Origin of the sequence: Amycolatopsis sp. NPDC026612, assembly GCF_040638285.1 — a bacterium.
GTDB lineage: Bacteria > Actinomycetota > Actinomycetes > Mycobacteriales > Pseudonocardiaceae > Amycolatopsis.
Genome location: NZ_JBEZYB010000009.1, coordinates 57,043 through 171,090 on the forward strand (window position 1 = coordinate 57,043; position 114,048 = coordinate 171,090).

At 71.4% G+C, this 114,048-nt stretch carries 95 protein-coding genes, 1 tRNA gene and 5 pseudogenes (2 of these 101 cut by a window edge); 62 read left to right on the forward strand and 39 right to left on the reverse strand.

Annotation, left to right across the window (positions count from 1 at the left end; genetic code table 11):
• On the reverse strand, positions 1–581 hold the 5' portion of the coding sequence (locus tag AB0F15_RS12275) for a rhomboid family intramembrane serine protease (protein WP_360269260.1). 76 nt of this gene lie to the left of the window's left edge; 581 of the gene's 657 nt are visible here — the first part of the coding sequence; it begins with the start codon at positions 579–581; its stop codon lies beyond the left edge, outside the window.
• A 96-nt stretch (positions 582–677) separates the two neighbouring features.
• On the opposite strand from AB0F15_RS12275, the gene folP reads away from it, so the two are divergent.
• Positions 678–1,580 carry a dihydropteroate synthase gene (gene folP / locus AB0F15_RS12280; RefSeq protein ID WP_360269262.1) on the forward strand — a complete coding sequence of 301 codons (903 nt, stop codon included), beginning with the start codon at positions 678–680 and terminating at the stop codon, positions 1,578–1,580.
• Here the strand turns inward: folP and AB0F15_RS12285 are convergent.
• A complete protein-coding gene (locus AB0F15_RS12285; protein WP_360269263.1) occupies positions 1,577–2,644 on the reverse strand; it encodes a class I SAM-dependent methyltransferase in 1,068 nt (355 codons plus the stop codon). The genes folP and AB0F15_RS12285 overlap by 4 nt on opposite strands.
• Positions 2,645–2,824: 180 nt before the next feature.
• Here AB0F15_RS12285 and AB0F15_RS12290 point away from each other — a divergent pair, with 180 nt between their 5' ends.
• From AB0F15_RS12290 to AB0F15_RS12300, 3 genes are read left to right on the forward strand one after another with little or no spacing between them, the layout of a single operon-like run.
• A complete protein-coding gene (locus AB0F15_RS12290) occupies positions 2,825–3,952 on the forward strand; it encodes a hypothetical protein (protein ID WP_360269265.1) in 1,128 nt (375 codons plus the stop codon).
• Positions 3,949–4,860, forward strand: a complete 912-nt coding sequence (locus tag AB0F15_RS12295; RefSeq protein WP_360269266.1) for an ABC transporter ATP-binding protein — start codon at positions 3,949–3,951, stop codon at positions 4,858–4,860. The genes AB0F15_RS12290 and AB0F15_RS12295 overlap by 4 nt, the downstream gene beginning before the upstream one ends.
• Complete coding sequence (locus AB0F15_RS12300; protein WP_360269268.1) at positions 4,857–5,699, forward strand: ABC transporter permease; 843 nt, start codon at positions 4,857–4,859, stop codon at positions 5,697–5,699. Before AB0F15_RS12295 ends, AB0F15_RS12300 begins: the two co-directional genes overlap by 4 nt.
• Here AB0F15_RS12300 and AB0F15_RS12305 read toward each other — a convergent pair.
• Positions 5,689–6,495 (reverse strand): lipase, encoded by an 807-nt coding sequence (locus tag AB0F15_RS12305; protein WP_360269270.1) that lies wholly within the window; start codon positions 6,493–6,495, stop codon positions 5,689–5,691. The genes AB0F15_RS12300 and AB0F15_RS12305 overlap by 11 nt on opposite strands.
• A gap of 256 nt (positions 6,496–6,751) precedes the next feature.
• Here AB0F15_RS12305 and AB0F15_RS12310 point away from each other — a divergent pair, with 256 nt between their 5' ends.
• Positions 6,752–7,249 carry a MarR family transcriptional regulator gene (locus tag AB0F15_RS12310; protein WP_360269272.1) on the forward strand — a complete coding sequence of 166 codons (498 nt, stop codon included), beginning with the start codon at positions 6,752–6,754 and terminating at the stop codon, positions 7,247–7,249.
• Here AB0F15_RS12310 and AB0F15_RS12315 read toward each other — a convergent pair.
• The gene (locus AB0F15_RS12315) at positions 7,246–8,190 is read right to left on the reverse strand and encodes an MBL fold metallo-hydrolase (protein ID WP_360269274.1); all 945 of its coding nucleotides are present in this window, start codon (positions 8,188–8,190) and stop codon (positions 7,246–7,248) included. The two genes, AB0F15_RS12310 and AB0F15_RS12315, sit on opposite strands and share 4 nt — an antisense overlap.
• Before the next feature lie 361 nt (positions 8,191–8,551).
• Here AB0F15_RS12315 and AB0F15_RS12320 point away from each other — a divergent pair, with 361 nt between their 5' ends.
• From AB0F15_RS12320 to AB0F15_RS12335, 4 genes are read left to right on the forward strand one after another with little or no spacing between them, the layout of a single operon-like run.
• Positions 8,552–9,028: a PTS sugar transporter subunit IIB gene (locus AB0F15_RS12320; protein ID WP_360269276.1), complete on the forward strand. Its 477-nt coding sequence runs from the start codon at positions 8,552–8,554 to the stop codon at positions 9,026–9,028.
• 19 nt (positions 9,029–9,047) lie between these two features.
• Positions 9,048–10,655 carry a PTS system mannose/fructose/sorbose family transporter subunit IID gene (locus AB0F15_RS12325; protein ID WP_360269278.1) on the forward strand — a complete coding sequence of 536 codons (1,608 nt, stop codon included), beginning with the start codon at positions 9,048–9,050 and terminating at the stop codon, positions 10,653–10,655.
• A gap of 14 nt (positions 10,656–10,669) precedes the next feature.
• Positions 10,670–11,059: a PTS mannose transporter subunit IIAB gene (locus AB0F15_RS12330; RefSeq protein WP_360269280.1), complete on the forward strand. Its 390-nt coding sequence runs from the start codon at positions 10,670–10,672 to the stop codon at positions 11,057–11,059.
• Complete coding sequence (locus AB0F15_RS12335) at positions 11,056–12,372, forward strand: hypothetical protein (protein WP_360269282.1); 1,317 nt, start codon at positions 11,056–11,058, stop codon at positions 12,370–12,372. The genes AB0F15_RS12330 and AB0F15_RS12335 overlap by 4 nt, the downstream gene beginning before the upstream one ends.
• Here AB0F15_RS12335 and AB0F15_RS12340 read toward each other — a convergent pair.
• The 3 genes from AB0F15_RS12340 to AB0F15_RS12350 are packed head-to-tail and all read right to left on the reverse strand — an operon-like array spanning position 12,369 to position 17,087.
• Positions 12,369–13,127, reverse strand: a complete 759-nt coding sequence (locus tag AB0F15_RS12340; protein WP_360269284.1) for a hypothetical protein — start codon at positions 13,125–13,127, stop codon at positions 12,369–12,371. The two genes, AB0F15_RS12335 and AB0F15_RS12340, sit on opposite strands and share 4 nt — an antisense overlap.
• A gap of 58 nt (positions 13,128–13,185) precedes the next feature.
• On the reverse strand, positions 13,186–13,956 hold the full coding sequence (locus AB0F15_RS12345; protein WP_360269286.1) for a GntR family transcriptional regulator: 771 nt from the start codon (positions 13,954–13,956) through the stop codon (positions 13,186–13,188).
• Between the two features lie 47 nt (positions 13,957–14,003).
• Positions 14,004–17,087: a BTAD domain-containing putative transcriptional regulator gene (locus AB0F15_RS12350; protein ID WP_360269288.1), complete on the reverse strand. Its 3,084-nt coding sequence runs from the start codon at positions 17,085–17,087 to the stop codon at positions 14,004–14,006.
• A gap of 83 nt (positions 17,088–17,170) precedes the next feature.
• Between AB0F15_RS12350 and AB0F15_RS12355 the strand changes: the two genes are divergently transcribed.
• A complete protein-coding gene (locus AB0F15_RS12355) occupies positions 17,171–17,797 on the forward strand; it encodes a thioesterase domain-containing protein (protein ID WP_360269291.1) in 627 nt (208 codons plus the stop codon).
• A gap of 38 nt (positions 17,798–17,835) precedes the next feature.
• Here AB0F15_RS12355 and AB0F15_RS12360 read toward each other — a convergent pair whose 3' ends face one another.
• Entirely contained in the window at positions 17,836–18,060 is a 225-nt protein-coding gene (locus AB0F15_RS12360; protein WP_360269292.1) for a hypothetical protein, read from the reverse strand.
• Positions 18,061–18,973: 913 nt separating this feature from the next.
• Between AB0F15_RS12360 and AB0F15_RS12365 the strand changes: the two genes are divergently transcribed.
• The 8 genes from AB0F15_RS12365 (at position 18,974) to AB0F15_RS12400 (ending at position 26,556) form a co-directional block, all read left to right on the forward strand.
• Positions 18,974–19,951, forward strand: a complete 978-nt coding sequence (locus AB0F15_RS12365) for an ABC transporter substrate-binding protein (RefSeq protein ID WP_360269294.1) — start codon at positions 18,974–18,976, stop codon at positions 19,949–19,951.
• Positions 19,952–20,176: 225 nt separating this feature from the next.
• The gene (locus AB0F15_RS12370; RefSeq protein ID WP_360269296.1) at positions 20,177–20,983 is read left to right on the forward strand and encodes an ABC transporter ATP-binding protein; all 807 of its coding nucleotides are present in this window, start codon (positions 20,177–20,179) and stop codon (positions 20,981–20,983) included.
• Positions 20,976–21,683: an ABC transporter ATP-binding protein gene (locus AB0F15_RS12375; RefSeq protein ID WP_360269298.1), complete on the forward strand. Its 708-nt coding sequence runs from the start codon at positions 20,976–20,978 to the stop codon at positions 21,681–21,683. The genes AB0F15_RS12370 and AB0F15_RS12375 overlap by 8 nt, the downstream gene beginning before the upstream one ends.
• Before the next feature lie 56 nt (positions 21,684–21,739).
• Positions 21,740–22,591 (forward strand): branched-chain amino acid ABC transporter permease, encoded by an 852-nt coding sequence (locus AB0F15_RS12380; protein ID WP_360269300.1) that lies wholly within the window; start codon positions 21,740–21,742, stop codon positions 22,589–22,591.
• Positions 22,588–23,649: a branched-chain amino acid ABC transporter permease gene (locus AB0F15_RS12385; RefSeq protein WP_360269302.1), complete on the forward strand. Its 1,062-nt coding sequence runs from the start codon at positions 22,588–22,590 to the stop codon at positions 23,647–23,649. Before AB0F15_RS12380 ends, AB0F15_RS12385 begins: the two co-directional genes overlap by 4 nt.
• Positions 23,646–24,959 carry an ABC transporter substrate-binding protein gene (locus tag AB0F15_RS12390; RefSeq protein WP_360269304.1) on the forward strand — a complete coding sequence of 438 codons (1,314 nt, stop codon included), beginning with the start codon at positions 23,646–23,648 and terminating at the stop codon, positions 24,957–24,959. Before AB0F15_RS12385 ends, AB0F15_RS12390 begins: the two co-directional genes overlap by 4 nt.
• 58 nt (positions 24,960–25,017) lie before the next feature.
• Positions 25,018–25,584 (forward strand): TetR/AcrR family transcriptional regulator, encoded by a 567-nt coding sequence (locus AB0F15_RS12395; protein ID WP_360269306.1) that lies wholly within the window; start codon positions 25,018–25,020, stop codon positions 25,582–25,584.
• Positions 25,585–25,605: 21 nt separating this feature from the next.
• The gene (locus AB0F15_RS12400) at positions 25,606–26,556 is read left to right on the forward strand and encodes a helix-turn-helix domain-containing protein (RefSeq protein ID WP_360269308.1); all 951 of its coding nucleotides are present in this window, start codon (positions 25,606–25,608) and stop codon (positions 26,554–26,556) included.
• Between the two features lie 133 nt (positions 26,557–26,689).
• On the opposite strand, the gene AB0F15_RS12405 is transcribed toward AB0F15_RS12400, so the two are convergent.
• From AB0F15_RS12405 to AB0F15_RS12415, 3 genes are all read right to left on the reverse strand, one after another.
• Complete coding sequence (locus AB0F15_RS12405) at positions 26,690–26,887, reverse strand: hypothetical protein (RefSeq protein ID WP_360269309.1); 198 nt, start codon at positions 26,885–26,887, stop codon at positions 26,690–26,692.
• A gap of 71 nt (positions 26,888–26,958) precedes the next feature.
• Complete coding sequence (locus AB0F15_RS12410) at positions 26,959–27,615, reverse strand: response regulator transcription factor (RefSeq protein WP_360269311.1); 657 nt, start codon at positions 27,613–27,615, stop codon at positions 26,959–26,961.
• A complete protein-coding gene (locus AB0F15_RS12415) occupies positions 27,603–28,802 on the reverse strand; it encodes a sensor histidine kinase (RefSeq protein WP_360269313.1) in 1,200 nt (399 codons plus the stop codon). The genes AB0F15_RS12410 and AB0F15_RS12415 overlap by 13 nt, the downstream gene beginning before the upstream one ends.
• Positions 28,803–28,935: 133 nt before the next feature.
• Here AB0F15_RS12415 and AB0F15_RS12420 point away from each other — a divergent pair, with 133 nt between their 5' ends.
• Both AB0F15_RS12420 and AB0F15_RS12425 read left to right on the forward strand, forming a co-directional pair.
• Positions 28,936–29,676, forward strand: coding sequence for an ABC transporter ATP-binding protein (locus AB0F15_RS12420; RefSeq protein WP_360269315.1), 741 nt, complete (start codon positions 28,936–28,938; stop codon positions 29,674–29,676).
• The gene (locus tag AB0F15_RS12425; RefSeq protein WP_360269317.1) at positions 29,670–32,210 is read left to right on the forward strand and encodes an FtsX-like permease family protein; all 2,541 of its coding nucleotides are present in this window, start codon (positions 29,670–29,672) and stop codon (positions 32,208–32,210) included. Before AB0F15_RS12420 ends, AB0F15_RS12425 begins: the two co-directional genes overlap by 7 nt.
• Before the next feature lie 49 nt (positions 32,211–32,259).
• On the opposite strand, the gene AB0F15_RS12430 is transcribed toward AB0F15_RS12425, so the two are convergent.
• Positions 32,260–32,574 (reverse strand): hypothetical protein, encoded by a 315-nt coding sequence (locus AB0F15_RS12430; RefSeq protein WP_360269319.1) that lies wholly within the window; start codon positions 32,572–32,574, stop codon positions 32,260–32,262.
• A gap of 206 nt (positions 32,575–32,780) precedes the next feature.
• Here AB0F15_RS12430 and AB0F15_RS12435 point away from each other — a divergent pair, with 206 nt between their 5' ends.
• Positions 32,781–33,446 carry a glycoside hydrolase family 11 protein gene (locus AB0F15_RS12435; RefSeq protein ID WP_360269320.1) on the forward strand — a complete coding sequence of 222 codons (666 nt, stop codon included), beginning with the start codon at positions 32,781–32,783 and terminating at the stop codon, positions 33,444–33,446.
• 2 nt (positions 33,447–33,448) lie between these two features.
• The gene (locus tag AB0F15_RS12440; protein ID WP_360269322.1) at positions 33,449–34,111 is read left to right on the forward strand and encodes a polysaccharide deacetylase family protein; all 663 of its coding nucleotides are present in this window, start codon (positions 33,449–33,451) and stop codon (positions 34,109–34,111) included.
• Positions 34,112–34,237: 126 nt separating this feature from the next.
• On the opposite strand, the gene AB0F15_RS12445 is transcribed toward AB0F15_RS12440, so the two are convergent.
• Entirely contained in the window at positions 34,238–34,450 is a 213-nt protein-coding gene (locus AB0F15_RS12445; protein ID WP_360269323.1) for a DUF5988 family protein, read from the reverse strand.
• A gap of 545 nt (positions 34,451–34,995) precedes the next feature.
• Between AB0F15_RS12445 and AB0F15_RS12450 the strand changes: the two genes are divergently transcribed.
• Positions 34,996–39,867, forward strand: coding sequence for an SdrD B-like domain-containing protein (locus tag AB0F15_RS12450; RefSeq protein ID WP_360269325.1), 4,872 nt, complete (start codon positions 34,996–34,998; stop codon positions 39,865–39,867).
• A 43-nt stretch (positions 39,868–39,910) separates the two neighbouring features.
• Here the strand turns inward: AB0F15_RS12450 and AB0F15_RS12455 are convergent, their stop codons facing one another.
• Positions 39,911–40,999, reverse strand: a complete 1,089-nt coding sequence (locus AB0F15_RS12455) for a Dyp-type peroxidase (protein ID WP_360269327.1) — start codon at positions 40,997–40,999, stop codon at positions 39,911–39,913.
• Positions 41,000–41,107: 108 nt separating this feature from the next.
• Here AB0F15_RS12455 and AB0F15_RS12460 point away from each other — a divergent pair, with 108 nt between their 5' ends.
• Positions 41,108–42,424, forward strand: a complete 1,317-nt coding sequence (locus tag AB0F15_RS12460; protein ID WP_360269329.1) for a right-handed parallel beta-helix repeat-containing protein — start codon at positions 41,108–41,110, stop codon at positions 42,422–42,424.
• On the forward strand, positions 42,421–43,113 hold the full coding sequence (locus AB0F15_RS12465) for a hypothetical protein (protein WP_360269331.1): 693 nt from the start codon (positions 42,421–42,423) through the stop codon (positions 43,111–43,113). The genes AB0F15_RS12460 and AB0F15_RS12465 overlap by 4 nt, the downstream gene beginning before the upstream one ends.
• 128 nt (positions 43,114–43,241) lie before the next feature.
• Here AB0F15_RS12465 and AB0F15_RS12470 read toward each other — a convergent pair whose 3' ends face one another.
• The 5 genes from AB0F15_RS12470 to AB0F15_RS12490 form a co-directional block, all read right to left on the reverse strand.
• On the reverse strand, positions 43,242–43,853 hold the full coding sequence (locus AB0F15_RS12470; RefSeq protein ID WP_360269333.1) for a GNAT family N-acetyltransferase: 612 nt from the start codon (positions 43,851–43,853) through the stop codon (positions 43,242–43,244).
• A gap of 43 nt (positions 43,854–43,896) precedes the next feature.
• Positions 43,897–44,103 carry a hypothetical protein gene (locus tag AB0F15_RS12475; RefSeq protein WP_360269335.1) on the reverse strand — a complete coding sequence of 69 codons (207 nt, stop codon included), beginning with the start codon at positions 44,101–44,103 and terminating at the stop codon, positions 43,897–43,899.
• Between the two features lie 92 nt (positions 44,104–44,195).
• Complete coding sequence (locus AB0F15_RS12480; protein WP_360269336.1) at positions 44,196–46,010, reverse strand: glycoside hydrolase family 15 protein; 1,815 nt, start codon at positions 46,008–46,010, stop codon at positions 44,196–44,198.
• A 5-nt stretch (positions 46,011–46,015) separates the two neighbouring features.
• Positions 46,016–47,068 (reverse strand): glucose 1-dehydrogenase, encoded by a 1,053-nt coding sequence (locus AB0F15_RS12485; RefSeq protein WP_360269337.1) that lies wholly within the window; start codon positions 47,066–47,068, stop codon positions 46,016–46,018.
• A 211-nt stretch (positions 47,069–47,279) separates the two neighbouring features.
• Complete coding sequence (locus AB0F15_RS12490) at positions 47,280–47,942, reverse strand: lytic polysaccharide monooxygenase (RefSeq protein ID WP_360269339.1); 663 nt, start codon at positions 47,940–47,942, stop codon at positions 47,280–47,282.
• Between the two features lie 245 nt (positions 47,943–48,187).
• Here AB0F15_RS12490 and AB0F15_RS12495 point away from each other — a divergent pair, with 245 nt between their 5' ends.
• A complete protein-coding gene (locus tag AB0F15_RS12495; RefSeq protein WP_360269340.1) occupies positions 48,188–48,787 on the forward strand; it encodes a hypothetical protein in 600 nt (199 codons plus the stop codon).
• 1 nt (position 48,788) lies between these two features.
• Here AB0F15_RS12495 and AB0F15_RS12500 read toward each other — a convergent pair whose 3' ends face one another.
• The gene (locus AB0F15_RS12500) at positions 48,789–49,970 is read right to left on the reverse strand and encodes an FAD-dependent monooxygenase (RefSeq protein ID WP_360269342.1); all 1,182 of its coding nucleotides are present in this window, start codon (positions 49,968–49,970) and stop codon (positions 48,789–48,791) included.
• Positions 49,971–50,057: 87 nt separating this feature from the next.
• Between AB0F15_RS12500 and AB0F15_RS12505 the strand changes: the two genes are divergently transcribed.
• Positions 50,058–50,684: a TetR/AcrR family transcriptional regulator gene (locus AB0F15_RS12505; protein ID WP_360269344.1), complete on the forward strand. Its 627-nt coding sequence runs from the start codon at positions 50,058–50,060 to the stop codon at positions 50,682–50,684.
• A gap of 6 nt (positions 50,685–50,690) precedes the next feature.
• On the opposite strand, the gene AB0F15_RS12510 is transcribed toward AB0F15_RS12505, so the two are convergent.
• Entirely contained in the window at positions 50,691–51,062 is a 372-nt protein-coding gene (locus AB0F15_RS12510; protein WP_360269346.1) for a cupin domain-containing protein, read from the reverse strand.
• 108 nt (positions 51,063–51,170) lie between these two features.
• On the opposite strand from AB0F15_RS12510, the gene AB0F15_RS12515 reads away from it, so the two are divergent.
• The gene (locus tag AB0F15_RS12515) at positions 51,171–53,840 is read left to right on the forward strand and encodes a LuxR C-terminal-related transcriptional regulator (RefSeq protein ID WP_360269348.1); all 2,670 of its coding nucleotides are present in this window, start codon (positions 51,171–51,173) and stop codon (positions 53,838–53,840) included.
• A gap of 98 nt (positions 53,841–53,938) precedes the next feature.
• Positions 53,939–54,763 (forward strand): DUF72 domain-containing protein, encoded by an 825-nt coding sequence (locus AB0F15_RS12520; protein WP_360269474.1) that lies wholly within the window; start codon positions 53,939–53,941, stop codon positions 54,761–54,763.
• A 6-nt stretch (positions 54,764–54,769) separates the two neighbouring features.
• Here the strand turns inward: AB0F15_RS12520 and AB0F15_RS12525 are convergent, their stop codons facing one another.
• Entirely contained in the window at positions 54,770–55,162 is a 393-nt protein-coding gene (locus tag AB0F15_RS12525; RefSeq protein ID WP_360269350.1) for an HPF/RaiA family ribosome-associated protein, read from the reverse strand.
• Positions 55,163–55,237: 75 nt separating this feature from the next.
• Complete coding sequence (locus AB0F15_RS12530; RefSeq protein ID WP_360269352.1) at positions 55,238–56,755, reverse strand: non-reducing end alpha-L-arabinofuranosidase family hydrolase; 1,518 nt, start codon at positions 56,753–56,755, stop codon at positions 55,238–55,240.
• 225 nt (positions 56,756–56,980) lie between these two features.
• On the opposite strand from AB0F15_RS12530, the gene AB0F15_RS12535 reads away from it, so the two are divergent.
• On the forward strand, positions 56,981–58,435 hold the full coding sequence (locus AB0F15_RS12535; RefSeq protein ID WP_360269354.1) for an amidase: 1,455 nt from the start codon (positions 56,981–56,983) through the stop codon (positions 58,433–58,435).
• 54 nt (positions 58,436–58,489) lie between these two features.
• Here the strand turns inward: AB0F15_RS12535 and AB0F15_RS12540 are convergent, their stop codons facing one another.
• Complete coding sequence (locus AB0F15_RS12540; protein ID WP_360269356.1) at positions 58,490–59,065, reverse strand: NAD(P)H-dependent oxidoreductase; 576 nt, start codon at positions 59,063–59,065, stop codon at positions 58,490–58,492.
• Between the two features lie 217 nt (positions 59,066–59,282).
• Complete coding sequence (locus AB0F15_RS12545) at positions 59,283–59,786, reverse strand: MarR family transcriptional regulator (protein WP_360269358.1); 504 nt, start codon at positions 59,784–59,786, stop codon at positions 59,283–59,285.
• Between the two features lie 513 nt (positions 59,787–60,299).
• On the opposite strand from AB0F15_RS12545, the gene AB0F15_RS12550 reads away from it, so the two are divergent.
• The 3 genes from AB0F15_RS12550 to AB0F15_RS12560 are packed head-to-tail and all read left to right on the forward strand — an operon-like array spanning position 60,300 to position 63,161.
• The gene (locus tag AB0F15_RS12550; protein WP_360269359.1) at positions 60,300–61,232 is read left to right on the forward strand and encodes an NADP-dependent oxidoreductase; all 933 of its coding nucleotides are present in this window, start codon (positions 60,300–60,302) and stop codon (positions 61,230–61,232) included.
• Between the two features lie 18 nt (positions 61,233–61,250).
• Complete coding sequence (locus AB0F15_RS12555) at positions 61,251–62,201, forward strand: alpha/beta hydrolase (RefSeq protein ID WP_360269361.1); 951 nt, start codon at positions 61,251–61,253, stop codon at positions 62,199–62,201.
• 12 nt (positions 62,202–62,213) lie between these two features.
• Positions 62,214–63,161 carry an NmrA/HSCARG family protein gene (locus tag AB0F15_RS12560; protein ID WP_360269363.1) on the forward strand — a complete coding sequence of 316 codons (948 nt, stop codon included), beginning with the start codon at positions 62,214–62,216 and terminating at the stop codon, positions 63,159–63,161.
• 8 nt (positions 63,162–63,169) lie between these two features.
• On the opposite strand, the gene AB0F15_RS12565 is transcribed toward AB0F15_RS12560, so the two are convergent.
• Positions 63,170–65,095, reverse strand: a complete 1,926-nt coding sequence (locus tag AB0F15_RS12565) for a BTAD domain-containing putative transcriptional regulator (RefSeq protein WP_360269365.1) — start codon at positions 65,093–65,095, stop codon at positions 63,170–63,172.
• Positions 65,096–65,206: 111 nt separating this feature from the next.
• Between AB0F15_RS12565 and AB0F15_RS12570 the strand changes: the two genes are divergently transcribed.
• The 4 genes from AB0F15_RS12570 to AB0F15_RS12585 all read left to right on the forward strand — a co-directional run bounded on the left by AB0F15_RS12570 (position 65,207) and on the right by AB0F15_RS12585 (position 69,664).
• Positions 65,207–66,085, forward strand: coding sequence for an alpha/beta hydrolase (locus AB0F15_RS12570; protein WP_360269367.1), 879 nt, complete (start codon positions 65,207–65,209; stop codon positions 66,083–66,085).
• 129 nt (positions 66,086–66,214) lie between these two features.
• Positions 66,215–68,260, forward strand: a complete 2,046-nt coding sequence (locus AB0F15_RS12575) for an ATP-binding protein (RefSeq protein ID WP_360269369.1) — start codon at positions 66,215–66,217, stop codon at positions 68,258–68,260.
• Positions 68,261–68,269: 9 nt separating this feature from the next.
• Positions 68,270–68,635, forward strand: a complete 366-nt coding sequence (locus tag AB0F15_RS12580) for a MerR family transcriptional regulator (RefSeq protein ID WP_360269371.1) — start codon at positions 68,270–68,272, stop codon at positions 68,633–68,635.
• Positions 68,636–68,740: 105 nt separating this feature from the next.
• Complete coding sequence (locus AB0F15_RS12585; protein WP_360269373.1) at positions 68,741–69,664, forward strand: NADP-dependent oxidoreductase; 924 nt, start codon at positions 68,741–68,743, stop codon at positions 69,662–69,664.
• Between the two features lie 15 nt (positions 69,665–69,679).
• Here AB0F15_RS12585 and AB0F15_RS12590 read toward each other — a convergent pair whose 3' ends face one another.
• On the reverse strand, positions 69,680–70,687 hold the full coding sequence (locus AB0F15_RS12590) for an RNA polymerase subunit sigma-70 (protein ID WP_360269375.1): 1,008 nt from the start codon (positions 70,685–70,687) through the stop codon (positions 69,680–69,682).
• A 352-nt stretch (positions 70,688–71,039) separates the two neighbouring features.
• Between AB0F15_RS12590 and AB0F15_RS12595 the strand changes: the two are divergent.
• Both AB0F15_RS12595 and AB0F15_RS12600 read left to right on the forward strand, forming a co-directional pair.
• Positions 71,040–71,270 (forward strand): annotated as a pseudogene (locus tag AB0F15_RS12595) (low temperature requirement protein A); the annotation flags it as partial.
• A gap of 41 nt (positions 71,271–71,311) precedes the next feature.
• Entirely contained in the window at positions 71,312–71,560 is a 249-nt protein-coding gene (locus AB0F15_RS12600) for a hypothetical protein (protein ID WP_360269477.1), read from the forward strand.
• 69 nt (positions 71,561–71,629) lie between these two features.
• Here the strand turns inward: AB0F15_RS12600 and AB0F15_RS12605 are convergent, their stop codons facing one another.
• Positions 71,630–72,676, reverse strand: a complete 1,047-nt coding sequence (locus AB0F15_RS12605) for a ferritin-like protein (RefSeq protein WP_360269377.1) — start codon at positions 72,674–72,676, stop codon at positions 71,630–71,632.
• 368 nt (positions 72,677–73,044) lie between these two features.
• On the opposite strand from AB0F15_RS12605, the gene AB0F15_RS12610 reads away from it, so the two are divergent.
• Both AB0F15_RS12610 and AB0F15_RS12615 read left to right on the forward strand, forming a co-directional pair.
• On the forward strand, positions 73,045–73,953 hold the full coding sequence (locus AB0F15_RS12610) for an RNA polymerase sigma-70 factor (RefSeq protein ID WP_360269378.1): 909 nt from the start codon (positions 73,045–73,047) through the stop codon (positions 73,951–73,953).
• Positions 73,937–74,302, forward strand: coding sequence for a hypothetical protein (locus AB0F15_RS12615; protein ID WP_360269380.1), 366 nt, complete (start codon positions 73,937–73,939; stop codon positions 74,300–74,302). The genes AB0F15_RS12610 and AB0F15_RS12615 overlap by 17 nt, the downstream gene beginning before the upstream one ends.
• A gap of 39 nt (positions 74,303–74,341) precedes the next feature.
• On the opposite strand, the gene AB0F15_RS12620 is transcribed toward AB0F15_RS12615, so the two are convergent.
• From AB0F15_RS12620 to AB0F15_RS12630, 3 genes and pseudogenes are all read right to left on the reverse strand, one after another.
• Positions 74,342–75,076, reverse strand: coding sequence for an SDR family oxidoreductase (locus AB0F15_RS12620; RefSeq protein WP_360269381.1), 735 nt, complete (start codon positions 75,074–75,076; stop codon positions 74,342–74,344).
• Complete coding sequence (locus AB0F15_RS12625) at positions 75,073–75,471, reverse strand: cupin domain-containing protein (RefSeq protein WP_360269383.1); 399 nt, start codon at positions 75,469–75,471, stop codon at positions 75,073–75,075. Before AB0F15_RS12625 ends, AB0F15_RS12620 begins: the two co-directional genes overlap by 4 nt.
• A gap of 423 nt (positions 75,472–75,894) precedes the next feature.
• Positions 75,895–77,106 (reverse strand): annotated as a pseudogene (locus AB0F15_RS12630) (IS3 family transposase).
• A gap of 2 nt (positions 77,107–77,108) precedes the next feature.
• Here AB0F15_RS12630 and AB0F15_RS12635 point away from each other — a divergent pair.
• From AB0F15_RS12635 to AB0F15_RS12645, 3 genes and pseudogenes are all read left to right on the forward strand, one after another.
• Positions 77,109–77,252, forward strand: a pseudogene (locus AB0F15_RS12635) (hypothetical protein); the annotation flags it as partial.
• A 55-nt stretch (positions 77,253–77,307) separates the two neighbouring features.
• Positions 77,308–77,943 carry a transposase gene (locus AB0F15_RS12640; protein ID WP_360269385.1) on the forward strand — a complete coding sequence of 212 codons (636 nt, stop codon included), beginning with the start codon at positions 77,308–77,310 and terminating at the stop codon, positions 77,941–77,943.
• Between the two features lie 505 nt (positions 77,944–78,448).
• Complete coding sequence (locus AB0F15_RS12645; RefSeq protein ID WP_360269387.1) at positions 78,449–80,053, forward strand: reverse transcriptase domain-containing protein; 1,605 nt, start codon at positions 78,449–78,451, stop codon at positions 80,051–80,053.
• A gap of 457 nt (positions 80,054–80,510) precedes the next feature.
• Here the strand turns inward: AB0F15_RS12645 and AB0F15_RS12650 are convergent, their stop codons facing one another.
• Positions 80,511–81,350, reverse strand: coding sequence for an alpha/beta hydrolase (locus AB0F15_RS12650; protein WP_360269389.1), 840 nt, complete (start codon positions 81,348–81,350; stop codon positions 80,511–80,513).
• Positions 81,351–81,505: 155 nt separating this feature from the next.
• Here AB0F15_RS12650 and AB0F15_RS12655 point away from each other — a divergent pair, with 155 nt between their 5' ends.
• Together AB0F15_RS12655 and AB0F15_RS12660 are read left to right on the forward strand one after the other, a co-directional pair.
• On the forward strand, positions 81,506–82,120 hold the full coding sequence (locus AB0F15_RS12655) for a TetR family transcriptional regulator (protein ID WP_360269391.1): 615 nt from the start codon (positions 81,506–81,508) through the stop codon (positions 82,118–82,120).
• Between the two features lie 71 nt (positions 82,121–82,191).
• Positions 82,192–82,587 (forward strand): hypothetical protein, encoded by a 396-nt coding sequence (locus AB0F15_RS12660; protein WP_360269393.1) that lies wholly within the window; start codon positions 82,192–82,194, stop codon positions 82,585–82,587.
• Positions 82,588–82,669: 82 nt separating this feature from the next.
• On the opposite strand, the gene AB0F15_RS12665 is transcribed toward AB0F15_RS12660, so the two are convergent.
• On the reverse strand, positions 82,670–83,845 hold the full coding sequence (locus tag AB0F15_RS12665; RefSeq protein WP_360269394.1) for a helix-turn-helix domain-containing protein: 1,176 nt from the start codon (positions 83,843–83,845) through the stop codon (positions 82,670–82,672).
• Positions 83,846–84,013: 168 nt separating this feature from the next.
• Between AB0F15_RS12665 and AB0F15_RS12670 the strand changes: the two genes are divergently transcribed.
• The 3 genes from AB0F15_RS12670 to AB0F15_RS12680 all read left to right on the forward strand — a co-directional run bounded on the left by AB0F15_RS12670 (position 84,014) and on the right by AB0F15_RS12680 (position 88,558).
• Positions 84,014–85,636 carry an AMP-binding protein gene (locus tag AB0F15_RS12670; protein WP_360269396.1) on the forward strand — a complete coding sequence of 541 codons (1,623 nt, stop codon included), beginning with the start codon at positions 84,014–84,016 and terminating at the stop codon, positions 85,634–85,636.
• 163 nt (positions 85,637–85,799) lie between these two features.
• The gene (locus AB0F15_RS12675; RefSeq protein ID WP_360269475.1) at positions 85,800–86,330 is read left to right on the forward strand and encodes a hypothetical protein; all 531 of its coding nucleotides are present in this window, start codon (positions 85,800–85,802) and stop codon (positions 86,328–86,330) included.
• An 80-nt stretch (positions 86,331–86,410) separates the two neighbouring features.
• The gene (locus tag AB0F15_RS12680) at positions 86,411–88,558 is read left to right on the forward strand and encodes an alpha/beta hydrolase fold domain-containing protein (protein WP_360269398.1); all 2,148 of its coding nucleotides are present in this window, start codon (positions 86,411–86,413) and stop codon (positions 88,556–88,558) included.
• Positions 88,559–88,949: 391 nt separating this feature from the next.
• Here the strand turns inward: AB0F15_RS12680 and AB0F15_RS12685 are convergent.
• A pseudogene (locus AB0F15_RS12685) lies at positions 88,950–90,450 on the reverse strand (ISL3 family transposase).
• A gap of 256 nt (positions 90,451–90,706) precedes the next feature.
• Between AB0F15_RS12685 and AB0F15_RS12690 the strand changes: the two are divergent.
• A pseudogene (locus AB0F15_RS12690) lies at positions 90,707–92,011 on the forward strand (site-specific integrase); the annotation flags it as partial.
• 341 nt (positions 92,012–92,352) lie between these two features.
• Here the strand turns inward: AB0F15_RS12690 and AB0F15_RS12695 are convergent.
• A tRNA-Ala gene (locus AB0F15_RS12695) sits at positions 92,353–92,425 on the reverse strand.
• Positions 92,426–92,697: 272 nt separating this feature from the next.
• Between AB0F15_RS12695 and AB0F15_RS12700 the strand changes: the two genes are divergently transcribed.
• From AB0F15_RS12700 to AB0F15_RS12725, 6 genes are all read left to right on the forward strand, one after another.
• Positions 92,698–94,875: an RICIN domain-containing protein gene (locus AB0F15_RS12700; RefSeq protein WP_360269400.1), complete on the forward strand. Its 2,178-nt coding sequence runs from the start codon at positions 92,698–92,700 to the stop codon at positions 94,873–94,875.
• Between the two features lie 134 nt (positions 94,876–95,009).
• Positions 95,010–95,564 (forward strand): HdeD family acid-resistance protein, encoded by a 555-nt coding sequence (locus tag AB0F15_RS12705; RefSeq protein ID WP_360269402.1) that lies wholly within the window; start codon positions 95,010–95,012, stop codon positions 95,562–95,564.
• A gap of 13 nt (positions 95,565–95,577) precedes the next feature.
• On the forward strand, positions 95,578–96,504 hold the full coding sequence (locus AB0F15_RS12710; protein ID WP_360269404.1) for a ribonuclease Z: 927 nt from the start codon (positions 95,578–95,580) through the stop codon (positions 96,502–96,504).
• A gap of 9 nt (positions 96,505–96,513) precedes the next feature.
• Positions 96,514–98,169, forward strand: coding sequence for an FAD-dependent oxidoreductase (locus tag AB0F15_RS12715; RefSeq protein WP_360269405.1), 1,656 nt, complete (start codon positions 96,514–96,516; stop codon positions 98,167–98,169).
• On the forward strand, positions 98,166–99,587 hold the full coding sequence (locus AB0F15_RS12720; RefSeq protein ID WP_360269407.1) for an ATP-binding protein: 1,422 nt from the start codon (positions 98,166–98,168) through the stop codon (positions 99,585–99,587). The genes AB0F15_RS12715 and AB0F15_RS12720 overlap by 4 nt, the downstream gene beginning before the upstream one ends.
• Positions 99,587–101,080 carry a carboxylesterase family protein gene (locus AB0F15_RS12725; protein WP_360269409.1) on the forward strand — a complete coding sequence of 498 codons (1,494 nt, stop codon included), beginning with the start codon at positions 99,587–99,589 and terminating at the stop codon, positions 101,078–101,080. The genes AB0F15_RS12720 and AB0F15_RS12725 overlap by 1 nt, the downstream gene beginning before the upstream one ends.
• 84 nt (positions 101,081–101,164) lie before the next feature.
• On the opposite strand, the gene AB0F15_RS12730 is transcribed toward AB0F15_RS12725, so the two are convergent.
• On the reverse strand, positions 101,165–101,992 hold the full coding sequence (locus AB0F15_RS12730) for a hypothetical protein (protein WP_360269411.1): 828 nt from the start codon (positions 101,990–101,992) through the stop codon (positions 101,165–101,167).
• Between the two features lie 76 nt (positions 101,993–102,068).
• Positions 102,069–102,323 carry a hypothetical protein gene (locus AB0F15_RS12735; protein ID WP_103335577.1) on the reverse strand — a complete coding sequence of 85 codons (255 nt, stop codon included), beginning with the start codon at positions 102,321–102,323 and terminating at the stop codon, positions 102,069–102,071.
• A gap of 247 nt (positions 102,324–102,570) precedes the next feature.
• Between AB0F15_RS12735 and AB0F15_RS12740 the strand changes: the two genes are divergently transcribed.
• From AB0F15_RS12740 to AB0F15_RS12755, 4 genes are all read left to right on the forward strand, one after another.
• Positions 102,571–103,179 carry a pentapeptide repeat-containing protein gene (locus AB0F15_RS12740; protein ID WP_360269413.1) on the forward strand — a complete coding sequence of 203 codons (609 nt, stop codon included), beginning with the start codon at positions 102,571–102,573 and terminating at the stop codon, positions 103,177–103,179.
• A 28-nt stretch (positions 103,180–103,207) separates the two neighbouring features.
• Entirely contained in the window at positions 103,208–103,807 is a 600-nt protein-coding gene (locus AB0F15_RS12745; RefSeq protein ID WP_360269415.1) for a sulfite oxidase-like oxidoreductase, read from the forward strand.
• Entirely contained in the window at positions 103,777–104,520 is a 744-nt protein-coding gene (locus AB0F15_RS12750) for a ferredoxin reductase (protein ID WP_360269417.1), read from the forward strand. Before AB0F15_RS12745 ends, AB0F15_RS12750 begins: the two co-directional genes overlap by 31 nt.
• A gap of 269 nt (positions 104,521–104,789) precedes the next feature.
• Positions 104,790–107,429: a fibronectin type III domain-containing protein gene (locus AB0F15_RS12755; RefSeq protein ID WP_360269418.1), complete on the forward strand. Its 2,640-nt coding sequence runs from the start codon at positions 104,790–104,792 to the stop codon at positions 107,427–107,429.
• 533 nt (positions 107,430–107,962) lie between these two features.
• Here AB0F15_RS12755 and AB0F15_RS12760 read toward each other — a convergent pair.
• Positions 107,963–110,335, reverse strand: a complete 2,373-nt coding sequence (locus tag AB0F15_RS12760; RefSeq protein ID WP_360269420.1) for a helix-turn-helix transcriptional regulator — start codon at positions 110,333–110,335, stop codon at positions 107,963–107,965.
• A 68-nt stretch (positions 110,336–110,403) separates the two neighbouring features.
• Positions 110,404–111,678, reverse strand: a complete 1,275-nt coding sequence (locus AB0F15_RS12765; RefSeq protein ID WP_360269422.1) for a molecular chaperone DnaK — start codon at positions 111,676–111,678, stop codon at positions 110,404–110,406.
• Between the two features lie 302 nt (positions 111,679–111,980).
• Between AB0F15_RS12765 and AB0F15_RS12770 the strand changes: the two genes are divergently transcribed.
• The gene (locus tag AB0F15_RS12770) at positions 111,981–112,979 is read left to right on the forward strand and encodes an IniB N-terminal domain-containing protein (protein WP_360269423.1); all 999 of its coding nucleotides are present in this window, start codon (positions 111,981–111,983) and stop codon (positions 112,977–112,979) included.
• A 101-nt stretch (positions 112,980–113,080) separates the two neighbouring features.
• Positions 113,081–114,048 carry the 5' portion of an isoniazid inducible protein IniA gene (locus AB0F15_RS12775; RefSeq protein WP_360269425.1) on the forward strand. It continues 814 nt past the right edge of the window, so the window shows 968 of its 1,782 coding nt (coding positions 1–968); its start codon is at positions 113,081–113,083; the stop codon falls past the right edge of the window.

Consider the following 114,048-nt stretch of genomic DNA (forward strand, 5'->3'; position numbering starts at 1 on the left):
AGCCAGCCGCCGATGATGCCGCCGGCGAACCCGAACAGGTGCCCCTGCCAGCTGACGCCTTCGTCGGTGGGCAGCAGGGAGGTGAACTGGTAGGCGAAGCACAACGCCATCACGAGCCCGATCACGATGTCGATCGGGTGCCGGTCGAACAGCCCGCGCACGATGATGTAGCCGAAGTAGCCGAACAGCAGGCCGCTGGCGCCGACCGTGAGCGTGTTCGACGGCGTGATGAACCACACGCCGAGGCCGCTGGCCACGATGATCAGCACGCTCACGCCGAGCCACTTCTTCACCCCGCGGTAGGCGGCGAGGAACCCGAACACGAACAGCGGCCCCGAGTTGGCTTCGATGTGCATCCAGTTGGCGTGCATGAACGGCGACGTCAGGATGTCCGGCAGCGACGCCGGGTCACGCGGCTTGATGGCGAACTCGCGGCTCAGGTCGTACCCGTCGACGGCGTTGACGATCTGCACGAGCCACAGCACGGCCAGCAGGCCGACCATCACCCACAAGGCTTTCTTGGCCTCGGCGATCATCGTCTCGGCGTTGCTGCGGGCGGTGCCCTCGCTGGTCGTGCTCATCCGTCTCCCCCTGCTCGGTCGCGCGCTGAGGATAGCCCGCTCACGGGCCCGGGCGCGGCGTTTCGACCCCAGCCGTGACCTGGCAGGCTGGGGCTCATGACGCCACACCGGCCGGAGCTGGTCTTCCGGGGCCGCCGCATGCCCGGCGACCGCGCCCTGGTCATGGCCATCGTCAACCGCACGCCCGACTCGTTCTACGACAAGGGCGCGACCTTCGCCGGCACCGCGGCCCTGAACGCGGTCGATCGCGCGGTCGCCGCGGGTGCCGACATCGTGGACATCGGCGGGGTGAAGGCGGGCGAGGGGCCCGAGGTCGACGTCGACGAGGAGGGCCGCCGGGTCGTGCCGTTCGTCGCCGAGGTGCGCCGCCGCCACCCCGGGCTGGTGATCAGCGTCGACACCTGGCGGCACGAGGTCGGCCGCCAGGTCTGCGAAGCGGGCGCCGACCTGCTCAACGACACCTGGGCCGGCGCCGATCCGAAGCTGGTCGAGGTCGCCGCGGAGTTCGGCGCGGGGTACGTCTGCTCCCACGTCGGGGGCATGCCGGTCCGCACCGACCCGTACCCGGCGCCGACGCCGGACCGGCCCTTCTGGCCGAGCTACGACGACGTCGTCGCGGACGTGGTCGCCGAGCTGACGGCCGCGGCCGAGTGCACCGTCGCCGCCGGGGTGCCACGCGGCGGCGTGCTCGTCGACCCGACCTTCGACTTCGGCAAGAGCACCCGGCACGGCCTCGAACTGCTCCGGCACTTCGACCGGCTGGTGGCGACCGGCTGGCCGGTACTGGTCGCGCTGTCGAACAAGGACCTCATCGGCGAGACCTTGGACGTCGAAGCCCACGACCGCCTGGCGGGCACCCTGGCGGCCACGGCGATCGCGGCGCACGCCGGCGCGGCGGTCTTCCGGGCGCACAACGTCCGGGAGACACGGGAAGCCGTGGAAGCGGTCGCGCGCTTCGCGTCCGGGGGCGCTCGGAGCGCGAACCGGCCCGTCCACTAAGGACTGAGCCGCCAGAGCGACGTGACTTCGGCGGACCGGGCCCGGTGCAGCGGGTCGGCCGGGTCGAGCGCGCGGGGATGCCGGGGCGCCGCGTCCGTCCGGCCCGCGACCCGCAGGCCCGCCGCCGCGATCCAGCCCAGCAGCTCGCCGCGCGTGCGCAGGCCGAGGTGTTCGGCGAGGTCCGAAAGCACCAGCCACGCTTCGCCGTCCGGGGTCAGGTGCTTGCGCGCCCGGTCGAGGAAGCCGCGCAGCATCCGGCTGCCCGGGTCGTACACCGCGCGGTCGAGCGGGGTGCGCGGCCGGCCCGGCAGCCACGGCGGGTTGGCCACCACCAGCGGAGCCCGGCCGCGCGGGAACAGGTCCGCCCGCACGACCTCGACGCGGTCGGCGAAACCCAGGCGTGCCAGGTTCTCGGCCGCGCACGCGACGGCACCGGGAGCCGAGTCCGTCGCCACCACCCTGGCCACCCCGCGGTGGGCAAGGACGGCGGCGAGCACGCCGGTGCCGGTGCCGATGTCGAACGCCAGTTCCGTGCCCGGCAACGGCGTTTCGGCCACCAGGTCGACGTACTCCTGCCGCACCGGCGCGAAAACGCCGTGGTGCGGGTGGATCCGCGCGCCGAGGGCCGGGACGGCGACGCCCGTGCGGCGCCATTCCGCCGCGCCGAGGACGCCGAGCAGTTCCCGCAACGGCACCGCCGCGGCGGTGTCCAGGGGGCCGTAGACCGCGGTGCACGCGGCACGGACGTCGGGTGCCCGGCGCAGCGGGACGACGTGACCGGGGTCCAGCGGCACGTACAGCAGCGAGAGCAGCCGCGCCCGGCGGGCCCGGTCCGCGCGGTAGCGGGAGTGGTCGTCCAGCGGGGGCGGCGGAATCCGCCGGTCGACGGCGTCGAGCAGGTGCCGTGCGGCCGGGTAGCCGCCGCGCCAGAGCAGGGCGACGCCGGAGGACACCGTGCGGAAGGCTGCGTCGGCGGAGAGCCGGTCGTCGGCGGCGACCGCGTGCCGCGAAGGGGGTGAGAAGAGCCGGCGATCGGGTTCGCCGGGCAGGACGAGGTGAGCCACGAGAAAGGGGTTCCGTTCTTGCTGCGGGCACGACGAAGAACCCGCGAGAGGTGCGGGGTGTGCGAAGGACCGGAGCGGGAACTAGCTCAGGACAGCAGCATGAACGGGGGTCGTCACCCCTTCGACCCTAGCTCCACGCCCGGGGTCGTGGCGTACAAAGGACGGAAGAGGTGATGCCGGATGACGCCCTCGGTGGTGCGGCACGAGAAGCGGCGCCGGTGGGCGGTCGTCGCCGCCGTGGCCGCTGTGCTGGTTTGTGCGCCGGCCGTCGTCGCCGCGCTCGCTCCGGCCGGTGCGGCCGCCGACCCGGCCGCGCTGCGCGCCCTCGTGGTGGGCTCTGCCGGACGGCCCTACCAGGGTTACGCCGAAAGCGCCGGTTCGCTCGCTCTGCCGGAGCTGCCGAACCTCGCCGCCGTCACCGCGCTCTTCTCGATGCGGACGCCGATGCGCGTGTGGTACGCCGGGCCCGACCGCTACCGCGTCGACATCCTCGGCACCGCCGGCGAGCACGACGTCTACCGGCTGCCCGACGGCGAATACACCTGGGACTACGGCGACAACACGCTGACCGAGCTGATCGGCGACCCCGGTGTCCGGTTGCCGCGGGCCGGTGACCTGCTGCCGCCCGAGCTCGCGCGGCGGATCCTGCGCGCGGCGAAGGGCGATCCGGTGAGCGCGCTGCCGGGCCGGAACGTTGCCGGGGTCGCCGCGTCGGGGCTGCGGCTCGTCCCCGCCGATCCCGACACGACCATCGGGCGGGTGGACCTCTGGGCGGATCCGGCGACCGGGCTGCCGGTGCGGGTCGAAGTGACCGCGCGGGGGCAGGATGCGCCGATCCTGGTGAGCGAGTTCCGGCAGCTCGAGCAGACGACGCCGGTCGTCGAAGCGCCGCGGCCGGTGCTCGGGTCGGGGTTCACCGTGGCGAGCGCCCCGGACGTCGCCGCCACGCTGGGCGCCTACAGCGAGGCTCCGCTGCCGTCGCGGCTCGCCGGCCGTCCGGTGGCGTCGCCGGACGTCGGGGGCGTCCAAGGCGCCGCGCTCTACGGCACCGGGCTGGCCGCCTTCGCCGTGATCGCCGTGCCGCGCACGGTGGCCAACGCGGCGAGCGACGCCGCCGGGAAGGCCGGTGCGGTGCAGGTCAGGCTGCCGGCCGGGAACGTCGTGCAGCTGTCGATCACCCCGCTGTCCCTGGGCATCGTGCGGTCGTCGGTCTCCCGCCGGTCCTACCTGCTCGCCGGCACGGTGACGCCGGCGGTCCTGAAGTCCGCGGCGGACGAGCTGTCCCGGCTGCGCCGGAGCGGCCCATGATCGTCACCCGCGCGCTGACCAAGCGGTACGGCCGCACCGTGGCTGTCGACGCGGTCAGCCTCGAAGTCCGCGAGGGGGACCGCTACGGCTTTCTCGGCCCGAACGGCTCGGGCAAGACCACCCTGGTCCGGATGCTGCTCGGCCTGGTCTACGCGACCGCCGGGGAGATCGAAGTGCTCGGGAAGCCCGTGCCGAAGCGGGTCGCCGAGGTGCTGCCGGACGTCGGCGCGCTCGTCGAAGGGCCGGCCGCCTATCCGCACCTGTCCGGACGGCGGAACCTGGCGCTGCTCGACGCCGCCGGCCGCGGGGGCGGGCGGCGCACGCGGCGCCGTCGCATCGACGACGCCCTCGAGCAGGTCGGCCTGGGCGGGGTCGACCAGCGGCCGGTGAAGGCGTACTCCCTCGGCATGCGGCAACGCCTCGGGCTCGCCGGTGCGCTGCTGCGCCGGCCGCGGCTGCTCATCCTCGACGAGCCGACGAACGGGCTCGACCCGCAGGGCATCAAGGAGATCCGGGAACTGCTGGTCGAGCTGAACGCGGGCGGCACCACGGTGTTCCTCTCCAGCCACCTGCTGGCCGAGGTGGAGCAGCTCTGCACGCGCGTCGGCGTCGTCGACCGGGGCCGGCTCGTGCTGGAGGAGGACCTGGCCACGCTGCGGGCGGCGACCGGCCGGATCCTGGTCGGCACGCCCGACGCGGCCGAGGCGGCCGCGATGCTCGACGGGCAGCTCGAAGCCCGTGAAGGCGACCGGCTGGTCATCCGGCACGGCGACCCGGCGGCGCTGAACGCCCTGCTCGTCGCGGCGGGGGTGCGCGTGACGTCCATCCACGCCGAACAGCGGACGCTGGAACAGGTCGTGCTCGACGTGACGGGTCCGGGGTCGGACCGGTTCGGAGCGGCCGGATGATCGGCGTCGAACTGCGGAAGCTCGCGCTGCGGCCCCGGGTGTGGGTCAGCGTGCTGTTGCTGTGCCTGCTGCCCGCCATCGTCGGCGTCTTCCTGGCGACGGCCGACTTCGCGCCGCCGCCCGGGCAGGGCGGGGCGTTCCTCTCGGCGGTGGTCAACGACGGCGCCCTGTACCCGGCCGCCGCGCTCGCGCTGGTGCTGCCGTTGTTCCTGCCGATCGCGGTCGCGGTGGTCGCCGGCGACGCGATCGCGGGCGAGGCTTCCGGTGGCACCCTGCGCTACCTGCTGGTGCGCCCGGTCGGCCGGACCCGGCTGCTGGGCGCCAAGCTGGTCGCGCTCGCCGTCTACGTCACCGCGGCGATCGTCATCGTCGTGCTGACGTCGCTGGTGCTCGGGGTGATCCTGTTCGGCACCGGCGGCACCCCGGGCATCGCCGGCCCCGGCGGCCAGCCGTCCGGCGTGACGTCGTTGTCGGGGCAGTCGCTCAGCTCGTCCGCGCTGGGCCTGCGGCTGCTGGGCGCCGTTTCGTACATCGTCGTGTCGATGCTCGGGTTCGCGGCGATCACCGTCTTCCTCTCGACGGTGTCCGACTCGGCGCTGGGGGCCGCGCTGGGCGGGCTCGCCGTGCTCATCACGAGCTCGGTGCTGGAGGCCTTGGACGCGGCCGCGTCCGTGAAGCCGTACCTGCCGACGCACTACTGGCTGTCCTGGATCGACTTCTTCCGCGATCCGGTGCTGTGGCACAACATCGACCACGGGCTGCTGCTGCAGGCCGGCTACGTCGTGGTGTTCTTCGGGGCGGCGTGGGCGAACTTCGCGACGAAGGACGTCACGAGCTGAGGCACTCCGTGGGTGCTTCGAGCGGGCCGGTGCCGAGGGCCTGCAGGACGATCTCGGTGACGGCGGGATCGGTGGGCAGGTCACCGTGGCCTGCCGTCCGGCCCGGGCAGACCTGCTGGAGGGAGACGTTGACGGCGCCGTCGAGCCGGGCCGAGTCCGGCGGGGTCACGGTCTCGTCCTGCTCCGTCCAGAGCGAAAGCCACGGCAGGGCCGGCGGCACCGGCTGCTTCGCCAGCTCCTGCAGGAGGCTGCTGCCCGGCGCCAGCTGGACGCACGCGGTGGGACACCCGCCCGGCACCAGCGCACCGCCCGCCGTGGCCAGGCCGGTGCCGTGCATCGGCGCGCCGAGCGTCACGACCCGGCGGGCCTGGTGCTCGCCGCCCTCGCGGCCGACCCACAGCCGCGCCACGACGCCGCCCGCGGAGTACCCGACGACGTCGACCGAAGGCGCGCCTTGCTGGTACGCCTTTTCGACGGCTTCGGCGAGGACGGCGGCCTGTTCGACGAGGTCGCCGGTGCCGTCGCCGGCCAGGGTGAGCACCTCCGCGGGGCGGCCCGTGGCCTGCCGGATCCGCTCGGCGAGGGTCTCGAGCGCACCCCGGCCACCGCCGTAGCCGGGCACGAGCAGCACTGGACCGGGCTTGTCCTGGTCGGGCGTCCCGGCCTCCGGCGCGGCTTTCGCACCGGAGGTGGCAAGGACGGTGGCGACGACCACGGCCACCACGGCGACGGCGACGCCGCTCAGCATCAACCGCCGTCGCGGGCTGAGGCCGCTCCACCAGGCCGTGATCCGCACCCGTCCATGATGACCCGGCTGCCCCAGACCGGCGTGCTGGAACCCGTAACTCACGTGACTGGCCCCGTAACTCACGTGATTGAACCCGTAACGCACGTGATTGGAGCCGGAACTCGCGAGTTACGGGCCTGATCACGTGAGTTGCGGGGCACGAGGACGAGGGTCAGCCGGTTGCTTAGCACTAAGGCAGATTACCTCACCGCTAAGGTGAGTGCTACCACTCACTTACCGCTAAGGCATCCGTTACCCTGGGGCGATGGCCGACCACGTGGACCGGGTCCTGGAGCAGTGGCACGCCGAGCGTCCCGACCTCGACGTATCCCCCATGGGGGTGATCGGCCGGCTGACGCGGCTGAGCGCGGTGGTCGACGGCGAGCTGCGCCGCACGTTCGCCCGGCACGGCCTGGACCGCGCGACCTTCGACGTCCTCGCCACCCTGCGCCGCAGCGGGCCGCCCTACCGGCTGACCCCGACGGAGCTGATGCGCTCGGCCATGGTCACGTCCGGGGCCATCACCCAGCGCCTCGACAAGATGGAGGCGCGCGGCCTCGTCGAACGCACCCCGAACGAGGCGGACGGCCGCGGGGTCCGCGTGCAGCTGACCGAGGCCGGCGGCGAGCTGATCGACCGGGCCCTGCCCGACCACGTCGAGACCGAGCACCGCATCCTGGCGGCGCTGGACGACGGCGCGCGCGAGGAGTTGGCCGCGACGCTGCGGATGCTCCTGGAGAGCCTGGGCGGCGCGAGCGCCTAGGAGATCTGCCGGACCGGTTCGCTGTCCAGCAGGGAATCGAGGTCGATCCGCCCGCCCGCGGCGGCCAGCACCGCGTCGATCGCGAGGTCGACGTCGAGCTTGCGGCCGTGCTGGTCGGCGTAGGCGCGCATCAGGTTGCCGATGTGCCGCTCCGGGTTGCGCCACGTCGGCCACCGCAGGGACGCCTGCTTCGCCAGCTTCGTGAAGTTGGACTGGCGCGCGGTCGCCTCCAGCAGCCACTCCAGGTAGCCGCGCATCGCGTGGAAGGCCGTGTGGCCGGGGTTCGCCACCGGGCCGTGGCCGGGCACCAGGGTGCGCGGCCGGAACGTGTCTTGCAGCCAGTCGAGCGCGTCGAGCCAGCCGGGGATCGAGCCCTGCACCGCCATCGGCGTGTCGCCGATGCCGACGAGGTCACCGGTGAACAGCGTGCCCGAGCGCGGTTCGTACACCACCAGGTCGCCTGCCGTGTGCGCGACGCCGGGCACGGACACGACGTCGACGGCCGCGCCGCCGAGGTCGAGCCGGTGCCGGCCGGTCACCGGCCGGACCGCGTCCGGCCGCGGCGGCTCCAGCACGCCCCACCGGGTGTAGGTGAACACGTTGCCGTAGGTCTGCGGTCCGGCCTTGACCAGGTCGAGGCTGCCGGCGGCGGCCAGCGCGGTCCCGCCGTCACGCAGGGCGACGCCGAGCCCGTTGTGGTGCTCGCCGTGCGCGTGCGTGATGACGACGGTGAGCTCCTGGTCGCCGGCGTACTTGCGGACGTCGCGCAGCAGCTCCAGTGTCGCCTGCTCGGTGCCGCAGGTGTCGATCAGCGCGACGCCCTCGGTGCCCTGGATCCAGCCGCTGTTCGCGACGAACCACTCGGCCGGGCTTTTCACGTACGCCACGACTCCGGGCCGCGCGTGCCGGAGCGGGACGATGTTCGATCTGACGGCCGGCATGCTTTCCTCCCCTGGACGGACGATGCGGTTAACGACGGTGACCGGGCCAGGTTGCGGGGGTTCTTCCGCAATGTTCCCGTGGCCGGGGCCCGGATGGGAATTTCTCCAATTTCGATCGGTTGATCGGTCGAAAGTTTTTCGGATTCTTCCGCGGCTCAGCTCTTGACAGTCGATCACGACCGTCCATACTGGTATATACCTTTATGGGAGGGTCCGGGAAAAGCCAGGGGGACTTCGCGCTCGTGGGCCGACGGAAGGTCTGAGGGGTCCCTCCGTCGGCCGCGCGAAGGCCGGTCACCGGCAGTGTTGACACAGATACTGGTACGAACCAGTATGTCTTCTGCTGGCCGGGAGGAGAAACATGGCGGGGGCACACGTCCGGCTCGACAACCGGCTGATCCACGGTCAGGTCACGGTCGCCTGGACCCGCCGCCTCGGTGTACGCCGGCTGGTCGTCTGCAACGACGAAGTCGCCGCCGACGAGCTCCAGCGGATGCTGCTCCCGCAGGCCGCCCGCGGGCTGCCCACCGACGTGCTGTCGGTCGAGGCCACGCTGGCCGTCGGAGCCGGCGCGGACACCATGATCATCGCCAAGCACCCCGAGGACGTCTTCCGCCTGGTCGAGGGCGGCCTGCGGCCCGAGGTCGTCAACGTCGGCAACGTCGCACCCCGGCCGGGCGCCGCGTACACCATGGTCGCCCGCTCGGTCGCGGTCACCGCGGACGAGGCCGACGCCTACCGCAAGCTCGCCGCCGCCGGCGTCCCGCTGGTCACCCAGCTGCTGCCGTACGACAAGCCCACCGATTTCGTCCCGTTGCTCGACCGGAAAGGGCTGTAGCTCCAGCATGCTCGTCGCGTTGGCCCTGACCCTTTGGGCGATCTACTGCACCTACGACGGCCTCGGCCCGTTCCTGATCTACGCCCAGCGCCCGCTCATCGCCGGCTCGGTGGCCGGGCTGATCACCGGGCACCCCCTGCTCGGGCTGCTGATCGGCGCGACGCTGGAGCTGGCGGCGCTGGGCGTCTACACCTACGGCGGCGCGACGATCCCGGACTACCAGACCGGCGCCATCGTCGGCACCGCGCTGGCCGCGGGCGCCGCCGGCAATCCGGCCGCGCAGGCCGCGATCGGCATCGGCGTCGGGCTGCCGGCCGCGATCCTGCTGTCGGCGCTGGACCCGGTCGGCAAGATGGTCACCACCGCGCTGGTGCACCGCGCCGACGGCTACGCCGCCGACGGCAACGCACGCGGCCTGGCCGTGGTCCACTGGGTGAGCCTGATCCCGTGGGTCGCGGTGCGCGCCGTCCCGACGTTCCTCGCCGCGCTCGCCGCGTCCGGCGGCCTGGTCAAGGACATCACCGCGAGCATCCCCGCCGGGTTCGTGCAGGGCATGACGCTGGCCGGGTCGCTGCTGCCGGCGGTCGGTTTTGCGCTGCTGCTCGGCATGATGGAGCTGTCGCGGTACTGGTACCTGCTGCTCATCGGGTTCGTCGGGTTCGCCTACCTGCACCTGCCGGTGCTCGGGATCGCGCTGATCGGCGTCGCGGTCGCGATGCTGTTCGTGACGCTGAAACGCGACGAACCCGTGCTCGTGGTGCCCGAGGCCGCGGACGAAGAGCCCGCCGCCGACCCCCGGCTGACGAAACAGGACCTGCGCCGGGCGTTCCGCCGGTACTTCTGGTCCAGCCAGATCTCCTGGAACTACGAGCGGATGCAGGCGCTCGGCTTCGCGTACTCGATGGAACCGGTGCTGCGCCGGCTCTACCCGGACAAGGCCGACTACGTCGCCGGCCTGCAGCGGCACCTGCAGTTCTTCAACACCTCGGTGCTCATCGGCGGCCCGCTGATCCTCGGTTCGAGCGTCGCGCTGGAGGAGGCGGGCACGCCGAAGTCGGCGGCGAGCACCAAGGTCGCCCTGATGGGCCCGCTGGCCGGCATCGGTGACACCGTCGTCTTCGCGCTGTACAACAGCATCATCTTCACCATGGGCGCGTCGTGGGCGCTGCAGGGCAACTGGCTGGGGCCGGTCTTCGCCGCGGTGATGGTGCTGGTGCCCTACGCGCTGGTGCGGCGCTGGCAGTTCGGGTTCGCCTACCGCGAGGGGAAGCGGCTGGCCGGGCACCTCGCCGCCGGCGGGCTCGCCCGCGTGGCCCAGGGGGCGACCGTGCTCGGGTTCGTCGTGCTCGGCGGGTTCATCCCGTCGATCGTCAAGGTCGTCACCACGCTGACCTACCGGCAGACCACCACGGTCCAGGGGCAGCCGGTGACCCAGTCCGTGGCGATCCAGGACCGGCTCGACGAGCTCCTGCCGTTCCTGCTGCCGGTGCTGGTCACGGCCGGGGTGTACCTGCTGACGGCCAAGGCCCGGTTGCGGCCGGTCTGGGTCATCGCCATCGTCGTCGTCGCCGGGGTCGTCCTGGGGTGGCTCGGCTGGTTCGCGCCGTCGGCCCCGGCGAAGAGTTAGGAGGGGGTTCCGCCATGACCGTCCCGATCATCCTGGCCGGCCACGGCCGGCTGCCCTCCGGTGTCGGGGAGGCCGCCGAAATGATCCTCGGCCCGCAGTCGCGGCTGAAGATCTGCGAGCTGAGCCCGCGCGACAGCCCGGAGGAGTTCGGCGGCCGGCTGCTCGCGCTGGCCCCGGTCGCCGGCGGCGTGCTCGTGCTCGCCGACCTGCACGGCGGCTCGCCGTTCAACGCCGTCCGCGCGCTCGTGGCCGCGCACCCGCGGATGCAGCTGGTCTCCGGGCTGAACCTGCCGATGCTGCTCGAGGTCCTGCTGCACACGACCGACGACGTCACCGAGCTCGCCGGGGTGGCTCGCGCCGCCGGCCGCGACGGCGTCGTCGACGTCCTGGAATCGACCTGGTGACCGCCGCAGCCGCGCTCCTGCTCGCCGCGCAAGACGTCCGGATCACGCCGGGGCCCGGGCACCCGCTCGGCGGCTACCTGGCCCGGCACGGCGTCGCGACCGGTACGCACGACGACCTCGAGGCGTCGCTGATCTGGCTGTCCACCGACGACGACCCCGGTGTGGTGTGGCTGGCGCTCGACGCGCTCGCCGTCGACGCCGGGCTGACCCGCACCTTGGCCGATGCGGTCGCCGCGGCGGTGGGCATCGACCCGGACCGGGTGCTCGTCTGCGCGTCGCACACGCACTCCGGGCCCGAGGGCTGGACCGGCCCGCTGCACCCCGGGCTGCCGGGGCAGCGCGACGCCGGGCTGGTCGGCGGCATGGCGGAGAAGGTCACCGGCGCCGCGCTGCGGCTGCGCGCCGGCCGAGGCCGGGTCCGGGCCCGCTGGCACGCGGGCGAGACGGAAGCCGTCGGCGGCAACCGCTACCGGCCCGACGGGCCGCACGACACGTCGTTCGGCGTGCTCGAACTGCGCCGCGACGACGGCACGCCTGCCGCGCTGCTGTTCGACTACGCCAGCCACCCCACGGTGCTCGGCCCCGACAACCTCGCCTGGTCGGCGGACTGGCCGGGCGCGACCCGCCGCGAGCTGGCCACGCTGGCAGGCCGGCCGGTGGCGGCCTTCCTGCAGGGCGCGGCGGGTGACGCCAGTTCGCGGTTCGTCCGCCGCGGCCGCGACCACGCCGAGGTCCGCACCCTCGGCGGCCACCTGGCGACGTCGATCGCGCGCACGCTCGCGGCGGTGTCGTCGCCGGCCGCGGCGGCCGGGCCGATCCGGCTGACGCGGTCGACGCTGCACCTGCCCTACCGCGACGTGCCTTCCCTCGAGCACAGCCTCCAGCTGCGGCAGGCGGCGGAGACGGAGTGGCAGCGCGAGCTGGCCGACCACGGCGAGGACCACCCGGTGGTCCGGATCGCGCAGACCCGCTACGAGGGCTGCGCGATGCTGGCCGCGATGGCGGCAGGCGGCCGGCCGACCGGCTGCGCCGAGGTGCCGGTCAGCGTCGTGTCGCTCGGGGAGATCGCCTGGCTGCACACGCCGTTCGAGCTGTTCGCGTCCCTCGGCCTGCGCATCCGGCGAGGCAGCCCGTTCCGCCACACGCGCGTGATCGGCTACACCGACGGCTACCTGGGCTACCTGCCGGACGCCGACGGCCACCGCGACGGGATCTACGAGTCGTACGTGACGCTGTTCGGCCCGGAGGCCGCGGACGAGCTGGTGGAGCACTGCCTGAAGGTGCTGCGGGCGCACCAGCTCAGCTGCTGCTAGGCCGGCGAAGCGGGTAGCCGAACCGGAGGACGGTGACGCCCAGGATCCCGGCGCCCCCCCAGCACGAAGGCCGCGGGGACCGCCGGGTCGACGTCTTCGGGCAGCATGGGGCGGACGAACCGGTCGCGATCGACGAGGACGGTGAACCGGTCGCCCTCGGCGAACTCCACATCGGCGTGCAGGTCGGCAGGCAGCGGGGTCGAGCCGCCGGGCAGGACGAGCCGGTAGGTGCCGCCGCCGTTCGCGTCGAGGCTCGCCCGCGCGACCTCGACCGTGACCGGCAGGCCGCGATGGGTCAGGACCACCTCGGTCACCGCCGCCGAGCCGCCGTAGAGCAGGCAGGCCAAGCTGAACACGGAGAACAGCAGCGGGAAGTAGTAGTGGTCCTCCCCGGCCGCCCATTGTCCCCACCAGGAGGCCACCAGCAGCACCAGCGTGAACCCGGCCAAGCCGAGCACCGACACCCCGAATCCCCCGGCGGCCTGGTCCTCGTGCGCGGACAGGACCGCGAGCACCGCGGCCACCGTGAGGAAGGCGGCCAGGGTCAGCCGCCGGTGCAGTTTCACCCGCGGGGTGACCAGGAGCTGGCTCGGCACCTCCGGCGCGGGCCGCGGCTTCGGTTCCGGCTTGGGCCTGGGCTTCGGTTCCCGGGGCGTGCTCGCTCGCGGACGGCGAGCGGACAGGGCCGTGACCGCCACCGACGCCGTGACGACGGCGGCGAGGGCCAGCCGCCGTCGCGTCTTCCGAGTCGCCATCGGGTCCCCCTCGCGCCGTTTCCGCTACCACGCGGGCCGGGCGCCGGGGGTTGCCCGCTCAGGACGCCGGGCTGCGGCGGGCCTGGGTGAAGACGGTGTAGCGGTCCGCCCGGTAGAGCGATCGGCCCGCTTCGATGACGCCGCCGCTCTGGTCGTGCAGCGTGCCCTCGATGATGAGGCACGGCTGGGTGGCTTCGATGCCGAGCAAAGCCGCGTCGTGGCTGTTCGGGAGCACCGCGGAGATCGCCGTGTCGTTCCACTCCGGGCGCACGCCCCAGCGTTCCTCGATGGTGCGGTGCAGGGACTGGGTTTCCCAGTCGAACAGCTCGATGTCCGGGAACCGGTCGACGGACAGGTTGGTGCGCTCGACCGCGAACGGCTCGTCTTCGACGTAGCGGAGCCGTTCGAGCCGGAACACCCGGGCACCGGGCGGCACGTTGAGCCGTCCCGCGATGCGCGGACCCGCGCTCTCCACCTCCGCGTGCAGCACCTTCGTCTTCGGCACCACCCCGCGGGCCTGCATGTCCTCGGTGAACGAGGTCAGCATGTCGATGTGCGCCGCCTGCCGTTCCGCCGTGAACGTCGCGGTGCCGTGCTGGCGGTACAGGACGCCGTCGGCGACCAGCCGGTTGATCTCCTGCCGCACGGTGCCGCGGGCCACCTGGAAGTGTTCGGCGAGGAACCGTTCCGACGGCATCAGCCGCCCCGGACCGGCTTCCGTCGCGACGCTTTCCAGGATCTCGCGGAGCTGGTCGCCCTTCGGCCGCCCCGGCTGCAGCGCGTCCGGGAGACGCAGATCGCTCGCGGCGACGTGTTTCGGACGGGCCATGGCTTCAGTATGTCGCGCCGCGGGCACGGAGGTAACACCGCCGCGGCTCAGCCGGTGGCCCGGGTGCCGAGGCGGGTGAGGAAGTCCGTGACGTTGGCTTCGCCGGTGACGTGGCCGATGGCGCGGTAGAGCGTGCGGGATTCGCGGGCCGTGCCGCGGGCCAGCATCGAGCGGCCCGCCGCGGCTTCGACCGCCGCCAGTCCGAGCAGTGCCTCCGCTTCGACCACGCGGAAGCCGCCCGCCCGGGCCGCGTCGAGGGCCGTGCGCGCGTGCTCGCCCGCTTCGGCCGGGCGGCCGCCCGTGGCGAGGACCCTGGCCAGCGTGGCGGCCGCTTCGGCGAGCTGGCCGCGCAGGCCCGACTCCGCGGTCAGCTCCCTGGCCTCGCGCAGGACGCGTTCCGCGGCGCCGAGGTCGCCCCGGCTCTGCTCGGCCCGGCCGAGCGCGATCAGCGCGGCCGCTTCGACCTGCCGGTCGCCGTCGCGGCGGACGCACTCCAGCGCCGCCTTCGCCGTCTCCGCCGCCGAGGCGTGTTCCCCGAGGGCGATCTGCAGGGCGCTGACCACGTTCAGCGCGGTGGCCTCGCCGAAGCTCGACCCGATCTCGCGGAAGGCCCGCAACGCCTGGTCGAGGACTTCGCCGGCCTCCGCGAGCCGCCCGGTGGCCTGGAGCACCCAGCCGAGGTCGGCGAGGTTGGCGGCCTCCCAGAACGCGAGGTCCTCCTTGCGGGCCAGCGCGATCGCTTCGACCAGGCAGTCTTCGGCCTGCTCGAGGCGGCCCAGCTGCCGGTAGTGGCAGCTCAGCGAGTTCAGCGCGAGGGCTTCGCCCGACCGGTTGGCCAGTTCGCGGAACAGCTGGATCGCGCGCCGGCTGTGCTCGACGGCCTCCGACAGCCTGCCCGTCCACTCCAGCATCGCCCCGAGGTTCGCGACCGCCGTGGCCTCGCACTGCCGCCAGCCGCACGCCCGGCTGGCCAGCACCGCCTTCTCCGAGTGCCGGATGCCCGCTTCGTGCTGCCCTTCGCGGAAGTACGCGCCGCCGATGGACAGGTGCACCAGCGCTTCGGCGGGCTGGGCGCCGTGGTCCTGCGCCGCGCGCAGCACGATCGGGGCCAGTTCGAGCCACTCCGCGCGGCGCCCGTGGTCGTGGAAGAACCGCCGCAACGCGTCGGCGAGGTACCAGGCGCCGGGGTACGGCCCGCGCGTCGCGGCCTGCCGCAGCGCGGCCGAAAGATTGGGCACCTCGACGTCCAGCCAGGCCACGGCTTCGGCGGCGCCGGCGAAGGCGACCGGGCTCGGTGCCGACGGCGCGTCTTCGCGGGGGAGCGCCACGATCCGCGCGCCGAGCAGCGCGACGGCGGCGTCCGCGGCCGCGCAGTAGCCGGTGAACAGCCGCTCCCACGCCCGGTCCCGCGCGGCCTCGTCCTCCTCGGCGCGGACGCACTGCTCGGCGTAGCGCCGGGCGAGGTCGTGGAACCGGTAGCGGCGGGGCGCGTGCGCCTCGAGGAGGTTCGCCGCGGTCAGCCCGCGCAGCCGCCGGGTCGCCTCCTCGACCGGCAGCTCGAGCAGGGCCGCCGCGGCGACCGCCGTGAAGTCGGCCCCCGGCACCAGCGCGAGCAGCCGGAACGCCTGCCGCAGCCCGGGCGGCAGCGCCTGGTACGACACCGAAAAGGCCTTGGCGACGGCGCTCTCGCCGGCCCCGTCGAAGCCGAGCTGGGCCAGGGGATCGCCGCGCAGCTCGTCGACCAGCTCGCCGAGGCTGGCGACGCCGGTGTTCGCCGCGGCGATCCGCAGGGCCAGCGGGTGGTGGCCGCAGAGGCGGGCCAGGTCGGCCGCCGCTTCCGGCTCCGCGGCGGTCCGGTCGCCGAGCAGGGTGGTCAGCAGGGCCAGCGAGTCGTCCTCGCGCAGCTGCGAGAGGACCAGCGACCGCGCGCCGACGCGGGCGACCAGCTCGTCGAGCCGGTGGCGGCTGGTCACCAGCACCCGCCCCGACGACGGCAGCAGCGGCAGCACCTGGGCGGTGTCGCGGGCGTTGTCCAGCACCACCAGTGCCTGCCGGTCGGCCAGCAGCGACCGGTAGAGCTTGCTCTGGTCGTCCAGGCCCGGCGGCACGTCCCGCAGGTCGACGCCGAGGGTCCGCAGCAGCTGCGCGAGCGCGGCGGCGGGGGTGAGCGGCTCGTCGTCGGCGTCGAAGCCGCGCAGGTTCACGTACAGCTGGCCGTCGGGGTAGCACGTCCGCGCGGTGTGGGCCCAGTGCACGGCCAGCGCGGTCTTGCCGACGCCGGCGGTACCGGTGATCACCCAGACGTCACCCGGTTCGCCGAGCGTGGCCAGCTCCGGCGCCCGGCCGGCGAACCCGCGGACGTCCAGCGGCAGTTCGGCGGGCCGGGGGGTGACCGGGGTGGCGGGCGGCGCCGGTTCGCCTTCGCCGCGCAGGATCCGCATCCGCAGGTCCTGCAGGGCCTGGCCGGGTTCGATGCCCAGTTCGTCGACCAGCAGGTCGTGCGCCCGCGTGTACGTCTCCAGTGCTTCCGGGGTGCGGCCGCAGCGGTGGAGCGCGAGCATCAGCGCGGCCCGGAGCCGTTCGCGGAACGGGTGTTCGTCGACGAGCCGGCGCAGCTCGCCGGCCACCTCGCCGTGCCGTCCCGCGGCGAGTTCCTGCTCGTACAGCTCTTCGAGCACGACGAGCCGGCGTTCGGCCAGCGCCGGGCCCTCGTGCTCGGCCAGCGCCTCGCTCACCCCGCCGAGCGGGATGCCCTCCCACAGTGCCAGCGCGGCCCGCAGGTGCGCGACGGCGTCCGCCCCCGAGGTGGCCCTCGCCTTGGTGACCTCGTCGTCGAACACGTCGAGGTCCCGGTCGCCGGGGGCGACCGCGATGAGGTAGCCGGGCGCGCGCCGCACGATGACGTCGCGGCCGAGGAGCTTCCGCAGTTCCGAGATGTGCACCTGGAGCCGTCCGCGGACGCTCGGCGGCGCGTTCTCGCCCCAGGTCAGGTCGATGAGGCGGTCTTCGGTGACCACGCGGTTGGGGTTGAGCAGGAGCGCGGCCAGCACGGACGTCTGTTTCTGGCCACCGGGCCGGACCGCGCCCGTGTCGCCGAGGACCGTGACCGGTCCGAGCAGGCGGTAGCGCACGAATTGCCCCCGGAAGGCGGACCGAAGCGGAACGGAAGTGCTGTGGTCGACCCTAGCCGCGGGCAAGAAGGAAGGGGCCACGGGTGGACCGAGACGATGTGGAGCGCCTGCAGTTCGTCTGCTTCCCGGACGCCGGGGAAGCGGCCGGCCGCTACCGGGCCTGGCGTGATCCGCGGATCACGGTGCAGGTCGTGGAGCTGCCCGGCCGGGGGGAGCGGCGCGACGAGCACCCGTACCGGGACATGTGGCTGCTGGTCGAGGCGCTGGCCGCCGAACTGGCCGGGGTGCTCGAGAGCCCGCACGTGCTGTTCGGTGCCGGGCTCGGCGCGCTGGTCGCCTACCGGCTGGCCCAGCGCCGGGTGGCCGCGGGACTGGGGGTCTCGCGGGCACTCGTCGTGGCGCACCAGTCGCCGCCGGACCGGGCCGCGCGGGCGGTGCCGGAGCAGGCGGAACGCGCCGACGTCAGCCTGCTGGTCAGCGACGCGCACCTGCCCGTGGCGCCGCCGCTGCCGTGCCCGATCCGCGGCTTCGGCGAGCCGCAGGTGATGACCGGGTGGGGGGAGCACACGAGCGCGGGGTTCGTGCTCACGCCGGCGCGGACGCAGGACAGCGCCGCCCTGCTGCGCGACGCGGTCCTGCGGTCGGCCTACCTGATCTCCGCCATGGCCGTGCAGGGGCCCGCGCTGCCCGCGAAGCTGACCGAGGCGTAGCTCGGGAGGGTGTGCGGGACCTGGACCGTGACCGTCCCCTAGTCGCCGATGTACGGTCCGCCGCCGATCGTCGCCACCGACGGGCGGTACTCCGTCTCGCCCGCCGGCCGGTAGGTGATCGGCAAGCTGCCGCGAAACGGGCCCGCGGTGCAGCTCGACACGGCCGTCCGGGCGTCCGTCCCGGTCGCCTGTGCGGGCGGCGCGAAGACGACGGCCCCCAGCGCGGCCGTGCCGATGACGGCCTGGAATGCACCGGCTCTCATGGTTCGACTCCTCTTGGCTCGTTCGGGTTCTCGGGGCCGATGCTGCCCGACGCGCCTTCCGAATCGCTTCCGTTCGCCGGAATCGCGCTCCTCGTGATCAGTCGATCACCCGTTGTTGATCGTCCACTGTGGAGGTTCGGTCGCGAGCCTGGCGGCCTGTGCCGCTTCGCGGCTCTCGCCGAGCCCGCCGCGCGTTGGTTCTCCTCGGCCGTCTTCCGTTTTCGACGAATTCACGCGGCTGCCGTGAGTCCGGCCGGTGGTGCTCGGCGGAAGCCGCCGGAAATCGTTCTCCGCGGCGACGAGATCCTGGACGGCCGCGAACGCCCCGGGCCTCGAATCCGGCCGCCATCCGGTGTCCCGCAAGTGGTTCTGCGTGATGAGCCGATCGGCCCGCAGTGGGTGCGGCCGGATGGCCGTGTCCCGTGATCGGCGGAAGTGCGGGCGTCCGGCTCCGGAATTTTCGCCCTTCAATGGAGCGCCGCCGGAAAGCGGAGTGAATCCGGAATAGCGTGTCCACTGTGTAGAGAAACGGGCGCGAATCAGTTTTCGGTGCGGCCTCTTCGGTGAAGAAGGGGATCTTCGCGGGTGGGTGGAGTCCCGCACCCGGCCCGGCGGCGGCCGTCGTGCCGGGGCGAACCGGTGCCGCGGCGACGATCAAGCCTGCCGCGAGCGCCGCTACCTGCGGTGGCGAGATCACGAAACCCGGCAGTTCGCCGTGGGTTTGTTCCCCTCGGTCACGTCGCCCCGGTAAGTGGATTACTCGTTCGCACTCTTGTCACTCTTTCGCGCGAACCTGGCATGGCGTATTTCTCGGCAACGTATTTGCGACCCGGGAAATCGTCATCTACAGTCCGGCTGATCACGGCCCACGAGCCGTATTCCGTGATCCGAACAATCTTCTCCGAGGAGTGGCATGCCCCAACGCGCCTCGACACGCCGGCTCGCCGTGCTCGCCCTGGTCGCCGTCCTGCTGGGCGGGTGCAGCCAGCCGAAGTCCTCCTCCGCCGCCGGTGACGTCGAAAAGCCGTCGATCCGCGTCGCGATCCTCACCACCGTCGACCTCGCTCCCCTGTGGCTGGCGCAGGAAGGCGGGTACTTCAAGGCCGAGGGTCTCGACGTGCAGACCGACGTCGGCGCCAGCGGCCAGGACACCCTGACCAGGATGGCGAGCGGCCAGGACGACATCGCGCTGTCCACCTACACGCTGTTCTTCCTGGCGAAGAGCAGCGGCGCCGCGGACGTGAAGCTGGTGACCGACGGCACCTCGGCGAGCCCGCGCAGCAACGAGGTCGTCACCGTGCCGAACTCGCCGGTGAAGACCGTGAACGACCTCGACGGCAAGCGGATCGCCATCAGTTCGAAGAACGCCGCTTCGGACGTGCTGACCCGGTCGGTGATGCGCGACCACGGCATCGACCCGGGCCGGGTGCAGTGGGTCGCGATGCCGCTGCCGGACATGAGCACCGCGCTGGCGCAGGGCCGGGTCGACGCGGCCTACCAGCCCGAACCGTTCCTCACCCAGGCCGCCAAGACGGCCGGCGCCTACCCGGTCATCGACGCCGCCAGCGGCAGCACCCAGAACTTCCCCCTCACCGGCTACGGCGCCACCGCCAAGTGGGTCCAGGACCACCCGAAGACGCTGCGCGCGTTCCAGCGCGCGATGCTCAACGCCACGCACGCCGCGGTGGACCGCGCCCGGATCGAACCGCTCGTCGTCCGCAACGCCCGCGTGGACCGGGACATCGCCAGCCTGATGGTGATGCCCGCCTTCGGGTCCATCCTGGACGCCCGCCGCATCCAGCGCGTGCCGGACCTGCTGCAGCAGCTGGGCGTCGTCCAGACCAGGATCGACGCCTCCTCGATGATCGCCCCGCAGACCGGGACCGGCTGAGCGGAGACAGGCCGCCAAGGGCGGGTGCGCGAAACCGCGCACCCGCCCTTTCTTCGTGCCGCCGGGACTTCCCGCCGTCGGCCGGTATCCCGAAATTTTCGGACCGTCCCCGGTGCGTCCGGTTTTGGCGGTTCGCACCTTGACACGACCGCTGCCGCAGCCCACCCTCTTCATACCGACCGCGCGGTACGACAAGGTCCGTATGGTGAGACGGGAGAGTCATCGATGACGCCTCTTGGTGCGGCAGTGCCCGGCGAAGACCTGCTCGTGGCCGACGGTCTCACCGTGCGCTTCGGCGGCCTCACCGCCCTGCACGACGTCCGGCTGAGCGTCGCCGCCGGCACCGTCGTCGGGGTCATCGGACCCAACGGCGCGGGCAAGACGACGTTGTTCAACGTCGTCTGCGGGTTCGTCCGGCCCCAGGCCGGCCGCGTGCTGTGGCGGGGACGGCCGCTCGTCCGGCACCGCCCCGAACACCTCGCCCGGCTCGGGATCGTCCGCACGCTGCAGGGCCTCGGCCTGTTCCCCGGCTTGACCGTCCTCGAGAACGTGATGGCGGGCGCGGGCCGCCACGCCCGGACCGGCCTGCTGCCCGCGCTCGCCGGTGCCGGCCGCGCCGCGCGCGACGAAGCCGGCTTGGCCGCCCGCGCCCGCGAAACCCTGGGCGAGCTCGGGATCGCCGACCTCGCCGGCCGGCTGCCCGGCGTCCTGCCCTACGGCGTGCGGAAACGCGTCGCGCTCGCTCGCGCCCTGGTGGCCGAACCGGATCTGCTGCTGCTCGACGAACCCGCGAGCGGGCTGTCGGCCGCCGAACTCGCCGAGCTCTCGACGTTGATCGTCTCGCTGCGGCAGCGCATGGCGGTGGTGCTCGTCGAACACCACATGGACCTCGTCATGGAGGTGTGCGACCGCGTGGTGGTGCTGAACTTCGGCGAGGTGATCGCGGCGGGCAGCCCGGCCGAGATCCAGGCCGACCCCCGCGTGACCGAGGCCTACCTCGGTGACCCCGCCGAGGAGGCGCCCGGTGCTTGAGATCGAAGAGCTTTCCGTGGCCTACGGCGCGGTTCGCGCGCTCGACGGCGTCGGCATCACGGTCGAGCGCGGCGGGATCACCGCCGTGCTCGGCGCGAACGGCGCGGGCAAGACGACGCTCCTGCGCGCGATCAGCGGCCTCGAGCCCGCCCGCGGCGGCCGGATCACCTGGGACGGCCGGGAACTGACGGGTTCGGCACCGGACCGCATCGCCCGCGGCGGGGTCGCGCACGTGCCCGAGGGCGGCGGGGTGATCACCGAGCTGACCGTCGACGAGAACCTCCGGCTGGGCGCGCTGTGGCGGCGCGACCGCGTCGATCGCGCGGCCGCCCGCCGGGAGGTGTACGAGCTTTTCCCTGCCCTGGAAGAACGTTCGGCGAAACCCGCCTCGACGCTCTCCGGCGGCGAGCGGCAGATGCTGGCCATCGGCCGCGCCCTGATGAGCCGGCCCGGCCTGCTGCTGCTCGACGAACCGTCGCTCGGCCTCGCGCCCCTGATCACCGCCCGGATCATGGGCATCCTGCGCGACCTGCGGGCCACCACCGGGCTCACCGTCGTGCTCGTCGAGCAGAACGCGCACAGCGCACTGTCCATCGCCGACCGCGGGTACGTCCTCGCGCTCGGCCGCGTCGTCGCGGTCGACACCGCGGCGGAACTCCTGGCCGACGACGGCCTCCGGCACGCCTACCTCGGTTTCTGAGGCGGTGCGGCTTCTCCGGTTTTTCGACCCACGCACCAGGAGGTGACCGGTCCGGTATGCAGGACTTCTTCGACTTGACCCTCGGCGGGATCTCGGCCGGCGCGGTGTACGCGGCGCTCGGGCTCGCGCTGGTCATCATCTACCGGGCCACCCGGGTGGTGAACTTCGCGCAACCCGCGCTCGCGCTGATTTCGACGTACCTCGCGTACTCGGTGACGAAGGCGACGGGCAGTTACTGGCTCGGCTTCGCCGTCGCGATCGGTGCCGGGACCGTGCTGGGCGTCGCCACCGAACGGCTGCTGATCCGGCCGCTGCGGCACCGCTCCGAGCTGAGCTCGATCATCGTCACCCTCGGGCTGCTGCTGGTGCTGCAGGCGGTCGCGGGCATGATCTGGTCCAACGAGCCGCTGGCGTTCCCGTACGCCTTCGACTTCCGCGGCCGGTTCTCCGCCAACGACCTGTTCGTGGTCCTGGTCGTGCTCGCCATCGCCGCGCTGGTGCTGGTGGTGTTCAAGTACACGCCGCTGGGCCTGCGGATGCGCGCGGCGGCGTTCGCCCCCGAAGTGGCGCGGACGCTCGGCGTGCGGGTCGGCCTGATGCTCACCGCGGGCTGGGGGCTGGCCGCGGCCGTCGGCTCGCTGGCCGGGCTGCTCGCCACCCCGCCGTTCCTCTTCCCGAACGTGCTGGACGGCGTCTTCGTCTACGCGCTCACCGCGGCGGTGCTCGGCGGCCTCGACAACCCGCTGGGCACCATCGCCGGCGGGTTCGTCCTCGGCGTCGGACTGTCCTACGTGTCCGGCTACCTCGGACCGGAGCTGGTGACGATCGCCGCGCTGGTGATCCTGGTGGTCGTGCTGACGCTGCGGCCCAGCGGGTTGTTCGGCCGGGCCAAGGTGAGGCGGGTATGAGCGTGCGCACGGAACTCCCGGAAACCCGGGTGGAGACCCCGCGAAGGCGCCGCACGCTGCCGCCTCTGCTCGTCCACGCGCTGGCCGCGGCGGGTGCGCTCGCCGTCGTCGTCGCGCTGACCCTCGTCACCGACGAGTTCACCAACCTGCGCATCGCGACGATCGGCTACTACCTCGTCGCGGTGGCCGGGCTGACCCTCCTGACCGGTCTCACCGGCCAGGTTTCGCTGGGGCACGGCGCGTTCATGTTCATCGGCGCCTACACGGTGGCGCTGCTGGTGCGGCGCGTCCCGTCGTTCCCGCTGTGGGCCGACCTGCTGCTGGCGTCGGCCGCCGGTGGGCTCGCCGGGCTGCTGGCCGGCGCGGCGGCGGCCCGGCTGCGCGGCCCCTACCTCGCCGGGGCGACGCTCGCACTGGCCGTCGGCCTGCCGGCGCTCACCCGCCGGTTCCCCGACTTCCTGGGCGGCAGCAACGGGTTGAGCTTCACCGTCCACAGCAGACCGGCCGGGGTCACCGTGCCGGAGCTGCGCTGGCAGACCTGGATCGTCTGGCTCAGCGTGCTCCTCGCGCTGGTGCTGGTGGCGAACGTCGTCCGCGGCCGGCTCGGGCGCGACTTCCGCGCGGTCCGGGACGACGAGGTCGCCGCCGCGGTGAGCGGGATCGCCGTCGGCCGCACGAAGATCCTCGCGTTCCTGGTCAGCGCGGTGTGCGGCGGCCTCGCCGGTGGCCTGCAGGCGTTCCTGCTCGGCACCGCCGCACCCGGCTCGTTCACGCCCGCGCTGTCGCTGAGCCTGCTGGCGGCCGTGGTGCTGGGCGGGCTCGGCTCCCTGTGGGGCGCGCTGTGGGGCGCCGTCGCGCTCGTCTGCTTCCAGGCGTGGTCGGAGGACCTCGCCGACGTCCTGCACCTGAACACCGACGTGGCCAACAACCTCCCGCTCGCGGTGTACGGCGTGATCCTCATCGTCGTCGTGCTCGCCTTCCCGCGGGGCATCCAGGGCGGTTTCCAGTGGCTGCGCGCCCACCTGAAGCCGAGCCGCCGAGCAGAAGGAGAAAAATGAGAAGCACGAGAATCGGCGTGGGGTTCCTCGCCGCGGCCCTCACGCTCAGCGCGTGCTCCGGTGCGGGGGAGACCGGCACCGGCGGCACGCAGGCCGCGGACTCGGCGGTCGGCGTCACCAAGGACGCCGTGGTGATCGGCACCCACCAGCCGCTCACCGGTCCGGCCGCGCCGGGCTACAGCAAGATCTCCGTCGGCGCCCGCGCGGTGTACCAGGCGATCAACGACGGCGGCGGGATCAACGGCCGCAAGATCGACTATCACGTCGAGGACGACGGCTACAACCCGACGAAGACCGTCGAGGTCGTGAAGAAGCTCGTGTTGCAGGACAAGGTGTTCGCGATCGTCGGCGGCCTCGGCACGCCGACGCACTCCAAGGTCGTCGACTACCTGAACTCCGAAGGCGTACCGGACCTGCTGGTGTCCTCGGGCGCGCTCGCCTGGGACAACCCGCAGAAGGCGCCGATGACCTTCGGCTACCAGGTGGACTACACCCGGGAAGGCAAGATCCAGGGCAAGTACGTCAAGGACACCTTCGCCGGCAAGAAGGTCGGGTACTTCACGCAGAACGACGACGTCGGCCGCGACACGCAGGCCGGGCTCGACCAGTTCGTCAAGGACCAGGCCGTCGTCCGGCAGGGCTACGACAGCGCCAACACCGACGTCACGCCGCAGCTGTCCGCGCTCAAGGCGGCCGGCGCCGAGGTCGTCGTGTGCGCGTGCATCCCGGCGTTCACCGCGCTCGCCATCCTGGCCGCGGCGAAGATCGGCTACCACCCGCAGTTCGTGGTGAGCAGCATCGGCGCGGATCCCGCGACGCTTTCCGGGCTGCTGCAGGACTTCGCCAAGCGCGGCGGCGCCAGCGTGTCCAGCGGGCAGCTGCTGGCCGGCCTGATCGGCACCGGGTACCTGCCGGACGTCGCCCAGACGTCGGACCCGTGGGTCGCCTACTTCAAGGGCATCCACGACAAGTACATCGCGAAGGAGCCGCTCACCAACACCGTCCTGTTCGGCATGGTGCAGGCCTACACGTTCGCGCAGGCGCTCAAGGCGGCCGGGCCGGACCCGACGCGGCAGAAGATCGTCGAGGCGATGAGCTCCGGCGCGCTGAAGGGCCCGGGCCTGACGCCGTTCGGCTTCTCGAAGGAGTCGCACGCCGGCTACACCGGCGCGTACGTGTTCAAGATCAATCCGGACACGTCGACGACGGTGATCCAGCCACCGGCCGTCACCGACCGCGGCACCGGCGCGATCACGCCGTACTCCGGTGAGCGGGCCACTCCGGAGCAGGTCAACCTCGTGGGCAAGTGACGACGGACCGGCCCGTGGGCGCCACGGGCCGGCCCGCCCGCTCACATAGGGTGGCGACATGAGTGTCAGGGAAAAGCTCGTGCGAGCGGCGGTGCGGCTGTTCGCCGAGAAGGGCTTCGAGGCGACGACGGTCCGGGAGATCGTCGAAGCGGCCGGCGTCACCAAGGGTGGCCTCTACCACTACTTCGAGTCCAAGGACGACCTGCTCTTCGAAATCTACGCCGCGATGCTGCGGGTGCAGACGCGGCGGATGGTGACGATCGCCGAGTCGGACCTGCCCCTGCCGGAGCGGCTGCACGCGATCGTCGCCGACGTCGTCGTCACCAGCATCGCCGACCTCGACGCGGCGACCGTGTTCTTCCAGTCGTTCCCGCTGCTGGAGAAGTCCAAGCAGGTCCAGGTGCGGGCCGAGCGGCGCACCTACCACGAGCGGGTGCGGGACCTGGTCGCCCAAGGCCAGCGGGCCGGGGTGTTCCGCGCCGACGTCCCGGCCGACCTGGTGATCAACTACCACTTCGGCGCCATCCACCGGCTGGGCATGTGGTACCACGAGGGTGGCGAGCTGTCGGGTGAACAGGTGGGGGCGCACTTCGCCGACCTGATGCTCCGCAGCCTCCGTCCTTAGTGGACGATCTATCGTGGTGGTATGCACATCGTCGCCGTCCTCGCGCTGGACCAGGTCGTCCCGTTCGACCTGGCGACGCCCATCGAGGTCTTCGCGCGGACGCGGCTGCCGGACGGCGCGCCCGCCTACGAGGTCCGGATCTGCGGACCGGCACCCGAGGTGGACGCGGGGATGTTCGCGCTGCGGCCGCCGTGGGACCTGTCGGGGCTGGCCGCCGCCGACACGATCATCGTGCCGGGCCGCTCGGCGAACCCACCGGTGCCCGCTCCGGTGCTGGCCGCGTTGCGCGCGGCGGCCGGGCGGGGCACGCGGATCGCGTCGATCTGCTCGGGAGCGTTCATCCTGGCCGCGACCGGGTTGCTGGACGGGCTGCGCGCCACGACCCACTGGGCCGCCGCCGGGGAACTGGCCCGGCTGCACCCCGCGGTCGACGTGGACCCGGACGTGCTGTACGTCGACAACGGCCAGTTCCTGAGTTCGGCGGGCGCGGCGGCGGGCCTGGACCTGTGCCTGCACCTGATCCGCCGGGACCACGGCTCGGCGGTGGCCGCCGACGCGGCCCGCTTGTCGGTGATGCCCCTGGAACGCGAGGGCGGCCAGGCGCAGTTCATCGTCCACGACACGCCACCGGCGCCGCGCGGGTCCGAGCTGGAGCCGCTGCTGGTGTGGCTGGCCGAGAACTGCGCGGAGGAGCTGACGCTCGCGGCCATCGCGGGGTTCGCCGGGATGAGCACGCGGACGCTGAACCGGCGGTTCCGCGAGCAGACCGGGACGACACCGCTGCAGTGGCTGCTCCGGGCCCGGGTGCGGCGGGCGCAGCAGCTGCTGGAGGCGACGGGCGACTCGGTGGACCGGATCGCCGGAGCGGTGGGATTCGGCTCGCCGACGGCGTTCCGGGAGCGGTTCAAGCGGGTGGCGGGGACCAGCCCGCAGGCCTACCGGGCCAGTTTCCGGGCCGCCGCGCCGTCTTGAGCGGCTTGGGGGCCGGGTTGCCGGGGGCGTCCGGCCCGGATGCCCGCTTCCGCGGCGTCCACTGTGGATTGGACGGAGCCCGTGGCCCAGCCGGCCGCCGCGGCAGCCCGGATCCTCGGCCGGGACGGCATCACTACGTGAGGCGACGCCGGCGCACGTGGTGGACGATCAGCAGGGCGATCATCACCACCGCGATCCCGCCGGCGGCCATCCGGGCCGCCAACGGCAGTCCCACCAAGGGACCTGCCGCGTTGACCGCGGAACTGACCACCAGGACCAGCCACAGGAGAACCGGGCTCGAAGGACGCGTGGGAGCGTTGTCGTTGTTCATGCCCGGAACGCTAGAGAGCGGCCGGGACGGCGGGAATGCCGTCCGCACCCGGATCCGGGGTGGTGCCTGCGCTACCCCGCGTCCCGCCCGAGGTACGCGAGCACCGCCAGTACCCGCCGGTGACCGCCGCCTTCGTCGGACGGCAGCCCCAGCTTCGCGAAGATGTTCCGGATGTGCTTGAGCACCGCGCCGTCGCTGACCACCAGCAGCTCGGCGATCGTGCTGTTGTTGTAGCCCTCGGCCATCAGCCCCAGCACTTCGCGTTCCCGGGCGGTCAGCGCTTCCAGCGGATCCGCGGCGCGGCGGCGGGCCATCAGGCGGCCGATCACCTCGGGATCCATCGCCGTGCCGCCGCCGGCGACCCGCCGGAGCGCGTCGAGGAACCGCTCGACCTTGCCGACGCGCTCCTTGAGGAGGTAGCCGACCCCGCCGACGCCGTCGGCGAGCAGCTCCACCGCGTAGCTCGTTTCGACGTGCGCCGAGAGCACCAGCACCGGCAGTGCCGGGTGGATTTCGCGGGCTCGTACGGCGGCGCGCAGGCCTTCGTCGCGGTGGGTCGGCGGCATGCGCACGTCCATCACGACCGCGTCGGGGCGCTCGCCTTCGATGAAGGCGAGGAAGTCCTCGGCGTTGTCCACCGCGGCGGCCACCTCGATACCCGCCGTCTTCAGCAGCAGGGAGAGGCCTTCGCGCAGCAATGCGTCGTCCTCGGCGATCACGACCCGCATGGCAGCTCCACTCGCAGCACGGTCGGCCCACCGGGTGGGCTGGTCAGGGTGAGGGTTCCGTCGAAGGCTTCGGCGCGGCGGCGGATGCCGGCCAGCCCGCTGCCGCGGGACTCGTCGGCGCCGCCGCGGCCGTCGTCGCGGATGTCCAGGCACAGCACCGACGCCGTGCCGCCGAGCACGATGTCCACCTGGGACGCGTCGGCGTGCTTGGTGACGTTGGCCAGCACCTCGGCGACGACGAAGTAGGCGGCCGCCTCGACCGCCGCCGGGCGACCGGTCTCGTACTCGACGGAGACGGTGGCCGGTACCGGGCTGCGCTCGGCGAGCGCACGCACCGCCCCGGCCAGACCGCGTTCGCTCAGCAGCGGTGGGTAGATGCTGCGGACGACCGTGCGCAGCTCGGCCAGCGCGTCGGTCGCGGTGTCCTGCGCCTTGACCAGCAGGTCGCGCGCGGTGGCGGGGTCGCGGTCGTACAGCTGGCCGGCGATGCCGAGCTGCAGCACGACCGCCGCGATCCGCGCCTGCGCGCCGTCGTGCAGGTCACGCTCGATGCGGCGCAGTTCGGCGCCGTGCGCCTCCAGCGCGGCCGCCCGGGTCGCGGTCAGCTCGGCGACCCGGTCCGCCCGCACGACGCCGGGGGGGGGGCGGAGCAGCCGCTGCGCGGTGCGGGCCTGCCACCGGGCGACGCGCGGCAGCTGCAGGCTCGCCGCGGCCATGGCGGCGGCCACGAGCAGGTCCAGCGCGGCGTGCGGCCAGGAGTCGACGACGATCCCGAGCGAACCTTCGATCCCGCCGGGGACCAGCGGCCAGACGAAGGCCGTGATCACCTGCTGGAGCGCGCCCAGCGGCAGGCCGAACGCCAGCACGCCGACGATCATCCCGGTCGCGGCGTGGATCGCCAGCCACGCGAGGTCGCGGCGGGTGGCCGGGTCCTTCAGCGGGGAACCGTCGCGGTACGGCTCGGGGATCGGCTCGCCGAGCTTCCGCGCGGCGCGGCCGCGATCGACCCCGACCGGCCACCGCGCCAGCCGGATCGCCGGCGCCAGCGACGGGATCCCGACGCCGAACGGGCACAGCAGCAGGACGGCGAACAGCCCGGCGAGGGCGAACAGCGACAGCAGCGAGGTACCGGCGCCGGCCACGAGGAAGCGCACCGCCGACCAGCACTCGCGCAGGCGGGTCGTCACCCCGGCAGTGTCCCACCCCACCACCCGGGTAGTGCTGGCGCTACCCCCGATCCACCCCTCCACGGGATCGAAGTCCCCCTGCCCGCGACCTAGTTTTCCTTACGACGCAAAGAACAGTCTTAAGGGGACGAAGATGACCACAGCGAGCGCGTACGCGCTGGAGCTGACCGGGGTGCGGAAGGTGTACGGCGCCGGCGACGGCGCGGTCACCGCGCTGGACGGGGTGTCGGCGAACGTGGCGCGGGGGACGTTCACCGCGGTGATGGGCCCGTCCGGCTCGGGCAAGAGCACCTTCCTGCACTGCGCGGCCGGCCTCGACCGCCCGACGTCGGGGCGGGTGCTGCTCGGCGGCACCGAGATCGGCCGGCTGAAGGAACGCGAGCTGACGGAGCTGCGGCGCACCCGGATCGGGTTCGTCTTCCAGGCCTACAACCTGCTGCCGTCGCTGAACGTGCTGCAGAACATCACGCTGCCGCTGCGGCTCGCCGGGCGGAAACCCGACCCGCAGTGGCTGCGGGAGGTCGTCGACGGCGTGGGGATCGCCAACCGGCTGGAGCACCGCCCCGCGGAGCTGTCCGGCGGGCAGCAGCAGCGCGTCGCGATCGCGCGGGCGCTCGTCACCCGGCCCGAGGTGGTGCTGGCCGACGAGCCGACCGGCGCCCTCGACACCCGCACCGGGCGGCAGGTGCTGGACCTGCTCCGCGCGATCGTCGAGCAGATGGGGCAGACCGTCCTGATGGTGACCCACGATCCGGTCGCGGCTTCGGCCGCGCACGGCGTGCTCTTCCTGGCCGACGGCAAGCTGGCCGGCCACCTCCCGCACCCCACCCCCGAGCGGGTGGCGGAGCGGATGACGCACCTCGGGGAGTGGTGAACGTGCTGGCTCTCGCCTGGCAGACGATCCGGAGCAGGCTCGGCGGGTTCGCCGGCGCCTTCATCGCGATCCTGTGCGGCACCGCCATCGTGGCCGCCTGCGGGATCCTCATGGAGTCCGGCCTGCGCGCCGGCGTCCCCACCCAGCGGTACGCCGCCGCGGCCGTCGTCGTCGGCGGCGACCGGACCGTGCGCCCGCCCGGCGCCGACGCGCTGTCCTTCGAGCAGGTCGGCGAAGAGCCGACGGTCCCCGTCGCGCTGGCCGGCCGGATCGCCACCGTGCCCGGGGTGCGCTCCGCGGTGGCGGAGCAGAGCTTCCCGGCGCAGGTGGTGACCCGCGACGGGCAGGTGCTCGGCGGGCCGGAGTCCCTCGGCCACAACTGGGACGCGGCCGTCCTGGCGCCGTTCACCCTGCGCGGCGGCGACGCGCCCGCGGCCCCCGACGAGGTCGTGCTGGACGCCGACCTGGCGCGCCGGGCCGACGTCGGCATCGGCGGGCGGGTGCGGATCACCACCCGGTCGGTGCCGGCGACGTTCAAGGTGCGCGGGATCGTCGACGGCCGGTCGCGCCAGTCAGCACTGTTCTTCACCCCGGAACGGGCCGCCGAGCTGGCCGGACGGCCCGGCCAGGCGCACGCCATCGGCGTGCTGGCCGACACCGGGGTCACCCCGGAGACCCTCGCCGACCGGGTCCTCGCCGTCGTGGACGGCGCCGAGGTGGTTACGGGCGTCGAGCGCAGCAGCATCGAGTTCCCCGACGTCGGCCGGACGCGGACGATGCTGCTGGCGATCGCCGGGTCGTTCGGCGGCTTCGCACTGCTCGTCGCGGTGTTCGTGGTGGCGAGCACCCTCGCTCTGACCATCAACCAGCGCCGCCGGGAGTTCGCGCTGCTGCGTGCGGTCGCGGCGACCCCCCGGCAGATCCGCAAGCTCATCGGCCTGGAGACGACGGTGATCGCGCTCGTCGCCGGGGTGCTGGGCAGCGTGCTCGGCCTGGCGGTCGCGGGTGGGCTGCGCGACGCCTTCGCCGCGATCGGCGTGCTCCCGGCCGACTTCGGGCTGGCGATCGGCCCGCTCCCGCTGCTGGCCGCCGTCCTGCTCGGCTTGGGCGCGGCGCGGCTGGCCGCCTGGGCGGCGGCACGGCGGCCGTCGTCGATCCGGCCCGTCGAGGCGCTGGGCGAGGCCGCGGTGGAACGGCGTGAGCTCGGCCGGGGCCGCGTGCTCACCGGCTGGGGCCTGGTGCTGGCCGGCTTCGGCGGCGCGCTCGTCCCGCTGTTCCTGCGCGGTGACGTGGCGGCCGCGACGTCGTCGATGGCGACCCTGGTGATCGTCATCGGGCTGGCCGTGGTGGGGCCGCAGGTGACCGGGCTGGTGCTGCGGTTCCTGGCTCCCGTACTGGCCCGGCTCTGGCGGATCAGCGGGTACCTGGCCGGCGCGAACACCCACGCCAACGCCCGGCGCGTCGCCGCGGCGGTGACCCCGCTGATGCTGTCGGTCGCGTTCGCGCTCGCCATGTTCTACGGGCCGACGGCCACCACGGCGGCGACCCAGCAGGAGACGGCGCGGTCGACGACCGCCGACTACGTGCTCACCGGCGCGGGCGGCGTCTCGCCGGAGGTCGCCTCGGCGGCCGCCCGGGCGCCGGGGGTCGCGGCGGCGACGCCGGTGATCCGCACGTCCGTGCTCACCGCGACGACGGTGGGTGACAGCGTGGAGGTCCAGGGGTCGCCCGCGCAGGGCCTGGCGGGCGACCAGGCCGGGGCCGCCCTCGAGCTGGGCGTCGACGCCGGGCGGATCACCGACCTGACCGGCGCCACGGTGGCGCTGAGCCGCTCGGAAGCGGACTGGCTGGACAAGAAGGTCGGCGACGAGGTCTCGTTCTACTTCGGCGACGGCGTCCCGGCGCAGCTGCGGCTGGTCGCCACGTACACGCACGACCTGGCCTTCGGCGACTTCGTGCTGCCGGTCGCGCTGGCCCGCGAGCACATCGGGGGCCGCCTGGACGACTCGGTGCTGGTCCGGCGCCAGCCCGGAGCGGACGCGGACGCGGTGGCTTCGGCGTTGCGTGCCTTGCCGTACCCGGGTCTGGTGGTCGCCCCGGCGTCGGTGATCGCCGCTCCGGACGGGGGTGAGCGGCAGGCGCAGTTCTACCTCAACCTCGTCGCGGCCGGCGTCATCGTCGGGTACCTGGCGATTTCGGTGGCCAACACGCTGGTCCTGACGACCGCGCAGCGGAGCCGCGAGTTCGCGCTGCTGCGGCTGGTGGGCACGACCCGCCGTCAGGTGACCCGCATGATGCGGCTCGAAGCGCTGGCCACGGTCGGGATCGCGGTGGTCGCCGGGACGCTGGTGGCGCTGGTGCCGTTGGGGCTGCTCAACATCGGGCTGCGGGGCAACCCCGTTCCCGCGGGATCGCCGTCCGTCTACTTCGGAGTCATCGCGGGCGCGGTCGTGCTCGGGATGGTGGCGATCGGGGTGGCGACGTCGGTGGCGCTGCGGGCCCGGCCGATCGACGCGATCGGCGTGCGCGAGTAGCGGGTGCGGGGTGCGCCTCGCCCGGCTCACCCCGCACGGCCCCGCCGGGTCAGCACGCCGTACGGGTGTCCACGGCCTTGTAGGTGTACACCAGGTAATTTCCCGTCTGGCCGATCAGCACCGCGGTGCCGGCGGGCACGCACTTCTCGCCCCGCGGGTGGGTGACGCCATAGGCCACGCCGGAGACGGCGATCTTCGTGGCGGCGGAACCGCAGTTGCCCCAGTAGTAGTCGAGCGCCCACTGGTCGGACGCGCCCTGCGTCGAGTAGTTGCCGCAGGTGACCGACGCGGACGCCGTGCCCGCGGCCGGCGGCAGAGCCACCATGGCGATCCCGAGCGCGATGGTCGCCGCTGTGCGTTTCACGTGAACCCCCTGGTGTGTGCGGAAAACGGTGCGGCGTCGACGCCGCGCTTTCCAGGGTAGGGACATCCCCCCGAATTCCCAGGGGGTGGCGGAAGGCCCGCACCGCAGGAGTATCGAAACTTTCCGAAAGTTATTGCCCGACCAGCGGTACCAAACGCATGCTTCTGCCATCCTGGCTCGCCCGCCAGCCTCGACGAGGAGGAAGCATGCACACCAAGAACCGTGGCCGTTTCAGGGTCTTCGTCACCGGGGCCGCCCTTGCGCTGGCCGCCACGCTCGTGCCCGGTGTCGCCAGTGCCGACACCGTCATCACGACGAACCAGACCGGGAACAACAACGGATACTACTACTCGTTCTGGAGCGCCGGTGGCGGCTCGGTCTCCATGACGCTCGGTTCCGGCGGGAACTACCGGACGAACTGGAGCAACGTCAACAACTTCGTCGCCGGCAAGGGCTGGGGCAACGGCAGCCGGCGGAACGTGAACTACTCGGGCAGCTTCAACCCCTCCGGCAACAGCTACCTGTCTCTCTACGGCTGGACGTCCAACCCGCTCGTCGAGTACTACATCGTCGACAACTGGGGCAGCTGGCGGCCGACCGGGACGTACAAGGGCACCGTGACCAGCGACGGCGGGACCTACGACATCTACCAGACGACCCGCTACAACGCGCCGTCCGTCGAGGGGAACAAGACGTTCAACCAGTACTGGAGCGTCCGGCAGCAGCGGCGGACCGGCGGCACCATCACCACCGGCAACCACTTCGACGCCTGGGCCCGCGCCGGGATGCGGCTCGGGAGCTTCAACTACTACATGATCCTCGCGACCGAGGGCTACCAGAGCAGCGGCAACTCCAACCTGACGGTGGGTTGACCATGCGGGTCCTGAGCACCTTCCTGGCCGCGGCGGCCGTCGCCGCGGCGAGCACGGTCGCCGTCGCCCCGGCTCAGGCCGCGACGTGCTACGGCTACGTGGGCCTGACGTTCGACGACGGGCCGTCGAACGCCCACACCCCGGCTCTGCTGAACGCGCTGCGGCAGAACGGGTTGCGGGCCACGATGTTCAACGAGGGCCAGTACGCGGCCGCGTACCCGGCCCAGGTCCGCGCGCAGGTGAGCGCGGGAATGTGGGTCGGCAACCACAGCTACACGCACCCACACCTCACCCAGCAGAGCCAGGCCCAGGTGGATTCCGAGATTTCCCGGACCCAGCAGGCGATCGCGGCCGCGGGCGGCGGCACGCCCCGGCTCTTCCGCCCGCCGTACGGGGAAACGAACGGGACGGTCCAGGCGGTCGAGGCCAAGTACGGCCTCCGCCAGATCATCTGGGACGTCGATTCGGGAGACTGGAACAACGCGAGCGTCGACGCGATCGTCCAGGCGAACGCCCGGCTCACGAACGGCCAGATCATCCTGATGCACGAATGGCCGGGCAACACGCTGGCCGCCATCCCCCGGATCGCCCAGACACTGGCGAGCCGTGGGTTGTGCGCGGGAATGATTTCCCCGCAGACCGGCCGGGCGGTCGCTCCGGGCTGAGGGCTGGTGGCGCGGTGGCTGCACCCCGCCGCGCCACCTCCGCGGAATCGTGAACGTCACCGAAAACGTGGTCTCCTTTCCGGCTGGTTCCGGCGGAAAGGAGACCTTTTCGGTTGTTTCAGCGGGTCACTCGGCGACCCGCGTGCGGCCGCACCACGCGAACACCGGCACCTGGTCGCCGCTGCTGGTCGTGGTGTATTCGCCGTGGTGGGAGAAGTGCTCGTAGCCTGCGCCGAAGCTGACTTTGGCGACTTCGCCGATGCTGCCGACCGTCCATTCGCGGTGGTGCCGGGTCAGCTCGGCCGGACCACCGGAAAGCGTCACCTTGATCTTCGCCATGATTCCTCCTCCGTGGATTCGTCGGCCCGGGAAACCGGAAATGTGGTCTTCGTCTCTCGACGATGCCGGACGCTCGAGCGCGGTGTCAAGATGTCCGGCTCCTATTCGGAATGCCGATGAACAGGGGTTGACACCGATTTCGATAGGGGTTTCTCCGCGCAAACCGGGCGCGGGGCCGCCCCCCCTCGGCGCGCGCCGGTGGCTCGGGCTCGCCGCGGCGGGCGCCGGAGCGCCCAGGAGAAGGTGCGGCAGCCGGTCGTCCGGCGTTCGCGCACGTCTGCCGCCTGCGCCGTTCGCCCGTCCGCGGAATCGGACGGCCGGCCGACGGCCCGGATGGCGCGAATGAGTCAATCGCGACATCGAAACCCGCTGCGTAGCCCGGCCAGTGGGGGCCTGCTCACTCGATCGTGTGGTTTGAAGTCACGAAAACCGGACTTTTATTCACTCCGCTTCACCGGGTGAGTCACTCTCCCCGGCTTCTAAGCTCACCACAACCGTCTGCAATGGACAGTGGCCGTCGAGGGCCCGGCTGTGTGGAGTGAACGTTGAAGAGACTATTTGCTTTCGGGGCGGTGCTGCTGCTCGCTTCGACGGTGTTCCCGTTGGCTGCTCCGGCGGCACCAGCCCGCGCCGACGCTTCCGACGGCACGTTGACCGTCCGAGTGGTCCGCGACCTGAACGGAAACGGGAACTACGAGCCCGCCCTGGAGACCGGGCTGGCCGGGATCCCGGTGCAGGTCACCGACCCCGCGGGAGGCACGACGACCGGGACCACCGGAGCGGACGGCACCGTCAAGCTCGCCACCGCGGGGCTGGCCGGCGGGAAGTACCGCGTCGAGGCGAGCGTGCCCGCGTCGATGCCGTACCTGAAACCGGCTCCGGCGGGGGGTGGGCTGAGCAGCCTCACCGCGTTCGTCGACGTCTCCGGTGGCAAGAAGGCCGACCTGACGATGGGGTTGTGGAACCCGGCGGACTACTGCCAGGACAACCCCGCGCTGGTCACCGCCTGCCAGCGCAACGGCATCGCGCCCGGCGTCGACCCCAAGGCCCGGTCCCTGGTGAGCTTCCCGTTCACCGCGCGGGGCACCGGAACCCCGCCCACCGCGCTGGCCACCCAGGGTGACACCGGGACGGTCTACGGCATCGCGTACCGCAAGGAGGACAAGCGGGTCTTCTCCAGCGCGTTCGCCAAGCGGGCCACCGCGTACGGCCCCGGCGGCACCGGCGGCATCTACGTCACGAACACGGCGACCAAGAGCACCAGCCTGTTCACCAAGGTGCCCGGCGCCGGCGGCACCGCGCACGCCATGGCGACCGACTTCGACCTGCCGTTCGCGAACACGGTGGGCAAGGAGAGCCTCGGCGCCATGCGCATCAGCGAGGACGGCAGCACGCTGTTCGTGGTGAACCTGGTCGACCGCAAGCTCTACCTCTACGACGCCACCGCGGCCACCGCGGCCAAGCCGAAGGCGAGCTACGCCATCCCGGACCCCGGCTGTCCCGCCGCCGGTGACTGGCGGCCGGGCGGCCTGGGTGTCCACGACGGTCTCGTCTTCGCCGGTGGGGTGTGCTCCGGCGAATCGACGCAGAAGACGGCCGACATGCGTGTCGTGATCCGGACCTTCGACCCCGTCGCCGGCACGTTCGGCCCGGTGCTCGTGAACCACCCGCTGGACTTCAAGCGGGGCGATGCGCTGTGGGACGGCAGCAACACCCACTTCTGGAACCCGTGGCAGGCCGCCTACCAGCCGCCCGCGGCGCAGGCAGGCCACCTGATCGCCTACCCGGAACCGCTGCTGACCGACATCCGCGCCGAAGCCGGCGGTGACCTGGTGCTCGGGTTCCGGGACCGCTTCGCCGACCAGGGCGGGCACGACATGCCGCCGTCCGCGGGGTCCACCGACAAGTACGACACCGTCAGCGGTGGCGACCTGAACCGGGTCTGCCGCCAGGCCGGCGGCACCTACGTGTGGGAAGGAACCGCCGGCTGCCCGAACAACAACAGCGCGGACGCCAACGGCGGCGGTGAACCGACCGACGTCGTCGAGTACTACCCCGGTGAGTACTTCAGCAGTGCCGCGGTCGGCAAGCCGCACAACGAAACCGCGCAGGGCGGCATCGCCGTGGTGTACGGGGCCGCCCGGATGCCCGCGACGGTGATGGACCCGACGGACGTCAACACCGGCGGCATCGGCTGGTTCGACCGCGCCAACGGCACGATGATGGACAGCAGCTATTCGAACGGCTACCTCATCAGCGACGCGAGCACCGAAGGGTGGTCGAAGGCGAACGGCCTGGCCGACCTGGAAGCGCTCTGCGACAACGCGCCGGTCCAGCTGGGCAACCGGGTGTGGTTCGACACCGACGCCGACGGCGTCCAGGACCCGGCCGAGCCCGCGGTCGCGGGGGCCAAGGTGCAGCTGCTGCCCTGCGACGGCAAGGGAACGGCACTCGCCACCAAGACGACCGGACCCAACGGCGAGTACTACTTCGGCGCCGCGGACGGGCTCAAGGCCGGCACCTGTTACACGGTGAAGTTCGACTACTCGGGCATCGACACCGCGGCCCTGCCGGGCGCGCCACCGTTGTCCAGTATCAAGTGGACGGTCGCGAAGGCGGGCGGGAACCCGGCCATCGACTCCGATCCCGATCCGGCCACCGGCACTGTGAAGGTGACGATGGGGCCGGCGGGTTCGGTGAACCACACCGTCGACGCCGGGCTGTTCGCCCCGCAGGACCGCCTCGGCGATCTCGTGTGGGCCGACACCAACGCCAACGGGCTGCAGGATCAGGGCGAGCCCGGGGTGCCGGACGTGCCGGTGGTGCTGAAGGACGGCAGCGGAAAGCAGGTGTCGGCGACGAAGACGGGCGCGGACGGCAAGTACCTGTTCGACGGCCTGGCGGACGGCTCGTACCAGGTGTGCTTCGACCTGAAGACGCTGCCGGCCGCGTACGCGGGTTACCTGGCGACGAAGCCCGACGCCGGTGACGACACGAAGGACTCCGACGCCGACCCGGCGACGGGCTGCACCGCGGTGACGACGCTCGGCCCGGCCAAGCGCGAGGACCTCACCCTCGACGCCGGGATCCGGCCGCCGAACCGCCTCGGTGACCTCGTGTGGGCCGACACGAACGGCAACGGCCTGCAGGACGCGGGTGAGCCGGGTGTGCCGGACGTGCCGGTGGTGCTGAAGGACGGCAGCGGAAAGCAGCTCGCGACGACCCAGACGGGTCCGGACGGGAAGTACCTGTTCGACAAGCTGCCCGACGGCGCCTACCAGGTGTGCTTCGACCGTTCGAAGCTGCCGGCGGACTACGCCGACTGGCTGTGGACGAAGCCGGACGCGGGTGACGACGCGCAGGATTCCGACGCCGACACCGCGAGCGGGTGCACCCCGGTGACCACGCTCGGAATCGACCGCCGGGAGGACCTGACCCTGGACGCGGGTCTGGTCGAGCCGCGCAACCGCGTCGGCGACTTCGTGTGGCTCGACGGCAACGGCGATGGTCTGCAGGACGCCGGTGAGCCGGGCGTGCCGGACGTGCCCGTGGTGCTCAAGGACGGCAGCGGAAAGCAGCTGCTGGCCACGAAGACGGGCCCGGACGGGAAGTACCTGTTCGACGGCCTGGCGGACGGCTCGTACCAGGTGTGCTTCGACATCGCGCACCTCCCCGCGCCGGTCGCCGACTACCGGCTGACCAAGGCGGACGCGGGTGACGACACGAAGGATTCCGACGCGGATCCGGTGACCGGCTGCACGCCGGTGGTCCAGCTCGGGGTGGGCAAGCGGGAGAACCTGACCCTGGACGCGGGCCTGGTCGCACCACCGAACCGCCTCGGGGACTTCGTCTGGGCCGACACCAACGGCAACGGCCTGCAGGACGCGGGTGAGCCGGGCGTGCCGGGCGTGCCCGTGGTCCTGAAGGACGGCGACGGGAAGCAGATCGCCGGCACGAGTACGGGTCCGGACGGGAAGTACCTGTTCGACAACCTGCCGGACGGCGCCTACCAGGTGTGCTTCGACCGTTCGAAGCTGCCGGCGGACTACGCCGACTGGCTGTGGACGAAGCCGGACGCGGGTGACGACGCGAAGGACTCCGACGCCGATCCCGGCACCGGGTGCACGCCGGTGGTGAAGCTGGGTCCGGGTGGCCGGGAGAACCCGACCCTCGACGCGGGTCTGGTCGAGCCGCGCAACCGGCTCGGTGACTTCGTGTGGATCGACCGCAACGGCGATGGTCTGCAGGACGCCGGTGAGCCCGGCGTGCCGGACGTGCCGGTGATCCTCGAGGACGGCGACGGCAAGCAGGTGGCGACGACGAAGACGGGCCCGGACGGGAAGTACCTGTTCGACGGCCTGCCCGACGGGTCGTACCAGGTGTGCTTCGACGTCGAGCAGCTCCCGGCAGCGGTGGCCGACTACGCGCTGACCAAGCCGGACGCCGGTGACGACGGGACGGACTCGGACGCCGATCCGGCGACCGGCTGCACGCCGGTGGTCCAGCTCGGGGTGGGCAAGCGGGAGAACCTGACCCTGGACGCGGGTCTGGTCGCACCGCCCAACCGTCTCGGCGACCTCGTGTGGGCCGACACCAACCGCAACGGCGTGCAGGACCCGGGTGAGCCCGGGGTGCCGGACGTGCCGGTCGTCCTGAAGGACGGCGACGGGAAGCAGGTGTCGGCGACGAAGACCGGTGCGGACGGGAAGTACCTGTTCGAGAACCTGCCGGACGGGTCGTACCAGGTCTGCTTCGACCGGATGACGGTGCCCGCGCAGTACGCCGGCTGGCAGTGGACGAAGCCGGACGCGGGTGACGACGCGAAGGACTCGGACACCGATCCGGCGAGCGGGTGCACGCCGGTGGTCCAGCTCGGGGTGGGCAAGCGGGAGAACCTGACCCTGGACGCCGGTCTGGCCGAGCCCAGGAACCGGCTCGGTGACTTCGTGTGGGCCGACCGCAACGGCAACGGCGTGCAGGACCCGGGTGAACCGGGCGTGCCGGACGTGCCCGTGACACTGAAGGACGGCGACGGAAAGCAGCTGGCGACGACGAAGACCGGCGCGGACGGGAAGTACCTGTTCGACGATCTGCCGGACGGGACGTACCAGGTCTGCTTCGACACGGGCAGCCGCAAGCTGACCAAGCCGGACGTGGGTCCCGACGACACGAAGGACTCCGACGTCCAGCCGTCCGACGGGTGCACCCCGGTGGTCACCGTGGGCGCGGCGAAGCGCGAAGACCTGGGCCTGGACGCCGGTGTGCTCACCGCGCCGGGGTCGACGGTCCCGCCGAAGGCACGTCCGTTGTCGTACACCGGTTTCCCGGGTGACTGGCTGTTGGCGCTGGGCGGTCTCGCGGTGGCTGCGGGCATCGCGGCGCTGGTGGCGGCCCGGCGGGCACGCGGAATGAGGTGACAGCGTGGGGGTGGGCGCCTGGAGGTGCCCACCCCCTTCGCCGTCAGGCCGGCAGGGCCTGCCCCAGCGGAGCATCGGCACTGAAGCCCGGCAGGACCAGGAAAGTCGCCGATGCGGTGGTCGTCGCGTACCGCAGCAGCGCGTCACCTTCGCTCATCCGGTGCTGGGTCGCCACGAACGTCCGCAGCTCCCGCTGGAACGCAATGAACAGCAACCCCTCTTCGGAGTTGTAGCCGCGCCGCAGCATCACGCCGGCGCCGACCGTGAGCGGGTGCGCCCGCCGCACGTGCGCGTCCGCCGGGATGACGTACTCGCCGTCCGGGGTTTTCGCGCCCAGGTCGAGCTCCGGGCCGGACAGCGGCTCCGCCGTCGCCTTGCGGCGGCCGATCACCCGCTCCTGCGCCGCCACCGGCAGCGCGTGGAAGCCCGCGGTGTCCAGCCGGATCGACCGCACCACCGCGATCGTGCCGCCGCGGACCGGCGGCGGGCCGTCGAGCCACACGTCGGCGGCCAGTTCCGCGTCGCTCTTCGGCAGCACGATGCCGTCGGCGAAACCGAGCACGTTGCGCCCCGGACCGTCCGATGCGGACGGTCCGCGGTAGCCGGTTCGCCGCCAGCGCGGGATCATCCCGGTACCGGCGGTCAGCTCGGTCATCGCGAGGGCGGCGACCAGGGGTTCGTCCGCGCCGATCTGGAGCAGCAGGTCACCGCCGCGGTCGCGGTCGCCGATCTCGTCGCCGGGGAACACCGGAAGGTCCTGCGTCCCGGGCAGATCCGGGCCGACGGCCGCCACGATCCGCGGACCGAGCCCGACCGTGACGGTCAGCCGCGCCGGCGGGAGGTCCGCGAGCGCGGGATCGCCGCCCGCGCCCAACGCCGCCGCGCGCCGTCCGAGCGCGGCCAGCAGCGCCCCGAGCCACGGCCGGTCGGTTCCATGCGGGAGATCCCAGACGGACAGGTCCACGTGCCGCTGCGGCGGTGCGGGCCGGGCGATCCCCGCCTGCTGGGCACCGAAGGCGTCCACCACGGCCGGATCGGAGGCGGCGGCCGGCGCGGAACAGGCGGACAGCAGCCCGGCGGCGCCGGCGCCGAGCAGCACGGAACGGCGGGACAACGGGGGAGGAGTGGCCACGCGCGGATTGTGCCGCCTCACCGTCGCGGAACCGGCGCTTGTCACTCCACCAGGTGGCATTTCGCGCCGGACGGCCTGCGCGAGGCGGAACACTCCTATGGTTTCGCCGTGCGCGCGCTTTCTGCTTTCTTCTTCCTCTTCGTCCTGGCCGTCGCCGGCTGTGCTTCCGCGGAGCCGGCGTTCCGGCCGGACACCGACGGCGCCGCGACCATCCGGGTGCCACAGGACGCGCCGACGGTCCAGCAGGCCGTCGATTCCGCGCGGCCGGGTGACCTCGTGCTCGTCTCCCCTGGCGTGTACCACGAGTCGGTGCGGATCACCGTGCCCGGCCTGGTGCTGCGCGGCACGGACCGCAACCGGGTGGTGTTCGACGGCGAAGTGCGCCGGGCCAACGGGATCGTGGTCACCGCGCCCGGGGTCGCGGTGGAGAACCTGACCGTCCGCGACCACGTCCTGAACGGCGTCCTCGTCACCGGCATGGCCGACGAGAACGGCGGCCTGGCGCGGGGCAGCGACGGCTACACCCGGCTCGATCCCGCCCGGTTCCCGCCGGTGCAGGGTTTCCGCGTCTCGTACGTGACGGCGAGCAACAACGGGCTGTATGGCGTCTACGCGTTCGATTCCCAGCACGGGCTGATCGAGCACAGCTACGCCTCCGGCAGCGCCGACTCCGGGTTCTACGTCGGCCAGTGCAGCCCGTGCGACATCGTGGTCCGCGGGAACGTCGCCGAACGCAACGCCGTCGGCTACGAGGGCACGAACGCGTCCGGGCGGATGGCCGTGGTGGGCAACCGGTTCGTCGGCAACCGGGTGGGCCTGTCGGCCAATTCGGACTACCAGGAGGCGTTCGTGCCGCAGCGGGACGGCGCGATCGTGGGCAACCTCGTGGCGGCGAACGCCCAGCCGGGCAGCCCGGCGCAGGCCGACGGCGGGTTCGGCGTCGGCATCGGGATCGCCGGCGGCACCCGGAACCTGCTGGCGCGCAACCTCGTCACCGGCAACCCGGGCGCCGGGATCGCCCTCGCCTCCGCCGAGGACCTTGCGCCATCGGGCAACCGGCTGGTCGGGAACGTGCTGTCCGGCAACGGCGTCGACGTCGTCTACGCGGCTTCGGACCGGGCTCCGGGGAGCGGAAACTGCTTGCAGGGCAACATCTTGACGACGACCGCCCCGGAGGGGATCGCCGGGACGATGGCCTGCCCGGCGAGCGCGGCCCAGGCCGCCGGCGTGCGCCTCGCGCTGCCCCCGGCGCCCCGCGGCGTGCCGTTCCCCGACGTCGCGGCGCCGCCCGGGCAGCCGGACCTGCCGGACGCGGCGACGGCGCCCCCACGGCCCGCCCGGGGCCTGCCCGGCCCGGTCGACCTCGACAGCTACCCGGTGCCGCAGATCGCGCTGCTGGCCGAGCACGCCGGCGTCAAGCCGTGAAGCGCCTGACAACGCTGGCCGTGGTGCTGCTGGTGGCCGCGTGCAGCGCGGAACCGCAGCCCCGCCCGCTGTCCACGGCGGAGGCCGAACGGCTCGCGCTGGTCCGCTTCGCCAACTACCGGTTCCGGACGGAGAACTTCACGGCCACGGTGCCGACCGGCGCCGGGCGGATCGCCCTGCACGGCCGGGTCGACTTCGTCGAGCGCCTGGGCTACGCCGAGATGAGCACCGACGGCCGCCACGACGACGCTTCCGGCGGCCTGCTGCAGTGGACGCCGTCCGCGGTCGCCTTCCGCGGCGGCCCGGGCCAGGCCGCGACCGACCCGCCACCCCCGGACCGGTGGCAGTACCGGCCGCTCCAGCCGGGCCCCGAACTCGACACGGCGCTCCGGCTGTTGCTGGGGCTGGGCACCGACCGCCCCGACAACGTCCAGCTGCTGCGCCAGAGCTCGGCCAGGTGGGTCCGGACGGACACGATCGGCACCACCCCGGTCGACGTGATGGACGGTCCCCAGCCGGCCCACGCGACGGACGCGGCGAAGGCGGCCCGCGTCCGGTATTGGCTGGACACGGCAGGATTGCTGCTGCGGGTCGAGGCGCGGGTGGGGGACCGGCCGGACCCGGTGGTGGTCACGTTCACGCCGGCGACGTCTCCGCCGCCGGGTGCGGTGGCGGCGTTCGCTCGGTGAGCGGGGGGTGGGTTGCGCTGTTCGCCCGGTGAGCGGGCGGGGGATGGCCGCGGGTTGCTGTGTCGTGTTCGGCCGCCCCCGGCTACGCCACCCTGAGGCCCGGACCGGTCGCCGCGTTCGCGGGAGGGTCAGCGAGCCGGCCGCAGGTGTTCGGGGCGCCAGTGCCGTCCGCGCCGGGGTGTTCGCCAGTGGCGTCCTCGCCAGGGGCGCACCGGACCGCGAGCGGCGATGAACGCCGGCTGGTGCTCGGCGAAGCGGTCCGCCGTGATCCCCATCAGCACCGGGTAGCGGATCTCCCCGCGGCGCAGTTCGGTGTCGCGCGGGCGGCCTTCTTCGCGGAAGCCCAGCTCTCCGTGCAACGCCAGCGAGGCGAAGTTGCTCCCGTTGATGCTGACCTCGCACTTGTGGTACCGGCGCAGCTCGAACATGAACGCGAGCAGGACGGTGACGGCGTCGGCGGCGTACCCGCACCGGCGGTACGGGGGCCCGATCCCGATGCCGTAGCTGAACCGGCCGGAAGCCGGGTCGGCCTGGATCCAGATCGACCCGACCAGCGTCCGGTTGTGCAGCGTCTCGATCGCGAAGTGGAAGTCGTCACCGGATTCGGCCGCGCCCCGGTGCGTCGCCCAGTGGCGGTAGCCGCCGACCTGCGGGCCGGAGTCGCGGTCGAACCCGATCAGGGCGCGGTGGTCCGCGGGGCGGACTTCCCGCAACCGTACTTTCCACCCGGCCCAGCTCATCGGCAGTGATGGTACAACCCCGATCAACGGCGGGAGCGGACTCTCACCAGTAGCACTGCGTGGTCATGTCATCCAGCCGGATGAACCTGGACGACCCGTTCGCGCCGATGATCGCCTTGACGAACACCGGGTTGACGCCGTTGAGGGTCCACCGCGCGGTGTTGACCACCTGGTACGCGCCGCTGCCGGTCAGCCACGGGTAGGTGCTGGACAGCAGGTGCCCGTTGGCGTCGCTGAGCTCCGACGACACGCCGCACCTGACGGCCCGGGCCGCCGACCCGAACGAGTGACCGGCACCGCGGCGAGGGTCACCGGGCGTCGTCCCAAGGCGTACCGGTCTGGTCAGGCGGACGGGAGCCGCTGGTCCTCCCGCGGGGCGTTCGTGCCGGTCTCGGAACCGGAGAGCTGACGGGCGGTGTTGACCAGCCCGACCATGCTGAACGCCTGGGGCGTGTTGCCGACCTGACGGTGCAGGTCGGTGTCGTACTCCTCGGACAGCAGCCCCACGTCGTTGCGGAGCCCGAGGAGCTGCTCGAACAACCGGCGGGCTTCGTCGCGGCGCCCGGTCGCGTGCAGGGCGTCGGCGAGCCAGAAGCTGCACGCGAGGAAGCTGCCTTCACCGCCGGGCAGCCCGTCGACGCCGCCGTCGGCGTCGGCGTCGTAGCGCCGGACGAAGCCGTCCTGGGCGAGCTCGGCCCGGACGGCGTCGACGGTGCCCCGGACCCGCGGGTCGTCGGCGGGCAGGAAGCCGACGCGCGGGATCAGCAGCAGCGCGGCGTCCAGGCCGCGCGAGCCGTAGAACTGGGTGAAGGTGTTGCGATCGGCGTCGAAGCCGTGGGCGCAGACGTCCTGGTGGATCTTCTCCCGCAGGGCCCGCCAGCGGTCGACCGGCCCGTCGAGGCCGTGGGCCTGCACGGTGTGCACCGCGCGGTCGACGCCCGCCCACGCCATCACCTTGGAGTGGACGAAGTGCCGGCGCGGGCCGCGGACCTCCCAGAGGCTGTTGTCCGGCTGGTCCCAGTGGCCTTCGAGGAAGTCCAGCAGGGCGCGCTGCAGGTCCCAGGCCGGGTGGGAGGTGGCCACCCCGGCTTCGCGGACGAGGTGCAGCCCGTCGAGGACCTCGCCCCAGACGTCGAGCTGGAACTGGCCGGCCGCGGCGTTGCCGACCCGGACCGGGGTGGAGCCTTCGTAGCCGGACAGCCAGTCGAGGGTGGCCTCCGGCAGGCGGCGGGTGCCGTCGAGGCCGTACATGATCTGCAGGTCGGCGGGGTCGCCGGCGACGGCGCGGACGAGCCACTCGCGCCAGGCGCGAGCTTCGTCGTGGTAGCCGGTGCCGATCAGGGCCTGCAGGGTGAAGGTCGCGTCGCGCAGCCAGCAGTAGCGGTAGTCCCAGTTGCGTGATCCGCCGAGCTGTTCCGGCAGGGACGTCGTCGCGGCGGCGAGGATGCCGCCGGTCGGGGCGTAGGTCAGGGCCTTGAGGGTGATCAGGGCGCGGCGCACGGCGGCCTGCCACCGGCCTTCGTACCGGCAGCGGCCGATCCAGTCCGCCCAGAAGCGGTCCGTGTCGGCCAGCGCCGTTTCGGCGTCGGCGAACCGCGGGCGCGGCCGGTACGAGGCGTTGTGGGTGAGGACGAACGGGACGCGCTCCCCGGCGGAGACGGTGAACTCGGCGTGCGTGGCCAGGTCCGCGCCGTGCAGCGGGACCGGGGTGCGGACCCAGATCGCGTCGGGGCCCGCGACCGCGACGAACTCGCCGTCCTCGTGCCGGACCCACGGGGTGACGGCGCCGTAGTCGAGGCGCAGCCGCAGCAGCATCCGCATCGGCACCCGGCCGGACACGCCTTCGACGATCCGGACCACGTCGGCGGCCTCGCCCCGCGGCGGCATGAAGTCCAGGATCCGGACGGTGCCGTCGGGGGTGTCCCACTCGGTCGACAGGACCAGCGAGTCGCCGCGGTACGCGCGCCGGGTGGCGGGGCCGCCGCTCGCGGGGGCCAGCCGCCAGGTCCCGGCGTGCTCGTCGGCCAGGAGGGCGGCGAAACAGGCGGTGGAGTCGAAGCGGGGCAGGCACAGCCAGTCGATGGCGCCGTCGCGGGACACCAACGCGGCCGTGTGCAGGTCGCCCAGGATGGCGTAGTCCTCGATCGGGGGTGTCACGGCGCTCAGCCCTCGGCGGGCAGGTCGATGACGACCTTGACGTCGTCGCCGGTTGCGTCGAAGGCTTCGGCGGCTCGCTCCAGCGGGACGCGCCGGGTGATGAGCCCGGCCAGCCAGTCCAGGTCCGCGCGGCCGAGTGCGTCGGCGGCGGCCCGGTAGTGGCGGAGGTTGGCGTTGACCGAGCCGAGCACGACGTCGTTCTCGAGGACGAGCTCGCGGTTGATCGACCCGGCGTCCACGCTGAGACTCCGGCCGGTGGGGGAGACGCCGGTGAGGCAGACGATGCCGTAGGGGCCGGTGCCGGCCATCGCGTCGAACACCAGGGAACCGGCGCCGGTGGCCTCCAGGACGACGTCGGGCTCGAGCGACGGCAGCACCTTCTCGATCGGGTCGTGGTGGTAGGTCGCGCCGAGCGCCTCCACGAGCCGGGGCTTGGGGCCGTCGGTGACGCGGTCGAGGACGTGCACGTCGAGGCCGCGCTGCACGCCCAGCAGCGCCCCGAGCAGCCCGATCGGGCCCGCGCCGGTCACCAGCACCCGCTTCGGTTCGAACCAGGCGCGCTCCCCGACGCGCTGGATCTGCTCCCACGCCTTGGCGACGACCGTGGTGGGTTCCAGCAGCACGCCGACGTCGCGCAGCCGCGGGTCGAGCCGGACGGCGTACCCGGCGTCGACGGTCCACAGTTCGCTGGCGTAGCCGTCGATCTCCTTGATCCCGCGCTCGGTGTACCGGCCGTTGCGGCACATGTCGAACTCCCCGGCGGCGCACGCGCCGCACGGCACGGGATCGGGGCGCCGGACCACGCCGACGACGAGGTCGCCTTCAGCGAAGCCGGTGGCCGCTTCGATCACCTGACCGAGTGACTCGTGCCCCAGCACCAGGCGTTCCCGGCCGGGTGGCGCCCAGCCGTATTCGCCGCGGGCGATCTCCTTGTCCGTGCCGCAGACGCCCAGGGCGAGGCCCCGCACGAGCAGCTCACCGCGCGCCGGCTGCGGGTCGGGCACCGTGTCGACCCGCAGGGACCCCCGCTGTTTCGGCACGACGGTCAGTGCTCGCATGGTCCAGCTCCTCTCCGCGACGGCGCGGCCGTCGGACCGCTCGCCCCCGGGTTTGACGCGCTTGCGCCCCGCAAAACATCGGAACGGGAGGCAGTTGCCGGACAAACGCGACGACGCGGTGCAGAAAGGGCGGCGCAGAAAGGGCGGTGCGGAAAGGGCGGCTGTGGCGGCCGCGGTGAACAGAAGGGTTCTGTTCACCGCGGCACGTCCGTCAACCGAAGTTCACGTCACTGCACCACATGTACGTCTGGTCCTGGTGGGACGCCTGCCAGATCGTGAACACGACGTGGTGTCCCCGGTAGCTGCCCGAGGTCCGGACGTCGAAGGTGATGTCCTTGGCCGGGGCGTAGCGGCCGGTCTGCACGATCTGGTCGAGGTTGCCCCAGCCGAGGCGCTGGGTGGTGGGGTCGAACCCGTTCTTGCTGACGTAGACCCGGATGTAGTCGGCGCCGTGGCTGGCCTGGTCGTAGAGGTGCATCGAGAAGCTGCTGCCGAGGGTGGTGGTCCGCCACGGGCCGGGGGTGTTCAGGGAATCGTTGCGCGCCAGGGCGTTGCTGCAGAGCTGCCCGTCCGGCGTCGCGCCCTGGAAGTTGCCCTTCAGCCCGTCCCGCAGCGCGCTCATCCAGTTCCACATGGTGTCGGCGTTGGCCTGGAAAGCCTGCCAGCACATCGGATCCTGTTGCTGCATGGCGGGGTTCGTGTGCTGGCTGCCCCAGTCTTTCCAGCACTGGTAGGCGCGGGTCGGGGGGCTGACGATGGTGCCGTGTGCCGAGGCGGCGGGTACCCCGAGGAACAGGCACGCCAGCCCGGCGATGACCAGGGCGATGAGACCTCGTCGTCTGGTGCCGGACCCGGAGAAGTTGCGCATACGCATGGATGAGCCTCCATTCTCGGACGAGCGAGTGATGGTGATTCATGTGGGAGCGCTCCCAGGGTGAAAGGGAGCTTATCCGCCATCCGGACAAAACTCAACCGGAATCCGGGCAAGTGGTGGGTTATTCCCTCGCGTTCCCGACGGCGAAACTTTCGGTGAGTCCGGGCGATCCCTGAGGCGGCGCTCCGGAACCCCGGGGATGGTCCCGATTGTGGGCCGCTCCGGGCTCGAACAGACTTTGCGCCATGCTCTCTTCCCGCCTCGCGTTTCTCTTCGCCCCGCTGTGCCTGGGCACTTACGGCGTCATCCGGATCCTGGACGGCTTGGACGGCAGCCGCGGCCCGGGGCTCGCCTGGACCGTCGGCCACGTGTTCTTCCTTGCGGGGCTGGCCTTCTTCGTGCGGGCCTTCTGGGCCATGCGGACGATCGCCGGCCGCGGCCGGCTCGCCACCGCCGGTTTCGTCGTCGGCACCGCCGGTGCGCTGGCTGTCGGAGGCCAGTTCGCCATCGACATCGTGGTCGGCTTCCTGTCCGCCGACCGGGCCGGGATGGACGTCCGCTTCACCCAAATCCAGGGCACGCCGGGCGTCGAAGCGGCTTTCTACAGCTTCGGGCCGATGCTGTTCTTCGTCGGTCAGTTCGTCCTGATCACCCTGCTCGCCGTCCGGCACCGGGTGAAGCCCTGGGCGCCGGTGCTGGTTCTCATCGACACCACGCTGCCCTTCGCCGACAAGGACCTCATCCCGCTGGGCGCCGCGCTCCTGCTCATCTCGTTCGCGCCGCTGATCCGGCGCGGTCCCGCACCGGTGCCCGCCGTGCCGGCACCGGCCGGCGTCGCGGACTGACTCAGGCGGCGGTGAAGACCGGGAGCCGGAGTGCGGTGTGGGCCGGGCGAGGGGGGCCGGCGGGCAGGGTGGTGAGGGTGCGGAGGCCGGCGTTGCGCCGGGCCAGCGCGTCGGCCGTGGTGGGGAGGAGCCGGGCGTCGCCTTCGGTGACCAGGGCCTGGTTCAGCTCCACGAACGGGCGGGTGGTCCGCTCGTAGCCGGCGAACGCGCTCGTGTGGCCGGAGCCGGTGGCCAGCGCGCCGGCGAGCATGTAGGCGCCGACCAGCGCGGTGCTGGAGCCTTGCCCGGTGAGGAACGACGGGGCGTGGGCGGCGTCGCCGACGAGCGCGACGCGGCCCGTCGACCAGCGGGGCAGGCGGATCTGGCTGACGACGTCGAAGAAGAGGTCGTCGGCGGTGCGCATGGCGCCGATCATCCGGGGGACGACCTCCCAGTCGTCGCCGGCGAAGACCGCGGCCACCAGGTCGCGTTGGGCGGCCGGGTCGCGGAAGGCCTCGAACGGGGGTTCGGGGCGGGCGAAGCTGAGGAAGCCGTGGAGGAGCTCGCTTTCGCCCACGGCGTAGCGGATGGCGCCCCGGCCGGGGGCGTTCCAGATGACGGCTTCGTGGGACAGGCCGAAGTCGTTGGGCATGGTGAAGCCGGCGAAGCAGTAGCCGAGGTAGTGGTGGAACTGGTCCTCGGGACCGAAGACGAGGTTCCGGACGCCCGAGTGCAGGCCGTCGGCGCCGATGACGACGTCGAACGTGCGGTGGTGGCCGCTCGCGAAGGTCACGTCGACACCGCCGGCGTGGTCGTCCAGGGCGGTGATGGTGTCGCCGAAGCGGAACTCGGCGTCGTCGCGGACGGCGGCGTACAGGGCCTGCGTCAGGTCGCCGCGGCGGATCTCCAGGTCGCGGCCCTCGACGCCGCCGATCAGGGTTTCCGGGCGAAGTGAGGTCACCGGGCTGCCGTCGGTGTCGAGGAACGTGATCCGGCGGGTGTCGACGTGGGCGGCCTGTAGCTGCGGCAGCAGGCCCATGCGCTCGACCACGTCCAGTGCCGTGCCCCGGATGTCGATCGGGTAGCCGCCGCCGCGCAGGCCGCTCGCCTTCTCCACGACCGTGACTTCGAAGCCGTAGCGGCTCAGCCAGAAGGCCAGCGCGGGACCGGCGATGCTCGCGCCGGAGATCAGGACCGTGCTCATGTCCACTCCCATAAGAGTCGAATCAATTCCTTATTTCGACCGTAGGGACTCTGGCGAAGGAATGCAAGTATCTCTTATCCTGGAGGCATGCCGAGTGAGCAGGCCGCACCCCCCCAGACCCCCGCCGACGTGGTGAAACGCCGGCGCCGGGGTACCGAACTCGAGCACGCGCTCCTCGACGCGGCCTGGGAGGAACTGGCCGAGGCCGGCTTCGCGAAGCTGACGATGGAGTCCGTCGCGGACCGCGCGAAGACCGGCGTCGCGGTGCTCTACCGCCGCTGGGCGAACAAGAACGACCTCGTGCTGGCCGCCATCCGCCACTACGGCGACACCCATCCGGTCGCCGTCCCGGACACCGGCAACCTGCGTGACGACATGGTCGCCCTGCTGGAGAACTTCAACGCCGGCCGGACGGAGCTCGCGACGCTCGTCGGCGCGACGTTCGCGGGGCTCCACGACAGCGCCGGCCTCACCCCGGAGGCCGTCCGCCGCATCGTGCGCGGCGACGGCCCGTCGCTGTCCGACGAGGTGTTCCGCCGGGCGCACGACCGCGGCGAGATCGACCTTTCCCGCATCCCGCCGGATCTGCTCGAGCTGCCGTTCCAGCTCCTGCGCCACGACGTCCTCATGACCCTGGAACCGGTGTCCGCCGAGCGGATCCGGTCGATCGTCGACGACATCTTCCGGCCGCTGGTCGCCGGGCCGACGGCCTGACGGGGATCAGAAGGTGACGCCGGCTTCGGCGGCCGCGTCGTCGTCCAGGAAGTCCTGCTCGATGCGCGGGGCGGCGTGGACGCACAGCATGCGCAGCGGCTCGGGGCCCACGGCGCGGAACGCGTGCGCGGTCCCCGCGCCGACGACCACGACGTCACCCTGGGCCGCCGTGACCTCGCCGTCGCCGGTGCGGATGAGCGCCCGGCCGCCGAGCACCACCCACGTCTCCGAGTACGGGTGCACGTGGGCGCTCGGGCCCTGCCCTTCGGTGTTGTGCACGTGGAAGAACGAGATGCCGGAGCCGTAGGCCTCGCCTTCGAACCGGCTGGTGCGGCCGGTGCCGATGCGCAGGTCGTCTTCCTTCGCGATGACCACCATGGAGGTCTCCTTCCGGGGTTGTCGGGTCCGGGAAGATCTTCGGTCCCCCGCCGGACCGGCACATCCGTGGTGACCACGGATTCCGCCACGGAGTGCATACTCGGGGCCATGCCGACCGCGCCGACGATCTCGCCGCGCGAGCGCGAGGTGCTGCTGGCCGTCGCCGACCGGTCGACCAACGCGGAGATCGCCGAGCGGCTCCACGTGTCCGTGCGGACCGTCGAAAGCCACGTGTCCGCGCTGCTGCGCAAGCTGGGCGCCCGCGACCGGCGGGAGCTGGCCGCGCGGGCGCCGGGCCTCGCCGCGCCGGCGGGTCTCGTGGTCGGGGCGCCGAAGCCACTCACCAGCTTCGTCGGGCGGACGGCCGAGCGCGACGCCGTGGTGCGGCTGGTGGCCGAGAGCCGGGTGACGACGATCCTCGGGCCGGGCGGGGCCGGCAAGACCCGGTTGGCCGTGGCCGCGGTCGAGGCCGCGTCGGCGTGGTTCCCGGGTGGCGCCACCTTCGTCAACCTCGTCCCCAGCCGGCCCGGTTCGGTGCTCGAGTCCGTCGCGGCGGGGCTCGGCGTCGTCCCCCGCCCGCAGCAGCCGCTGCCCGGCGCGGTCGCCGAGCAGCTGGGTGGCCGCGCGCTGCTGGTGCTGGACAACTGCGAGCACGTGGCCGACGACGTCGCCGACGTGATCACCGCGCTGACGGCGGCGAACCCGCGGCTGAGCGTGCTGACGACCAGCCGCGAACGGCTCGGCGTGCCCGGTGAAACGGTGCTGCAGCTCGGACCCCTGCCCGTCGACGTCGATGCGGTGGCCCTGTTCACCGACCGGGCGAAGGCGGTCGATCCGGCGTTCGACGCCGACCCGGCGCAGGTGGCGCAGCTGTGCCGCGAGCTGGGTGGCTCCCCGCTGAACATCGAGCTCGCCGCGGCGCGGGTCGCGTCGCTGGGGATCGGCGGGCTGCGGGCCGGACTGGCCGACGATCCGCTGCGCGTGCTCGCCTCCGGGCGCGGCGAAGCACGGCACCGGTCGCTGCGCTCGGTGCTCGAGTGGAGCCACCGGCTGCTGACCGCCGGGGAACAGACCGTGCTGGCGCGGGTTTCGCGGTTCCGCCACGGGTTCGACCTCGACGACGTGGCGGCGCTGTCCCCGGACCTGTCCGTCGGTGCCCTTTCCGACCTGCTGGGGCGGCTGGTCGACAAGTCGCTGGTGCACCGGACGTCCGGCGCGTGGGCCCTCTTCGACGTCGTCGCCCGCTTCGCGCGCGAGCAGCTGGACCGCTCGGCGGAGGCGGCCGAGGTGACCGGCCGGTACCACCGGTGGGCCGCGCGCCGCGCGCGGGAGCTGACCGGGCGGCTCGGCGGCGACTGGCGCGACGAGTTCGACCGGATCGCCGACGACCTGCGTGCCTGCGTTGCGGAAGGCGCGGCGCCGCCGGAGCACGACCTCGCGGCCGATCTCGCGCGGCTCGCGTACGCGCGTGGCTTCCTGGCCGAAGCGACGGCCCACTGGCGCACGGCCGCGGACCGGGCGGGGTCCCCCGCGGCCGCCGCCGCGGACCTGGCCCGTGCGGGCAGCTGCACGCACCTGCGCACCCACGCCCGCGACCACTACGACCTGCTGCTCGTCGCGGCCGGTCGCGCCGACGGCGACCCCGCCACGCGGGCGGTCTGCCTGGCCTCCGCGGTCGTGCTGGCCGAACGGTTCCGCGGCGCCGGGTTCAGCACCGATCCCGTGCCCGACGGCGAACTGGACCGGATGCTGGCCGAGGCCGCGGAACTCGCCGAAGGCGCACCGGCCGCTCGCGCGCACGTCGCCGTCGCCCGCGCCTGGCTGTCGGGGCCGGGCCCCCAGTCCGTCACCGCCGAGGCCGCGGACCGGGCCGTGCCTGCCGCGGCCGGTGACCCGCTGCTCCTCAGCGCCGCACTGGACGCCCGCTGCACCGCCCAGGCCCTCGCCGGCCGTCCGGACCTGGCCCACCACACCACGCAGGAGCGCCTCGCGCTCGTCACGACGGCGGACCGCACCGACCCGCACGCGGCGCTGGAGGTGCTGGACGCGTTCCGGTCGGCGATCGCCTACGCCGTGGCCACCGGTGCGCTGGCCGACGCGGTGCGCGTGAGCCGGCGCGCCGCCGCGGATCCGGCGCTGGCGGGGCACCCGTACTGGGGCACGAGCGGCCTGGTCACCACCCTGGCGCTGACCGGCCGGTTCGACGACGCCCGCACGCTCGCCGACGAGATGTGGCAGGCCACGGCGGCCACCGGACCGCCGCGCAACGCGACTCTCGGCGTGCCGCTGCTGGCGGCCGCACTGGCCGCCGGTCTGTCCGGCGACGAGCCGTCGATGACCCGGTGGCGCGGTCGCGCGGCCGCGGTCGCCGGCGTGGCCACGCCGGCCGGCTCCGCGAACCTCGCCCCGCTGGACGCGTTCGTCCGCGCCAGGGTGGCGCTGCACACCGGCACCGGCCTCGCGGACGCATTCCCCGCCGTCGCCGCCGGCTTCGCCCCCGGCCGGTTCGACGGCTACGCCCGCGGACTGGCCGCGGAACTGGCGGTGGTGCTCGACGTCCCGGACGTCTCCCGCCATCTCGAGCGAGCGGAGCGCCCCGCGGCCCACAACCGGTGGACGGCGGCGGTCTTGACCCGGGCCCACGCTCGCCGGACCGGCGACGCCGCGCTGCTGAAGGACGCCGCGAACCAGTTCGCCGACCTCGGGTCGCCGTTCGAAGAGCAGGCGACGATGCTGCCGGGCCCCGGTCGGCACCGGTCGGCCGAGCTCGATTCCTGACCGCCACGAGGTCGTCGACCTCGCCTGAACGCGGGGAGTAGTTTCACTGACGAGCGAGGGGAGCTGACACGGTGGCACGTCTGCACGTCGGCTGCGCGATGTGGACCCACAAGGCGTGGCCCGGGCGGTTCCTGCCGCAGGCGCTGCCGGCCAGGGAACGCCTGCGGGCCTACGCCGGCTGGTGCAACGCGGTCGAAGGCAACACCACCTTTTACGCGACCCCGGCCCGGACCACCGTCGAGACCTGGGCGCAGCAAACCGATCCCGGCTTCCGGTTCGTGGTCAAGCTGCCCAAGGTCGTCACGCACGAGCGCCGGTTCGCCGGGGTCGAGGCCGAGATGCGCGCATTCCTGGACGCGCTCGAACCCCTCGGCGACCGGGCGGTCCTGTGGACGCAGCTGCCCGGCTCGTTCGGCCCGGCGGACGTCGATGCGCTCGGCCGTTTCCTGCGCCGGCTCCCCGCCGGCCGCCGGCGGGCGGTGGAGGTGCGGCACCCCGGGTTCTTCACCGATGCCGGCTCGACGTCGCTGCTGGAGGGGACGCTCGCCGGCGCGGACGCCGAGTGGGTGCCGTTCGACACCACGGTCTTCTTCCAGCGTCCGCCGGTCAGCGAGGCCGAGCAGGATGCCTGGGCCAAGAAACCGCGGCTGCCGCGGCGGACGCGGGCACTGACCGGCCACCCGATCGTCCGCTACCTGGGCCGCGACTCGGTCCGGGAGACGGTCGAGGGGTGGCAGCCGTGGACCGCGGTGGTCGCCGGCTGGCTGCGCGAGGGCCGCTCGCCGACGGTTTTCGTGCACACCCCCGACAACGACGAGGCACCGGCGCTCGCCCGCCGCTTCCACGACGACGTACGAGCGCTGGTGCCCGGCCTCGACGCACTGCCCGAGCCGGCGCCGGTCGAGCCCGCGACCCTGTTCTGAACGAGGTCAGCGGGCCGGCGGCTCGTCCTCGAGCACGCCGATCTGCTCCAGGTCCTCCGGCGGGGGCATGTGCCGGATGCTCTCGCTGCCCTTGTGGTCGTGGGCGCGGGTGTACCGGGAATCGAGCACCCGCCCCAGCTTCTGCGCCGCCCCGGCGTACGCGTCGTCCACAGTGGCCGCGTGGTGGGTGACCGCGACCGGTTGTTTGCCCCCGGGCCGCGCCTCGATCACGCACTTCTTGTCTTCCGGCTTGCTGCCGCCGTCTTCGCTGAGGTGGACCTCCACCCGGGTCAGCCATCCGCCGAACCGGGACAGGCTGTTCTCCAGGTCGGTGGTCACAAAGGTGGCCAGCCCTTCGCCACCGTGGACGTTGTGGTCGGTGTTGACCTGGATCTGCACGAGGCACCCTCCAAAGCGGGACAATGATGATCTCCGTCAATACCACGTGTCCGGCCGGCCCAAACCCGCGCGGAATCAACGCTGCAGCGTCAGCACCCCCGGCCGCCAGGGCAGGTGGTTGTAGTCGGTGCCGTCGGAGCTGGGGGAGCGCCCCTGGTAGAGCAACTGCAGGGTGCAGGGGTCGATGGTCTTGGTCTGGTCGGGATTGGTGCGGACCAGGTCGCCGTGGCTGATGTCGTTGGTCCACGTGGCGCCGCTGTTGGCCTTGCCGGCGAAGGGGTTGCTTTCGGTGGCCGCCTGCGGGGTCCACGTACCGCCGAGGCTGGTGGCGGTGAAGGAGCGGAAGTAGCGCCCGTTCGCGCCCATCGCTTCGACGATCATCAGGTACTGGTTCTGGCCCTGGACCTTGTAGACTTCGACGGCTTCGAAGAGGTTGGCCTGCGTGTCGCTCATGATCGTCGTGTAGTTCGAGCCGAAGCTGCCCGGGAAGTTCCCGATCGGCATGCTCGCCCGGTAGATCTTGCCGTTGTCACCGGCGAAGAACAGGTACATCGTCGTGCCGTCGCCGATGAGCGTCTGGTCGAGGGGTGCCGAGCCGGAGATGCTTCCGGAGAAGAGCTCCTGCGGTGCGGACCAGCCGTTGGCGTTGGTGGGGTCGCTCGATGTCCGGTAGCTGAAAGCGGTTGCGCCCCACTGGTAGGCGAGCACCCAGGTGTTCTTCGGGGCGAAGTAGAACAGCGTGGGCGCGACGGTGCCGGAGTTCATCCCGTTCTGGCCGGCCGAGGCCATGTCGGACCAGTTCGTGAAGGGACTGAAAGCCATCGAGCCGTACGACCCCGACGTGTCGGTCGTCGACCCGTAGACGAGGTGCTTGCCGTTGTAGACGACGCTGCTGAAGTCCTTGAGCGCGAGCCAGCCGGACTTCGGGCCGGCCAGCGAACCCGTCGACGACCAGTGGTACGTCGACGGAAGGGCGCACGTGCCGGTGTCGCCCAGCCGGACGAGCTGCCACTGCTGGTTGGCTCCCTGCCGGTCGCCGTACTGGACGACGGCCGCTCCGTCCGCGGTCGACGCGCCCGACACCTCCACCGCCTTGCCGCTGTTGCGGTTGAGCAGCCTGACGTAACCGCCGTCGGAGTCGGCGAGGCTGAATTGCTGGTTGGTTCCGTTGAGGTCCGTCCATTGCTGGACTTTCCCGCCGTCGGCGGTCGACCAGTTGCCGATGTCGAGGACCTTGCCGGAATTCTTCGACTTCAGCCGGTAGTAGCCGTTGCCGGAGTCCACGAACTGCCATTGCTGGTTGGCTCCGTCGTGGCGGGACCACTGGTGTATCACCGCTCCGTCGGCGGTGGAAGCACCGGAAACGTCGAGCGCTTTACCGCTGTTGCGGTTGACCAGCACGTACGACGCATTCGTGTCGACGGTCGCCGCCGACGCCGAGCCGGGGTCGAGCGCGATCGCCGTGGCCGCCGCGAGAACGGTCGTGAGCAGGGTGACCAGTGCGCGTCCCCCACGGCCGCGCCGGATGCGGCCCGCACGGCGGGGCGCCGCCCGGGGTGGCACGGCGGCGGGGACTCGACCCATCGAGCGCATGGGGCTCTCCTTCGGCGAGGGGAAGCGGCGACCGAGCGTTAGCGCTAACATTGTGCCGCGCGAAGAGGGCGAAGGAAACCCCCCATCGCGGTTCGCGGCGGATCTCCTGCTCCTGGCCGGGCGCGTCTCCGTGCACCGCTGGAAGTTCGGCAGAATCGAGCCGGCCTTCCTGTTGTGCGAACCAGGATTTTTTGCCCTCGGCGGCAGGCCGCTAGCTTCGGATTCATGGAATGGAGCTTTCAGCCGGCCGAAGAACTCGTGGCCGCGTTGCGCGCCGGTGTGGTGACCTCGGCGGAACTGACCGACGAGGCGATCGCCCGGATCGAGCGCCACGACGAGGTGATCAACGCGATCTGCGTGCCGGACTTCGACCGGGCGCGGGCCGCCGCCCACCGTGCCGACCAGGCCCGCGCGCGGGGTGAGGACCGGCCACTGCTCGGTGTTCCGGTGACGGTCAAGGAGTCGTACGACATCGCCGGGCTGCCCACGACCTGGGGCATGCCGGCGCACCGGAACCACGTGCCAGCCGAGGACGCGGTCCAGGTGTCGCGGCTCAGGGACGCGGGCGCGGTGGTGCTCGGCAAGACCAATGTGCCGTTGGGGCTGCAGGACATCCAGAGCTTCAACGAAATCTACGGCACGACGACCAATCCGTGGGACCCCGAGCGCACGCCGGGCGGATCCTCCGGCGGGTCGGCGGCGGCACTGGCGGCCGGGTTCGGCGCACTGTCCATCGGCTCCGACCTCGCCGGCTCCCTGCGCACCCCCGCGCACTTCTGCGGCGTCTACGCCCACAAGCCGACGCTGGGGCTGGCGGCCGTCCGCGGGATGGTCGCGCCGTCCGAGCCGGCCCTGCCTGTCGACCTCGACCTCGCCGTCGTCGGGCCGATGGCGCGCACCGCCCGCGACCTCACCCTCCTGCTCGACGTAATGGCCGGACCGGATCCGCTGACGCTCGGCGTGGCGCACCGGCTGGCGCTGCCGCCGGCCCGCCACGAGCGGCTCGGCGATTTTCGGGTCCTGGTCCTCGACGACCATCCGCTCATTCCGACCGGGTCCGCCGTGCGGGCGGGGGTGAACCGGGTGGCCGCCGCGCTCGCCGGCGGCGGCGCCCGCGTCGAACGGCACAGTTCGCTGCTCCCCGATCTGACCGAAGCCGCGACGCTCTACATGCAGTTGCTGGTTTCGGGCTCGGTGGCGCGTTTTCCCACCGAATCGCCCGAGCAGCTGCGGACCCACGTCGCCGGGCTGAGCGCGAGCGACGAGAGTCTCGACGCCGTGCGGCTGCGCGCCATGGTGTTCAGCCACGCCGACTGGCGGGAAGCGAACCACCGCCGCGAGGTCCACCGCCACGGCTGGCGGCAGCTGTTCGCCGAGTTCGACGCGGTGGTGTGCCCGATCACGCCGACGCCCGCGTTCCCGCACGACCACAGCCCTGATCCGCTGGCGCGGCGCATCGACATCGACGGCGTCGGGTACCCGTACTTCGACCAGCTCGTCTGGGCCGGCCTGGCCACCATGCCCGGCCTGCCGGCGACCGCCGTCCCCGCGGGCCGATCCCCCGAGGGCCTGCCGGTCGGAGTGCAGCTCATCGGCCCGATGTCCGAGGACCGCACCCCGCTGCGGCTGGCCGAACTGCTCGAGCCCCGGATCGGCGGCTTCCGGGCACCATCGCCATGAGCGGCTGACGAGAGGTGGCCGCCGGCGCCGGGCAGGAGCGCGTCAAACCGGCTTTCACCGCCGGTGCGCTCGCATCGCCGCGGCGAGTTCGGCGGCGGCTTGGTCGATGTGGTCGGACAACCGTCCCGAGGCGCCGGGCGCCGAGCGCTCCCGGTCCTCGGGGCCGGCGACGACGACCGTGGGCACGAGCTCGGCGTGCACGCCGGTCAGGCGCCGCCGCACCCCTTGCGTGAGGTCGGGTGGCGGCCGGCGGGAACTGCTGTCGACCGCCAGCAGCACCGGCATGCCGGAGAGGACTCCGGCCCCGAGGACGGCGAAGAACGCGTCGAACACCTCGCTCGGGGCCGCGGCGAGCACCGGGGTCGCCACCACCAGCCCGTCGGCCGCCACGACCGCCGCGATCGCCTCCCGCAGGTCGCGGCTGGCGCGGCCCTGGGCCGAGTGCTGGGCGAGGTCGGGCGCCAGCCGGTGCAGCTCCAGCACTTCCACCTCGGCGCGCGCACCACCCGCCGCCAGCGACCGGCAGACGGCCTCCGCGATCCCGTCCGCGAGGAGGCGAGCCGGACACGGATGGCCGAGACCGGCGCTCACGACGGCCAAGGACACCGGACTCCAGGTGAAGGGCCTCATCGCGGCACTGCAGCCGAGTGGTTCGTCATCGAAGGGAACTCGTCCTTTGCGCCGGGACCCGGTGCCGAGCCGGCCGGCCCCGTCCCGTGGTCCAGGGGGAACGGCGGCGCCGTCCCCTTGCTGGAGACCCTGCGCCGTGCCGCTGCCCGGCCGCCACACCCGGTGTTGCCCAAGCGTGCTCAGCACTGCTCACGCGGCGAGCGGGCTTGCCGAGTCCTCAGCTCCCCTTCGTGCGTCGGCGGGGCGCGGCCGACCGAGGAGGCGTCGAGCGCATGTGGTCGCGCACCGGTGCCAGCAGGCCGGCGAGGGCCTTGACGTCGTCACGCGAGAGCGGTCGGAAGAGCAGGCCGCTGACCACCTCGATGTGCCCGGGCAGCACCCTCGCCAGCAGCGCCCGACCGGCGTCGGTGATGGTGACGGTGACGCTCCGCTCGTCGTCCGGAGAGGGAGCGCGGACGACCAGGCCCGCTTTCTCGAGCAAACCGGCCTGGTAGGTGAGGCCGCTGCGGCTGTAGACGACGCCGTCGGCGAGATCGGTCATGCGGTGGCTGCCGGTCGGCGAGTCGCCGAGGCGGGCCAGCAGCTGGAACTGCACGTAGCTGAGGTCGCCGGCTTCGCGCAGCTGCTGCTCGACCGCGTGGCGGAGCAGGCTGGTCACCTCGATGAGGTCGAAGTAGGCGCCGAGCTGCACGGGATCGAGCGACGGCGGCGAATCGGGCATGGCGCCCAGTGTACTGCTTCGAATTCGAAGAGCGTGGCTCTGCCGGGCCGTGCTTCGCGAGCGTCCGAGGTGGGCAGCGTTGGGCGCGAGTGAGCACCGCGGACCGTGGAGATCGGGCAGTGGCGTGGCGGAGGGTGGCGGTCAGGAGGACGGCGCCGCTGTCCGTGGATCCCGAGGACCGGCCGTGAGCATTCCCTGCCTCGCCCAGTGGGAGGACCAGCAACAGCTCGAGTGGATCGGCGGGAGCGTCTTCAGCGTCCTGCTCGACGCCGAAGCGACCGGCGGGCAGCTGACCGTGGGCCGCTTCGACGTCAGCAAGGGCGAGGCTCCACCGTTCCAGGCTTCGGGATCACGCCGCAGCTGCTCGCCGAGGCCGCCGGGCTGTCCGGCAACGTCGTTCTCGGCCCGCCCCGCTGAGGGTGCGTGCCCCACATCACTTTGCTTCGAATTCAAAGCAAGACTAGTGTTCATCCCAGTTGCTTCGAACTCGAAGCAAGAACAGGAGAGACTCCGATGAAGGCAGTGCGTTTCCACGAGTACGGCGGCCCCGACGTCCTGCGCTACGAGGACGTCGAGCAGCCGGTCCCGGCGGCCGGGCAGGTCCGGATCCGCGTCGCCGCGACGTCGTTCAACTCCGTCGACGGCAACATCCGGGCCGGGTTCATGCAGGGCCCCATCCCGGTGGAGCTGCCCCACACGCCCGGCTTCGACGTCGCCGGCACGGTCGACGCGCTCGGCGAGGGACTGGACGGCCTCGCGGTCGGTGACCAGGTCGTCGGCTTCCTGCCGATGGACAAGCCGGGCGCCGCCGCGGAGTACGTCCTCGCCCCCGTCGAGGCCCTCGCGGCGGCCCCGAAGAGCGTCCCGCTGGCCGACGCCGCGGCCCTCCCGGTGGTGGCTCTCACCGCGTATCAAGCGTTGTTCGACCACGGAAAGCTGACCGCCGGCCAGCGCGTGCTGATCAACGGCGCCGGTGGCGCGGTCGGCGGCTACGCCATCCAGCTGGCGCACAACGCGGGCGCCCACGTCATCGCCACGGCCAGCCCGCGCAGCGGTGACGCGGTCAAGGCGGCCGGCGCCGACGAGATCATCGACCACACCACCACCGCGGTGACCGACGCCGTGACCGAACCCGTCGACCTGGCGCTCAACCTCGCCCCGGTCGACCCGGCCGAGCTGAGCGCGCTGCTCACCCTGGTCCGCCCCGGCGGAGTGCTCGTCAACACCACCGTGTGGATGCCCGCGCCCTCCGACGAAGACCGTGGCGTGCGCGGCATCGACCTGTTCGTCCGCAGCGACGCCGACCAGCTGGCGAACCTGGTCGCGCAGGTCGACCGCGGCGAACTGCGCATCGACGTCGCCGAGCGGGTGCCGCTGGCCGAGCTGCCTGCCCTGCACGCCCGAACCGTGCACGGCAAGGCCATCGTCGTCCCGGCCACCGCCTGATTCCGGAAGGCACGAACCATGTCACTGAGCCTCGATCCCGAAATCGCCGAGGCGCTGGCCCCGATGGCCGGCGCGATGGCGGACGCCACACCACCGGCCGTGGGCGACATCGCGGCGCGCCGCGCCATGTGGGAGCCGATCATCGGCGCCGCGAGCACCGCCCAGCCGATCCCGGCCGACGTCAAGACGCGCGAGTACCACGCGACCGCGGACGACGGCGCCCGGATCACGATGCGCTGGTACGCCAAGGACGGCGCGGCACCCGGCCCGGCCGTGCTGTTCTTCCACGGCGGCGGGTACATCTTCGGCCACATCGACCTGTTCGACGGACCGGTCGCCCGCTACGTCTCCGCCAGCGGCGTGCCGATGCTGTCGGTCGAGTACCGCCGCGCCCCCGAGCACCCCTTCCCGACCCCGCTCGAGGACGCCTACACCGCGCTGCGCTGGCTGCACGAGCACGCCGCGGAACTGGGCGTCGACCCGGAGCGGATCGGCGTCATGGGCGACAGCGCCGGCGGCGGCATGGCGGCGGCGCTGACGATCCTCACCCGCGAACGCGGCGGCCCGAAGATCGCCCGTCAGATCCTGCTCATGCCGATGCTCGACGACCGCATCCCTGCTCCCGACCCGCACATCGCGCCCTACGTGCTGTGGTCCTACGACGACAGCCGCACCGCGTGGCCGGCCCTGCTGGGCGACGCCGCCGGCGGCCCCGACGTCCCCGCCACGGCAGCGCCGGCCCGTCTCGACGACGCGACCGGCCTGCCCCCGGCCTACATCGAGGTCGGCCAGCTCGACGTCTTCCGCGACGAAGACATCGCCTACGCCACCAAGCTCAGCCAAGCCGGCGTGCCGGTGGAATTCCACCTGCACCCCGGTGCTCCGCACGAATTCGACTCGATCGCTTTCGGGTCCGACGTCGCGCGGCGCGCCATCGCCGACCGCGTCCGGGTCCTCAAGTCGATCTGAAAAGGAAAACTCATGAATGACAAGAAGATCATCACGGTGCTGGGTGCGACGGGCGCACAGGGAGGCAGTCTCGTCCGGGCCATTTTGGACGCTCCCGACGGTCCGTTCGCCGCCCGGGCCGTCACCAGGAACGCAGGCTCGGCGAAGGCCAGGGCGCTGGCCGAGCGTGGCGCCGAGGTGGTGGAGGCGACCTTGGACGACGAGGAGTCCCTGCGCAAGGCGTTCGACGGCGCTCACGGCGCTTACGTGGTGACCAACTTCTGGGAGTCCATGTCCGCCGACGTCGAACTGGCACAGGCCGCGACAGCCGCCCGTGCCGTGAAAGCGGCCGGGGTCGCCCACGTCGTCTGGTCGACGCTGGAGGACACCCGCGAGGTCATCCCCGTGTCCGACCAGCGGGTCCCGGTGCTGCAGGACCGCTACACGGTCCCGCACTTCGACGCCAAGGCCGAGGCGGACGCGTTCTTCCGCGACTCGGGGGTGCCGACGACCTACCTGCGGAGCACCTTCTACTGGGAAGGGTTCACCCAGGGCACCGGGCCGATGCGGGGCGAGGACGGCCGGCTCGTGCTCACCCTGCCGATCGGTGAGTCCGCACTGCCGGGCATCGCGGCGGAGGACATCGGCCGCACCGCCTACGGAGTGTTCGCCGCCGGCGACGAGTACGTGGGCAAGACCGTGAGCATCGCGGGTGAACACCTGACCGGCGCCCAGTACGCCGCCGCGTTCGCCGACGCACTGGGCGAACCGGTCGACTACCGGCCGCTCACGCCCGACCGGTTCCGCGCGCTCGGACTGCCTGCGGGTGACGAGTTCGGCAACATGTTCCAGTTCTACGTCGAAGGCGAGCGCGACTTCGTCGGTGCCCGCGATCTCGACCTGGTCCGGTCGCTCAACCCGCGCCTGCAGACGTTCCGCACCTGGCTGAACGAGCACGTCGAGGCGGTCCGGCCGGCCTGACCGGCGGCTCATTCCTGCGCCGCGCAGGCCTCCGCCTCCGCCGAATACCGGGCCACCGGGCCCAGGGTCAGCAGTCCGCTGGCGGCGCCGGCGTCTTCCGCGCGGGCGTCCCGCAGGACCGTCGCGGCCCGCGCGGCGACCGTGCGTTCGCCGAGGCGCGCCGCGGCGTGGGCGACCAGGCACCACAGCGCCTCCTGCACGTGGTCGTGCGGGGGTTCCGGCGCGGCCGCGAGGGCGGCGCGGGCCTCCTCCGCCCGGCCTTGGGCGAGCAGCACGTGGGGACGCGCCCAGTGCAGGTACGGGCCCCAGTCGAGGTGCGGGTCGGTGGGCGCCGCGCGGTCGTGCAGGAGACGCAGACCCAGCAGGGCGAGCGGGAACAGGCCGCGGTGCAGTCCCGGCATTCCGGCCGTCCGGAGGGCTTCTTCGGCAGCACGGTACTGCGCCGCCGCTGCGGCGGGCGCCGGTCCGCCGGGTTCGGTGCTGCGGGCGGCCGTCACCCGGGCCCGGAACCAGGCGGTGAGGACCGCGACCAAGGGAGACTCGGCCCTGGCGGCGAGTTCTTCGGCCGCCGTCGCGTGCGCGGCCGCGGTGTCGAGGTCACCGCGGGCCGAGGCGGACTGCAGGCGGATGAGCCGGCCGAGCACGGCGAAGTTCGGCAGGTCGTGACGGGTCGCCAGGTCGAGGATTTCGGCGCCGATCGCGTCTCGGGCGGCCGCGAGGCCCGGCCGGGTGAAGGACTGCAGGAACACGCCGTTGAGCGCGAACGCCAGCAGGGCGGGATCGGCTTGCTCCCGGGCCAGCGCCTCGGCCTGGTGCGCTGCCTGCCGGGCGCGGCTCAGCCCGGCCGCGGCCAGGTCGGCGCTGCGGCTTTCGAGGGCGATCGTGGCCAGGAGACGCGCTCTCAGGTCGGCGGGACCGTCCGGGCCGAGCGCGGTGAGCGTGCGTTCGGCGGCCGCGACGACGGCCTGGGACTGCCCGGGGTCGTCGGCGCGGCTCCAGATGGCGGGTACGTCGTAGGCGCCGATGATCCGGGCGGTCAGGGGAAGGTCGCCGGTGCGTTCCGCCGCGCGGATCGCGGCGAGGCGGTCGCGCCGGGAGCGGACGAGGGCTTCGCCGCCCGCCAGTGCGAGCGTGCGGGCCAGGTCCACCGTGGTGCGCGGGCCGAGCCGGACCGCGGATCCGGTCCACGGTGCGCCACCGGCGGGTCCGGCGAGGATGCCGGCCTCCAGGCGTTGCAGGTCGGCGCCGGGGTCCAGTCCGAGCTGGTCGACGAGCATCCGGCGGGCGCGGCGGAGGGTGGCGAGGGCGTCGGCCTGGCGGCCGGCGCGGTGCAGGGCGCGGGCCAGCAGTCCCCAGGCCGGCTCGCGCCACGGGTGTTCGGCGACGTGGGCGCCGAGTTCGGCGACGAGATCGGCGCCTTCCCCCGAATCGAGGAGGATGCCGGCGCGGAGTTCCAGCGCCGCCAGCCTCAGCTCCTCCAGCCGGTTGCGCTCCCGCTGCGCCCACGGCGAATCGGGCACGTCGGCGTAGGCGGGCCCGCGCCACTCCGCGAGCGCCGCACCGAGGTCGGTCACCGCGCCGGGGGAGTGGCGGGTCCGGGCGAGCGCGTCCTCGAACCGGTGGACGTCCACGTGCTCGCGGGGCAGGCGCAGCGCGTATCCGGGACCTTCGGTGACGAGCACCCGCGGCGGTGTCCGGGGTGGCCGGCCGGGTTCGAGCGCGCGGCGCAGCGCGGCGACGAACGTCCGCAACGCCCCGACCGCGCGGGCCGGCGGCTCGAGCCACAGGTCGCCGACCAGGGTGCCGGTGGTGACCATTCGCCCCTCGGCGGCGACGAGCCTGGCGAGCACCTCGCGGTGGCGGGGACCACCGAGGTCGACGGGAGTGCCGTCGTCGCCCATGGCCCGCACGGCGCCGAGCACGTCGATTCGCATGCCCCCATCATCGGTGCCCGCGACCGGGTGCGCCCGGGCGCACTGATCGGTTGCTGATCGCCGTCGCCCACGCTGGCCGGGTCAGGTTCCCGATCCGGAAGACGGCCTTCGATGACACCCTCCATTCCCGGTTTCGACCACGTCCGCCTGCCCGGTGCCGGCGGTGTCGAGCTGGCTGCCGCGGTCGGCGGCAGCGGCAGCCCGGTGGTCCTGCTGCACGGTTTCCCCCAGACGCACCTGATGTGGCGGCACGTCGCGGAGCGGCTGGCCGGCGAGCACACGGTGATCTGCCCCGACCTGCGCGGCTACGGCGCCAGCGACAAGCCGCCGGCCGACGGCGAGGACGTGTACGCCAAGCGCACCATGGCCGCCGACGTCGTGGCACTGGCGGCGGCACTCGGCCACGAGCGCTTCGCCCTCGTCGGCCACGACCGGGGCGCCCTGGTCGCCTTCCGGGCGGGCTTGGACCACCCCGAGACCGTCTCGCACCTGGGCATCCTCGACGTCGTCCCGACGCTGGACATGTGGAACGTCCTGCACGGGGTCCCGGCGGCGGTCGGCTACCACCTCTTCCTGATGGCGCAGCCGCCCGGCCTGCCGGAGACGATGATCGCGAACAGCGCGGACGCGTTCTTCGGCTCGTTCCTCGACACCTGGGCCAACGACCCGGCCGCGATCCCGGCGGCGGTCCGCGCCGAGTACCTGCGGGCCAGTGCGGCGGCGGTGCCGTCGATCGTCGCGGACTACCGGGCCTCGGCGGGGATCGATGTCACGCACGACCAGGCCGACCTGGACGCCGGTTCGCAGCTGGCCATGCCGGTGACCGTCGTCCAGCAGGACTGGGGCGCGCAGCTGGGCTACGACGCCGCCGGGGTGTGGAAGGCGTGGGCGCCGGACCTGGACCACCGGCTGACCCGCGCGGGGCACTTCATGGCGGAGGAAGCGCCTGGCGAGATCACGGCGGCGATCCGGGACCTGCTGGCCCGCTGAATGCGCTTTCCCGGTCCGCGCGCTCAGCGAGCCGGGCCTTCCCACCGGATTCGTGACGCTGTCCACACCGGACACGATTCACCATTCGGATCTGCGGCGGCAAAATGGCCGTGACGAGAGGAGCCCGGATTGGGTGCGACGGGACTGGCGGCCCGGCTGGCCGCGGCACGCGCCGATGCGCTGGTGGGCCGGGAGCCGGAGCGGGCGGTGCTCGACCGGATGCTGGCCGGAGCGCCGGACGCTCCGGTGGTGGCGTACCTGCACGGTCCCGGCGGCATCGGCAAGTCCGCGTTGCTGCGCTACGCCGCCCGGCAGGCCGAGCTGGCCGGACGTCTCGTGGTGCCCGTGGAGGCCCGGTTCCTCGACGGCGACCCGCGCCGGCTGGAGGAGGCCGCGGCACCGGCGTGCGCCGAACCCGGCGCGGTGCTGCTCATCGACACCTTCGAGCAGTGTCAGTCGCTGGAGTCGTGGCTGCGCGAGACTTTCCTGCTGCGGCTCGCCGACGAGGCGGTCGTGGTACTGGCCGGCCGGGTCGCCCCCGACGCCGAGTGGTCGCTGGATCCCGGCTGGGCGCAGCTCTTCGCCGAGCTGGCCGTCCGGCCACTCGACGCCGCCCGCTCCGACGCCCTGCTGGCCGCCCGGGGTGTTCCCGCTGTGCAGCGTGGCGCTTTCGTCGCGTTCGCCGGGGGCAGTCCGCTCGCCCTTTCCCTCGCCGCCTCGGTGCCCGTCGCGGCGCCGGGCGCGCCGTGGGAACCGACCGGTGACGTGCTGACGACCTTGGTCGAGCGGCTGGTGGGCGAGCTGCCCGGCGCCGCTCACCGGCGTGCGCTCGAGGTCGTTGCGCAGGCCTACGTCACGCGCGAGCCGCTGTTGCGCGCGGTGCTGGGGGAGGAGGACACCGGCGCCGTGTTCTCGTGGCTGCGCCAGCTCCCCTACATCGAGGTCTCGCCCGAGGGGCTGCACCCGCACGACGCGGTGCGCGCGACACTGGCGGCCGATCTGCGCTGGCGGGATCCCGAGCGCTACGACGACGTCCGCGTCCGCGTCTCGGTCGCGGGCCTGCAGGCGGTGCGCAGCGCGTCGGAGGACGACGCGCTGGTGCGGGTCGCGGAGTGGATGTTCCTCTTCCGCGACCAGGACGGCCCGGACGAGTTGTACAGCTGGCGCGCGCACCCCCACATCGAGGAGGCCCCGCTGCGGCCCGCCGACGTGCCCGATGTCCTGGACATGGCGGAGGAAGCGGAAGGGCCGGCGTCGGCGGCCGCGGTCGCGCACTGGCTGCGGCGCCGGCCGGGGGCCTTCCGCGTCTACCGGTACGCGGGTTCCGGAGCGCCGGTGGCGTTCATGGCGATCCTGCGGCTGGACGCGCGGCTGCCCGAAGACACGGCCGAGGATCCGGTGATCGCGGCGGTCTGGGACAGCGTGGAGGCGGCCGCTCCGCTCGGGCCGGGCGAGCACCTGGGCGTCCGCCGCTTCGCGGTGCAACCGGGTGGGCACCAGCGGCCCTCGCCCTTCATGGAGCTCATCAGCCGGCGCACCATCGCCGACGAGATGCGGGCCCGCGGCCGCGCGGCGACCTTCACCGTCTTCGAAGACGCCGCCCAGTGGGGGCGCTACCTCGCCGAAGCCGGGATGCCGGAGGTCGTGTCCGTGGACGTCGGCGGGCTCCGCCAGCACGTCTTCGGCCGGGACTGGCGACGGCAAACCGTGGACCAGTGGGTGCGGGACCGGGCCGGCGCCGTGGTCACGCCCGTGGCGACCTGGCCCGGGACCGCCGCCACGAGTGACCCGGGCGACCGGCTGCCGCCTGCCGCGTTCGAGGAAGGCGTGCTCGAGGCGCTGCGCACGTGGCACACCCGGCGCGAATTCGCGACGAACGTCCTGCTGCGCTCCCCCCTCGTGCCACCGGACTCGGCCGACCCGGTGGCGGACCTGCGCGGCGCCATCACGGCCGCGCTCGACGCGCTGCAGACCGACCCCGTGGGCGTCAAGGCCCACGAGGCGCTCACTGCCACCTACATCACGGCTTCCCGCACCCACAAGGCCGCCGCCCGGCGGCTCGGGGTGCCCTACGGCACCTACCGGCGTCACCTGGCCCTGGCCCGGGAACGGCTCGTCGAGCACCTGCGGCAGGCAGCCACCGCACCGGCGCCGTCCCGACCCACGCGGGCGTAACTTCTCGGTATGAGGATCGGCGAGTTGTCCCGGCGCACCGGCGTGAGTCCGCGTTCCCTGCGGTACTACGAAGAACAGGGCCTGTTGACCAGCGCCCGCTCCGCCGCCGGGCAGCGCCACTACTCCGACGCCGGGGTCCAGCGGGTGTCGCTCATCCGGCAGCTGTTCGAGGCGGGCTTGTCCAGCCGGGTGATCGCGATGGTGCTGCCGTGCGTCGAGACTCCCGGCGACCTGGGGGTCGTCGAGTTCGCGTTCGCCGCGATGCAGCGCGAGCGCGACCGGATCGACACGGAGATCGCGCACCTGACCGAGACCCGGGACGCGCTCGACGTGCTGCTCGACGTCAACAGCCGGCACCGCGCGAAGCTGGCTTGAGAGGTGTGACCCGCGCCTCATCCGGTTGCCTCTGACACCGGTGTCAGCGATCAGGATGGCCGCAGAGCCCGGAACGACCGGGCCGGTCGTCCGAAAGGCGCGAAAATGGGACAGGCATGGGGTTTCGGCAGGCACGGCGGCCCGGAAGTGCAGGAGCTCTTCGACCGCCCCGATCCCGTTCCGGGGCGTGGTGAGGTGCTGATCCGGGTCGACGTCGCCGGGGTGAACCCGCTCGACCACGTGCTGCGCGCGGGGCTGGTTCCCGGGTTCGACGGCGGGCGGCCGTTCCCGCGCGTGCTGGGCATGGAAGCGGCGGGCACCGTGCTCGCCCTGGGGGAGGACGTCGACGGGCTCGAGGTGGGCGACGCGGTCTTCGGCTTCGCGCTCACCGGCGGCGGCACCTACGCCGAGACGACGGTGCTGTCCGCGCCGAACACCGCGCGCATCCCGGCGGGCCTGTCCGCCACCGTGGCGGCGACGCTGCCGGTGGCCGGGACGACCGCGGTGGACGCGCTCGACCAGCTCGGCCTGCCGGCCGGCGCCACGATCCTGGTGAACGGCGTCGGGGGCGGGGTCGGCCTCGCGGTCGCCCGGCTGGCCGCGGCGCGCGAGCTGCACGTGGTCGGCACCGGCAGTGCCGCCAAACGTGAGCCGGCCGAGACCGCCGGGGTGCGATTCGTCGACTACACCGCAGAGGACGTCGCCGCCGCGGCCCGTGAGCTGGTTCCCGGCGGCTTCGACGGGATCGTCGACCTGGTCGGCGGTCCCTCGCTGCGGACGGTCGCCCCGCTGGCGCGGGACCCCCGCACCGTCATCGCCGTGGGCGATCAGTCCGTGTCCGACATCGGCGGCCGTTTCGTCGAGCGCCGCCTCGACCGCAAGAACCTGGAGCGCGCGGCCCGGCTGGCGCTCGACGGAGTCCTCGCACCCCCGATCACGGCGGTCCACCCGCTGTCCGACGCCCCGGCCGCCCTCGCCACCGTCGAGAGCGGGCACACCGCGGGCAAGGTCGTCATCAAGGTGACCTGAACCCCGGAGGTGTGATCACAGTGCCGGGGGCAGGTCCAGCCAGGGTTTGCCGGTGGCGTCGAACCCGGTGAGCTCGGCGATCTTCCCGTCGACGACGTGGAGGACCGCGATGGCGAACAGCCGGTGCTGCGGGTCGCCGGGGGTGCGGAGGTACAGCGCGGCGGCGGGCATGCGGTTGACCGTGGTGGTGGTACCGCGCCAGTCGTCGTGGCCGCGCTGGAAGAGCCCACCGGAGACCCAGCCGTCGACCGCGTCTTCGGCTGTCGTGGTCAAGGTGCCCGCCTCGGGCAGCATCGCGAAGCGCAGGTCGTCGCGCAGCAGGGAGATCAGCGCGTCGAGGTCGTTGCGCTCGTGGGCGTCGATGTACGACTTCACCACGCCGCGCTCGTCGTCCGACAGCTCGTGAGGGGCGGGGCTGCGCCAGCCGAGGCGGCGGCCGGGCAGCTGCTCACGCATCGTCACGCGCGCCCGCTGCAGCGCGCTGGTCACCGAGGCGACGGTCAGCTCGAGAGCGTCGGCGGCCTTCGACGCCGGCCAGCCGAGGACGTCGCGCAGGACGAAAACGGCCCGCTGCCGCGGCGGCAGGTACTGGACGGCGACGATGAACGCCAGCTCGATCGTCTCCCGCGCCACCACCGAGTCCTGCGGGTCCTCGGGAAGCATCCGGTCGGGGTAGGGCTGCAGGTACAGCACCTCGGAGCCGGAGTCCGGCAGCCCGGACGGCACGGGTGTGCGATCCGTGCGCTTCTCCAGGAAGTCGAGGCAGGCGTTGGTCGCGATCCGGTACAGCCAGGTCCGCAGCGCGGCGTGGCCCTGGAACGTCTCCCGCTTGTGCCACGCTCGCAGGAACGTCTCCTGCGTGAGGTCCTGGGCGTCGTCGTAGTTCGCGAGCATCCGGTAGCAGTGCACCTGCAGCGCACGCCGGTGGCGCTCCGTGACGAGCGCGAACCGCGCGGTGTCACCGGAGCGGACCGCCGCGATGAACGTGGCCTCGTCGGTGCCCAGCGGTCTGGCGTCGGTCATGGTCGTCAATCCTTCCACCGTGTGAGGGGGCTACCAGAACTGACGACGTGGCGGACGATTTCTCATCGGTGAAGCCGTCTCGTGCGGCCTGTCGTGACGCGTGCTCACCGCTTCCCCCTTTCCTCCTCGTTGTGAGAGACGCGGCGGAATCTCCCGTACCGGTCACGTACACCGGCGCTGCGCTGTCCTAGCTCGCGACCAGCCGAGTGAACGGAGCAAGCCCGTGCCGCCGATGAGCACCAGGATCCGGATCCGTGTCCGGATGCACGCGCGCCCGATCGACGAACCGCATCGCGCGGCGAGTCAGCTCGAGCTGCTGTTCGACCTCGTCTTCGCGATCTGGTGGGCGTGGATGAACTTCACCTGGTTCGCGTCGTCCTACGACACCGATGACGTGGCGTACCGGCTGCTGGCCATGGTGCAGATGGCCGGCGTGCTCGTCCTCGCCGCCGGGGTGCCCGCCACGGCCGTCGCCGACTACCGCGCCGTCGCGGCCGGCTACCTCGTCATGCGGATCGGGCTCGTCGCGCAGTGGCTGCGGGCCGGCGTCGAGGACCCGGCGCGCAGGCGGACCGCGTTCCGTTACGCCACGGGCATCACGGTCCTGCAGCTCGGCTGGCTGGGGTGGCTCGTCTTTGCCGAGACGGACGTCCTGTCGCCGGTCACCCGGCCGGTGGGCTGGAACCGGCCGGGGACGGGCTGCGTGATCGCCGCGAAGGGTCCTACCTGTGGGGCTACGGGCACTACGGCATTTTCGCCGCGCTCGCGGTACTCGGCGCGAGCCTGGAGGTCGTGGTCGCGGGGATCGCGGCGGCCTGTGCCCTGCTGGTCGCGTTCACGATCACCCGGGAAGGAAGCGGAAATCCGGCCTGAGCAAGCAGAAGGCCGGGCGCCACCGTGCTCGCCGTCAGGGGAGGTACCGGCGAGCACGGCGTCCGTGCTTCAGGTCCGCCGCTCGGGTGGCACGTACTCGAAAGTCGGGCCCGCGGTCGTCTTCCCGTCGCCGGTCGGCATGGTCATCAGCGCCAGCGCCTGTTTGCGCAGCCCGAACATCGTGCCGACGGCGTCCATCATCCCGCCCGGGCTGCCGTTGAAGGCCGCTTCCAGCTGGTGGAGCAGAAGACCGTACGTCTGGTTGAACTCCTCCTGGGCGACGCGGATGGGGCTGCCGTGCGGGTGGTCGGCGGTCCGCGGGTTGTGCCGCATCGGCAGCACGCCGTCGAGGTCGACCGCGATCGCCTCCCCGGTCGGCCCGGACTGCGGGGTGTCGCCGGTCCGGTAGCGGCGGCCCACCTTCAGCTCCTGGAAGCGGTAGTAGTGCGCGACCTCTTCCCGCTCGGGGTGGAAGACGTCGCGATCGCCGTCCCACACGTCCGTACGCGCGGCGCCCTCGCCCTGCTCGATGATCTCCGCCAGCGCGGCCAGTGCCGACTTCAGGTCGTGGACCGGCAGCACCTCGCCACCCCCGCCCCGGAGGTGGAGCTCGCCGATCTGCCGGGCCGGATCGCCGCTGAACACCTGCTCCTCGCCCAGCTCGGCGCACAGCGTGCGCAGGCCGCCCTCGATGGCGGCGTAGAACTGCCCGATCGTCCGGTACTCGTCGGTTTGCGGCGGCGCGTCCGCCGACGCGGGCTGCTCGATGCGCAGGAACAGTTCGAGGGCTTCGGGGCCGAACGGGGCCAGGTGGACGTGCACGGACCGATCGCCGTGCGGCAGCGGATGCGGGTACGGAGGCAGCAGGTCCGGCGTGTCGAGCCGGGGTGATCCACCGACGGCGTTGAGCAGGTTCGCGGCCAGCGCCAGATGGATCATCTCCTCGGCGAGGACCGTACCCACGACGTGGGCGGCCTCGGGACTGCGGGCCGGATCCAGTGAGTACAGCGCGCACAGGTACGGCGGAATCGTCGCGTGCTCGAGCTCGATCGCCCACTGCAGGTGGCGGCGGAGATCGTCGATCGTGTCGATGGCGTGGGCGCCACGGGGGTCCATGCGGTACCTCGGTTCGTCAGGTCGGTGTCTCCAGGCAGGACAGGACGCCACCGCGGTTTGTGACATCCGGGCTGTCACAAACCGGGGGCCTGCCTTGTCCTGGCTGGAGAACGACGTCCCCGGAGTGGCCGGGACGCGGGAGGAGCAGGCACACCGTGAAGATCGTCGTGATCGGCGGCAGCGGGCTGACCTTGGCTCCCGCCGAACCCGCCGCCGGCGAAGTGACCACCCCGAAAGCAGCCGGCCCGCCGCGACGAGAACACCGGTGACTCCGGCCGGCTCGCCGTGCCGGCCGGAGTCCGGCCGCGCTGCCGTGGCCCTCGGGACCGGCCTCGTAGAGTGGGGCCTCACGAGACGAGGGGTTTGAGGTGGCGGGTTCCGGGTCGGGTGCCGATCTCGAGGCGGCCACGGCTGTCTTCACCCAGGTGCGGCCGCGCCTGTTCGGGATCGCGTATCGCATGCTCAGCAGCGTCACCGAGGCCGAAGACCTGGTGCAGGAGGTCTGGCTGCGGTGGCAGACCTACGACCGGTCCACGGTGGACAGCCCGGAGGCGTTCCTCGCCACGACGACCACCCGGCTGGCCATCAACGTCCTCCAGTCGGCGCGGAAGCGGCGTGAGACCTACATCGGGCCGTGGCTGCCCGAACCGGTCGACACCGGCGCGGACCCGTACCTGGGCGCCGAGCGCGGGGAGGCGCTGGAGTTCGCGGCCCTGCTGTTGATGGAGAAGCTCACCCCGAACGAACGTGCCGCCTACGTGCTGCGGGAAGCCTTCGACTATTCCTACGCGCAGATCGCCGACATCCTGTCCTCGACCGAACCCGCGGTGCGTCAGCTGGTCAGCCGGGCCCGCAAGCACATCGCGACCGAACGGCGCACACCGGTGACCGCGGCCGAGCAGCGCGAACTGCTGACCACGTTCCTCGCCGCCGCCCGTTCCGGCGACCTGACCGCGTTGGAACGGCTCTTCACGCCGGACGTGACCAGCCTGTCCGACGGCAACGGCCGGAAGGGCGTCGCCCGCACGCCGGTCGTCGGCGCGGCCCGCGTGGCGAAGTTCCTGCTGGCCATCTCCAGCTGGTTCTGGGACGGCGTCGACGTGCAGTGGGCGATCACGAACGGGCAGACGTCCGCGGTGCTGCACCGGGACGGCGCCGTGTACGGCCTGCTCACCGTCAGCGCCACCACCGAAGGCGTCGATCAGGTCCTGTGGCTGGTCAACCCCGAGAAGAACAAGGCGGTGCCCGTGGGGACCGAGCGTGCTCGACCGGCATGACCAGGTCGTCCGCCGGTTCGCCGACGCCTGCCGGCGGGGAGACCGCACCGCACTCGCAGCCGTCCTGGACGTCGAGGCCATCGCCACGTGCGACGGCGGAGGAGTGGTGCCCGGCCCGGACGGGCCTGCGCACGGTGCCGTGGACGTCGCCCGGCTGGTCATGACATCGCTGTGCGGGCAGGTCGGCGTCGAGCTGACCGTCGAGTCCGTCAACGGCCGCGCCGGACTCGCCCTGCGCCGCGCTTCCCGCGCCGTCGCGGTGGTGGGTGCCGAGACGGCCGGGGCCAAGGTCACCGCGCTCTGGATCGTGCTCAACCCGGCCAAGCTGGGTGGCTGGCACCGCGGGTGACCGGGCCCGCACCGCATTGGCCGTGCGGGCCCGGCCTCCTCAGCGCGCCAGCCACTCCCGGTAGGTGGTCTTCGCCATGACGGCCCCGTCCTTGGCGACGAGGGCGTCGCCGGAGGCCGCCGCGAACAGGCCGGCCCGGTCGTCGGTGATGACGCGGCGCTGGTCACCCTGGGCGGCGAGGGTGATCCGGCCCAGCTCGTCCAGGGTGAACACCTCGGGTCCGGCGACGTTCCGGGTGCCCCGCAGCGGGGCGCCCATGCTGACCTCGGCCACCGCCTGGGCGACGTCGTCCGCGGCGATGGGCTGGATGCGCGTCGCGGGCAGGCGGACGGCGTTCTCGTCGGAAGTCCAGGACATCGTCGGGGCCATGAACTCGAAGAACTGCGTGGCGCGGACGATCGAGTAGGGCACGGGCCCGGCCTTGAGGATGTCCTCCTGCAGCACCTTGGCGCGGTAGTAGACCAGGTCCGGCACCAGTTCGGCGCCCACGATCGAGAGGATGACCGCGTGGCCGACGCCGGCCGCGCCGGCGGCCTCCAGCAGGTTGTCCATGGTCGTCCGGAAGAACGCGGGTGACGCTTCGTCGAACGTCGGCGAGTTCGTCAGGTTGACGACGACCTCGGCCCCCTCCAGCGCCTCGGGCAAGCCCCGCCCGCTGAGCAGGTCCAGCCCGGTGGACGGCGAGTGCGGGACGGCCTCGTGCCCGTTCTTGGTCAAGATCGTGACCACTCGGGAGCCGACGAGCCCGGTCCCGCCGATGACGGCGATCTTCATTTCTTCGACCATCCTTTCGCCCGGAGTTCTTCTTCGTCCACGAGATCGACCATCGGCTTGCCCGGTTCGCAGAGCATGGTGACGGTGAACCGCACCGGAACGTCGTCGCGGTTGTTGCCGTCCTGGTAGTGGATGACGTCCCCGCCCGGCTCCCAGAACGCCTCACCGGCGCGCACAACGCGCGGCGGTTCGCCTTCGAGCTCGAACACCATCTCGCCCTCCAGCACGTAGCCGAAGGCCGGTCCGGGATGGCGGTGCGGCGGCGTGCCGGAGTCGCCCGGCGGGTACTCGATGACGATGGTCATCGCGTGCGCCCCCTCCGGAACAAAGGGCGGTTTCGCCTCCTGTAACACGGTCAATGACATCGAAAAGACCTCCTCGACGAACGGTTGCACCCGCTAGGACCGGACAGCCGGGCAGTTTGTGACTCGCGGGGTCTTGGGCTGTCTTGTCTTCACTGGCGCCGGGATCGCGACGGCGACATCCGGGGCTCCGCCTGGAGATGCTCTCCTCCGACAGACTCGCACCCGTTCGCGCTGACCCTGCACACTGCGGTGCTGTGGGCACAAAACCGCATCGTGGATCTACTGCGCGCATAGTCACAGACGTGGCTGATCGCTGCGTGCGCCGGAGATCGCCCAGGCTCGGAGGCTTGGCCATCACCTGGACAAACCGGGTCATCGAGCCCTGCTCCCACGGAGTGTGGTCGACAGTAGGCGGATGGTGCCGGTTGGCTTCTCTTCGCCACGGTGGGTCACTCGTAGACCAAGCCCGGGAGCAGCGAGAACGGGGCTTACCCCCGGATGTTGGACACAGGGTTATGCGACTTTGGGTAGCGTAGCCGATGTCGGGTCGAGACTGGTCTCGTAGGCGATCGGGGATTGCTGCCCGAGGTAGGAATGACGACGGCGGGTGTTGTAGCGATGCAGCCAGCCGAATGCCGCCAGTCGTGCTTCCCTTGCGGTGGGCCAGCTTCCGGCGCCTTGCAGGGTCTCGCGTTTGAACGCCGCGTTCAGGCTCTCCGCGGCGGCGTTGTCGGCGGAACTGCCGACCGCGCCCATGGACTGGATCACCCCAGCCCTCCGGCAGGCCTCGGCGAACGCCCGGGAGACGTATTGGGCACCGTGGTCGATGTGGAAGATCGCCCCGGCCAGGCTGCCCCGGGTGCGTTGGGCGGCGTTGAGGGCGTCGATGACCAGCTCGGTGCGCATGTGATCAGCGATCGCCCACCCGGCCAGCCGGCGGGAGCACAGGTCCATCACAGTCGCCAGGTAGCAGAATGTCCCGTCGGCGATCGGCAGGTAGGTGATGTCGCCGACGTAGCGGGTGTTCGGCGCCTGCGCGGTGAAGTCGCGCTGGAGCAGGTCCGAGGCCTTGGCTGCGGCAGGGTCGCCGATGGTGGTGCGGTGCCGGCGGCAGCCGCACCCCGGTCAGGCCGATCCCGCGCATGACCCGCGCGACCCGCTTGTGATTGACCACGTGCCCGGCATCCCTGAGTTCCGCGGTGATGCGCGGAACGCCGTAGGTGCCGTCGGATTCCCGGTGGATCACGCGGATACGGGCCGCCAGCCGGTCATCGGCAGCACTGCGGGCGGCTCGGTCGGCCGCGGTGGCTTTCCAGTGGTAGAAGCTGGACCGGGCGATGCCGATCACGTGGCACAACCGCTTGACGCCGTAGCGGCGTTGGTGGTCGGCGACGAACTGGAAGCGGTTCACCAGCGCGTCTCCCCGGCGAAATACTTGGCCGCCTTGCGCAGGATCTCGCGTTCTTCCTCCAACTCGCGGACCCGCTTGCGCAGCGCGGTGTTCTCGCTTTCCAGCGTGCCCGGCAGCGGTGCGGCCGCCGGGGCTGCGCCGGTCGTGGGGTGGGAATCGGTGCGTTGTCCGTCATCGATCCGGATCCAGGAGCGCAGCGTCTCGGCGTTGACCCCGAGATCCCTGGCCACCGCGGCGACCGTCGTGCCCGGTCGGGACCGGTAGAGCGCGACCGCCTCGGCCTTGAACTCCGGTGGGTAGTGCTTCATGACCATCTATGCAGGACTCCAGTCCACCCGGACCATCACGGTCCGAGTGTGTCAGGTGTCCAACATCCGGGGTCAAGTCCCTCATCGACGCGATCTTTTACGTGGTGGACAACGGCATCAAATGGCGGGCCCTGACCGCGGACTTCCCGCCCTGGTCCACCGTCTACAACCACTTCCTCGCCTGGGAAAAGGCCGCCATCACCCAGGATGTGCTCGACATCCTGCGCGACCGGGTCCGCCTCACCGAAGGCCGCCACGCCGAACCCACAGCCGCCATCATCGACTCGGCCACGGTCAAAGCAGCCGAAACCCCTCGGCCGGGAGAACCGGGGCTACGACGGCGGGAAGAAGATCAACGGCCGGAAACGCCACATCGCCGTCGACACCCTCGGGCTGCTACTGGGAGTGCTGGTCACCGCCGCCTCCGTCCAGGACCGCGTCGCCGCCCGCCCGTTGCTGCACTGGCTCAAAACCACCAGCGGCCGAATCCAGCTTGTCTGGGCCGACGGCGGCTACCTGGGCACCCTGCTGGGCTGGGCCACCCACGTCCTCGACATCACCGTCGAGATCATCAAACGCAACGACGACACCACCGGCTTCGTCGTCCTTCCCCGCCGGTGGGTCGTCGAGCGCACCATGTGCGCCGCGAGGCGCTCTGTTGTATCCCCGATTCAGCCGGGAGGAACTCGGAGGGAGGTTCCTGGGTCGAATGGCTTATCTGAGGCCGAAAGGCTAAGGGGACAAGAGCATGCCAGAGAACCCGGCGACCGGGTCCAGCGGTCAGGGACGGTGTGTCGGGGGGACCCGCGTGATACGGCGAAAGCTGGATTGCTTGAAGCCTAATCTCCAGTCGATGCAAGTTCCCATCCGCCGGAAGGACTGCTGAAACCGGTGTCGCGCTCTGCGTTGGATTCGATGGTGGCCGACGCAACCTCCGGAGCGCGAGGCGACGCCCAGCGAGGGCGTTGAAGGAGATGAGTGGGCCGCCTACGTCACGCTGCCACGTACAACAGGGACGAACGCGGGATCGCCTACTGGACGCGAGTCCAACGGCGACGGAGGCCTCGTAGTAGTCGCCGGAGTCACGCCCGGCCAAGGAGGGCGGGAAAGCCGCCCACAGGGCGAAGGGGGCCAGGTGATCGGACACCACCAGATCGGGAGGTATGCGTAATGCAGAGCGCCGCAACGGTGCTGGGTGTCCTGCGTGAGCGCGGCAGACGCGGTCTGCCGCTGAAAGAGCTGTATCGGCAACTTTTCAACCCGCAGTTGTATCTGTTGGCCTACGGGCGCATCTACGCCAACCACGGCGCGATGACACCCGGGGGTCACGCAGGAAACCGTGGACGGCATGTCCCAGGCGAAGATCGGCCGCATCATCGATGCGATACGCCACGAGCGCTACCGATTCTCGCCCGTCCGGCGGGTGCACATCCCGAAGAAAAACGGGAAGACCCGTCCGCTGGGGCTGCCGACCTGGTCGGACAAGCTCGTCGGCGAGGTGGTTCGCTTGCTGTTGGAGGCGTACTACGAACCGGCGTTTTCCGATCGGTCCCACGGGTTCCGGCCGCGCCGAGGCTGTCATGCCGCGTTGCGGGAGATCGCCAACACCTGGACCGGAACGGCCTGGTTCGTCGAGGCCGACATCGCCGACTGCTTCGGATCTCTCGACCATGACGTCATGATCGGGATCCTGTCGGAGAAGATCCGCGATGGCCGATTCCTGAGGCTGGCGCGCAACATGCTCACAGCAGGATACCTGGAGGACTGGAAATGGGGTGCCACCTTGTCCGGGGCTCCCCAAGGCGGGGTTGCCTCGCCGATCCTGTCCTCGATCTACCTGCACAAGTTGGACGAGTTCGTCGAGACGGTTCTGATTCCGGAGTGCACCCGAGGGGACCGCAGGGCACGTAATCCTGCCTACCTGAAACTGCAGACACAGTTGGCAACGGCTCGTCGGCGTGGTGACCGGGCCTCGGCCCGGACGCTGCGGCGGCGGATGGTCAGCCTGCCCAGCGCCGACCCGGACGACCCGGGCTATCGGCGGTTACGGTATTGCAGGTATGCAGATGACCATCTGCTCGGGTTCGCCGGACCGAAGGCCGAAGCCGAGGAGAGCAAACAGCTCCTGGCCGAGTTTCTGCGTGACGAACTCAAGCTCGAACTCTCCCAGGACAAGACGCTGATCACCCACGCCCGCACAGGCGCGGCCCGATTCCTCGGCTACGAGATCACCATCCAGCACAACGACACGAAGAAGACCGGCCGTTACCGGCGCGTCAACGGGCAGGTCGCCCTCCGTGTCCCGCTGGACGTGATCAAGGCCAAGTCCGTCCCCTACCTGCGCCGCGGCAAACCCGCCAAGCAGAAGGCCCTGACCAACGGCAGCGACCACACCATCGTCGCCACCTACGGGGCCATCTACCGGGGCATCGTCCAGTACTACCTGCTCGCCGGGGACGTCTATCGACTCCGCCGGCTGCGCCGGGTCATGGAGACCTCCATGCTCAAGACCCTGGCAGGCAAGCACCGCTCGTCGATGTCGAGGATGGCGGCCAAGCACAAAGCCAAAATTCAGACCCCGCACGGGCCGCGAACCTGCTTCGAGGCACGCATCGAGCGCGATGGCAGGCAGCCACTGGTCGCACGGTTCGGCGAAACACCACTCCACCGGCGGAAAACGGCGACGGTCACCGAACGCCAGCCGGTCCGGGTCGACTATCCGCACAAGGAACTCGTGTCACGGCTTCTCGCGGACACCTGCGAGATCTGCCAGCAAACGGGCGACGTTCAAGTCCACCACGTCCGCAAGATCGTCGATCTCGGCAAACCCGGACCACTCCAACCCTTGTGGGCCAAAGCGATGACGAACAGGCGACGCAAGACCCTCGTGGTCTGCGCCCCTTGTCACGACCAGGTCCACAGGGGACAACCGGCCGCACCGCTCACGCAGTAGTCACTGGAGAGCCGGGTGATCGGGAAACCATCAAGTCCGGTTCGGCGGGAGGCCGCGCGGAAAAGGACCAGCCAACGCTGGCACCTCGCTGCGCGGCCGACCCATCCTCGTGGATCATGAGAGCCAGGAGAAACGTCCGCGACTACGAGCGACTCGTCTCCCACAGCGAGGCCCACATCACCTGGACCTTCATCACCCTCATGGTCCGCCGCCTCACCCGCCCTCCCCGACCACCGCGCACCACGCCACACCCCGTCGAACCGGTGAAAGCGGTCCGCAAGCCCAAGCCCATACGCCTCCGGATGCAGCAGCCACAGACGATCCGACTGGCCCCCACCACCTTGCGCTGACCGCGGTCACCGGGGGCCGCGCCGGCAACGAGGCCTTGGGGGGTTCCGATGAGCTGGCCGATCATCACCGACCAGGCGTCAGCGACTACACCGAAGCCCCGCAGGTGTTACTCGTCGAGAAACTGAATGGCGTGCTTCAGGAACCGCTCGGGGTACTGGAACTGCGCTGCATGCCCGGCATCGGGGTAGATCAGCAGCTGAGCGTTGGGGATGTTCTGGGCGAGGTGCCAGGAGTTGATCGAGGCGATCATCACGTCGTTCTCGCCGTTGAGGACCAGCGTCGGCTGGGTGATCGCGTTCAGGTAGGCGTAGGGATTCTCGCCCGGCAGCGGTTCCGTATAGGTCGCAAACGCTTCAAGCTGCGCCTGTGCGACTTCGAGCGAGCTCGGCGGGTCCTGGTCGGCCCGCTGATGACGTCGCTCCCAGAACGCCCGGCCCGCTTCCCGCGCGGCTTGCGAGCGGCCGAAGAACAGGAAGAGGAAGTCCTCCAGGTCGTGGACCGGATGCGTGGCGACTTCAGGCACCTTGGGGTCCATCGTCTGGTCGCCGCCGCGCAGGCCGGTGCCGAGCAGGAGGAGCTTGCGGACCAGCTGGGGGTGGCGCAGCGTGACCTCCTGTACCTGGTAACCGCCGATCGAGAAGCCGAGCAGATCGACCTGCTCCAGCCCCAGCGCCTGGATGACCGCGGCGATGTCGTCGGCCATGTCCTCGATCTTGTTACGCGGCGTGCCGGATGACGAGGCGATGCCGCGACCGTTGAACAGGATGACCTCACGGCCTTCGGCCAGGCCGTCGGTGAGCAGCGGGTCCCAGTGGTCCATCCCCCCGCGGAAGTGCTGGACCAGGAAGATCGGGACGCCCGAGGGCTTGCCCCAGCGTCGGTAGGCGAAGCGGTCGCCGTCGACCTCGATGTACTGAGTCGGTGCGGTCACATGCGTGTCACTCATGGCCTGAGCCTTTCTGGAGGGGGTGAGTACCGGAGGTGAGTACTACGATGACGATCGTCATCTAAAAAGTCAAGGATTTTGATGCCGATCGACATCTATGTATACTTGGCCGTGAGACGCGAGTGGAGTGTCGACCGAGGACAGGGCGGCTGGACATGCGGGTCACCAAGGCACAGGCGAAGCAGAACCGTGCGCACATCGTCGCGACGGCCGGCAGGCTGTTCTGCGAGCGCGGCTATGATGGTGTCGGCGTGGCGGACCTGATGGCAGCCGCCGGGTTCACCCATGGCGGGTTCTACAAGCACTTCGGCTCCAAGGCCGACCTCATGGCCGAGGTGTCCGCGAACGGGCTCTCACAGACCGCGGCACAGGCAGAGGGCCGGGACGTCACCGAGTTCGTCGAGCGCTACGTCACGCGGGAGCATCGCGACGGCCGCGGTGACGGCTGCACCATCGCCGCCCTCAGCGGCGACGCCGCACGTCAACCGGGGGACATCCGGAAGGAGTTCGAGGCAGGGATCGAAAACCTGCTGACGGCTCTCCAGGTCGCCTCCCAAGGGGACACGCTCGGGGATGCGGACGGGCGCGCGGCCCGCACCACGATGATCGACATGCTCGCCCATTCGGTCGGCGCGATCGTGTTGTCGCGGGCATGCCCGGACGATTCTCCGCTGGCGGACGAAATCCTCGATGTCTGCCGCAAGGAAATTCTCGCGTCACTGGCATACGGCAACAGCGACCAGCCGGCGGCAAGGAGCCCAGAAGCCTGACCGCAGCCGATCGACGCAAGCCCACGACGGGTAGCGCCGCCAGATGGCGGAACATGGCCGGGAGCTCATGGATGAGGCACTTTCCAGGGATTGGCACACCTGTCCGGGTAGACGGCGCCGGCGCCACCCAAGGGCTGCTGGAGTGCCTGGAAGCCCTGAACACCACGCGGCGCACGGTGCGTTACACGGTCGGCTGGAAGACCACCGATGACGACGAGAAGGCCATCGCAAAGCTGCCCGAGACCGCCTGGGAGACCTCCGTGCGCCAGTACGACAGTCTCCAAGAGGGCTACTTCGTCGCCGAGTTGACCGGGGTGAACACCCGTGAGGGCTGGCCGGAGGGCATGCGGCTGATCGTGCGTCAAGTCCACCCGACCCGGCGGCCCCTGAAGAAGCTGACCGCGTTCGAGAAGAGGACCGGCTGGCCGGCTCGCGGGCGACCACAGCCACCGTCCGGCCGGCGTTGATCACCAACTTCACGGCCTCGTTCCTGTACTCCGGACATTTGTCCTCCCGCGATGCAGATCCTCTCTTACGAGGTGTCCACCGTCAGCGGTCGAGACCAGGGCGGAGCGTCGGGTTCTGTCGGATCAATGCCCAGACAACGTTGGCGATCACCCAACCATCACGCAAGTCCGTTGCCGTGAGTGCCTCGAAGCGGCGCAGCCGATAGCGGACGGTGTTGGCGTGGACAAACATTGCTTCGGCCGTACGGTCCACCTGTTGCCCGGCGTTGAAGTAGTGCCAGACGGTCTCAAGTACCGCAGCCCCACTCCGGGTCTGTGTCACCGGGTCGATGTAGCGACGAAGCATCATTTCGCTGACATCGCGATCGTCGTGGACGGCGACGCGGATCCCAAGATCGTCGATCGTCACGACCCCGCGGGACCATCCTGCTGCCCGTGCGGCGTTGTGCACTCGCTGTGCTTGGCGCAGCGATTCGGGCAATTCCTCCCGTGTCACCTCGGCGCCAAGGGCAATGAGCGCTGGAGGTTTCGGCGGAGTACGTGCAAGAAAACCTATGACGTGCTGATCAACGACGCTCGCCACGCCCGCGGGTGTACCTGAAGGATGGCTGGGTTGAATCCAGCGGTTTACGGCTGTGCGGGTGTCGTCGTTTAGGTTCTCGGTGCAAAATGCCTGCCATTGGCCGTACGAGTCCAAGCCGAGGGCCTTGAGATGCTTCAGTGAGTCGGCGGCAGATCCGTCGTGGAGCAGCAGTTGGCGAACGAGGCGGTTCTGCCGCTCATTCGAGACGACTGCCATATCCAACTCGGCCCGGCGATGACCGGTTGCGATCGCTGACGTGTAGAGATCGGAGGCGCGCAGCAACATGCGCGTGTAGTCGAGCACGAGCTCTGACCTGAGATCCAACCCATGCGCGAGCGTTCGAGCATGATCAAAAGCGAGTTCCAAACCGATGCGCCAACCACGCAGCACATCTTCTAGGGGGACACCGAGGCGTTCGCGATCGGCGCCGCGGATCTCCGCCTCCGCGAGGGCCTCTTCAGGCGGGAGTGGGGCGTCTGGAAGGCACGAGGTGAGCACAACCCGGAAGTTGACGGCGAGCTCCGAGACGACGTTGTCGGGGTCGACGAGACGGTATCCCTCTACCCCCTCGACGAGGCGACTACGCAGCCGCCGCGCCAGCAGATCGGTGCTCTGGAGCATCCGAACCGCGAGCGTGTTGAAGTCAACGAGGTCGGACGAAACCGGGGACGGCATGGCTCGAGACTATGCCTGGAGACTAGCGGTTGCTACGAGCAGGCTGCCCAAACTCGGCCGATCGAACTGATTTTACGCTCCTCTTTAGAGGTCTCGACAAGAAGGCGCGATTGAGTTTGTCTGTCCGCCTCTAGAGACGTCCGTCATACTTGGCTGAGGGTTAGTGGCATGGATCACCACCTTCAGGCAGCGACCACTCACCGCGTGGATCCCGTAGTCAATGGACTTGATGGTCCTCGTGACCACGCGGGCGTGGTGCGAGATGGCGGCGGTGTGCCCCGGTATCGAGACCTCCCGACATCGGTCGTTCACGCGTTGCGCGAGCATGCCGCGCACAGGCCGGACGACGTGGCCATCGTGGATGTCGACGGTCGCGAGATCACCTTCGCCCAGTTGTGGGATCGGGTGTTGCAGGTGTCCGGTGGGCTGCGCGATCGCGGCGTTACCCGCGGCGATCGGGTGGCCTTCACCCTTGACAACTCGGCGACCTTCATCGAGTTGTTCCTGGGCATCATCGCGGCGGGAGCCATTGCCGCACCGCTGAACACGCGCTTGTCTGCAGCCGAACTCGACCAGATCCTTGACGACTGCACACCCAAGCTGACGATCCGGTCGGTCGACGAGGTCCTCTTGGGTGAACCCGACTGGGACGACTCGCTCGGGCAAGACGATCTCGCGGCGATCTATTACACGAGTGGTACGACGGGCCTACCGAAGGGTGCGACCTCGACCCACGAGGCCCTGCTGTCGATAGTGGAGTCGGTCCGTCGCACCTTCGACCTGCCCGTAGGTGGACCCCATCGTGTCGTCACGGTGGTCGCCGTTCCGCTGTTTCACGTGACCGGATGCAACGGTCAAATGCTCGCAACCTTGCTCAATGCGGGCAAGGTCGTGGTTCAAGCCACGCCTGTCGTCGAGGAGTTTCTTGATCTGGTGGAGCGCTATCGCGCCTCCCTGCTCGTCTTGGTCCCGGCCCTCTACCACGCCGTCGTCCGTGCTCCAGAGTTTGCCCCCGAACGCGTCAAGAGTGTCCGATGGGCCGTCTACGGCGGAGCGCCGGTTTCACCGGCGCTGGTCGAGCAGATCGCGAAAGGCTTTGAAACCGCAATCGTCGCAAACGGCTTCGGCATGTCCGAGACCAGTTCTATGGCCACCGCGATTAGTGGCGCTGAGTCAGTTCCTTACGCTGACTCGATCGGCTACCCGGTACCCGCGATGGACGTCGGCGTGCTCGACGCCGACCCGCGCACCGGTGTCGGTGAGCTGGTACTGCGGGGTCAGACGGTGACCCGCGGATACTGGGGCGCCGATGGCCTACGCAGCCCCGATGGCTTTGAGGGGTGGATGCGTACCGGTGACGGCGGCCGGATCGACGCCGAAGGCCGCATCTACCTCGTCGACCGACTCAAGGACATGATCAACCGCGGTGGAGAGAATGTCTTCTGTGTCGAGGTCGAGAGTGCCCTGATCGCGGCCCCCGGTGTGGTCGATGCCGCGGTCGTAGGCGTTCCAGATGAGCGGCTCGGGGAGCGCGTCGGCGCCGTGATCGTGCCTGGTCCTGGTTTCGACTTGCGTGCCGTGATCGAGTCTGTCGCCTCCCGGGTGGCCGGCTTCAAGGTCCCCGAGCGGGTGCGATTGCGCTCGGAGGGTCTGCCGCGTAACGCGGCCGGCAAGGTGCTCAAGCCGGAACTGAGGCGCAAGACCGCTGAGGGGTCATGGGATGAGGTGCCCAGCGAGTGGAGTCGAGCGAAGGCGGACTCTGCCTCGTGCACGGTCGGGGGACACGCATGATCGAGTTTCTGATGCAAGGCGTGGCGCTTGGTGCGCTCTACGCCCTGATCGCGATCCCCCCGAGCTTGGTGTGGATGACTACGCACTCCCTTGACTTGGCGGTTGGTGGTTATGCGGTGTTCGGCGGTCTGGCTTACGCCGCCGCCGGGGTGGCGGAATCGGACTGCTCGTCGCACTGGTGGCAGGAGCCGCCTGCGGCGCGTTCTCGGCGTCACTTTTCCTCGGACTGCGCCGACTTGGTGTGGCCGATCCGATGGCGCCGGGCCTAGTGAGTGTCGGTGTGCTCTTTGCGTTGGGGTCGCTGGCACTGACCTTCTTCGGGGTCGACCCGAGCTACCGGCCGAATTTCGATGGCCCCGTCATGATTGGAGGCGTTCGGGTGGATCCGCAGACGTTTGTCAACCTCGCTGTCATCGCGACAGTCACCGCGTGCGCATTGCTGATCTTGCGATACACAGGTCTCGGCCGGTCGATGCGTGCCTCGGCGGTCTCAGCGGTTGACGCAGCACTCGTGGGCATTCGAGTAGCCCGTCTCCAGTGCGGCGTATTCGTGCTCGCGGGTGTGCTCGGGGTGAGCGCGACGCATGCCGCCCCGCCCGGCAATGCTTCTGCACTCGGCCGGGCTCTCCTGGACCGTTATCGCGGCAGCAACATCGGGAAGCTCGTGCTTCGAGTCTGGCCCGACGCTCCCTGACCCCCACGTGGATGCCCACACCCAATGGGTGTTTCGCCACTCCATCAATTTCAGAACATGCGTGAACGAAAGGACCCAGTATGAAGATCATCGTCGTCGGCGGAGGTATCGGCGGTCTCACCACCGCGATCGCGCTGCGCCATCACGGCATCGATGTCCACGTGCTCGAGCGCGCGGATGATCTCACCGAGATCGGCGCGGGTGTGCAAATCGCGGCCAACGGAACGATAGTTATGCGCGAACTCGGCCTGGAGCCGGCGCTGGCCTCCGTGGCGACGGTACCCCAGAGATATGACTACAGAGACCTCGATACGGGTGAGCTGCTCTACCTGGCGCCCCTGGGCGAGGAGGTGGCGCAGCAGTACGGCGCGGTCATGTACAACGTGCACCGGGCCGACTTGATCCGGATTCTTCGCGATGCGCTTCCGCCCGAGTGTCTGCAACTGTCGGCACAGGTCGTCGGCATCGAACAGGACGAAACGGGCGCTAGCGTCACTCTGGCGTCGGGGGAGCAGATCCGAGGCGATGCTGTCATCGGCGCCGACGGTATCCACTCGATCGTGCGCGACCTTGTCGTCGGGCCCGAGGAGAAGCAGTTCGCGAACATCTTGATGTGGCGTGCCCTCATTCCGCGCGATCGGCTTGAAGGCCTCGACCTCCCGGTCGCCGGAAACAACTGGTTCGGCGTTCAGCGAAGCGTTATCACCTACTGGGTGCGTGAGGACCTCTACAGTGTGCTGGCTGCCGTCCCCGCCACTGAGGTGCAGCGGGAGTCGTGGACCGACACGAGCGATACCGAGGAGTTGTTGTCGTCCTTCGAGGGAGCCGAACCGACGGTTCGCGCTCTCCTGGAGGCCATCGACTCCACCTTCATCACCGGAATGTACTACCGCGATCCGATCGAACGCTGGACGTACGGACGGGTCACGCTCCTTGGTGACGCCGCCCACGCGATGGTTCCCTATCTCGCGCAAGGCGCTTGTCAAGCGATGGAAGACGCCTGGACCCTCGCTGCAACCGTGGCCCGGCACGGTGACGATGTTCAGAAGGCCCTCGTGGAGTACGAGAGGCGCCGCCAGCCTCGCACCACACGCATCCAAGCTGGCGCGCGCTTCGCCGTGAAGATGGCTCACGAACCGGATGAGGCTTCGGTGCGGGCCCGAAATGGTCGCTGGAAGGGCACCCAGCGCATCGATCCACTTGCCCTCACATCCTGGGAGTTCGCTTGGGGCCACGATGCCCTTGCTGCGATGGACCAGCCTGTGGCCGACGTGATCGGACTGAGCTCTTCCAAGGAGGGCAAGCAGATGGCCAGGCCGGAAAGTCAGCGTGCTTTCGATCTGTGGAGGGGGGCTATCGGCCAGGAAGACATCGCACAGGGTCATCCAGGCCAACGCGCCGCCTACGATCGATTCCTGCGCACCGAGTTCCCGCCGCCATCCGATGTTCGGGTTGAACGCTGCGAATTGAACGGCGTAGCCAGCCTGAAGGTGACAGCGCCGGAAGTCACGCAGCCGCGGCGTACGATGCTGCATCTGCATGGTGGGGCGTTCGTGCTTGGCTCGGCGGAGAGTTCAGTGGAGTACGCGAGTCGCTTGTCGGCAGCCTTCCATGCCGAGGTGTTCTCGGTCGACTATCGTCTGGCGCCTGAACACCCGTACCCGGCCGCGATCGATGATGTGTTCGCCGCCTACCGTGGCGTGTTGGGACGAGGGGTCGACCCCGCGTCGATCATCCTCAGCGGGGAGTCCGCAGGAGGCGGATTGGCGCTCTCTCTCGCGCTGTCGCTGGATCGCGCCGGCCTTCCAAGACCAGCGGGTGTACTGGCGGTGTGCCCATTCACCGACCTGACGCTCAGCGGACCGAGCGTCGCAACCTACTCGGGGGAAGATCCTGCCTCGCACCGTGACAGCCTTACCCAGCTCGGCGCCTCGTACTTCCAGGGGCACGAACCCACCGATCCGATGGTTTCGCCGCTGTTTGGTGACCTCTCCTCACTCCCGCCGCTCTATCTTTCTGCGGTGCACGGTGAGGTACTGGAGAGTGACACCACCCGCTTTGCCGAACTGGCGAAGGTTGCCGGCGCCGATGTGACCCTGGAGATGATCGAGGACTCGGTGCACGTATACACGTTGTTCGGCTTCCTGCCGGAAGCCCAGCGGACGCTATCGCGTGCCGCAATCTGGGCTGATCAGCTCGCCGGCGAAGCCATTGAACGCCTGCTTTAGCGGAATGGAGTTCTCCCCCGCGCTCCTCGTCCGTCGACCCGACGGGACATGGGTCGCAATCGGGCCCGAGCTCGACGGCATCGCTCGCTTCATCTCCGACATCGCCATCCCCAACCCTCGTGACCGGCATGGCACTCCCCGGCGGACTCCCCGTCAACGTCGACCTCACCGACAACGGCCAGACCATCGCCGAACCCGCGCCGCAGCGGCCGGCAACATCCGGGCCCACGACCGTGCCCGGGCAGTCATGACCCAGGCACTCCTAGACGCCGACCAGCAACCACTCAAGTGGCCCGAAACCATCAACCTCGAAGAAGAGCCAGAAGGCTGATCCCTGGGGACTGTCGGAATTTCGGCTCTGACGCACTTTCGGTGGTTGCGGTGCGTGGTGTTAGCCGAGCAGGATGCGGTGTCGGAGGAGGGTGAAGCCTGCGCGCCCGTACATCTGGCGCTTGATCAGCTTCGTTTTGGTGTTCACTCCTTCTGTTCGTCCATTGTGGAATTGTTGGGTGAGAGCGGCGTTTACGGCGGGGCGGTCGAGCTCGAGGCCGCGGGTGAACGCGTGGAGGTGGGGCAGGTCCTCGGCTCGGGCCTGGTCGATCCAGCGGGTCAGGTGTTCGTCGTTGTCGGGGTCGGGTGTGAGCAGTGCGGCGAAGTCACCGACGAGGGCAGCAAGCCCGGTCATCTCGGCGCAGGCGCTGGTCGCGGAGTCGATCCACTCTCGCTGGTGGTCTTGGAGCTTGTCCGGGTGGGTGAGCAGGTAGCCGGTAAGGCGTTTGGGGGAGATCGCGGGCCGATCGGATTCGACGCGTCCTTGCGTGATGTAGCGATAGAGCAGGTTCTGACTTCCGGTGTAGCCGAGCTCGGTAATCTCGTGGAGCAAGCGCGACACCGACACGGCCGGCTCTTCGGCACGCCGCTGGCGCAGGTAGTCGCGGAACGGATCGACCAAGGTGGGCCGGTACTGCGGAGCCCGTACGAGGCGTTCGGGTTGGTCGATGCGGGCGTAGCGCTTCACCGTATTCAACGCCAGATTCAACCTGCGGGAGACCTCGAGCAGCCCGACGCCGTGATCGAGCAGATCATGAACCTGCCGCCACCGTTCCCGGGTCGTAGCCGCGCGTTTGCCCTCACGGGGTGGCGGTCCGGTCTTGCCCCAGCACGCGCTGTGGGCGGCGACTTCCTTGAGCACGGCTTCGGCGAGGTTGTGCCAGAGATGCCAGCGGTCGGTGACCTGCACCGCATCCGGCAGTGCGCGGCGGATCGCTTCGGCGTACGCTCCGGAGTCGTCCCGGCAGACCACTCGGACGTGGGGATGTTCGCGTAACCAGGCTTCGAGCGTGTCGGCTTTGCGGTCGGCGAGGACATCAACGCGGTCGCCGGTGACTGCGTTGATGATCACCGTCGCGTACGACTGGCGCTTACGCAGAGCGAAATCATCCACCAATCACCATCGGCACCGGCCGGACCGGCAGCGGCAGACGCCCCAAGATTCGCAGCGCGGTCTGCCGGGACAACGCGACACCAAGACCAGCCAGAACCCGGATTCCCGCACGCCCGGCCAACTCTCGCACCACGTGGCCGACCTGAGCGGTCAGCCGGGTAGTGCGGCGCTGATATCGCCCCGCCACGGTCAACGGCTCGCGGAACGTCTGCCACGTGCAATCCATCGTGGAGCAGCGCATCCGCCGTGCCCGCACCCGGACCATGACCTTCCGCCCGTCCACCGCCACGTCAGCGAGTCCGCGTTCGACATAGCCATGCACTCGACCGGTCTCCATGCCGCATCCCGGGCAGGACACCGGCGCAGACCGTGTCGACGCCCGGACCACAAGCGTCCCAGCCACCTCCTCGACTCCCTCGATGACCAGGGACGACAGCCCAGAAAACACCAACGCCAGAAGCTGATCAACATCGCACCAGCGTCACCCTGGCACAACCCGCCGTGACCGCCCGAAGCGGACCGTCACCACCGAATACGAGCCAGAGCCGTTCGTTTGACAGACCCTCCCGACTAGCGCGCGGCGGGATCCGTGACGGTGATCCCGCCGCCGACGTGCAGGTTCTGGTACGGGGCAAGGGCAGTGTGGCCGGTCAGGGGATGCCGCCAAGGTAAGCACCATGCGCAGTTGCGGACTTGACGGAGCCATGACGGTTCCGACGGCACGACGAGGCGGAGCACCTGAGCATTGCCCTATCGATGCGGCCACAACGTCCGCAACTCGGCTAGGAGAGTGCGTACGGACCGGTTGTCCCCGGTCTGCGCGACCTGGATGGCGGCCAGCGCCTGCACTCGTCGTTGAGGGCGAACGCTGGAGATGTCTGCGCCGGGGAACTACACCCGTTGCGGAGCGACGCTTCGTTGTTCTCAGCAGGGTGCGGGAGGCCGTTGTGGCGTGGGTGGAGCAGTGCGGCAGCAGGTCGTGGCGGGTGCGGTATCGGCGGCAAGGTTTCGGTGCACGTTCGGTGTCCGGGTTCGGTTCGCGGCGTGATGCTGCGGCCTATGCCGCCGGGTTGGAGGTGGATCGGCGTCGGCGGGTGTGGATTGATCCGGTCGACAGTGCGGTTACGGTGGCCGAGTGGGTGGCGCGGTCGCTGGATCTGGATCTGGATCTGCGGACGATCGAAAGTTACCGGAGCCGGTTGCGGTGTCACATCCTGCCGAAGTTCGGCGACATGCCGTTGGGTGCGATCACGGCGCTGGATGTGACCGAATGGGCCCGAGAGTTGGAGCGAGCCGGGTACGCCCCGTCGACGGTGAGTTCGCAGCTGAACCTGCTGTCAATGCTGCTGACCGATGCGGCTGACGAGCGGCTGATTCCGTTCAATCCGGTGCGCCGGCGGAGGCGCCGGGGTCGGCGGTCGCGACGGGCGGTACCGGAGCGGATCTGGGCGACGCCGGAGCAAGTGGTGCGGATCGCCGAGCAGGCCGGTCTGCTCGGCGGGCCGATCGCGCGGCTTCTGGTCATCACCGCGGCGTGGACCGGCTGCCGGTGGGGCGAGCTGGCCGGCTTGCACCGGGACAATGTCGATCTTCGAAGCGGTCAGCTGGTGGTCGATCCGCTGGTGGGTGCGTTGCATGAGTCGGGGTCGATGCGGTGGCTGGGTCCGCCGAAGACCCGAGCCTCGGCGCGGACGATCGCGCTGCCGCCGTTCCTGGTCGCGTTGCTGCGCGAGCATCTCGCGCGGTACCGGTATGAGTTCGTGTTCACCACGCCGAGCGGGACGTGGTTGTGGCGCTCGACGTTCCTGCGGCGGGTTTTCCGTCCGGCGGTCGATGGCAGCGAGGCGTCCGGGACGAAGGCGGGTTGTGCGCCGGTTCGGCCCGGGTTGACCTTCCATGGGCTGCGGCACAGTCACAAGACGTGGCTGATCGCCGGCGGCGCGCCGGAGATTGCCCAGGCTCGGAGGCTTGGTCATCACCTGGACAACCGGGTCATCGAGACTTACTCCCACGTCGCCCCGGAGGTCGAGCAGCGGCTGCTAGAGGACCTTGAGCGGCGCTGGCACACCGCGGCACCACCACCGCCGACACCGTCACCGAGTGTGGTCGACGGTGGGTGGGTGGCGCCGGTTGTCCCCCTCTTCGCCACGGTGGGGGTCACCCGCCACCCAGGCCGGGGAGCAGCGGGAACACCGCGCCGACGCCATACCGAGGGTGGGGTGGTGCTCCAGTTCTGCCCCACCAGGAGCACAAGATCACGCCGCACAACGATCACCGAAGATCGAACCCGGAACGCAGAAAACCCCTCCGACCAGCCCGGGAGGCTGAAACGAAGGGGTTCGTTGCGATGTGGAGCTAAGGGGACTCGAACCCCTGACCCCCTCACTGCCAGTGAGGTGCGCTACCAGCTGCGCCATAGCCCCGAGGCGAAGGTGAACTCCGCATCTCGTATGCCCATACATTACACCCGGCCCAGACCCCCTCAACGCGGGGGGCCTCACGGTACCGCCACGCGACCCACAACCCGTTGACCAGGACATTCACACCTTATTTTTAGTCCTGTATTGACGCCCCACTGTGGCCGCCGTTACATTTTGCGCGGTTGTGACGCCGAGGTCCCCGCCCGTTACGCCGCGTCTCCAAGACCGGGCACACCTCTCGATGCACGCCGCCACGCGCGGCGGAGGAGGTTCGCATGAAGACGAGACGGCGGGTGGTGACGCTGCTCGCGGTGGCAGCGGTCCTGGTCGGCAGCGCGAGCGCGACAGCAGACGCCGCGGTGACCCCGAACGGGTGGTACACCGTGGCTGCCGGGAACAGTGGCAAGTGTGTCGATGCCCGGGCCGACGGGACCGCCGACGGGACCGCTGTCCAGCAGTACGCCTGCAACCAGACCGGCTCCCAGCAGTGGCAGTTCCAGCCGACCGGTGACGGCTACTTCCGGGTGAACGCCCGGGCCAACCCCGCCGCCGCCTGGGACGTGGCCGACGTCTCCGTCGCCGACGGTGGGCTCCTGCAGCTCTGGACCTACTCGAACGGCGCCAACCAGCAGTGGCAGGCCGTTGACGAAGGAAACAACCGGTACCACTTCGTCAGCCGCAACAGCGGGAAGTGCCTCGACGTCCCCGGTGCCTCCACCGCCGATGTGCAGCTCCAGCAGTACACCTGCAACGGCACCGCCGCCCAGTCCTTCATGCTGGCCCCCGTGAACACGAGCCAGCCCGGCCGGCCCGACTTCGGCCCGAACGTCGTCGTCTTCGACCCGTCGATGCCGAGCTCGACCATCCAGAGCCGGCTCGACAGCATCTTCGGCCAGCAGGAACGCAACCAGTTCGGCAGCCAGCGCTACGCCGTGATGTTCAAGCCGGGTACCTACGCCAACGACGTCAACGTCGGCTTCTACACGCAGGTGCTGGGCCTCGGGCTGAGCCCCGACGCCGTCACGATCAACGGCGCCGTGCACGTCGAGGCCGACTGGTTCCCGCCGCAGAACGCGACGCAGAACTTCTGGCGGGGCGCGGAGAACCTGTCCGTGAACCCGAACGGGGGTACCGACCGGTGGGCCGTCAGCCAGGCCGCGCCCTACCGCCGCATGCACGTCCGCGGTGACCTGCAGCTCGACGACGGCGGCTGGGCCAGCGGCGGCTGGATCTCCGACACGAAGGTCGACGGCCAGGTCCGCTCCGGCTCCCAGCAGCAGTGGATCTCCCGCAACTCGCAGTTCGGCAGCTGGAACGGCTCGAACTGGAACATGGTCTTCGCCGGCGTCCAGGGCGCGCCCGCCAACACCTTCCCGGCGCCGCCCTACACCACCGTCGCGCAGACGCCGGTCGTGCGCGAAAAGCCTTTCCTCTACATCGACAACGCCGGGAACTACCAGGTCTTCGTGCCCGGCGTGAAGACCGACGCGGCCGGCACCAGCTGGGCGAACGGGAACGCGCCCGGCACGTCCCTGCCGATCGACCAGTTTTACATCGCCAAGCCCGGCGCCACCGCCGCGGACCTGAACGCCGCGCTCGCCGCGGGCAAGAACCTGCTGGTCACGCCCGGTGTCTACCACCTGAACCAGACGCTGCGCGTCACCCGCCCGGACACCGTCGTGCTCGGCCTCGGCATCGCCACCTTGATCCCCGACAACGGCATCACCGCGATGACCGTGGACGACGTCGACGGCGTCAAGGTCGCCGGGCTGCTGATCGACGCCGGCACCACCAGTTCGACCACGCTCGTGCAGGTCGGCCCGGCGGGCTCGGCGGCGAACCACGCAGCGAACCCGACTTCGCTGCACGACGTGTTCTTCCGGATCGGCGGCGCCGCCGTCGGCAAGGCGACGAACAGCCTCGTCGTCAACAGCAGCAACGTGATCGGCGACCACATGTGGATCTGGCGCGCCGACCACGCCGAGCGCAACGAGTACGTCGGCTGGACCACCAACACCGCCGACACCGGGCTCATCGTGAACGGCAACAACGTCACGATGTACGGCCTCTTCGTCGAGCACTTCCAGAAGACCCAGGTGGTCTGGAACGGCAACGGCGGCCGGACCTACTTCTTCCAGAACGAGATGCCCTACGACGTGCCGGACCAGGCGAGCTGGATGAACGGGTCCACGCCGGGCTTCTCCGCCTACAAGGTCGGCCCGAACGTCACCGGTCACGAAGCGTGGGGGCTGGGCAGCTACTGCTACTTCAGCACCAACCCGTCCGTGGCCAGCGCGCACGCGTACGAGGCGCCGAACACGCCGGGTGTCCGCTTCCACGACATGGTGACCGTGTCACTCAACCACCAGGGCACGATCACCCACGTGATCAACAACACCGGCTCCGCGACGCCGCCCGGGACCAAGGCCGTCAACCTGGTGAGTTACCCCTGAATCACCGGCGTGCGCCGTGGTGGCGGCCGCGGCGCACGCCGGTCCTTTGTGGATACGCCCGAACGGGGTGTTCGGGACGCCGGACGGGGTAATCGTCGCGATACTGAGGTCCTCCATCGACCCGGGAGCGGCAGATGACCTCCTTCGCAGCGTTCACCGTCGTCGAACCCCGCAAAGCCTGGCCGATCGCCGCCGTCCGCGGCGCGTTCGCCGTGCTCTTCGGGCTCTTCGCGCTGATCTGGCCCGGCGCCACCGTGCTCGTCCTGGCGATCCTGTACGGCGTGTACGCGATCGTCGACGGCATCGGCGGCCTGATGCAGGCGTTCCGCCCGGGTGACACCGCCCACCGCGTGGCCTACGGCGTTCTCGGCGCGCTCGGCATCGTCGCCGGGATCCTCGTGCTGGTGTGGCCCGGGATCACCGTGCTGCTGCTGGCCCTGCTGGTCGGCTTCTGGGCGATCATCACCGGGATCGCCGAAATCGCCGCGGCGATCCGGTTGCGCAAGCAGATCCGCGGCGAGGCGTTCCTCATCGCGGCCGGCGCGATCTCCGTGGTCGCCGGCGTCCTGATCGTGCTCAACCCGATCGCCGGCGCGTACGGCATCGCGCTGCTCGTCGGGATTTACGCGCTGCTGTACGGGATCGTGCTGTCGGTGCTCGCCTTCCGCCTGCGCAAGCTCGCAGCCTGAGTACCGTGCGGGGGTGTCGACCCGCGAACTGGTGGTGCTGGGCACCGCGAGCCAGGTGCCCACGCGTCACCGCAACCAGAACGGCTACCTCCTGCGCTGGGACGGCGAGGGCATCCTCTTCGACCCCGGCGAAGGCACCCAGCGGCAGATGCTGCGGGCCGGCGTGGCCGCCACGGACCTCACGCGGATCTGCGTCACGCACTTCCACGGCGACCACAGCCTCGGCCTGCCCGGGGTGATCCAGCGGCTGTCGCTGGACAAGGTCGGCCACCCGGTCCACGCCCACTTCCCGGCGTCCGGCGCGCACTACTTCGAGCGGATGAGGCACGCGACGGCGTTCTACGAACAGGCTGACCTGCGAGAACAGCCGATCACCGAGGACGGCCCGATCGCCACCGGGAAGGTCTCCCTCGAAGCGCGCCGGCTGAGTCACCCGGTCGAGGCGTTCGGCTACCGGCTGGTGGAGCCGGACGGCCGGACCATGCTCCCCGAGCGGCTGCGCGAGCGCGGCATCCAGGGCCCGGACGTCGGCCGGCTGCAGCGGGAAGGCCGGCTCGGGCACACCACGATCGAGGACGTCAGCGTCCACCGGCCCGGTCAGCGCTTCGCGTTCGTGATGGACACCCGGCTGTGCGACGCGGTGTACGCGCTCGCCGAAGACGCCGACATGCTGGTGATCGAGTCGACCTTCCTCGCCGAGGACACCCACCTCGCCCGCGACTTCGGGCACCTGACCGCGCAGCAGGCCGCGCGGGTGGCCGCCGAGTCGGGTGTCCGGCAGCTCGTCTTGACCCACTTCTCGCAGCGCTACCCCGATCCCGCGCGGTTCCGGGAAGAAGCCGGCGCCGAGTTCGACGGCGAGATCGTGGTCGCCGAGGACCTGGAGCGGGTCCAGGTGCCGAAACGGCGGTCCTCCCCAGCCGGGCACCGGGAGCCGTAGGCTGCAATCGTGAGCCAGCCGATCCTGATGACCGTCGACGACGATCCCGCCGTGTCCCGCTCGGTCGCCCGTGACCTGCGCCGGCGTTACGGGAAGGACTACCGCGTCATCCGCGCCGACTCGGGCCAGGACGCCCTCGACGCGCTGCGCGAGATCAAGCTGCGCGGCGACGCCGTCGCGGCGATCCTCGCCGACTACCGGATGCCCCAGATGGACGGGATCGCCTTCCTCGAGAAGGCGATGGACCTGTTCCCGCACGCCCGCCGTGCCCTGCTGACCGCCTACGCCGACACCGACGCCGCGATCCAGGCGATCAACGTCGTCGACGTCGACCACTACCTGCTCAAGCCGTGGGACCCGCCGGAGGAGAAGCTCTACCCGGTGATCGACGCGCTGGTCGAGACGTGGAAGGCGGTCGGCGACCGGCCGGTCGAGGAGGTCAAGCTCCTCGGCCACAAGTACTCGTCGCCGTCGTTCCACATGCGCGACTTCCTCGCGCGCAACGCCGTGCCGTACCGCTGGTACTCCGTCGAGGAGGACGAGGGCAAGCGCCTGCTGCAGGCCGCCGAGGCCACCGAGGCCGACATCCCGGTGGTCGTCACGCCGGACGGCACCGTCCTCAAGAACCCGAGCGGCAGCGAGATCGCCGACGCGGTCGGTTTGTCGACGCGGCCGGCGCAGGAGTTCTACGACCTCGTCGTCATCGGCGGCGGTCCCGCCGGCCTCGGCGCCGCGGTGTACGGCGCCTCCGAAGGCCTGCGCACGGTGCTCGTCGAGAAGAAGGCCACCGGCGGCCAGGCGGGCACGAGTTCGCGCATCGAGAACTACCTCGGCTTCCCCGACGGCGTTTCGGGCGCGCAGCTGACCGACCGCGCACGGCGCCAGGCGCAGAAGTTCGGCGCCGAGGTGCTGACCGCGCGTGACGTCGTCGGCCTGGAGGCCCGCGGTTCGCAGCGGGTGATCACCTTCGGCGACGGCAGTGAGATCGCCGCGCACTCGGTGATCCTGGCCAGCGGCGTCAACTACCGCGCGCTGGCCGCCGAGGGCATCGAGGAGCTGACCGGCCGCGGCGTCTACTACGGCTCGGCCGCGACCGAAGCGCCCGAGTGCAAGGGCGAGCACGTCTACATCGTCGGCGGCGCCAACTCGGCCGGGCAGGCCGCGGTGTTCTTCTCCCGGCACGCCAGCGACGTCACGATCCTGGTGCGTGGCTCCTCGCTGGAGGCGTCGATGTCGCACTACCTGATCGAGCAGATCGCCGGCATCGAGAACATCCACGTCCGCACGCACACCACGGTCAAGCAGGTGCACGGCGACGGGCACCTCGAGCAGCTCACGCTGTGCGAAAACGGCGTCACCGAGACGGTCGAGACCGGGCACCTGTTCATCTTCATCGGGGCCGCCCCGCGCACGGACTGGCTCGGCGAGGGCATCCACCGCGACGAATACGGCTTCGTCCGCACCGGCCCCGACCTGCTGACCGCCGGGCAGCGGCGGCCGGCGGGCTGGCCGCTCGACCGTGATCCGCACTACCTCGAGTCGTCGATCCCCGGCGTGTTCGTGGCCGGTGACGTGCGGTCCCAGTCGGTCAAGCGGGTGGCGTCCGCGGTCGGCGAGGGCGCGATGGCCGTGACGCTGGTACACCGGTACCTGGAGGAACAATGAGCGCACTGCCGCGGGAAGAGCTTCGCGGCCTCTTCCTGTTCGAACACCTTTCCGAAGACCAGCTCGACTGGGTCGCCGCCAACGGCGCGATCGAGCAGTACTCGGGCGACACCTTCGTCATCCGTGAGGGTGACGAAGCGACCTGCTTCTACGTGATCCTGAACGGCGCGGTCCGGATGACGCGGCTGGTCAGCGGCACCGAGGTCGAGACCAACCGCTCCGATCAGCGCGGCGCCTACTTCGGCGCGACGCAGTTCTTCGTGCACCAGGAGGCCGAGCACCACTACGGCGCTTCGGTGCAGGCGCTGAGCGACCTGACCCTGCTCACACTGCCCGCGGCGGAGTTCGCCATCCAGTTCCGCCGGTGGTTCCCGATGGCGACGCACCTGCTGGAGGGCATGTACCTCGGCTGGCGCAACAGCGACACGGTGATCGGCTCACGCCGGCGTCTGCTGGCGCTCGGCGAGCTCTCGGCCGGCCTGACGCACGAGCTGAACAACCCGGCGGCGGCCGCCGTCCGGGCGACGTCCGCCCTGCGCGAACGCGTCGCCGGGATGCGGCACAAGCTCGCCTTCCTGGCCAAGAAAGACATCGAACCGGAGCTGCTCTACCAGCTCATCGACGTCCAGGAACGCCTGGTCAAGCAGGTCGTGCAGGCGGAGAAGCTGACCGCGATGCAGCAGTCCGACCGCGAGGACCAGATCGGTGACTGGTTCGACGACCACGGCATCGACGGCGGCTGGGACCTCGCCGACATCTACGTCCGGGCCGGGCTCACCACGGCGGATCTGGACAACGTGCTGGAACAGGTCGGCGACACCTTCATGGACGGCGCCGTCCGCTGGCTCGCCTACGCGCTCGAAACCGAGATGCTGATGGGCGAGATCGAGGACTCCACGACCCGGATCTCCGCGCTGGTCGGCAAGGCCAAGCAGTACTCGCAGATGGACCGGGCGCCGCACCAGTGGGTCGACGTCCACGACGGCCTCGACTCCACGCTCGTGATGCTGTCCGGCAAGATCGGCGACGGCGTCCGCGTCGTCAAGGAGTACGACCGCACCCTGCCGAAGATCCCGGCGTACCCGGCCGAGCTGAACCAGGTCTGGACGAACATCATCGACAACGCCCTCGGCGCGATGAAGGGCGACGGCACGCTGACCCTGCGGACCTGGCGCGTCGACGACCAGATCCGGGTCGAGGTCGGGGACACCGGCCCGGGCATTCCCGCGGACATCAAGCCGCGGATCTTCGAGCCGTTCTTCACGACCAAGCCGGTCGGCGAGGGCACCGGGCTGGGCCTGGACATCTCGTGGAAGATCGTCGTCGAACGGCACCAGGGCGACCTGCGCGTCGAGTCCGAGCCGGGGAACACCCGGTTCGAGGTCTGCCTGCCGACGGTCGAGCAGGCCTCGCTCTGATGGCTTCCGTCCCGACGGTCACGACCGAATTCGGGGCGCTGGCAGGACTGGCGGGTGACGGCGTCCGCATCTGGCGCGGGATCCCGTACGCCCGCCCGCCGACCGGCGAGCTGCGGTGGAAGGCACCGCAGCCGCCGTCGCTGCCGCGCGGGGTGCACGTCGCCACCGAATACGGCCCGCACGCGATGCAGGCGCCGGACCCGATGAACCCGTCCGCCGGGTGCGACGAGGACTGCCTGTACCTCAACGTGTGCACCCCCGACGGACCCGCGCCGGCGGGCGGGTGGCCGGTGCTGTTCTGGCTGCACGGCGGCGGGTACCGCGTCGGCCACGGCGAGCAGCTGGGCGACGGCGAGGAGTTCGCGCGCGCCGGGATCGTCGTCGTCACGATCAACTACCGGCTCGGTTCGCTCGGGTTCCTGTACCTCGGCGGGATCTTCGGCGAGTCCGAAGCGGATGCCGGCGTCTGCGGCCTGCTGGACCAGATCGAGGCGTTGAACTGGGTGCGCCGCAACGTTTCCGCGTTCGGCGGCGACCCGGCGCGGATCACCGTGTACGGCGTTTCGGCGGGAGCCAAGAGCGTCGGGAACCTGATGGGCAGCCCGCTGGGTGCGGGCCTGTTCGCGCAGGCGATCAGCAGCAGCGGCGGCGCCGACCACGTGGCGACGCCGGAAGCCGGGACGGCGCTGGCGCGGCGCCTGCTCGACGAAGTGGGCTGCCACGACATCGTTGCTTTGCGTGGGCTGCCGGCGAAGGAGTTCGTCGAGGCGCAGGAGCGGATCCTGAGCGGGTTCCAGGCGCTGTGGCTCTGGCGGCCGACGCTGCACCCGCGGGTGCTGCCCGAGGTGCCGATCGGGCCGATCCGGCGGGGGAGCGCGGCGGGGATCCGGTTGCTGGTGGGCTGCAACAGCAACGAAGGCAGCACGTACGCGATGATGCTCGGCGAAGACGTCGCGACCGCTCCCGCACAGGACGTCCTTTCCGGAATCCTCGGCGACGAAGGCGCTTCGCGGCTTCTGGAGACGTATCTGCGGCGCGTTCCCGACCTGAAATCGGCGAAGATCGCCGCGATGGGCGACGAACGGTACGGCATTCCGACGCAGCGGCTCGCCGACGCGCAGTCCGCGCACGCTCCCGTTTACCGCTACCGCATCGACATCGCCGCGCCCGGGGTGCCCGAGCAGCTCGACGGTGGCCACGGCACCGAGACCACGATGGCCTGGAAAGTGCCGCTTCCGCTGTACTCCCAGGCGACCGCGGTGAATCCGGCGCGCGAGCGTGCGGCGTTGCTCATCCACCGCTGCTGGGTGCGGTTCGTCCGCGACGGCGTCGCGTCCGCCGACGGTCCCGAATGGCCGTTGTACGGCCCCGAATTGCGGCCGGTGCTGGTCTTCCGGGAAGACACCGATCTGGAGCTCGACCCGCGGGCCGACGAGCGAAAGGCCTGGGGCGACGCGGAATGGACGTCCGGCACCTGGTTTCCGGTGACGTGATTCCGGCTCCACCCCTGTGAGTGATGATGTTCGAACGCGCGTTCGAGTAGCGTGGTCGGTGTCCGGCTCACCAGGGAGGGGAAGTCATGAACGCGCACCGAGTTTCGGCAGGGTCAGCGTCATCGCGGCGGTCGTCAGCCAGCTCAACAGGTCCGTCAGGGGAATGCGGGAGAGGCGGTCCGGCCATTCCTCCGCCACGGTGTGCAGCACGAGTTCGTCGTGCCGCGGCTCCACCTTCGTCAGTTTCAAGCCGGGCGGCAGTTCCGGCAGGGGAAGCACGATGGGCTGGAAGCGGCGGGGCGGCCGCAGCTGCTTCCGTCCGATGTGGAGGGTCTGCGGCACGAGCACCACACCGTCGTCGACCACCTGGGGGCGGAGGGTCAGGTGTCCCCAGTGCGGCCGCTTGGCCCAGTGGATCTGCAGCCCGCCGTCGGCCGGGGACGCGACGATCCCGGGGCGGACTTTCGCCACCCGGTCCCGGAACACGTCGGCGGACACCGCGATCGCCAGCTGCACCCGCGCGGGTTTGGCGGCCGGCGTGGGCAGGGAGCGGAAGCGGACGTCTTCGGCGAGCACGGTGACGCGGCGCAGCGGAATGGTTCCGGGCTCGCCGTCACCATCGGCTTCCGGCTCGGGCCAATCGACGTCCTCGGCGACGATCCGGACGTTGCCGATCCGGCCGGTGGCCAGCCGGAGGTTGTCGGCCGGGTAGTCGAGTTCGGCGAGGGTGAGGCCGACCTCGTGGCCACCCACCTTCGCGGTCAGCCTGCGGCCGACGAGCTGCTCGGTGACGGTGCGCGCCAAGGCGGCCGGCGTGACCGGGACGTTCGGGAGCAGGGAACGCCCGGCCGCGGCCAGCCCGGCAAGCTCGGGCCACGGTGACCAACCGTCGAACCACCTGCCGTCGCTCATCCGTCCAGTGTCGCCCAAGGGCACCGGCGGAGGCGACGGCGGGTGGTTCCCGGGTGGGTCAGCGGATCCTTTCCGGTCACCGGCCGGCGAAGCGGGCGATGATGCCGGTGATGACCAGCCAGAACACCGCGGCCAAGCCGAAGTCGAGGATCACGGCGAGGCTGGGGTTGTCCACCGGGAACAAACCGGGCCAGAACAAGGCGAGAGGAACCGCCAGTGACTTGATGAACTGGAAGAAGGCGTTGCCGGCGTTCGCACCGGCGAGCACCATGATCATGTAAAGAACTTCGATCCCCGCGAAGATCGCGCCGATCGCCGTGATGACCCGCACGGCCGTGTTCCGTCTGGTGGTGGTTCGCCAAGGAGACATGTCGCGAAAATTCCCGGATCGGGTGACTGATCAAACGCTTTGGGCCCAGATTGCGCCGTTCGGCCCCTTTTGTTGCTCTCTGGCAGCTCTTCGGCACGGTCGGTGAGCAGCTGAGCGCCCAGGTAAGCGAGTCGTCCGGCTGGGTGCGCCGGTCTCGCGGCACCCAGCAGCCGGGCCACGGCTTCGGGTCTGCCGTTAGCCTGGCGGCATGTCCGAGGTTGCGCACGATCCCGTCGAGGAGCAGCGGTTCTTCCGCGATGACTGGTACGGGGAGGAGATCACCGGGCAGCACTACGTGCGGTGCGAGTTCCGCGAGGTCGACTTTTCGGAGGCGGTGACCCGGAACTCGGTGTTCACCGACTGCGTGTTCGGCAACGTGCGCTTCAACGCGTCGCGGCACTCGGACTCGGCGTTCACCGGCTGCACCTTCAAGCGGTGCAACTTCTTCGACGCCGAATTCACCGGGTGCAAGCTCGTCGGCGCCACGTTCGGCGAGTGCGAGCTGCGGCCGCTGCGGGTCACCGGCGGGGACTGGTCGTTCGCCGGGCTGGCGGGCGCCGACCTGCGAGGCGTCACCTTCCAGGGGGTGCGGATGCGGGAGGCCGACCTCGCCGGGGCGGATTGCGGCGGCGCGGTGTTCGCCGACGTCGACCTGTCCGGGGCGGCACTGCACGCCGTCAAGCTGCCGCGTGCCGAGCTGCGGGGCAGTGACCTCTCGGCGCTCGACCCGCTGAACTCCGAGCTGGCGGGCGCGATCGTGTCACCCGACCAGGCTGCGGTGCTCGTCACGTCGCTGGGGCTGCAGGTCCGGGCGTAGGCTCGGCGCGATCGGAACGGAGGGCCGTATGGGAGTCGTGACACCGGGTTTCCAGGGCCGGGCGCGCAGCGGCAACCCGCGTCTGCCGCCGGGGCAGTACCTGGCCGAGGACTTTCCCGTGCTGTCGGCGGGCCCCACTCCGCGCGTGCGCACCGAGACGTGGGAGTTCACCGTCACCACCGAGGCGGGGGAGAAGCACGCTTGGAACTGGGCCGGGCTGATGGCGCTGCCCAGCGAGAAGCCCACAGTGGACATCCACTGCGTCACCCAGTGGTCCAAACTGGACACCCGGTGGCGCGGGGTCTCGGTCGACACGCTGGTCGGCGGGCTCGACACCGAAGCCGACTACGTCATGGTGCACGCCTACGGCGGGTACACGACGAACCTGCCGCTGGCCGACCTGCTCGACGGCCAGGCCTGGATCGTTTACGAGTACGGCGGCCAGCCGCTGACCCCCGAGCACGGCGGCCCGGCGCGGCTGCTCGTGCCGCACCTGTACTTCTGGAAGTCCGCGAAGTGGGTGCGCGGGCTGGAACTGAAGACCCGGGACGAGCCGGGCTTCTGGGAGAACGCCGGCTACCACGACTACGGGGATCCATGGCGCGAACAGCGGTATCAGGGCGACTAGCCTGGCGGGTCGCCCGCCTGGCCGGTATCCGCGACGAGACGCCGACGGCGCGCACGCTCGTCTTCGACCTGCCCGGCTGGCCCGGGCACCTCGCGGGCCAGCACGTCGACGTCCGGCTCACGGCCGCGGACGGCTATCGCGCGCAGCGCAGCTATTCACTCGCCGCGCCCGCCGACGGCCACCGGGTGGAGCTGACGGTGCAGCGCGTCCCCGGCGGCGAGGTGTCCGAGCACCTCGCCGGCCCGTACGCGATCGGCGACCCCGTCGAGATCCGCGGGCCGGTCGGCGGCTGGTTCGCCTGGCGGCCGACGGATCCGGCGCCGGTGCTCCTCGTCGCGGGCGGTTCCGGGATCGTGCCGCTGATGGCGATGATCCGCGCCCGCCGCGCGGCGGGGGTCCGCACGCCGTTCAAGCTGATCTACTCGTTGCGCACCCCGGCCGAGCTGTACTACGCCGACGAACTGCGCACGCCCATGGCGGGCGTGGACGTCACGTACATCTACACGCGGGAGCTGCCCGAAGACCGCCCGGGCATTCCGCGGCGCATCGACGTGGCGGCGCTGAACACGGCGGGCTGGCCGGCGGAGTTCGGCGCATCGTGCTTCGTCTGCGGTCCGACGGGCTTCGTGGAGACGGTCGCGGACATCCTGGTCGCGCTCGGCCACGACCCGCACCGCATCCGCACGGAACGGTTCGGCCCCAGCCGCGACTGAGCACCCGGCCACCGCGTCGCCCGCCCGCGCACGTGCGGGTGTGGCGTCGGCCGGGGAGCGCCTGGCCCCGGCTTGCCGGCCCAGCCTCGACCGCGAGGCGGCCGGGTGGCCGCAGGCTTCGGTTGCGGCGACCCGGCTGGGTCGGTGGCCGGGCACCGCTCCCACCACCGCCGAGCGGGCCGGTCCAGGCATCCGATGAATGGGCGACCGCGTGCCCCGCTGAGCGGGAAATTGTCGACATCGACCCCGAGAGATCCTATGTTTTCCCCATGCTGACCAAGTGGGGCTCGACGCGGCGCCGCACCGTGGTGACCGTTCTCCTGGCGGCGGGCTCGCTGCTCGCCACGACCGGCCCGGTGGCCGCGGCCGATACCGGGGCCGTGAGCCGGGATGTCTACGTCTCGCCCGCCGGATCCGATCATGCTTCCGGCACCGCCGGCCACCCCGTCCGGACGCTCGACCGGGCCCGGGACCTCGTGCGGCAACGGGCGCCGCACCTGACGCGGGATCTCACCGTGCACCTGGCTCCCGGGGTCTTCCGGCTGGGCGCGCCGTTGCGGCTCGACGCCAGGGACTCCGGCGGCAACGGGCACCGCGTCATCTGGCAGGGCAGCGGTGACACCGAATTGAACGGCGGCGTGCGCGTCACCGGCTGGCGGCCGGTTCCGGGCCGTCCCGGGCTGTTGGCCGCGCCCGCGCCGGCCGGGCTGGACAACACCCGGCAGCTGTACGTCGACGGCGTGCGCGAGCAGCGTGCGCGGGGGCCGCTGCCGGTGACCGTCCAGGCCACCGCCACCGGCTACACCGCGAGTGCGGACACGCTCGCGCACTGGCGCAACCCGAAGGACGTCGAGTTCGTGTACGTCTCGGGCGAAGCGCTGTGGAACGTCAAGCGCGACGGCCTCGGCCAGTGGACCGAGCCGCGCTGTCCGCTCGCCGCCGTCCAGGGCACCACGATCACGATGGCGCAGCCGTGCTGGGACAACTCGACGAAACGCGTGCTGTTCCCGGACATCCCGGGCCGCAGCGTGAACATGGTCGGGCCGGCCGACCTCACCAACGGGCGGCACCCGACCTACGCCGAGAACGCCTTCGAACTGCTCGACACCCCGGGCGAGTGGTACCTCGACCGATCCGCCCACGTCGTCTACTACCTGCCGAAGCCCGGCCAGGACCTGCGCCGCGCGGACGTCGAAATGCCGGTGCTGGAGAAGCTCGTCGACGCCCGGGGCACGGCCGACGCACCGATCCACGACGTCGCCTTCCGCGGGCTGCGCTACTCCTACGCGACGTGGCTGACGCCCTCGTCGCCCGAAGGCTTCTCGGAAATCCAGGCGGGGTACACGATCACCGGCGCCGACGGCTGGGCCGTGCAGGGCCTGTGCCAGTTCGTGCCCGGCGGCACCTGCCCGTACGCCTCGTGGACGCGGGAACCCGCCAATGTCTCCGTTTCGCGCGGCCGGCGTGTCGAATTCAGCGACAGCGTGTTCGCCCACCTCGGCGGGGCCGGGCTGGATCTCATCGACGGCACCAAGGAATCCCAGGTGCGCGGCGACGTCTTCACCGACATCTCCGGCAACGGCGTGCAGGTCGGCGGCGTCGACAAACCGACCACGGACACCGACGCCGACGTCGTGCGGGACGTGCAGGTCACCGACAACCACCTCTACGGCCTGCCGCGCGAGTTCCACGGTGGGGTCCCGATCGTCAACGGCTACACCGTGCGGAACACCATTTCCCACAACCAGATCGACCACGTCGGCTACTCGGCGATCTCGGTGGGCTGGGGTGGCTGGCCGGACAAGATCAAGCGGCCCGCAACGCCGAACCTGTCGCACGACAACGTCGTGTCGGACAACCTGATCTTCGACTACATGCAGATGCTCGACGACGGCGGCGGTGTCTACACCCAGGGCATCACCGGCACCTCGCTGGACGACGGCGAAAAGGTCACCGGCAACGTCATCCACGACCAGTGGGGTCTCGGCAAGAGCGTCTACACCGACAACGGCAACACTTACGAGACGATCCGCGGCAACGTCCTGTACGGCGCGGCGTACTTCAACGTCGGCACGGTGCACGTCGACTACCGCGACGACCTCGGCAACAACGATCCGACGCTGATCGAGGGCAACTACTGGGAGCAGGGCGACCGGGACAAGGTCGACAAGGGCGCGATCACCCGCGGCAACCAGATCCTGGGGCGCCCGGCGGACGCCCCGGCCGCGATCGTCGCGAACGCGGGCCTCGAACCGGCCTACCGGGGGCTGCTCACCCGGCCGGTCGGCGGGCGGGCCCCGGCCGAGGCACCGTCGCGGGTCGGCACGTTCGCCGTCGCCGGGAAGCTGTACGCGACCTGGAACCCGACGTTCGCCTTCAACAACGCGCCGGTGACGGACTACGTGGTGACCGCGTCGGGTGGCGGGCGCACGTACTCGGCGACGGTGAGCGCGGCCGACTTCTCGAAGCGCGCGTACGCCGAAGTGCCCGGATTGGCGGACGGGACGGCGTACACCGTGACAGTGGCGGCGCGCAACGCCTTCGGCACCAGCGAGCCTTCGCTGCCGTCGGCTCCGGTGACTCCCGGCCCACTGGATCCGAGCGCACTGCCGGGCGTCCCGACGAGCGCGCGGGCGCTGCCGAACTCGACGGCGGCCTCGATCCGATGGAACCCACCGGCGGCGGCGGGCAACACCCCGGTGCTGGCCTACGTGATCACGGTGTCCGACGGCCGCACGATCCCGGTGGAGGGCCGCGACGCACTGGTCACCCAGCCGACGATCAAGGGCATGACGCGAGTGGTGGACAACCTGAAACCGGCGACGGCGTACACGTTCACGGTCGCGGCGATCACGGCAACCGGGACGGGCCCGGCGGCCACGTTCACCACGACGACAGCAGCCGCCTGAGCCGTCCGGCCTCGTTGTCCACAGCCCGGCCGTGATGTGGACAACGAGGCCCGGTCGCCGTCTCTTTCGGCTTTTTCGTCGCACCCCCTCGATAGACTGGACACGGGGGCCGGCCCACGGGAGAGAGCGGTTTCCGGCGGTCGCTGCAGCACCTGAATTTCGGAACCACCGGCCCCGCAGAACGTCCGGGCCGCGGCAACTCCGCCGGTGTCGTGGTGTCGTCACGGTTTCTGAACCTGGAGGAACGGGTCCGGCTCGCCGACCGGGTCCGCGAGCCCGGGGGCCATTCGCCACCGACCTCGGCCGCACGCGGCGCAGGAGCCGGCTGCGGCCTGGCCGGCTCGGGGCGAAGGTCAGGAAGCCGGCCGCAGGTGCCGCGGGCGATCGCTCAGGATGGCCGGAGCAGCGGTCGAGTCCTCACCGGATCGTCCGCGGGCTGCGCCGCGATCACCCCGAGCGGCCGCAGCCGGACGCGGGACACCGCCACCGGCGGCCGTGTTGCCATGACCGCTGGCAACCGACGGCGAGACCGGTCAAGGGGCGTCGGGGCGGGAAAGGAGTTCCCGCAGCGTGGCCAGCAGCTCGCGCCGGTCCGCCGCGCCCAGCTTGCCGCGGATCCGGGCCATGTGGTGCTCCACCGTCTTGCCCGAGATGAACAGCTTGCTGCCCGCCTGCTTGTACGTCAGCCCCTCGACGACCAGCCGGGCCACCTCCAGCTCCCGCTCGCTCAACGCCGCCAAGCCGGTGCCCGACGCCGGTTCCGCCGTTCCCGGGTCGCGGCGGGCCGCTGTGCCCTGGAACTGGCGGGCTGCCTCCAGGAGCTGGACCATCGCCTTGCGGTCGGACGTGCGGATCGCCGCCTGGCCGGCCAAGCGGGACGCGTCCCAGCGCAGCCCCAGGTCGTGCAGCTCGGCCGCCGCCGCGGCGATCGCGCCTGGGTCGAACGTTCCGCCGAGCACCGCCAGCCAGCCCTGGGCCGCCGTGGCCAGGGCGCGGGGGTGGCGGCCGCAGTGGGCGTGCGTGGTCAACGTCGCCAGGTGCGCCTTGGCCGCTTCCGCGTCCTCCAGGGTGATCGCCGCGTGCAGCTCGTGCCAGACCAGCGACACCGTCCACAGTGGAGGTTCGCCGAGCCGGGTCAGCAGACTGTGCGCGCGTTCGAACTGGCCGGCGAGCTTGGCGAACGCGCCGGTGCGGGCCGCGGCGATCGCCAGCTCGCCCAGCGGCAGCAACGTGAACAAGTCCGTCTGCTGCCGCATCGACGCCTGGTACGCCCGGTTCCACGACCGCTGCAGCCCGACCAGGTCGCTGGCCCGGCGCGCCAGGCCGAGCTCCAACGTCGCGAAGAACAATTCGTCACGAGCTTCCAGCGGACGGCCCGCGACGGCGTCGCGGTGCTCCGCGGCCGTCGCCAGGTCGCCCGCCGTCATCGCGACCCAGCCGAGCAGCAACCGGTGCCGCACGGCCAGGAGGTCGCCGCCGATCCCGCCGTCCAGCGCCCGGCTCAGCACGGACTCGGCCAGCGCCAGTTCCCCCGTGTGCAGGGCGGCGAGCGCGGCCAGCGCGGCGGGACTGTCCGGCAGCAGCGTGCCGCCCAGCGCGGGCTCCAGCATCGCGGCCGCGCCGAGCAGCGTGGACAACGTGTCCGTCGCGCAGCCGGACACCGAATCCACGATGCCGCGCGCCATCCGAGTCGCCGCGCCGGCGAACAGCGTCGGCGCGGCGCCGGGGGTGGGGGCGTCGAGGAGGCGGCGGGCGCCCTCCAAGTCGCCCGTGCCGAGCATGGCTGTCGCCGAAAAAGCGTCGGCGCGGCCGGCCCAGTGGTACAGCTCGGCGCTACGAGCCAGTTCGCCGCGGTGCGCCAGCACGGTCGCCGCGATTTCCGCCCCCAGCGCGCGGGTTTCCGCCTCGGCCGCGCCGAGCATCCCGTCGCTGAGCTGGAGTGCGGTGTCGAGGTCGCCGGACAACGCGGCCGCGCGCGCCCAGCCCGCCGTGACGGCGGCAGAGCGGTCGCCCGCTTCGGCGGCGGCTTCGTACAGCTGCGTGGCCAGCCGGGCGTCGAAGGGCAGGGCTTCCGCGGCCGCCGCGGCGAACGCGGCCGCCGCGGACGCGCCGGAGCTGCCCGTGCCGAGCAGGGACCGGGCCAGGTCGAGCACCGGGAGGCCGTTCGCCCGCTGCAGCTCGACCAGCCGCTGCACCGTCGTCAGCCGGCGGGCGGGAGGGCCGAAGTCGCGGACGGCGGCCGCGGCCAGCGGCAGCAGCGTGTCGTCGGGGGCGAGCAGGCCGGTCGCGCGGGCGCCCTCGACGATGGCGGGCAGCTGGTCGGGGCCACGGTCGAGGAGCGCGCACAGCAGGTCGAGGTTGCGCCCGGCGCCGGCCTCGGCCGCGATCAGGTAGCGGAGCACGTCGTCGTCGAGCTCGTCGAGCTCGGGCCGGAACTCCTCCAGCCGTCCGAGCAGGGCGCGCTCGGCCAGCCGCGGCACGCCACCGCTGCGAGCGTGCAGCTCGGCCGCGGCCGCCGGATCGGCGGGCTTCCCGGTCAGCGACTCCATCAGCAGCGCGACGTCGCCGACGCCGAGCGGGCCGAGTTGCAGCAGCGTCCAGCCGGGCGCCACCGGAGCCGGCCGGTGCGCGACGACGATCGGCCCGTCCGCGCCGGTGAGCAGCTCCTCGAGCTGGGCGGCGCCGAGCCGGTCGGCGTCGTCGACCAGCACGGCCTCGACACCCGCGGCCCGGTAGCGGCGGTCGAGCGCGGCGAGCAGGACGCTCTTGCCGTACCCACCGGGGGCGACGACGGCGAGCCGCAGCGGGTCGGCCGGATCGGCGGCGACCCGATCGAGCAGCTGCCGCGCCGCCGGGTGCACGAGGACGGTGTGCAGCGGGGGAACCTGCGTGAGCAGTGTGTTCAACAGTGACCTTCACCGGAGGGGGCGCAGTGGCTCGGGGTGGGAGGAGGGGTGATGGCTGGGCGAGGCGGCTAAGGAGGCGGAGCAGCGAGGGAGCGAGCGGGGGCGCGCGAGGCGGCAGTGCCAGTTCCGGCGCCAGTACCAGCGCCGGTACCAGTGCTGCCGCCGCCGATGCCGGCGCTGGTGCGACCGCCGCCGGTGCCGACGCCAGTTCGGGCGCCAGTACCAGCGTCCACGTCAGCTCCGGTGCCCGTACCCGTGCCGGCTCCGGCGCCACCGCCAGGACCGGCGGTGGCGTCCCGGGCGGTGACGGTGATCGCGACCGCCGAGACGGCCGCGGCGAGCACCAGGATCGCCGCGGCCAACGGGCGCCGCCGCCGGAAGAGGTTCAGGGGACCGGTGCGCTCCGGCAGTTCGAACGGTGTGATCTCGACCGGGGGCCGGGGTGGCCGCTCGCCGAGCTCACCGAGCGTGTCCACCTTGGGGAGCAAGGTGGTTTCGACGGCCGGGGGTTCCTGCGGTGTCTCCCGGCGGTCGGCGCGCAGGGCCGCGAGGGCGGCCGCGCCGAGCGCTGCGGTGGCCGGCGGAACCGGTCCCGCGAACACCGGGCACGGCGGCCGGGCGGGCAGTGCGTGCGGGGGGACGTCACCGCAGAAGACCACTCCGGCGAGCCCCTTCGGGGGCGTCGAGGCCGCTCCGGCGAGCGCGAACAGCGTGCTGAGCGCGGCCGCCGGGGCGACGCCTTCGGCACTCCGGCCGAGCTGCCAGCCACTGGCGCCGCTCGCCGTCGCCAGGGTGACGGTCACGCCGTCGGCGCCGAATTCGCACACTCCGGCGACCTGCGCGCCGGGGCCGGGGACGGGCAGGTGCGCGCCGAGCGCCGCGATCGAGCCGGGGACCAGCGTGACCGCGGTGAAGCCGGCGTCGGCCAGTGCCCGGCGCAGCACGTCGCGGCGGTAGCCGCCCCAGTCCGCGGGGTGGGTGAGCACCAGGTGGTGCGGGGCGCCGCCGAACAGGTTCGCGGCGTGCTCGGCGATCCCTTCGACGAGCACGGTGGTGAGCGTCTCGGGCGGGAACGGCTCCCCTTCGACGACCATCGGGACGTCGTCGCCGATGCGCCGGTGGAAGCCGGTGAGCAGCCGGGACGGGACCTGGGCGCCGGCCTGCGCGGCCGCGTCGCCGGTGAGCAGGTAACCCTCGTCGTCGAGGAACAACGCGGACGCCGCGGCCGGGGACCGCATCCCCAGCCAGAGGGGTTCGGGGTCGGCCCAGCCGGGGCCTTGGCGGCGGCAGGTCGCGGCGTGGGTCCGGCCCTGGGCCACATCGATCCCGAGGACGTACGGCAACGGCGCTTCCTCCTCACGTCGTGGCGGCCGATCGGGGGCAGGCAATCCCCCTAGGGTTCCGGGCATCCTCACCCAAACGGGTTAGTCAGGCAAGGGTCTGGAGGGATTTAACCCAACTGAGCGCGTCTCGGATGAGCCCCTAACTCCCTAACGATGACATATCGATCCCCTATCGGCTGACCGGACTGCGACTCGGAGTAATCCCCGATGTGCGCTGGGGGACGGTCTCCCTACCTTGATGACGGAGCACCGGTCCCTGCGGCCGCTGCCGTCCCCCGAACCACCGGATCTGGAGAAACCCCATGGACTCCGTGCAGACGTTGCACGACTTCGCCCTGAACCTGCTCAACGACCCGACCGCGCTGGCGGCCTTCGGGACGGACCCGCAGGGCGTCCTCGCCGCCGCCGGTCTCGGCGACGTCAGCGCCGCCGACGTGCACGAGGTCATCCCGCTGGTGCTCGACTACGTGCCGGTCGACAGCCTCCCGGCCGTGGGTGGCCTGCCCGTCGTCGGCGACCTGTCCCCGGTCGGCACCGACGCCACCGGCATCCAGGGCGCGATCGACCAGCTCACCGCCCTCACCTCGGGCCTCGGCCTGCCGGCCACCTCGGCGCTGCCGGGGATCGGCGACCTGGGCACCGGCGAGCTGCCGGTCGTCGGCGACCTCGGCCTGCCCGCCGTTCCGGGCGTCGGCTCGCTCCCGGCCGTGAACGACCTCACCACCACCGCCGCCGGCGTGACCGCGCTGGCCGGTGACCCGACCGGTGCCTTCGGCAGCGCGGGCGACCTCGGCTCGAGCCTGGACGCGGTCCAGGTCGCCGGCAACCTCGTGTACTCGGTCACCGACGTCGACCACAGCGCCGCCGTCGGCGCGGTCGGCGACGTCAGCGGCCTCGGCGAGAGCGTGCTGGGCAACGTCTCCAACAATGCGGCCGCCCCGGTCTACGAGGCCACCACGCACGTCGGCGACGTCAGCGGTGACCTCACCCACACGGTCAACTCGGTCGTGGGCAACGTCGGCGACTTCTCCGGCATCCTCAAGGGCGCCGGCGACATCGACGTGAAGCACGTCACGGGCGAGGTCGGCAGCGCCGTCCACGGCCTCGGCGACGTCACCACCACCGTGACTTCCGCCACCGGCATCAGCGCCGACCACAACGCCGTCGGCGACCTCGCCAGCGGCAACGGCACGGCCGTCCACGACGTGGTGTCCGACGTCGCCGACGTCAGCCACAACGCGCTGGGCAACCTGCACCTCGGCGACATCGCCTCGCACAACGACATCCACATCGGGCACTGATCCCCGAACCGGTCACCGGTGCCCGTCCCGCGGTCTGGGTGCAGCCGCGGGACGGGCACCCGGTGTGCGTACGGGGAGTGAACCGGGGACACTCGACCATCGTGACCGCACCGGCTTGGCTCGAAGTGCTCAACGAGACGTTGGACGCGTGCCGCACGCACGGCCGCGCCGATCTCGCCGAGCGCCTGCGCAGACGCCGGGACGCCCCCACCGGGCAGACCCGGCTCGGCGTGCTCGGCTTTCCCAAACAGGGCAAGGGATACCTGCTCAACGCCGTCCTGAACGCGCCGGTGTGCGCGGTCGGCGACGCCGCGACCCCCGCCGTCCCCACGGAAATCGCCTACGCCCCCGAACCCGCCGCGACCCTGGTCGGCCGGTCCCGCGAACGGATCCCGGTCGCGGTCGAACGGCTCACCGGCGAACTCGGCGCCCGGCCCGCCGGCACGCTCAGCCGCGTCGAGGTCGGCGTGCCCCGTGAACTCCTCTCGGCCGGCCTCGTCCTGGTCGACACCCCGCCCGTCGGTGACCCGCGGTCACCGCGCACGGCCGCGGCGCTGGATCTGCTCGCCGACGCCGGCGCCGTGATCCTCGTCTCCGACGCGACCGCCCCGCTGAGCGCGGCCGAACTCGCGCTGGCGCGGCACGTCCGCACGTGGTGTCCGCAGGTGGTGCTGGCGCTCACGAAGATCGACGTCTGTCCCGGGTGGCGCGCGGTCGCCGAACGCGACCGCGCCATGCTCGGCGAAGCGGGGATCGACGCACCCGTCCTGCCGGTTTCGGCCGTCGTGCGCCAAGCCGCCGCGAAGGCGGGTGACGCGGAACTCAATGCCCGCTCGGGTTTTCCCGAACTGCTGAGCTGGATCGCCGAGCAGGCCGCGCGGCCGCCCGAGCAGTCCCGCGCGCTGGTCGCCGCGGTCGGCGTGCGCGCCGCCGCCGCCGAACTGGTGGAGTCGCTGCGCGACCGCGTCGAGGCTGCCGGGCAGGACGCCGGGCTCGGCCAGGCCGCGTTGCTGCAGCGGGCCCAGCGCCGCGCCGACGACCTGCGGCGGCAGAACACCCGGTGGCAGAA

Excerpts from the sequence above, each read along its gene's own strand:
- AB0F15_RS12310 (WP_360269272.1), top strand. The coding sequence starts at position 6,752 with ATGGCCGACCACGTGGACCGGGTCCTGGAGCAGTGGCACGCCGAGCGT.
- AB0F15_RS12290 (WP_360269265.1), top strand. The coding sequence starts at position 2,825 with ATGACGCCCTCGGTGGTGCGGCACGAGAAGCGGCGCCGGTGGGCGGTC.
- AB0F15_RS12435 (WP_360269320.1), top strand. The coding sequence starts at position 32,781 with ATGCACACCAAGAACCGTGGCCGTTTCAGGGTCTTCGTCACCGGGGCC.
- AB0F15_RS12745 (WP_360269415.1), top strand. The coding sequence starts at position 103,208 with ATGGGAGTCGTGACACCGGGTTTCCAGGGCCGGGCGCGCAGCGGCAAC.
- AB0F15_RS12405 (WP_360269309.1), bottom strand. The coding sequence starts at position 26,887 with ATGAACAACGACAACGCTCCCACGCGTCCTTCGAGCCCGGTTCTCCTG.
- AB0F15_RS12645 (WP_360269387.1), top strand. The coding sequence starts at position 78,449 with ATGTCCCAGGCGAAGATCGGCCGCATCATCGATGCGATACGCCACGAG.
- AB0F15_RS12560 (WP_360269363.1), top strand. The coding sequence starts at position 62,214 with ATGAATGACAAGAAGATCATCACGGTGCTGGGTGCGACGGGCGCACAG.
- AB0F15_RS12655 (WP_360269391.1), top strand. The coding sequence starts at position 81,506 with ATGCGGGTCACCAAGGCACAGGCGAAGCAGAACCGTGCGCACATCGTC.
- AB0F15_RS12515 (WP_360269348.1), top strand. The coding sequence starts at position 51,171 with ATGCCGACCGCGCCGACGATCTCGCCGCGCGAGCGCGAGGTGCTGCTG.
- AB0F15_RS12650 (WP_360269389.1), bottom strand. The coding sequence starts at position 81,350 with ATGAGTGACACGCATGTGACCGCACCGACTCAGTACATCGAGGTCGAC.
- AB0F15_RS12570 (WP_360269367.1), top strand. The coding sequence starts at position 65,207 with ATGACACCCTCCATTCCCGGTTTCGACCACGTCCGCCTGCCCGGTGCC.
- AB0F15_RS12670 (WP_360269396.1), top strand. The coding sequence starts at position 84,014 with ATGGATCACCACCTTCAGGCAGCGACCACTCACCGCGTGGATCCCGTA.
- AB0F15_RS12660 (WP_360269393.1), top strand. The coding sequence starts at position 82,192 with ATGAGGCACTTTCCAGGGATTGGCACACCTGTCCGGGTAGACGGCGCC.
- AB0F15_RS12390 (WP_360269304.1), top strand. The coding sequence starts at position 23,646 with ATGAGAAGCACGAGAATCGGCGTGGGGTTCCTCGCCGCGGCCCTCACG.
- AB0F15_RS12665 (WP_360269394.1), bottom strand. The coding sequence starts at position 83,845 with ATGCCGTCCCCGGTTTCGTCCGACCTCGTTGACTTCAACACGCTCGCG.
- AB0F15_RS12315 (WP_360269274.1), bottom strand. The coding sequence starts at position 8,190 with ATGCCGGCCGTCAGATCGAACATCGTCCCGCTCCGGCACGCGCGGCCC.
- AB0F15_RS12740 (WP_360269413.1), top strand. The coding sequence starts at position 102,571 with ATGTCCGAGGTTGCGCACGATCCCGTCGAGGAGCAGCGGTTCTTCCGC.
- AB0F15_RS12470 (WP_360269333.1), bottom strand. The coding sequence starts at position 43,853 with ATGAGCTGGGCCGGGTGGAAAGTACGGTTGCGGGAAGTCCGCCCCGCG.
- folP (WP_360269262.1), top strand. The coding sequence starts at position 678 with ATGACGCCACACCGGCCGGAGCTGGTCTTCCGGGGCCGCCGCATGCCC.
- AB0F15_RS12750 (WP_360269417.1), top strand. The coding sequence starts at position 103,777 with ATGGCGCGAACAGCGGTATCAGGGCGACTAGCCTGGCGGGTCGCCCGC.
- AB0F15_RS12445 (WP_360269323.1), bottom strand. The coding sequence starts at position 34,450 with ATGGCGAAGATCAAGGTGACGCTTTCCGGTGGTCCGGCCGAGCTGACC.
- AB0F15_RS12395 (WP_360269306.1), top strand. The coding sequence starts at position 25,018 with ATGAGTGTCAGGGAAAAGCTCGTGCGAGCGGCGGTGCGGCTGTTCGCC.
- AB0F15_RS12380 (WP_360269300.1), top strand. The coding sequence starts at position 21,740 with ATGCAGGACTTCTTCGACTTGACCCTCGGCGGGATCTCGGCCGGCGCG.
- AB0F15_RS12585 (WP_360269373.1), top strand. The coding sequence starts at position 68,741 with ATGGGACAGGCATGGGGTTTCGGCAGGCACGGCGGCCCGGAAGTGCAG.
- AB0F15_RS12365 (WP_360269294.1), top strand. The coding sequence starts at position 18,974 with ATGCCCCAACGCGCCTCGACACGCCGGCTCGCCGTGCTCGCCCTGGTC.
- AB0F15_RS12605 (WP_360269377.1), bottom strand. The coding sequence starts at position 72,676 with ATGGACCCCCGTGGCGCCCACGCCATCGACACGATCGACGATCTCCGC.
- AB0F15_RS12485 (WP_360269337.1), bottom strand. The coding sequence starts at position 47,068 with ATGCGAGCACTGACCGTCGTGCCGAAACAGCGGGGGTCCCTGCGGGTC.
- AB0F15_RS12440 (WP_360269322.1), top strand. The coding sequence starts at position 33,449 with ATGCGGGTCCTGAGCACCTTCCTGGCCGCGGCGGCCGTCGCCGCGGCG.
- AB0F15_RS12520 (WP_360269474.1), top strand. The coding sequence starts at position 53,939 with ATGTGGACCCACAAGGCGTGGCCCGGGCGGTTCCTGCCGCAGGCGCTG.
- AB0F15_RS12620 (WP_360269381.1), bottom strand. The coding sequence starts at position 75,076 with ATGAAGATCGCCGTCATCGGCGGGACCGGGCTCGTCGGCTCCCGAGTG.
- AB0F15_RS12300 (WP_360269268.1), top strand. The coding sequence starts at position 4,857 with ATGATCGGCGTCGAACTGCGGAAGCTCGCGCTGCGGCCCCGGGTGTGG.
- AB0F15_RS12565 (WP_360269365.1), bottom strand. The coding sequence starts at position 65,095 with ATGCGAATCGACGTGCTCGGCGCCGTGCGGGCCATGGGCGACGACGGC.
- AB0F15_RS12500 (WP_360269342.1), bottom strand. The coding sequence starts at position 49,970 with ATGAGCACGGTCCTGATCTCCGGCGCGAGCATCGCCGGTCCCGCGCTG.
- AB0F15_RS12385 (WP_360269302.1), top strand. The coding sequence starts at position 22,588 with ATGAGCGTGCGCACGGAACTCCCGGAAACCCGGGTGGAGACCCCGCGA.
- AB0F15_RS12535 (WP_360269354.1), top strand. The coding sequence starts at position 56,981 with ATGGAATGGAGCTTTCAGCCGGCCGAAGAACTCGTGGCCGCGTTGCGC.
- AB0F15_RS12510 (WP_360269346.1), bottom strand. The coding sequence starts at position 51,062 with ATGGTGGTCATCGCGAAGGAAGACGACCTGCGCATCGGCACCGGCCGC.
- AB0F15_RS12770 (WP_360269423.1), top strand. The coding sequence starts at position 111,981 with ATGGACTCCGTGCAGACGTTGCACGACTTCGCCCTGAACCTGCTCAAC.
- AB0F15_RS12410 (WP_360269311.1), bottom strand. The coding sequence starts at position 27,615 with ATGCGGGTCGTGATCGCCGAGGACGACGCATTGCTGCGCGAAGGCCTC.
- AB0F15_RS12705 (WP_360269402.1), top strand. The coding sequence starts at position 95,010 with ATGACCTCCTTCGCAGCGTTCACCGTCGTCGAACCCCGCAAAGCCTGG.
- AB0F15_RS12555 (WP_360269361.1), top strand. The coding sequence starts at position 61,251 with ATGTCACTGAGCCTCGATCCCGAAATCGCCGAGGCGCTGGCCCCGATG.
- AB0F15_RS12320 (WP_360269276.1), top strand. The coding sequence starts at position 8,552 with ATGGCGGGGGCACACGTCCGGCTCGACAACCGGCTGATCCACGGTCAG.
- AB0F15_RS12725 (WP_360269409.1), top strand. The coding sequence starts at position 99,587 with ATGGCTTCCGTCCCGACGGTCACGACCGAATTCGGGGCGCTGGCAGGA.
- AB0F15_RS12420 (WP_360269315.1), top strand. The coding sequence starts at position 28,936 with ATGACCACAGCGAGCGCGTACGCGCTGGAGCTGACCGGGGTGCGGAAG.
- AB0F15_RS12400 (WP_360269308.1), top strand. The coding sequence starts at position 25,606 with ATGCACATCGTCGCCGTCCTCGCGCTGGACCAGGTCGTCCCGTTCGAC.
- AB0F15_RS12505 (WP_360269344.1), top strand. The coding sequence starts at position 50,058 with ATGCCGAGTGAGCAGGCCGCACCCCCCCAGACCCCCGCCGACGTGGTG.
- AB0F15_RS12580 (WP_360269371.1), top strand. The coding sequence starts at position 68,270 with ATGAGGATCGGCGAGTTGTCCCGGCGCACCGGCGTGAGTCCGCGTTCC.
- AB0F15_RS12345 (WP_360269286.1), bottom strand. The coding sequence starts at position 13,956 with ATGGCCCGTCCGAAACACGTCGCCGCGAGCGATCTGCGTCTCCCGGAC.
- AB0F15_RS12755 (WP_360269418.1), top strand. The coding sequence starts at position 104,790 with ATGCTGACCAAGTGGGGCTCGACGCGGCGCCGCACCGTGGTGACCGTT.
- AB0F15_RS12360 (WP_360269292.1), bottom strand. The coding sequence starts at position 18,060 with ATGAGAGCCGGTGCATTCCAGGCCGTCATCGGCACGGCCGCGCTGGGG.
- AB0F15_RS12545 (WP_360269358.1), bottom strand. The coding sequence starts at position 59,786 with ATGCCCGATTCGCCGCCGTCGCTCGATCCCGTGCAGCTCGGCGCCTAC.
- AB0F15_RS12680 (WP_360269398.1), top strand. The coding sequence starts at position 86,411 with ATGAAGATCATCGTCGTCGGCGGAGGTATCGGCGGTCTCACCACCGCG.
- AB0F15_RS12590 (WP_360269375.1), bottom strand. The coding sequence starts at position 70,687 with ATGACCGACGCCAGACCGCTGGGCACCGACGAGGCCACGTTCATCGCG.
- AB0F15_RS12495 (WP_360269340.1), top strand. The coding sequence starts at position 48,188 with ATGCTCTCTTCCCGCCTCGCGTTTCTCTTCGCCCCGCTGTGCCTGGGC.
- AB0F15_RS12640 (WP_360269385.1), top strand. The coding sequence starts at position 77,308 with ATGTGCTCGACATCCTGCGCGACCGGGTCCGCCTCACCGAAGGCCGCC.
- AB0F15_RS12720 (WP_360269407.1), top strand. The coding sequence starts at position 98,166 with ATGAGCGCACTGCCGCGGGAAGAGCTTCGCGGCCTCTTCCTGTTCGAA.
- AB0F15_RS12530 (WP_360269352.1), bottom strand. The coding sequence starts at position 56,755 with ATGCGCTCGATGGGTCGAGTCCCCGCCGCCGTGCCACCCCGGGCGGCG.
- AB0F15_RS12370 (WP_360269296.1), top strand. The coding sequence starts at position 20,177 with ATGACGCCTCTTGGTGCGGCAGTGCCCGGCGAAGACCTGCTCGTGGCC.
- AB0F15_RS12550 (WP_360269359.1), top strand. The coding sequence starts at position 60,300 with ATGAAGGCAGTGCGTTTCCACGAGTACGGCGGCCCCGACGTCCTGCGC.
- AB0F15_RS12490 (WP_360269339.1), bottom strand. The coding sequence starts at position 47,942 with ATGCGTATGCGCAACTTCTCCGGGTCCGGCACCAGACGACGAGGTCTC.
- AB0F15_RS12730 (WP_360269411.1), bottom strand. The coding sequence starts at position 101,992 with ATGAGCGACGGCAGGTGGTTCGACGGTTGGTCACCGTGGCCCGAGCTT.
- AB0F15_RS12540 (WP_360269356.1), bottom strand. The coding sequence starts at position 59,065 with ATGAGGCCCTTCACCTGGAGTCCGGTGTCCTTGGCCGTCGTGAGCGCC.
- AB0F15_RS12330 (WP_360269280.1), top strand. The coding sequence starts at position 10,670 with ATGACCGTCCCGATCATCCTGGCCGGCCACGGCCGGCTGCCCTCCGGT.
- AB0F15_RS12340 (WP_360269284.1), bottom strand. The coding sequence starts at position 13,127 with ATGGCGACTCGGAAGACGCGACGGCGGCTGGCCCTCGCCGCCGTCGTC.
- AB0F15_RS12700 (WP_360269400.1), top strand. The coding sequence starts at position 92,698 with ATGAAGACGAGACGGCGGGTGGTGACGCTGCTCGCGGTGGCAGCGGTC.
- AB0F15_RS12295 (WP_360269266.1), top strand. The coding sequence starts at position 3,949 with ATGATCGTCACCCGCGCGCTGACCAAGCGGTACGGCCGCACCGTGGCT.